Origin of the sequence: Streptomyces bugieae, from assembly GCF_036352915.1 — a bacterium.
Classification (GTDB): domain Bacteria; phylum Actinomycetota; class Actinomycetes; order Streptomycetales; family Streptomycetaceae; genus Streptomyces; species Streptomyces endophytica.
In genome coordinates this window covers 1-104,354 of the sequence record NZ_JAZBJP010000029.1, presented here as the reverse complement: position 1 = coordinate 104,354, position 104,354 = coordinate 1, and the positions used below count along the sequence as shown (strand labels likewise).

The following is a 104,354-nucleotide window of genomic DNA, read 5'->3' as shown; positions in this document are numbered from 1 at the left end:
TCACGGGAGGGGACGGGCCGGAGGGGCCGGTTGTGTGGACGTAAAGCGTCAGCAGTCCACACAACCGGCCCCGGAGGCCCGTCACCGCACCCAACAACCACCTGGCCCGCCGCAGGCGCAACGGCGAGACGACCCGCGGCGGGACAGCCAGGTACGTGGGAGGCGCCGCAAAGCGCAACGGCGGGACAGACGGCTACGTACGGGGCACCGCAAAGCGCCACACCCGGAGCCCCGACGCCGGAGCGGCCAAGGCCGCGGAGGCGACCGTGCGGGGGCCGGTGGGGAGATCGCGGACGTAGGCGATGCCGCCGGGGTGGGCCGGGGACGCCGGGATGACGACCTTGCCGTCGCGCGCCTCGCTCAGCGCGTCGATCTCGTCGGCGAGGGCCAGCCCACCCCGGCCGGTCAGCCGCAGGGCCGCCTCCTTGCGGGTCCACAGCTGGGCCAGCCGGTGGGCCCGCCGGTCCTCCGGGGCCTCCTGGACGTAGCGGCGCTCCAACGGGGTGAAGGGCAGCAGCAGTTCGCCGACCGGACCGCGCGGCACGGTGTGGACCGAGAGTGCCACCGGCAGGTCCCTGGTCACGGCGAGGAACTGGCGGCCGGGGTCGGCGGCGACGCCGAGGCAGAGACGCGCGCCCGGAGGCCAGCCGGCCGCGGGCGGGGGTGCGGCGGAGACCGGGCGGCCGAACCCGTCGTGGGTCACCGGAATATCCCGCGGAGAACACTGGAGTAACCGGCCGAGGAATTCCGTCAAACAGGCGGTCTGGCGAATGTCTGCGCCTTCGGGCGAGAATATGTGTAATGCACCGTCGGCTAATTCGTCGGCGCGATCCGGGTGCCAAAACCCCTCGTCACAAGGCGTGTTGGACGTGCCGCCGGGGTCGGCATGACTGAGCGAATGGCCGCTCGGGTGCGCGTCACAGAAAGGCTCGTCCCCCCGCATAGATCCCCTCGCACCATGTCTCCTTTCTGCGGATGGTCAACATCCGAGAAAGCAGTGCACTGAGTCGATTTGATTTACCGTTCGGAGATCCTCAAGGTAACCCTGGTCTATGCCTGCGTCAACAAGCGACGACCGAAAATCAACTCTGGTTTACTCACGGGCATTACCAAATTTCGCCAAGTTGTGCCCGAGGGTCGTGTCGGACGCTCTTCGTCCCGGTCCGTCCGGGACGCCGCCGGTCGGCTCGCGCAGGCCTTGGACCTGCAGGGAAGTCACAACTTCCGTGCGGTGATCGCCAGTTGGCGCACCTGACCAATATTCACATTGACCATCGCTCGGTGCGACAGCGGCGCGCTCCTGCCGGACGGGACCACACGCGGCAGGAGCGCGCGCCGGCCGGGGGGACCCGCGTGGCGTACGCGTTCCCGGGCGGGGCTCAGGACGCCAGCTGCTTCTCGACCCGGAGCACAATGTCCAAAACTCTACGCATGTCCTTCATCTCCTCTTCGGGCAGTGCGATCCCGAAACGCTCCTCGGCGACCACGATCACCTCGGCCATGGCGAGGGAGTCCACGTCCAACTCCTCGACCAGGGACTTCTCTTCGGTCACCTCGGCCGGCACGACACCGGCCACCTCGTGCAGGATCTCGGCGAGCTCGGCAACGATCTCTTCTCGGGTCGGAACGGTCATGACGATCACCTCTCTGTCGGACACGGACGGGAACAGGGGCCCACGGCCGGATGTGCGGCCGGACGGGTGCCGGGCGTACGACACGCGTACGGCCGGGTGGGTGGCCGGGCGTACGGCCGAAGGCGCGGCGCCACGCTGCCGCCCACGCGAGGTGGCGGAGTGCGGCGGACGCCGGCGCGCTTACGTGACACAAGAGTCACTGTTTTGACTATGCTTGACTATTCTAGTCAACTGGAGGTCGGATAGGTTGTCAATGACGACCTATCAAGACCAAGGCCGGACATTGGCGTTGAGTTTTGTCCGGTGACTCTGGAGTCGATGACGAGTCAGACGGAGGCACCGCATGAGCGGTCTGCTCAACGGAAAACAGCTGGTGATCACCGGGGTGATCACCGAAAGCTCGATCGCCTACGCGGTGGCCCGGCTCGCCCAGGAAGAGGGCGCCAAGATCGTCCTCACCGCGTACGGGCGGCCGAGCCTGGTGGCCCGGCTCGCCCGGCGGCTGCCGGAGGAACCTCCCGTCGTGGAGCTGGACGTCACCGACGAGGCGCAGCTCAGCACGCTGGCCGACCGGGTCGGCGCCCACCTGGACGGGCTCGACGGCGTGCTGCACTCGGTCGCCCACGCCCCCGCCACCTGCCTGGACGGCGGCTTCCTGACCGCCCCGTGGCGCGATGTGTCCGCCGCGCTGCACACCTCCACGTACTCCCTGGTGGCACTCACCATGGCCTGCCGGCCACTCCTGCGACCGGGCGCCTCCGTCGTCGGCGTGGACTTCGACGCCTCGCGGGCCTGGCCCGGCTACGACTGGATGGGCGTCGCCAAGGCGGGGCTCGAAGCCTGTTCCCGCTATCTGGCACGGGACCTCGGCGGCCACGGCATCCGCGCCAACCTCGTCGCGGCCGGCCCGCTGCGCACCCTGGCCGCCCGGGGCATCGGCGGCGACGGCCCGTCCTTCGAGAAGGACTGGTCGGCGCGGGCCCCGCTGGGCTGGGACCCGCAGGACGCGGAACCGGTGGCCCGTACCTGCCTGGCCCTGCTCTCGGACTGGCTGCCCGCCACCACCGGCGAGATCGTCCACGCGGACGGCGGCCACCACATGATCGGCGACTGACGCACGATGACGGGCAGAGCGACCCCCGGCCCCACCGGCCCTCCGGCGCCCGGTACCGGCACCGGCACCGATGTCCTCCGCTGCGGCCCGTACGTCCTCGACCGGGCGCGGATCGCCGGGTTCGCCGCCGCGGTCGGTGACCCGCACCCCGCCTACACGGATCCGGTCGCCGCCCGCGCTCTCGGCCACCCCGACACCCTCGCCCCGCCCACCTACCTCGTCACCCTCGCGGCGCACGCCGAGGACCAACTGCTGCGCGCCCGGCCGGACCTGCCCGGCCTCGACGGTGCCGTGCACCGGGCCCAGAGCCTGCGGCACGCCCGCCCCGCGCACGCCGGCGACGTCCTCCACGCGACCGTCCGCCTCGCCGACGTCGCGCACCTCGCCGGCCGCCGGCTCCTCACCCTCGACTGCGCCTTCCACGACGCGGACGGCCTGTGGGTGGCCACCACCACCTCCACCCTGCTGTGCCGCCCCCTCGACCCCACGGGATCGGAGCACCCATGACCGACACCATCGCCCCTCCGGTCGCCGCCGCCCGGCTCGTCGACGGCACCGCGACCCCGCGCGGCGGCACCCCGCCCGACGCCACCGGCGCCCTCGACGGACCGGCGCTCGGCCGCCGGTTGGCGGCCATCGCGCAGGCCCTGCACGGGCTCGGCATCCGCGCCGGCGACCGGGTCCTGGTCCAGGGCGACAACAGCATCGACTACGTCGTGACGCTGCTGGCCCTGATGCGGCTGGACACCTCACTCGTCCCGCTCGACCACCGGCTCTCCGCCGGTGACGCCGCCGCGGCCGCCCGCCAGGCCCGGGTCCGCTGGCTCGTCACCGCCGCGGACCCCACCACCGGCTTCCCCGGCGTCCCCGACCACCGCATCGTCCACTACCCGCACCTCACCCCCGTTCCCTCCTCCGCATCCACATCCTCACCAGCGCCTTTGGCCGCCGGGGCCGACCCCCTCGACGCCTGGTTCCGCCGGTCCGACGCGCTCGTCCTGTGGTCCTCGGGCACCACGGGACGCCCGAAGGGCATCGTCAAACCCGGCCACGCCGTCCTCGACAACTCGCTGCGCACCATCCGGGCCATGGGCTACCGCGCGGACGACGTCCTCGCACCGCTGCTGCCCTTCTCGCACCAGTACGGGCTCTCCGTCATCCTGCTGTGGTGGCTGGCCCGTTGCACCCTGCTGGTCACCCCCTACCAGCGGCTCGACGCGGCGGTCGGCCAGGCCGCCGCGCACGGCGCCACCGCCGTGGACGCCGCACCGTCCACCTACCACTCGCTGCTCGGCGTCGTCCGCCGCCGCCCGGAAGTACGCGCCGGTCTCGCCGGCGTCCGCGTCTGGGGCGTGGGCGGCGCGCCCCTGCCGGCCCCCCTGGCCGAGTCCTTCCGCACGACAATGGGCCGCCCGTTGCTGGACGGCTACGGCCTGACGGAACTCGGCAACGTCGCACTGGCCACGCCGGACTCACCGCACGGCTGCGGGCGCCCCCTGCCCGGCGTGCGGCTGCGCGTGGTGCGCCCGGACGGCACCGTTGCCGCGCCCGGCGAACTCGGCGGCATCGAGGTGCGCTCCCCCGGGCTGATGGCCGGCTACCTCCGCGAGGACGGCTCACTTGGTCCCGTCGACCAGGACGCCTGGTACCCGACGGCCGATCTCGGCAGCGTCGACGCCGACGGCACGGTGCGGGTGGTGGGCCGCAATCAGGCCGTGCACCGGCTGGGCTTCACGCTCTATCCCGAGAGCCTGGAGCGCCGTGCCGAGGCCTGCGGCCGCCCGGTCAAGGTCCTGGCGGTGGAAGACCAACGCCGCGGCAGCGCACTGCACTTCGTCGTCGCGGACCCGGAGGGCGATGCTCCGCTCACCTGGCGCCGGCGCCTGGCCGAGCACCTCGCGGAGTACGAACAGCCCAACGTGGTCCATGTCGTCGACCACTTCCCCCTCACCGCCAACGGAAAGCCGGACGCGCGCGCGTTGCGTGCTCAGCTGGGATTGGGGTCCTGAAGGGGACGAACTCTCAAGTCTTTTGGTGTTGTTCAGCCAGGGATTCAGCTAGGGATTCGGCTAGGGATTCAGCTAGCGATGGTGCGCTTCACGTCGTGTGATGGCGAGGTGTCCGCGTCTCGCCGTCTGGTCTGCGTCTCGTCTTGCCTGCGTCTCGTCGTCGGGTCTGCGTCCCGTCTCGTCGGCGCGGAGCTGTCACGCGCCGTCCCGCCCATGTCAGGGCCGGCGGGCCTGGCCAGTGGAAATGCTCGCGCGGAACTGCCGCTGCCCGGCTCAGACCGTACGGGCGGGGTGCGCACGGCGACGGGCGGCCGGGATGGCCGCGGGACGCGGGTTCACGCTGCCGGCGGTCTGCGGGGCGGCCCCGGCGGAGGCGGTGGGCAGCGGCTCGGTGCCACGGATGCAGCGGCTGCGCAGACCGGGCGAGGCCCCGTGCGCCTCGGCGTGGATGCGCTGCTTGATGGTGGGCGGCAGCTCGGGCCGGGCGAGCATCGGCCGGGCGGGCGCGGCCTGGCCGTACCGCGTCACCGTGCGCGGAGCCGGCACCGTGGGTCCCTCGACGACCGGTGTCTCCAGGGCGGGCGTCTTTGCCGCGGGTGTCGGGGCAGCCGGTGCCGCCGCGACGGGTGTCCCTGGTGTAGGGGTATCCGCGTCCGGGCCGTCCGCGCCCCGCGGCTCGGTGCCCGCGTCCGCGTTGCCCAGCGTCCGCTCGTAGAGCGCGGCCTCCCGGCGCGCCGCCGACGCCGGCGCGGAGACACCCAGCGATGCCAGCAGCTTGCCGAGCACGGCAAGGCACATCGCCCAGAACGTCATGACCTTGTTCGCAGCCATGGCTCCTCACTTCCGATCAGGATCTCCCGAGAGATCCGCTTGCTTCCCTCTGTACTTCGGTTGGACTGCCTCAGTTGCAGCGTTCCGCTCGCATCGCTTACGTTGCGCCGCTTCTGTTGCGTTTTCTTATGATGAGTACGCAATGAGAGGATTTACGGACCGACGCCCCCGGGTCGGCGTTCTTCCGATGAACACCACCCGTACGCAGTAGCCACCGCGGGTGCGCGCCGCGGATTCCCGGGTTATGGCGGGTCGCGGGCAGGCCGGGGGCGGGGAGCCCGCAGGCCGAAGGGGGGAGCCCGCGGACCGGAGGGGGCCGGGATTCGGCCCGGGATTCAGGCCGGGATTCAGGCCGGGGTGACCGGGTGCGGCGCTCCCGTGCGGGCCATCTCCGCCATCATGCGGACGGCCTCGGGCTCGGGGGTGGCCGGCGGGATGATCTGCAGGTCCCAGCGGCCGTTGCCGGTGGAGACCAGGCAGAGGGTGTCCGGCCCGTGGTGGCCGGTGGTGCGGCGCAGGCGGACGACGTGGCCGTCGACGATGATCCGGGCCGGCAGGGCGGGCCAGGCGTCGCCGTTCACGGTGGCGTGGGTGATCCGCGGCCAGTCGAAGGGCAACGCCATCAGCAACGCGGGGAGTTCGGCCAGCAGATCGGTCGCATGCGGCCACCAGATCCCGTCGATGCGCCGGACCGTCTCGCTGTGCGGGGCGATGGCGACCCGGGCGACGGGCGGCGGGGCGTGGTGCTGCCCGGCGGTCGTCACAGGTCGCCGCCCGTCTTGCCGGAGGGCGGCGGGGTGGGTGGCGGTGGGCCGGCCAGGGGGCCCTGGTGGGAGGCGTCGCGCGGGCGCCTGCGGATCCGCTGCCGCATCGACTGCTTCCAGTCCGCGTACCGGTGGGTGGACATCCGTCCGATCTGCTGGGCATTCAGCCGGGCGAGGAACAGCGCCCCCAGCGCGATCAGCGCCAGCAGCACGACCACGGTCAACAGAGTCTGCATGGTGCTCACCTCACTCGGGCGAACCGCGGCAGATCGGTGGACGGCGGACGGTCTGTGCGCGGCAGACGGTCGGTGGATCGCGGCCGATCCTGGTGCGCCCGGTGTTGTGGGTCCCCGAGTCCCTTGGTGCTTTTACGGTACCCCGCACGGGCCCGGCGCATCCCTCCTCAGCAGGTGAAAGGCCCTGTGCGCTCGGTAATCGGGCCGGAGGAACTCGATCTTCGACCCCAGGAATCCGACCTCTCGCGGGACCTCGGGGCAGGCGGGCGCCGGACCTCCCCCTCCGCCCTCCCGGACCTCCCCGCGCCCGTCTCCGCACCTCAGGCGCCGACGGGTGCCGGCGTCTAAGATGCCCGTCGTCCCGGCCGGCGGGACACCCCGCGCGATGGGAGGCGACGGCATGGGCCAGAAGCCCTTCGGGACGGCGCCGGACGCCGGGGGAGCCGGCCGCCGGCGCGGGCAGGGCCAGCTGGAGTCCCAGGTGCTGGCCGCGCTGCACCACGCACCGGGGCCGGTCACCGCCGCCTGGGTGCAGGAGCGGCTCGGCGGCGACCTCGCGTACACGACCGTGATGACGATCCTGTCGCGGCTGCACGCCAAGCAGGCCGTCACCCGCGAACGCTCCGGGCGGGCCTACGTGTGGACCCCGGCCGCCGACGAGGCCGGGCTCGCGGCGCTGCGGATGCGCCGGGTCCTGGACGGCGAACCGGACCGGGACGCGGTCCTCACCAGCTTCGTCTCCGCCCTCTCGCCCCACGACGAGCAATTGCTGCGCACCCTCCTCGACCGCGCCGCGGACGACTCCTCCGACGAGGACGGGACGGACATTCCGCAGGGGACCGCCCACCCGGACGAAGCCCGCGGAGCCTGACCGGTGGGCGTCTTCGTGTTCCTGCCGCTGGTCCTGCCGCTCACCGCGCTGCCGATCGCCCGGCTCGCGGAGCAGCACCTCCACCCGCGCGCCAGCACCCGTCTGCTGAGCCTGCTCGCCGCCGTCCTCGGGCTGTGCAGCACGCTCTGCCTGGGGCTGCTGATGGTCGTCGGCACGGCCCAGCTGCCCGGCAACCCGCTGCCCGACGGCTGGTCGGACCCCGAGGTGCGGGCCGCCGTCCCGTACGCCGAGGTCGCCGGCGCCGCCGCGATCCCGCTGCTGGCCGCCGCGCTCACCGGCTGCGGCACCGCGCTGCTGCGGCACCGGCGGATCCGGGACCGTACGCACCGCGCGCTGGACGGGCTGCCGGCCGGCGCCGACCCGGCGGTGCTGCCCGACGACGAGCCGTACGCCTATGCCGTGCCCGGCACCGCCGGCCGCCCCGGCCGGATCGCGGTCTCCCGGGGCATGCTGCGCAGCCTGGACGAGGACGAGCGGCGCGCCCTGTTCGCGCACGAGCGTGCCCACCTCGCCTGCCGGCACCACCGCTACCTGCTCGCCGTGCGCCTCGCCGGCTGCGTCAACCCGCTGCTGCTGCCGCTGCGTTCCGCGGTCGCCTTCGCCGCCGAGCGCTGGGCGGACGAGGAGGCCGCGCGGGAGGTCGGCGACCGGCGGCTGACCGCCCGGGCGGTGGGCAAGGCGGCGCTGGTCACCCGCGCCGCGCCGGCTCCGGGGACGGCGCACTTCGCGGCCCCCGAACCGGGTCCGGTGCCGCGCCGGGTGGCCGCGCTGCTCGGTCCCGTGCCGCCGGCCCGGCACTGGCCCCCGGCGCTGACCCGGGCCGGCCTCGCCGCGCTGGTGGCGGCCGCGGGCACCGCGGCCTCCGCGCTCTCCGCGCTCAACGCGGCGGTGGCGCTGTTCCTCGTCCTGAAGGCGGCGACACCGCTCTGAGGGACGACCGTTCACGGGGACGCCGCTCCGAGCGACCGGAGCCCCGCGGGGAGCCGTCGGGGTCCGTTGTGCCGTTCCGGGGGCGGCGGGCCCGCACGGCGGGCACACTGTTCGGATCTGGTCCGGCGCCGCTCCCGTCCCCCTCGTCGACGTTCTTCTACACCCATGTAGAACTTGCCGGTAGAGTTGCCCGCACACATGCGCAACGGGCGTGTCCGGAGGGGGAGATGGCGACGAGGTGCGGACTCCTGAGCCGGGACTGCCCGCCTCCAGAGGCGGAGGTGCGATGGGTCTACCAGCCGGTGGAGGTCCAATACCCGGACGACACCTGGGTCTTGGGCCGGATCAGCGGCTGGTGGACGGACGCCGCGGGCGAGGTGTGGTGCCGGCTGCGTACGCTGCCCGGCGGCGACGGCCCCCGCTGGTGCCACTACGACCCGGAATCCGTCCGGCTGTTGCCCAGCGCGGGCATCTGACCGACCGCCCCCGCACCGGCCCGTCCGGCCGGTGCCGCCGTCACCCTCCCGGCCACCCCGGCCCGCGACTTTGGCGTCCCGTGCAACCTTCGGGGCGCCCGAACCATCTGCTTCAGCAGACCGGCGCACTCCTCGTACCGAGTGCGCCCGGCACGAGCAGTTCGACCAGCACCACCCCCCGACCAGCAGAACCAGCAGCAGGACCGGCAGGAGCGGCCTTCCCGGCAGGAACGGCTTCCCGGCGGGTCCGGCGCGATCAGAAGAGCCAGAAGGGCCATCCGCGTGCATGACAGGCAGCCGCACCAGCAGACGGCCCCCTGGGACGACGACGCGACCACCGACGCCACGCCCCACGCCTCCCCCGACGGGCCCGGACGCCGGTCCGGCGGCTCCCGCAGGGCGAACCGGGCGAAGCAGTCGGGCCGGAGGAGCGCGTCAGGAGGGAAGGTCCGGATGACCCGACGCGGCCGAATCGTGGCCTGGACCGGCGGGGTGCTCGGCGTCCTGGTGCTCGGCACGGCCGGGGTCGGGGCGTGGGTCTACCAGCACCTGGACAGCAACATCCACGGCGTGGACATCGGCATCGACGGCAAGCGGCCGGTCAACCTCAGCCCCGGCTCCAAGAACATCCTGGTCGTCGGGTCCGACAGCCGGGCCGGCGCCAACGCCAAATACGGCAAGGGCCTGACCACCATGCAGTCGGACACCCTGATGGTGCTGCACATCGCGGCCAACCATAAGTGGGCCACCGCGGTGTCTTTCCCCCGTGACTCATGGGTGCAGATCCCCGCCTGCACCCGCGGCAACGGCTCGAAGTCGTCCCCGCACCACTTCAAGATCAACGAGGCGTTCTCGATCGGCGGTGACTCCGGCAGCGTCACCAAGGCCGCGGCCTGCACCATCAAGACCGTCGAGAAGAACACCGGACTGCGGATCGACCACTTCACCTCGATCGACTTCCAGGGCTTCAAGGGGATGGTCAACGCGCTCGGCGGCATCGAGGTCTGCCCCAAGCACGCCATCCACGACAAGAAGGCCCACCTGGACATGGACGCCGGCTGCCAGAACGTCCAGGACGAGAAGGCGCTCGGCTACGTCCGCACCCGCTACAGCGTCGGCGACGGCTCCGACCTCGGCCGTATCGGCCGCCAGCAGGAGTTCATGAAGGCGCTGGCCGCGAAGGCGCAGTCCAAGCTGACCAGCCCGGGCGACCTCTACGGCTTCCTGGACTCGGCGACCAAGTCCCTCACCACCGACAAGGAGCTGGCCGGCCTCAAGCCGCTCTACGACCTGGCCTCGACGGTCAAGGACATCCCCTCCGACCGCCTCACCTTCCTGACCGTGCCCAACTACTACCGCGAGGCCGACGTCCCCACCGACCACGCCAATGTGATCTGGCAGTACCCGCAGGCCGGGCAGTTGTTCAGCGACCTCGCCCACGACCGCGAGATCGGCGCGGCCGGCAAGGCGAAGTTCGCCGAGGCCGCCAAGAGCCCGATGACCGCCCGCTCCGTGCGGGTACGCGTCCTCAACGGCACCGGCACCTCCGGCCAGGCCGCCACCGCCGCCGAACAGCTGCGGCGGCTCGGCTTCACGGTCATCGGCACCGGCAACGCCCCGGCGACGGACAAGACCACGCTCACCTACTCCGGCTCCCTCAAGCCGCAGAGCGAGATCCTCGCCGCCCGCCTCCCGGGCCTGAAGCCGACCCAGGCCGCCGACGCGACACCGGACGCGGTGACGCTCACCATCGGCCCGGACTTCACGGCGCTGATGGGCGGCTAGCCACGCGGCGGGGGCCACGGTGGGTGGCGCGGCGGCCGACCAGCCACGCCGCCACGGCCCCGGTCAGCACCCCGGCCGTGTGCCGGCCGATCGCCCGGTGGACGAGCAGCGCGGCGACGACGAGCAGGAGGGTGAGCGCCGCCATCACGGCGCGGTGCGTGGCGGAGGGCATACCGGCGCACCCTACGGCGCGCACGGCACACCGTGCCAGAGCAGCACGGTGTGCCCGAGCCGCGCGGTGCGCGCCCGAGCCCCGTGTTTTCCGTGCGCCTCAGCCCCGCGTGCTCCTCACGCCTGCAGCCGCTCCACCGGCCGGGCGGTGTGCACCTCGATGTCGTGCGCCGCCCGCTGCAGCAGCTGGTGGCTGAGGTCCGACATCGCCCGGGCCACGGCCAACTCGTCGCCGATGGCCGGGACGTTCTCGTCCGCGGGATTGCAGCGCGCCGAGCCCTGGCCGACCATCTGGCCGCCTTCCTTGCCGCGCAGCCTGGCCTCCGCCCGGACCTCGCTGCCGGTCTCGGTGATGCTGATCTCGGTGTTCCATGTCTTCGTGGCAGTCACCGGAAGCCTCCTCATCCGCCCGTACGCAGCACATGAACCGCCCCCACGAAAATCGTCGCACCGGGGCCCGCGGGTCGCACCTGCAGTTTTCTGCACCCCGACCCTCGGGTTTTCCCCATGGTGCGCGCCCTCGCCGCCGCCTTAACGTTTTTCCTCGCGGCCGTCCGGCGGCCCGCCTCTTTCGACCGCTTCCGCCCACCAACTGCCGTTCGCACCGGGGGACTTGATGCCGCACCGCCACCACGACCGCACCCGCCTCCCCCGCCGCACCCTCGCGGCCGCCGCGGCGGCCGTCGTCGGGGTGTGCGGCATCGCCGCCTGCGGGCTGCTGCCCGGGAAGACGTTCGAGGACGACGCCGTGGTGTCGAAGAGGATCACGGCCGTCCGCCTGGACACCCACTCGGGCGGCGTCACGGTCCGCGGCGGCAAGAACGGCGACGCGGTGTCGCTGCACCGCTCGGTGGAGTACCACGGTGACCGCCCACAAGGGGCGACGCACCGGGTCGAGGACGGGGTGCTGGTGCTCGGCGGCTGCGGCGACGAGTGCTCGGTGACGTACACGATCGACCTCACCCCGGCCCGGCCGCAGCACGTCCGGGCGAAGACCTCCAACGGCTCGGTCACCGTACGGATGCCGAAGGGCAGCTACGACATCTCCGCGGACACCAGCAACGGCGCGAAACACATCGGCCTGGCCGACGACCCCGAGGGCCGCTACCGGCTGATCCTGAGCACCTCGAACGGGGACATCACCGCGAAGGCGGCGTGACCGGCCGGTGCCCCGGCCGGTCACCGGGCACTACTCCTCGCCCTCCAGCTCGCCCTCGGTCTCCAGGAAGACGTCGCGCAGCGCGGCCAGGGTCTCCGCGTCCGGCTTCTCCCACATGCCGCGGGACTCGGCCTCCAGGAGGCGTTCGGCGATGCCGTGCAGGGCCCAGGGGTTGGCGTCCTGGAGGAAGGCGCGGTTCTCGGGGTCGAGGACGTAGGTCTGGGCGAGCTTGTCGTACATCCAGTCGGCGACCACGCCCGTGGTGGCGTCGTAGCCGAAGAGGTAGTCCACGGTGGCGGCGAGTTCGAAGGCGCCCTTGTAGCCGTGGCGGCGCATCGCCTCGATCCAGCGGGGGTTGACGACCCGGGCGCGGAAGACCCGGGAGGTCTCCTCGACCAGCGAGCGGGTGCGGACGGTCTCCGGGCGGGTGGAGTCGCCGATGTAGGCGGCCGGGGCCCGGCCGCCGCGCAGCGCCTTCACCGTCGCCACCATGCCGCCGTGGTACTGGAAGTAGTCGTCGGAGTCGGCGATGTCGTGTTCGCGGGTGTCGGTGTTCTTGGCGGCGACCGCGATCCGCTTGTACGCGGCCTCCATCTCGTCCCGGGCCGGGCGGCCTTCGAGGCCGCGGCCGTACGCGTAGCCGCCCCAGACGGTGTAGACCTCGGCGAGGTCGGCGTCGGTGCGCCAGTCGCGGGAGTCGATCAGCTGGAGCAGGCCGGCGCCGTAGGTGCCCGGGCGGGAGCCGAAGATGCGGGTGGTGGCCCGCCGTTCGTCGCCGTGGGCGGCCAGGTCGGCCTGGGTGTGGGCGCGGACGAAGTTGTCCTCGGCCGGCTCGTCCAGGCCGGCGGCGAGCCGTACCGCGTCGTCCAGCAGGCCGGTGACGTGCGGGAAGGCGTCGCGGAAGAAGCCGGAGATGCGCAGCGTGACGTCGATGCGGGGGCGGCCGAGTTCGGTGAGCGGAATGGCTTCGAGGCCCGTGACGCGGCGGGAGGCGTCGTCCCACACGGGACGGACGCCGAGCAGCGCCAGTGCCTCGGCCACGTCGTCGCCGCTGGTCCGCATGGCGCTGGTGCCCCACAGGGACAGGCCGACGGACTGCGGCCAGTCGCCGTTGTCGGTGCGGTAGCGCTCCAGCAGCGAGTCGGCGAGGGCCTGGCCGGTCTCCCAGGCGAGCCGGGAGGGCACGGCCTTGGGGTCGACGGAGTAGAAGTTGCGACCCGTCGGCAGCACGTTGACCAGACCGCGCAGCGGCGAGCCGGACGGGCCGGCCGGGACGAAGCCACCGTTCAGGGCGTGCACCGCGTGGTCGATCTCGTCGGTGGTGGCGGCGAGCCGCGGGACGACCTGGCGGGCGGCGAAGTCGAGGATGTCGGCGACCTGCGGGCCGTGGCCGGCGGCCACGCCGGGCACCGCGGCCGGGTCCCAGCCGGCGTCCTCCATCGCCTGGACCAGGGCGCGGGCCCGGGCCTCGGCCTCGTCGGCGGTGGTGCGGGTCGCGGCGGACTCGTCGAGGCCGAGGGCCTCGCGCAGGCCGGGCAGGGCGGAGGTGCCGCCCCAGATCTGGCGGGCGCGGAGGATGGCCAGGACGAGGTTGACCCGCGCCTCGCCGGCCGGGGCTGCGCCGAGCACGTGCAGGCCGTCGCGGATCTGGGCGTCCTTGACCTCGCACAGCCAGCCGTCGACGTGCAGCAGGAAGTCGTCGAAGCCGTCGTCGTCCGGGCGCTCCGCAAGGCCCAGGTCGTGGTCGAGCTTGGCGGCCTGGATGAGCGTCCAGATCTGGGCGCGGATGGCCGGGAGCTTGGCCGGGTCCATGGAGGAGATCTGCGCGTACTCGTCGAGCAGCTGCTCCAGGCGCGCGATGTCGCCGTAGGAGTCGGCGCGGGCCATCGGCGGGACGAGGTGGTCGACGAGGGTGGCGTGCACCCGGCGCTTGGCCTGGGTGCCCTCGCCGGGGTCGTTGACCAGGAAGGGGTAGACGAGCGGGAGGTCGCCGAGGGCCGCGTCCGGGCCGCAGGCGGCGGACAGGCCGGCGTTCTTGCCGGGCAGCCACTCCAGGTTGCCGTGCTTGCCGAGGTGGACCATGGCGTCCGCGCCGAACCCGCCGTCCTCGCGGGACGCGGCGATCCAGCGGTAGGCGGCGAGGTAGTGGTGGGACGGCGGCAGATCGGGGTCGTGGTAGATCGCGATCGGGTTCTCGCCGAAGCCGCGCGGCGGCTGGATGAGGACCAGCAGATTGCCGCGACGCAGCGCGGCGAGCACGATGTCGCCGTCGGGGTTGTGGGTGCGGTCCACGAACATCTCGCCCGGCGGCGGCCCCCAGTGCTGCTCCACCGACGTGCGCAGCTCCTGCGGGAGGGTGGCGTACCAGCGCTTGTAGTCGGCGGCCGGGATGCGGACCGGGTTGCGGGCCAGCTGCTCCTCGGTGAGCCACTCCTGGTCGTGGCCGCCGGCCTCGATGAGGGCGTAGATCAGCTCGTCGCCGTCACCGGATTCGAGGCCCGGGACGGGCTCGGCGCTCTCGTCGCCGAAGTCGTAGCCGTCCGCGCGCAGCCGCCGCAGCAGTTCCACGGCGGAGGCCGGGGTGTCCAGCCCGACGGCGTTGCCGATCCGGGAGTGCTTGGTGGGGTAGGCCGAGAGCACCAGCGCGAGGCGCTTGTCGGCGTTGCGGAGGTGGCGCAGCCGGGCGTGGCGTACGGCGATGCCGGCGACCCGGGCGGCGCGCTCGGGGTCGGCGACGTAGACCGGCAGGCCGTCCTCGTCGACCTCCTTGAAGGAGAACGGCACGGTGATCAGCCGGCCGTCGAACTCCGGGACGGCGATCTGCGAGGCGGCGTCGAGCGGCGAGAGGCCCTCGTCGTTCTCCTCCCAGGCGCTGCGCGGCCCGGTCAGGCACAGCGCCTGGAGGATCGGGACGTCCAGCGCGGCCAGCGCGCCGGCGTCCCAGGACTCGTCGTCACCGCCGGCGCCGGCCTCGGCGGGCCTGGTGCCGCCGGCGGCGAGGACGGTGGTGACGATGGCGTCGGTGGTCCGCAGCGCGTCGATGAGTTCGGCCTCGGGGGCGCGCAGCGAGGCGACGTACAGGGGGAGCGGGCGGCCGCCGGCCGTCTCGATCTGCGCGCACAGTTCGTGCACGAAGCCGGTGTTGCCGCTCATGTGGTGGGCGCGGTAGTAGAGCACCGCCACGACCGGGCCGGTGCCGTCGGCGGCCGGGCGCTCCAGGCGGCCCCAGGTGGGGGCGGGCACCGGCGGTTCGAAGCCGTGGCCGGTGAGCAGCACGGTGTCGGAGAGGAAGCGCGCGAGCTGTTCGAGGTTCGCCGGACCGCCGTGCGCGAGGTAGGCGTGCGCCTCGGCCGCGATGCCGACCGGGACCGTGGACTGCTCCATGAGCTGGGCGTCCGGGGCCTGTTCGCCGGTGAGGACGACCACCGGCCGGTGCTGGCCCTCGGCGAGCAGCAGGTCGAGGCCCTCCTGCCAGGCGCGGATGCCGCCGAGGAGGCGCACGACGACGAGGTCGGTGCCGTCGAGCAGACCGGGCAGCTCGGTGCCGTCGAGGCGGGCGGGGTTGGCGAGCCGGTACGCCACCGGGCCGGTGGCCGCGCGGGCACTGAGCAGGTCGGTGTCGGAGGTCGACAGCAGCAGGATTCGGGGGGCCGCGGGGTGGTCCCCGGACGAATGCAGCATGCGAGCGCTGGCCTTCCTCGGGGTGTCCGCGCCCCGGGTGGTCGTAAGGACGGCGGGAGTTCCTGACTCACCCGGCTCCGGCCGGGTTCACAGTGGCGGGACCGCGCCGGATTCTCACCGGGCTTCCTCCCTCGGGCCCGAGGGCCCGGCGCCGTCGCTGGCGTCCGACGGGTCAGCCGACCCGCCGACCTGCATAGTAAGGGCTGCGGGCGACGGAGGTAAGCGGGCCTTTGCGGGGGCGGTGCGCGGCCGCGGGCGGGGGTTTCGGTACGTCCGGTACGCGGGGCTCCGTCACCCGTGCCGCGGTGGCCGGATTCGTCCGCTTCATGGCTGGATCCGCCCCGGATCGGTCGCGCACCGTCGTAGGTATGCTCGCCGCCATGCCGCCCTCCCCCTCACCACGGCCCCGACGGGCCGAGCCGCCCGTACGGGCCCGCGGTGACGCCTGCCCGGGAGCGCTGCGGCTGCATCCGGCCGCCGACGGCCATCTGGCCCGAGTGCGCATCCCCGCAGGAGATTTGACGGTCCATCAGGCCCGCGCGCTGGCCGATGCCGCGGACCTGCTCGGCGACGGCCGGCTGTCCCTGACCTCGCGCGGCAACGTCGAGCTGCGCGGCCTGCCGGACGGCTGCGGCGGCCGCCTCGCCGGGCTGCTGCACGACGCCGGCCTGCTGCCCTCCGAACGCCACGAACGCATCCGCAACATCCTCGCCTCCCCGCTGGCCGGACTGGACCGCAACACCCCCGCTGACGTGCGCCGGTGGGCCCGACGGCTGGACGCGCTGCTGTGCGCGAGCGACTCCGCGACCGCGCTCTCCGGCCGTTTCCTGTTCGTCCTGGACGACGGACGGGGCGATGTGGCGGCGCTCGGCGGCGATGTGACGTTGATCGCAGAATCGGGCATCACGGGTGCGACGGGGTCCGGCGGCGGGGCGCTGCTGCGGGTCGGCGACGACCCGGCGGCGCTGCGGATCGCCGGTCCGGACGCACCGCGCGCGGCGCTGGCCGCCGCCGAGACGTTCCTGGCCGCCGCGGCGGCCGGCGGCACCGGCGCCTGGCGGGTGCGCGAACTCCCGGACGGCCACCGGCTGTCCGCGCGGGACCTGGCGGAGGCGCTGCGTGCGGCCGGCATCGAGGCGACGTACGTGGCTGACGGGGCCGGGGCGTCGTACGTGACGGAGGGCGCGGGGGCGTCGTACGTGGCGGAAGGCGCCGGGGTGCGGGCCGCAACGCCCGGCGGCCCGGTGACCGGATACGCGGACTCCTCCGCCCCCGGCATCGTCGAGGGCCGCGACGGGCGGCGCGCGCTCTCCGTACTGGCACCGCTCGGCAGGCTGTCGGTGGCCCAGTGGCGGCTGCTCGCCTCCGTCGCGGCCGACGACGGATCCGGCGAACTCCGCCTCACCCCGTGGCGCGGCATCGTCGTCCCCGGCCTGCCGGCCGCCGCGGCCGCGCCCCGCCTCCGCGAACTGGCCGCCGCCGGCCTGGTCACCGACCCGTCCTCCCCCTGGCACCGCATCGGCGCCTGCACCGGCCGCCCCGGCTGTGCCAAGTCCCGCACCGACGTCCGTGCGGACGTGACGGCGGCGGTCGAGGCGGGCGAGGCGGGCACACCGCTGCCGCGGGGCGTACCCCTGCCGGCCGGCGCCGCACCGCTGCCGGCCGACGCCGCATCCCTGCCGGTCGACGCCGCGCCGCTGCCCGTCCACTGGTCCGGCTGCGAGCGCCGCTGCGGGCACCCGCACGGGAGCTGGATCGACGTGCTGGCGACCGAGGCGGGCTACCGGGTCGCGGTCGTCGGCCCGGAGGCAACACCCGCCACACCCACCACGCCGAAGACGACACCAACCGCACCACCCGCAACACCAGGAACGCCAGAAACGAGGCCAGAGTGACCGCGTTCGACTACGAGAAGGACGGTGCGGAGATCTACCGCCAGTCCTTCGCCACCATCCGGGCCGAGGCGGACCTCTCCGGCCTGCCCGCCGACGTCAGCCGGGTCGCGGTCCGGATGATCCACGCCTGCGGCATGGTCGACCTCGTACGCGATCTGGCCTTCACCCCCGGCGTGGTGGCCGCCGCCCGCAAGGCGCTGCACGACGGCGCGCCGATCCTCTGCGACGCCAATATGGTCGCCAGCGGGGTGACCCGCAAGCGGCTGCCGGCCGGCAACGAGGTGCTCTGCACGCTGGCCGACCCCGCGGTGCCGGACCTGGCCGCCCGTATGGGCACCACCCGCAGCGCCGCGGCCCTGGAACTGTGGCGGGACCGCATGGAGGGCGCCGTCGTCGCGTTCGGCAACGCCCCGACCGCCCTCTTCCGGTTCCTCGAAATGATCGAGGAGGGCGCGCCCCGCCCGGCCGCCGTGATCGGCATACCCGTCGGCTTCATCGGCGCGGCGGAGTCCAAGGACGCCCTGATCGCCCATCCGTCGGAGCTGGACCACATCGTGGTGCGCGGACGGCGCGGCGGCAGCGCCATGGCCGCGGCCGCCCTCAACGCCCTGGCAAGCGAGGAAGAGTGAGCGTGAGCGAGCAGCAGGAAACCGGCACCGGCACGGGGACCACCGGCCGTCTCTACGGCGTGGGCCTCGGCCCCGGCGACCCGTCCCTGATGACCGTACGGGCCGTCGAGGTCATCGCCGAGGCCGACGTCATCGCCTACCACAGCGCCCGCCACGGCCGCTCGATCGCGCGCTCCATAGCCGCCCGGCACCTGCGCGCCGACCACATCGAGGAGCCGCTGGTCTACCCGGTCACCACCGAGTCGACCGACCACCCCGGCGGCTACCGCGGTGCGCTCGACGAGTTCTACGAGGAGGCCGCGGCGCGCCTCGCCGCACACCTCGACGCCGGCCGCACGGTGGCGGTCATCTCCGAGGGCGACCCGCTCTTCTACGGCTCCTACCAGCACATGCACAAGCGGCTCGCGCACCGCTACCCGACCGAGGTGATCCCCGGCGTCACCTCGATCAGTGCCGCCGCGGCCCGCCTGGGCAAGCCGCTCGCGGAGGCCGACGAGGTCCTGACGATCCTCCCCGGCACGCTGCCCGAGGAGGAACTGACCGCCCGTCTGGCCTCGACCGACACCGCCGTGGTCATGAAGCTGGGCCGCACCTTCCCGACCGTCCGCCGCGCCATGGAACGCGCCGGCCGCCTCGACGAGGCGCAGTACGTCGAGCGCGCGACGATGGCGGGCGAGCGCACCGCCGACCTCGCCGCCATCGACTCGGACACGGTCCCCTACTTCTCCGTCACGGTCGTCCCCAGCCGCATCGCGGCCCGGTCCGTGGCGCCGCCCGAGGCCCCGGCGGCCGAACGGGAGGCGGGCGAGGTCGGCGAGGTGGTCGTCGTGGGCACCGGCCCGGCGGGCCCCCTCTGGCTCACCCCCGAGTCCCGCGGCGCCCTCGCCGCCGCCGAGGACCTGGTCGGCTACACCACCTACCTGGACCGCGTTCCGCTGCGCCCCGGCCAGCGCCGCCACGCCTCGGACAACAAGGTCGAGTCGGAACGCGCCGAACTCGCCCTGGACCTGGCCCGACGCGGCCGGAAGGTCGCCGTGGTCTCCGGCGGCGACCCCGGCATCTTCGCCATGGCCACCGCCGTCCTGGAGGTCGCCGCCCAGGACCCGTACCGCTCGATCCCCGTACGCGTCCTGCCGGGCGTCACCGCCGCCAACGCCGCGGCGGCCCGCGCCGGCGCCCCCCTCGGCCACGACTACGCGGTCATCTCCCTCTCCGACCGCCTGAAGCCCTGGGAGGTCATCGCCGAACGCCTGCACGCCGCGGCCTCCGCCGACCTGGCCCTCGCGCTGTACAACCCCGGCTCCCGCAGCCGCACCTGGCAGGTCGGCAAGGCCCGCGAACTCCTCCTGGAACACCGCGCCCCGGACACCCCGGTCATCCTCGCCCGCGACATCGGCGGCCCCGAGGAATCCGTCCACACCGTCCCGTTGGCCGACCTCGACCCCACCCAGGTCGACATGCGCACCCTCCTGATCATCGGCTCCTCCCAGACCCAGGCGGTACGCCGCGGGGACGGTACGCAGGTGGTGTGGACGCCGCGGAGGTATCCGGAGAAGTAGCCCGGCGCGAGCGGGTGGCATGACTCCCTGGGAGCCCAGCGGTCATGCCGCCTGCCGGCAGACCGGACAGCGGTCCGTCCCGTCCCACTCCTCCCAGCCGAAGGTCGCGGGTGCGAGGAAGCGTCCCTCCAGTTCCTCACGCACTGCCACGCGGTAGGCCCAGACCGCTTCGAGGTAGGGGTGGTAGACGTCGTGGAAGGCGCGCGAGCCGAGTCCGGCGCCTTCCGCCACGGCTCGCTGGAGCGCCCGTAGCCGCTCGAACATGGCCTGTCCCGCGCCGGCGACGGCGGTGCTCGCGTCGATGAACAGCCGCTCGCGCACCTCGTGGATCCCGGCGTCGGTCAACGCCGCCCGCGCGGCGGATTCGGTCTCCGCCCCGTCACCCGTTCCCTGCGCGATCTGCCGAAGCCGCGCGTGGCAGACCCCGGCGGCGGAGATGAACTCGATGTAGACGACCCGCCGCCGCTCCGCACTGCTACGGGCCTTCTCGTGACGTTGCTTGAGCTGATCCGCGAGCACGGTCCCGGAAATGGCGATCAGACCACCACTCACGGTCGCGACGAGAGTCCCCCAGTCCACGCGTCCCCCTTCACGTTCACCGTGTCCCCGTGGTCAGCAGTCCTCCACCAACTGCGCGATGAATGATGCCGAATCGGGCGGCGACAGCGCCATGTCACGGAGCCGCTCGTAGGAGACCCGGTACCTGGTCACCTTGGCCGGGTCTTCCACCATTCCACCGGACTTGCTGCCCTCCAGATAGGCCACGGAAGTGCCGTCCGGCATCCACAGAAGCGAGAGGTGCCCGCCTACCAGGTCGTGGTCACCCGCGGCCAGCAGAAGCACTTGAACGGTGATGTTCCGTTGCTCTGAGGCCGTCAAGATATGGCTCAGCTGCTCACGCCAGACGACGCGGTCCGCTGCCGGTCGCCGCAGTGCAGACTCATCGATGATGAAGCGAACGCTGAGGGGCGGATCCCGCCGCAGCACCGCCTGCCTGCCGAGCCGAGCGGCGACCCGTTCATCCAACACCTCGGGACTTGGGGGCATCGGGGCGGACGACATCAGCGCCCGGGCGTACCCCTCGGTCTGCAGGAGACCGGGGATGCCGAGCGAATACTTGTGCGTGACCACGGCGGTCGCCTCACGCTGCATGAATGCCTGGTATTTGTCCTTGAAGGCATCCCACTGTGCAAGCTTCCACAGTTCGGCAAGCAGCCCGCCCGTGTCGTAGATCGCGTCAAGCGCTTCCATCACGGCCAATTTCGACAGCCGTTCGCCGTTCTCCAAACGGTTCAGATACGTGCGGTCGTAATTCGTATCGCTGGCTAACTGGGCAAGCGACTTTCCGGATGCTTCTCGTAGCCGCCGGAGTTGCCCGGCGAGCACCTGGCGGGCCAGGTCCGATTCATCGAAACATAGTTCGACCATCTCCAGCTCCCCTCTGTTGTCGGGCACGGGGACAACGTCGACCGCCTGTTGCGCCCGGCGTCCGGCCGCAACTCTAGGGCCGTACAAGAGCGCCGGTAGCCCAGTCGGGACGAGAACGGAGAAGGTTGATGGCCTTGGCGAAACACGGTTCGGCAGCGGCGACGATCAGGGATGCGCAGGAGGCCCGTGATGAACTCCGAGCAGCATTGAAGGCGGCCGGGATCACCCTGCCGTCACTGTCCCTGGACGGGGTCTCGCTGGCGGGAGACTTTCCGCGACCACTCGTGGATCTGGGGCGCTGCGCTCCGGTAGTCGCGCGTCAACTGGCGGAAAGGCTGCGGAAGTGCGGTTCGTGATCGGACATGCGGCCGGGCCCGATTCGCCGGACAAGCCGAGCGGTGAGGACGGAAAGCCGGAATCCACAGAGCGCCTTGAGGAGTTGGCGAAACGCGTCCGGGAGGCGAATCGCCTCAGCGCGCGCCGGCCCCGCTGAAAAGGCGCCGGAGCCATTCCGCCGCCTCGTCCGGATCCACCGCTTCCGGTACGCCCTCCGGCGTCGGAGGCCGGCGTACGACCACGACCGGAATTCCCGCCTCCCGGGCCGCGGCCAATTTGGGGGCGGTGGCCGCCGCGCCGCTGTCCTTGGTGACGAGGACGTCGATGCGGTGGGTACGGAGGAGTTCGCGCTCGCCCTCCAGGGTGAAGGGGCCGCGGTCGAGGAGCACCGCCATCCGGGGCGGGTGCGGGGGCTCGGGGGCGTCCACGGAGCGGACGAGGAACCAGAGGTCGGTGAGGTGGGAGAAGTGGGCCAGGCCCATGCGGCCGGTGGTGAGGAAGATGCGGGACCCGAGGGCGGGGAGGGCCGCCGCGGCCTCCTCCAGGGAGGCGACCTGGTGCCAGGTGTCGTCGGGGCCCGGTACCCAGCCGGGACGGCGGAGCGCCAGCAGGGGAACATGGGCGGTGGCGGCCGCCTCGGCCGCGTTGAAACTGATCGTGCCGGCGAAAGGATGGGTGGCGTCGATGAGCGCGTCCACCGCGTGCTCGCGCAGCCAGCGGGCGAGGCCGTCGGGGCCGCCGAACCCGCCGATGCGCACCTCCCCGTCGGGCAGGCGCGGGGCGGCGACCCGGCCGGCGAGCGACGACGTCACGCGCAGCGCCGGCTCCGCCGTCAGGGTCGCAGCCAGGCGGCGGGCCTCGGTCGTACCGCCGAGGATCAGTACGTGGCGTGGCGGGCGTGCTGCGTCGGACATGGGATGTGGGTTCCTCCGTGGGTGAAGCGCAACCGCAGGGTACGGGGCCGGGCAACGGGCAGGCCGCGGGAGGGCGGAGTGCGCAGCTGGCGCACACCGGGCTGCGGCACGGGTGGACGACCGGTGCCTGTGCGACGGCGGCGAGCACGGCCGCGTACACCGCGCTGCTGAGCGGCGAGTTCCCGGACCCGGTGACGATCACCCTGCCGAAGGGACAGACGCCGTCGTTCGCGCTGGCGGTGGAGGAGCTGGACGCCGGGTCCGGCAGCGCCATGGCCGGGGTGGTCAAGGACGCGGGGGACGATCCGGACGTGACGCACGGGGCGTTGATCCGGGCGCGGGTGCGGAAGCTGCCGCCCGGGTCCGGCGTGGTGTTCAAGGCCGGGCCGGGCGTGGGGACCGTGACCCGTCCCGGGCTGCCGCTGGACGTCGGCGAGCCGGCGATCAACCCCGTACCGCGGCAGATGATGCGGGAGCACCTGACCGAAGTGGCCCGGAGCCACGGCGGCGCCGCGGAACCCGGCGCGGAAGCCGATGTCGAGGTCGAGATCTCCGTCGATCACGGCGAGGAGATCGCCCGGAGTACGTGGAACCCGCGGCTGGGCATCCTGGGCGGGCTGTCGATCCTGGGGACCACCGGGATCGTGGTCCCGTATTCCTGCTCGGCGTGGATCGATTCCATCCGGCGTGGGGTGGATGTGGCGCGTGCGGCGGGGCGTACGCACGTGGCGGGGTGTACGGGATCGACCTCGGAGAAGGTCGCGGTCGCGCTGCACCATCTGCCCGAGGACGCCCTGCTGGACATGGGGGACTTCGCGGGGGCGGTGCTCAAGTACGTGCGGCGGCACCCGGTGGAACGGCTCACGATCTGCGGCGGGTTCGCCAAGCTGTCCAAACTGGCGGCCGGGCATCTGGATCTGCACTCGGCGCGGTCCCAGGTGGACAAGGGTTTCCTCGCGGAGCTGGCCCGGCAGGGCGGGGCCGACGAGGCGCTGGCGGAGGCGGTGGCCGGGGCCAACACCGGGCTGGCCGCGCTGCAGTTGTGCGCGGCGGCCGGGGTGCCGCTGGGCGATCTGGTGGCGGCGCGGGCGCGGGACGAGTCGCTGGCCGTGTTGCGCGGGGCGCCGGTGGCCGTCGACGTGATCTGCATCGACCGGGCGGGGCTGGTGGTGGGCCGGGCGGAGCCGCGGGGGCCCGGGGCCGGCGGCAGGCGCCGCTGACGCCGGCCGAGGGCCCCTCGGCTTACGCCCGTGGCCTTCAGTGCCGGGCTCGGAGGACGTCCTTCCGCCCCGTCTGGGCGGCGTCGCGGAAGCGGTAACCCATGCGGTCCCCCACGCAGTCGGGGCCGTTGGTCAGGCTGCCCAGGGCCGTGCCGAGGGCGCAGGTGGCGAGCCGTAGGGGGCTCTCGCGCATCCAGTCCGTGCGGTACCGGCGCTCGCTGGTCCGGCCGTAGTCGCGCAGGCCCGTGCTGTCGTGCGTCCGGGCCGCCGTGTCGGTGCTGCCGCCGACCGGTGCGGGGTCGGTCTTCGGCCGGGCGGCCGTCTGGTGGGCCGGGGCGTCGGCGACGGCGACGGTGCCGCCGGCGAGGGTGAGCAGGGCTGCGGCGGCGACGGATCCGGCGGCCAGTCTCGTGCGGGTGCGGGTGCGCATCGTGGGTGCTCCTTTGCTCGGGTGCCGCGGGCTTCCCTTGGTCCGCGCGTGTCCACGTTCCTTACCGGTCCCCGAAGGACCGGTAACGGACATTCACCCCGATGCGGTCATATGATCAGTCAGACGCCCGATCAGTGGGCGTGCGCCCCCGCATCACTCCGCGTCAGATGCCGTACGCCCGCCCGGGATGGCCCCCGGCGCGCCGTCGCACGGCCCGTGCGGCCGTTCGCGGTCCGCCGAGTACAGATGGCTGTCGCGGAACTGCTCGGCGCCCAGCGTGCGGCCGACCATGATGACCGCCGTACGGACCACGCCCGCGGCCTTCACCTGGTCCGCGATGTCGGCGAGGGTGCCGCGCAGGACGAGTTCGTCGGGGCGGGAGGCCATGGCGACGACGGCGGCCGGGCAGTCGGCGCCGTAGTGGGGCAGGAGTTCGGCGACGACCCGGTCGACGTACATCGCCGCGAGGTGGAGCACCAGCAGTGCGCCGCTGCGGCCGAGGGTGGCGAGGTCCTCGCCCTCGGGCATCGGGGTGGCGCGCTGGGCGACACGGGTGAGGATGACGGTCTGGCCGACGGTGGGCACGGTCAGTTCGCGCTTGAGCGCGGCGGCCGCGGCGGCGAACGCGGGGACGCCCGGCACGACCTCGTACGGCACGCCGGCCGCGTCCAGGCGGCGCATCTGCTCGGCGACGGCGCTGAAGACGGACGGGTCGCCGGAGTGCAGCCGGGCGACGTCGTGGCCCTCCTCGTGGGCGCGGACCATCTCGGCGGTGATGGTGTCGAGGTCCAGCTGCGCGGTGTCGATGAGCCGGGCGCCGGGCGGGCACTCGGCGAGCAGTTCGCGCGGCACCAGGCTGCCGGCGTAGAGACAGACCCCGCAGGACGCGAGCGTGCGGGCGCCGCGGACGGTGATCAGGTCGGCGGCGCCGGGGCCGGCACCGATGAAGTGGACGGTCATGGTCGTTCGGTCTCCTGGGGAGGCGGGCGGTACGGGGAGGGGGGCCGCGGGGTCACGACCGGTCTTCCGGCGGTTTGACCGCCGCCCACTGGGTCACCGGCATCGCCTGCCGCCAGCCCGTGAAGCCGCCGACCGGGACGGCGTGGGCGACCGCCAGCCGCACGAGGTCGCCGCCGTGCCGCCGGTACCGGTCGGCGAGCAGCGCCTCGGACTCCAGCGTCACGGTGTTCGCGACGATCCGGCCGCCCGGGGGCAGCGCCTCCCAGCACGCGTCCAGCAGACCGGGGGCGGTCAGCCCGCCGCCGATGAACACCGCGTCCGGGGTGGGGAGGCCGGCCAGCGCGGCGGGCGCGGGGCCGTGCACGACCTGCAGCGCCGGGACGCCGAGGGTGCGCGCGTTGCGGCCGATCCGTTCGGCCCGTACCGGGTCGCGTTCGACGCTGACGGCGCGGCAACTACGGTGCGCGCGCAGCCACTCGACGGCGATGGAGCCGGAGCCGCCGCCGACGTCCCAGAGGAGTTCGCCGGGGGCGGGGGCCAGCGCGGCGAGGGTGGCGGCGCGGACGTGGCGCTTGGTGAGCTGGCCGTCGTGCTCGTAGGCGGTGTCGGGGAGGCCGGGCACGGTGGAGAGCGGCGCGGTGCCGGGCTCCCGGACGCAGTCCAGCGCGATGACGTTGAGCGGGTCGGCCGGCGCGTCCCACTCGGCGGCCACCCCCTGCGTCAACTGCTCGCGCTCACCGCCGAGTTGCTCCAGTACGCGCATCCGGCTCGGCCCGAAACCGTGCGCGCGCAGGAGGGCGGCGACCTCGGCGGGGGTGCCGGCGCCGGCGGACAGGACGAGCAGCCGGTGGCCGTCGTACAGCGCGCGGGCCAGGTTCTCGACGGGCCGTCCGACGAGCGTGACGACCTCGGTCTCCTCGACCGGCCAGCCGAGGCGGGCGCACGCGTAGGAGACGGAGGAGGGGTGGGGCAGCACCCGCAGCCGGTGCCCGGCGCCGCTCTCCGCCAGCACCTCGGTCAGCGTCCGCCCGATCCCGTAGAACATCGGGTCACCGCTGGCCAGTACGCACACCCGGCGTCCGGCGTGCGCGGCGAGCAGCCCGGGGACGGCGGGGCGCAGCGGCGACGGCCAGGTGACGCGGTCACCGGGGCACTCCCCGCCGGGCAGCAGCGCGAGCTGACGCGCACCGCCGATGACCACCTCGGCCGCCCGCAGCACCCGCCGCGCGGCCCCGGACAGCCCCTCCCAGCCGTCGGCTCCGATACCGACGACGGTGAGGTGCTCGGAACCGGACGGTGCGGATGGTGCGGGGCTCACTGCCGTCTACCTCTTGCCTCTCGCCTCGGGACCTTCGAGCGCGTGTCGTACGGGAGCGGAAACTCTACTGACCGGGGTGGGGCGGGCGTGGGGCCGGGCCGGGCGGGCGGCCGGACCGGACGGTCGGGGTCCGTTCGCGCCGTCTCGCCGGGGCGCCGTCTCACCGCTCTGACCAGGCACGATACGCCGTTCGACGGTAATGACAACGGTCACCGGTGCAGCCTTTGGATCTTTTGCCGAAGTGCTGTTTGCTTCGCAAGGAAGGGACCGGAGGAAGGAGCGCCATGAGCGGGCACGGGCACGATCACGGGCACGGTCACAGCCATGCGCACGGGGTGGCGCCGGACGCCGACCGGCGGTGGCTGCGGGCCGCGCTCGGGCTGCTCACCGCGTACATGGCGGTCGAGGTCGTCATCGGTGTGCTGGCCGGATCGCTGGCGCTGATCTCGGACGCCGCCCACATGCTCACCGACGCGGTCTCGATCCTGCTGGCGCTGATCGCGATGCGGCTGGCGGCGCGGCCGGCGCGCGGCGGGTACACGTACGGGCTCAAGCGCGCCGAGATCCTGTCCGCGCAGGCCAACGGCATCACCCTGCTCCTGCTGTCGGTCTGGCTGGCGTACGAGGCGGTGCAGCGGCTGATCTCGCCGCCGACGGTGGGCGGGGCGATGGTCCTGTGGACCGCGCTGTCCGGGATCGTGGTGAATCTGATCTGCACCTGGCTGCTGTCCAAGGCCAACCGCTCCAGCCTGAACGTCGAGGGCGCCTACCAGCACATCCTCACCGACCTGTTCGGGTTCGTGGCCACCGCGCTCTCCGGTCTCATCGTGCTGACCACGGGCTTCGAACGGGCCGACGCGATCGCCACGCTGGTCGTCGTCGCGCTGATGCTGCGGGCCGGTACGGGGCTGGTGCGGGAGTCCGGGCGGATCTTCATGGAGGCGGCGCCGGCCGGGCTGGACCCGGACGCGCTGGGCGATCGGCTGGTCTCCCAGGACGAGGTCGTCGAGGTGCACGACCTGCACATCTGGCAGATCACCTCCGGTCAGCCGGCGCTCTCCGCGCACATCCTGGTGGCCCCCGGCGGCGACTGCCACAAGGTGCGCCGCGGGCTGCAGGAGCTGCTGAGCGGCGAGTACCACATCACGCACGCCACGCTCCAGGTCGATCACGTCGGGGAGCAGGCCGAAGCGGGCGAGGTGCTGACGCTCGGCCCGCGGCCCGGTACCGGGGCGCAGCCGGAGCCGCCCGCCGCCCCCGACCACTGCGAGGACGCACACGGGCCGGTGCACCGGCCGTGGCCGCACCGGCACTAACGCCCGTCCCCGAGTCGGCGTCCCGGCCGCACACGAACGACTTTCCCGCACGACTTTCCCGCCGCGGTCACATTTCTCCGCCGCGATCCGTCAGGGCAGTGACAGCAACACGGCAGCCCGAAGGAGACGGCGATGGAAACGCGTTCGATCACGGCGGAGATCCCGATGGTTCCGCGGATGGCCGAGGACCCCGCGGAGCTCGTACCCGAGCTGGCAGCGGTGTCGGCGGCGCTGTTCAGGCTCACCGGCAACGGTTCGGTACCGCGCTCCACGATCAGTCTGGTCCAGCTGCGTGCCGGCCAGATCGTCGGCAGCACCTACCTGACGGTTCTGCACACGGGCTTCCTGCGCAAGGCCGGGGAGTCGGAGGAGCGCATCACGTCGGTGGCGTCCTGGCAGGACTCGCCGTACTTCACCGGCGCGGAACGGGCCGCGCTGGCACTCGTGGAGGCCGCGCTTCAGCCGTCCACGCACGGTGAGCGGGTCTCCGACGAGCTGTACGCCCAGGCAGCGGAACACTACGAGGCCAAGGCGCTCGCCACCCTGATGTTCGCGATCGGCCAGGTCAACTTCTTCATCGCCGTGGCGGTCATCGCCAAGCCGGTGCCCGGCCGGTCGTTCACCGACCCGTGGAATTGAGACCGCCCGGGTAAATCGGGTGAACCCGGGGCGGCGGCGGGCCGCATGACGCCGGTCGCGGGCGGCGCGGTGCTCCGATGGCGGGATGAGAACCGGCATGAGAACGGGCACCAGGACCGGCACGGGGAGCGGCACGAGGACCGCCGTGGTCCGCGCGGTGCTGTGCGTTGCTGCCACGTGCGTCGTCACGCTCCCCGGACCGTCCGCCGCCGCGTACGCCCCGCAGGTCACGCAGGTGCCGCCGGCCGTCTCCGTCACCGTCGCGGTGACCGACGGGACCGACGACGCCGAGGCGGGGCGGCGGCTCGACTACCGCGTGACCGTGCACAACCTGGGCGCCGATGACGTCCACGGGGTCCGGGTCGAGCAGCGGATGCCCGCGACCACGACCTCCGTGACCGCGTCCGACGGCGTCGTCGAGGGGCGCGGGACGGGGGAGCGGAAGGTCACCTGGCGCGCCGACCTTCCGGCGCGCGACATCCAGGTGTTCACCGCCGAGGCCGTGCTCGGTGACCGTCCCGGCGGCGCCGCCACGGCCGCGCCCGGGACCCTGCGGGCCGCCGCCACCGCCTGTGTGTACCTGGGCGATTCCTACGCGCCGGTGGCCTGCTCGGGCGATGTGGACGACCTGCCGGAGTCCCGGGCCGAGGAGACCGGCGGCGGTGGCTGGGCGTGGTGGGCGACGGCCGCCGCGGCCGCGGCGCTGCTCGGGCCGGGGGCGGTGCGGGCGGTGCGCCGCCGGCGGGCGGCCGGCCCGGGCGCCGCGGGCTGAGGCCACCGCCGGCAGCCGGGCCACACGGCCGGGCTCACCCATTGGCACCGGTCCCGGTCGCGGGCGCCGGGCGTTCCCCCTTGCCTGGAAGGTGGTCGCCGTGATCGCCGTGCAGGAAAGGACAGGACGCGATGCCAGCGAGCGCACCCGTACGCCTGGGCGGGCGGGTGACGGAGGGGGACGGGCCGCCGGGCGGACCGCGGTGGCCGGGGCGCGCGCTGGCCGGCGGGGTGCTGCTGGTCGTGGGGGCGCTGCTGCTGCCGCTGAGCCTGGCCGCCACCTGGGCGCGGTCCCAGCTGACCGAGACGGACGGCTATGTGGCGGCGGTGGCGCCGCTGGCCGGGAACACCGCAGTGCAGCAGGCCGTGGTCGACGACGTGACGGACGGGGTGATGGCGCACGTCCGGATCGACGGGCTGCTGAAGGCCGTCAGTCCCGCCCGGCGGCCCGCGGTGCGCCGCCATTTCACCCGCGGCATCCGGGAGTTCGTGGCCAAGCAGGTGCGGCAGGTGGTCACCGGGCGCGGCTTCCCGGACATGTGGAAGGGCGTCCACCGATCCGCGCACCGGACGCTGGACGGCAGCCTCGCCGCGCCCGCCGATCCCCGCGCCCCGGTCACGCTCGATCTGACCCCCGTCGTGGAACGGGTCCGCCGTCAGGTGGCGCACAACGGCATGGGGCTGGACCTGCTCCGCCGGGTGCCGCGGTCCGGGGTGGAGATCGTGCTGCTCAAGGCCCCCGACGTCCCGCGGATCCGGGCCGGTTACGAGGTCGTCCGCAGGGGGGCGCTGCTGCTGCCGCCGGCCGCCGCGCTGTGTCTGGGCGGCGGGCTGCTGCTGGTGCGGCGGCGCCGGCGGGCACTGGTCTGTGCCGGTACGGGCTGCGCGGCGGCCGCCGCCCTGCTGGCCGTGGCGCTGGCGCTGGTGCGCGGCCGCACGCTGGCGGCGCTGCCCGCGATGGTGCCCCGGCCCGCCGCCGGGGCGTACGCCGATGCGCTCACCGGGCCGCTGCGTACCGGGGTCTGGCTGCTGGTGGGCGCGGGGACGCTCACCGCGGTGCTGGCCGCGGCGGGGCCGCCGGCGGTCCGGGCCTGGCGGAAGCGGAGCTGACGCCCGGCCGGGTCGCTCAGACGGTCAGGACGGTCTTGCCCTGGGCACGGCCGGTGCGGCTGGCCTCCAGGGCTTCGGGGGCCTCTTCGAGGGGGACCTCGCGGCCGACGAGGACCGTCAGCCGGCCCGCGTCGACCTGCCCGGCCAGGATCTCCAGGAGCTGCGGCGAGGGGCGGTTGACGAAGTTGAAGCCGCGCAGGTTCTGTTCGGTGAGCTCGTCCGCGTCCGCCGAGCCGATCAGCGAGACGGCGGTGCCCCCGTCGCGTACGGTCCGGGTCAGCTCGGCGAACTCGGCGGGGCCGCCGGTCATGTCGATCAGCACGTCCACGCCGTCCGGATGGGCCGCGAGGACCTGGTCGGCGACCGGGCCCGCGGTGTGGTCGACGGTCTCCGCGGCGCCCAGCGTACGCATCAGCTCGGCCTTGGCCGGGCGGGCGGTGGCGATCACCTCCGCGCCGCGGCCGGCCGCCAGCTGGGTGGCGAAGGTGCCGACGCCGCCGGTCGCACCGACGATCAGCACCCGCTTGCCCTCGCTGATCCGGGTCTCCTCGACCAGGTTGTACGCGGTCATGCCGGCCGTCGGCAGCGCCGCGGAGGTCGCGTAGGTGACGCTGCGGGCGGCGTGCGCGATGCGGTCCTCGTCGGCGAGGGCCAGTTCGCAGTACGATCCGCCGCCCCGCTCCGGCCGCTGGAACTGGCCGAACACCGCGTCGCCGACGGTGAACCGCCGGACACCGGTGCCGATCGCCAGCACCTCGCCCGCCCCGTCCGTGCCCAGCACCAGGGGGAAGGCCACCGGAACGGCGTCGCCGAACATGCCGTCGGCGATCTTCCAGTCGATGGGGTTGAGTCCGGCGGCGGACAGCCGCACCAGGACCTCGCCCGGCCCTGGTTCGGGCTGCGGCAGATCCATGAGGCGCGGCTGTTCACCGAATGCGCTGACTGCTACGGCTCTCATCGTGGCGCTCCCTTCCACCCTTCCGACCGGTGGCCGAAGGGGATCGTAAGCACGCCGGTGCGGCCGGACGCGGCAGGAGGAGAGGCGGTGCGGCGGAAGCAACTCGTACGGCCCCCGGGCCATGCCGCCAGCCGGGCCGCAGCATGCCGCCGGCCGGGGGCCGCCGCGCCGCCCCTCCCGTCGGCCGCCGCCGGGTACCGGACGCGCTCGTCGCGCTCCGGCCCGCCGCGTCGCCGTACGCCGCCCCGACCGGCTCCCCCGACCGGCTCCAGCGCGGTGAATTCCCTGGTGCGCGGCGTTGCGGCGAAAGCCGTTCACCTTGCGAGAAGGTGCCCCTCGGGTACACATGACGCCATGCGCGTACTGGTGGTGGAGGACGAGGAATTCCTCGCGGAGACGATCGCTGCCGGCCTGCGCCGCGACGCGATCGCCGCGGACATCGCCCACGACGGCCGGGCGGCGCTGGCCAAGATGCGGCTCGGCGCGTACGACGTGCTCGTCCTGGACCGCGAGCTGACCGGACTGCACGGTGACGACGTCTGCCGGCACGTCGTGGAACAGGGCCTGCTGACCCGGGTGCTGATGCTCACCGCGTCCGGCACCGTCCACGACCGGGTGGCGGGGCCGGGCCCGGGCGCCGACGACTACCTCACCAAGCCCTTCGCGTACGAGGAGTTGCTCGCCCGGGTGCTGGCCCTGGGCCGGCGCACCCGGCCCGCGCTGCCGCAGGTCATCGAGCGGGCCGGTGTCGCCGTGGACACCGCCCGCCGGCTCGCGCTGCGCGACGGCCGGCCGCTGCCGCTGTCCCACACGGAGTTCGGGGTGCTGGAGGTTCTCCTGCGCGCCCAGGGCGCGGTGGTCAGCGGCGACGATCTGATCGAGGAGGTGTGGGAGGAGCACATCAGCTACCGCGCCAACGCGGTCCGGGTCACGCTCGGCACGCTGCGCGCCAAGCTCGGCGACCCACCGGTGATCGAGACCGTGCCGGGCGCCGGCTACCGGCTGTGCGACCGGCCGGGCGGCGGCCGGTGAGGCTGCCGCGGCCGGACCCGATCGCCCCCGTGACCCGATTGCCCGCAGGACGCGAAGGGGCGCGAGCAGCGGGATTCAATGGGCCAATGATCCGGTTCGAGTCCGTCACCAAGCAGTATCCCGACGGCACCACCGCCGTGGACGACCTGTCCTTCGATGTCGAGGAGGGCGAGCTGGTGACCCTCGTCGGGCCGTCCGGCTGCGGCAAGACGACGACCATGATGATGGTCAACCGGCTCATCGACCCCACCCGCGGCCGGATCTTCGTCGACGGCGCGGACATCGCCGGCGTCGACCCCGTCCAGTTGCGCCGCCGGATCGGCTACGTCATCCAGCAGACCGGCCTCTTCCCGCACCGGACGGTCCTCGACAACACCGCCACCGTGCCCTTCCTGACCGGCTGGAAGCGGGCCAAGGCGCGGGCCCGGGCCGCCGAACTCCTGGACCTGGTGGGCCTGGACCCGGACGTCCACGGCCCGCGCTACCCCGACCAGCTCTCCGGCGGCCAGCGCCAGCGCGTCGGGGTCGCCCGGGCCCTCGCCGCCGATCCGCCCGTACTGCTGATGGACGAGCCGTTCGGCGCGGTCGATCCGGTCGTCCGCGAGCGCCTCCAGAAGGAGTTCCTGCGGTTGCAGGCCGCCATGCACAAGACGGTGCTGCTGGTCACCCACGACATCGAGGAGGCCATCCGGCTCGGCGACCGGATCGCGGTCTACGGGGCCGGCCGGATCGAGCAGTACGACACCCCCGCCAGCGTCCTCGGCGCCCCCGCCACCCCCTACGTCGCCGAATTCGTCGGCACCGACCGGGCGTTGAAGCAGCTGTCGGTCACCGGGATCGACCGCGGTGACCTCGAACGCCCGCCGTTCGCCCGCCTCGGTGAACCGGCGTCCGAGGCGGCGCGGAGACTACGGGCCGAGGGCGCCCGGTGGGCGGTGGTGCTGGACGAGGACGGCGAACTGCACGGCTGGGTGGGCACCGAGGAACTGGCCGGCGCCGCGGGCACGGTCGCCGGGCACGCCCGCCGGATGGAGGCGTGGGTGCCGTTCACCGGCACATTGAAGGCCGCGTTCAGCGAGATGCTCAAGCACGACGCCGGCTGGATCGCGGTCCTGGACGGCCACCGCTTCCTCGGCGTCCTCACCCCGACCAAGTTGCACGAGGCACTGCGCCGCACCATCGACTCGGACGAGCGGGGGGTGCCGCGGGACCGGGCGAGGGTGGACTCGGTACCGACGGAGTGAGGCACGGTCACGAGCAGGCACGGCCGGCTGTTTCACGTGAAACGGCGCGGTCGCGAAGAGGGTGCCGGTTTCACGTGAAACACCCAGCCGTCGCCGCCCGCTCAGCCCTTCGGCAGCAGCCCCTTCTCCTGCAGGTAGTGACGCGCCACATCCGCCGGCAACCGTCGCCAGCTGTCCACCTGCTCGTTGAGATGGGCCAGGTCAGTCGTGGTCAGGACCTTGTTGAGGCGGTTGAGCGCGGCGGCCGGCCGGGCGCTGCCCGCGCGGGACCGGTTGACGACGGGCAGCACGTAATCGGCGTTCTGCAGCTTCTTGTCGTCGGTGAGCAGCACCAGCCCGAACTGGTCCAGGGTCGCGTCGGTGCTGGTGGTCAGCACCATCTGGTCCTGCCCGTTCTGCACGACCTGCTTGGCGGGGGTGGTGCCGACGCCCTTGGGGTCGATGGCGGTGACGTTGATCCCGTACGCCTTCCGCAACCCCGGGGCGCAGAAGGGTCGTTGTACGCATTCCTCGCCCGCCGCGAGGCGCACCGGCAGTTTGGCGCGGCCCAGGTCGCCGAGCGTCTTGAGGTGGTGCTTGCGGGCGTACGCGGCGCTCACTGCGAAGGCGTTCTGGTCCACGGCCCGGCCGGGCGGGAGCACGGTCAGCCCGCGGGGCCCGGCCAGCCGGCGCAGTGCGCGCAGCGTCACCCCGAGGTCGGGTGAGGCCACCGGGGGCGCCTTGGAGCCGTGCGCCTTGGCGTTCAGCCAGTCCGCGAAGGTGGCCGCGTACTCGGGCACGACGTCGATCTGCCCGGCCTCCAGCGCCGGTTCGTACAGCTCACGGTTGCCGACGGTGAGGACGTGGGTGCGGTACCCGGCGTGGTCGAGCAGTGCGGCGTACATCTGGGCGAGCAGCTCGCTCTCGGTGAAGCCGGCCGAGCCGATCGCCAGATCGCGGCTGTCCCCCGGCGAGGCGGTGATCCGGGAACGGGTCTCCAGGGAGGGGCCGGTGGCGCAGCCGGCGAGCACCGGCAGCGCGACCACGCCCAGCGCCATCAGGGCGGCGGCCGCCCCGGCCCTCACCGGCCCCGCCCCCGCGCCCAGCCGCCCGGCGCATACCGTTCGACCAGCTCGAACCCGGCCTCCATCAGCAGGGCGAACACCGCGACCAGCACCGCACCGGCGACCACCTGCGGGGTGCTGGCGAGGCTGAACCCCGCGGTGATGATCCGGCCGAGCCCACCGCCGCCCACCAGCGCGGCGAGCGTGGCGGTCGCGACGAGCTGGACCGCGGCGATCCGCACACCGGTCAGGACGAGCGGGAAGGCGAGCGGCACCTCGACCCGCCACACCAGCTGCATCCCGGTCATCCCCATGCCCCGCGCGGCCCGCACCACGTCCCGGTCCACGTCACGCATCCCGACGTACGCATTGGTCAGCAGCGGCGGAACGGCGAACAGGACCAGCGCGATGACCGTCGGCCACTGCCCCTGCCGGCCGACGGGGGTGAGCAGCAGCAGGACCAGCACGGCGAAGGTCGGGACGGCGCGGCCGACGTTGGCGAGATTGACGGCCAGCGCCCCGCCGCGCCCGAGGTGACCGAGGGTCAGCGCGACGGGCAGCGCGATCAGCGCGCTGATGACCAGGCAGGAGACGGTGAGGACGAGGTGCTGGAGGAGTCGGTGCCAGACACCGTTCTCCCCCGACCAGTTGGCGCCGGTGGTCAGCCAGTCCCAGACCGCGGCGAGGGTGTTCACGTCCGTCGTCCCGACGCCGCCGCGACCGGCTGCGTGCGCCCGGCGGCGGCGCGCCCCCGCCACCGCGACCGCCGCCCCCGCGCCGTACGGCCCGCCCGCCGCCAGGGCGTGAGCAGCCGTTCCGCGCCGAGCAGCAGCAGGTCGAAGACGATCGCGATCAGGACGCACAGCACGGACGCGGTGAGCACCTGTGCCTTGAAGAAGGAGTTCATCCCCGCGTAGATGAGGTTGCCGAGCCCGCCGTAGCCGACGATCGCGCCGACGGTGGTGAGCGCCACCGCCGAGACCGTCGCGATCCGCAGTCCGGCCATCGCGGCGGGCACGGCCAGCGGCAGTTCGACGGTGAGCAGTTGGCGCAGCGGGCCGTAGCCCATGCCGCGGGCGGCGTCCCTGGCCTCGGCGGGTACGCCGTTCAGCCCGGCCAGGAGGTTCCGTACGAGCAGGGTGAGCGAGTACAGCGCCAGCCCGACCACGACGAGCGTGGCGGAGAGCCCGTAGACCGGCAGCAGCAGCGAGAACATCGCCAGCGACGGGATCGTGTAGAGGACCGTGGTCACACCGAGGACCGGCCCGACCGTCCACCGCCATCGCCGGGCCAGCAGCGCCAGGGGCACCGCGACCAGCAGCCCGAGCGCCACCGAGACGACGGTCAACTGGAGGTGCTGGAGGACCGCGTCGAGCAGGATCTGCCGGCGCGTGGACAGGTAGTCGCCGCAGATCCACTCGTTACGGGCCAGACAGTCGTCCGGCGGCGGTGCGGTCACGGTACGAGTCCACCCCGCCGGGGTCGGAGTGTCGCGGCGGACGCGTCCGATCGTGCCCCGGGGTTCGCGCCCGGACCTCCATAGCCGGGCTGCTGACGGCCGCTTTCCTCGCCGTCGCCGTCAGCGGCTGCGCCTCGTACGACGTGACCGCACCGGCCGACGCCCGCGCCGACGCGACGGGCAGCGCGGCCGGGGCGAAGAACGGAAAGGGAGGGGGTCAGGCGGGCGGCGGCCAGGACGTCGACTGCCGCAAGGCCAAGTGCGTCGCGCTCACCTTCGACGCGGGCCCCAGCGAGAACACCGACCGCCTGCTGGACATCCTGAAGAAGCAGAAGGCGCACGCCACCTTCTTCATGCTCGGCAAGAACCACATCGCGAAGCGCCCCGCCGAGGTGCGGCGGATCGACGCCGAGGGCCACGAACTGGCCAACCACACCTGGTCGCACCAGATCCTCACCGAGATCCAGCCCGCCGAGGCCAAGCGCGAGCTGTCCCGCGTCCAGGACGCGGTCCGCAAGATCACCGGAAAGACGCCCACGCTGATGCGTCCGCCGCAGGGCCGCACCGACGAAACGGTCTCCGAGGTCAGCAAGGAACTCGGGCTGGCCCAGGTCCTGTGGAGCGTGACCGCCAAGGACTACGAGACCAACGACTCGGCGCTGATCACCAAGCGGGTGCTGGAACAGACCGAACGCGACGGCATCATCCTGCTGCACGACATCTACCCGGGCACGGTCCCGGCCGTCCCGGGCATCCTCAAGGAACTGAAGAAGCGCGGCTACACGATCGTCACGGTCTCCCAGCTGCTCTCCCCGGCGAAGCCGCAGCCGGGGATGGTGTACCGCCCGTAGCGGCCGAGGCCGGTACCGCCGCGGGGACGCCGGCAGGTCCGGGAACGCCGCGAGCCCGGCCCCTTCCCGGGACCGGGCTCACGGCTACGACTACCGTTGTTCCTCTGCGGTTTCGGGCTCGCTCAGCCCTGCGGCCGCTCGGCCTCCACCCGCCGGCGACCCTTGTCATCGGTGGTCCCGGCCGGGGCCTTGGCCGGCCCGGTCGGCTTCGCCGGGGCGCCGCCCTGGCCGACCTTCGCACCCGGCTTGCGCTGCGCCGGCAGCGGCACGGTGTCCTGCGGGAACGTCAGCTGCTGGCTCTGCCACTCCAGGGCCGGCACGACCTCGCGCCGCCAGGTCGTGAACTGGTGGCTGCCCTGCGGCAGGATGATCGAGTCCACCGTCATCGGCGCCTTGACCGCGTGGATGAACTGCATGGTGGCGCCGTAATCGGCCTCGCCCTTACGGCTGCTGGCGACCAGCGTGGAGACCTGCGGCGCGGGCAGGTGCTTCAGCCGCCACAGCAGATCGTGCTCGCGCTCGCGCTGGGCACCCGCCGGGCCGGCGCCGAAGAGGCTGCCGGTGGTCAGGTCGTCCTTGATCGCGTAGTCGCCCGAGAGCGAGACCGCCGAGGTGTACACCTTCGGGTTGCGCATCGCCAGCTGCAGCGAGCAGGTGCCACCCGACGAGTACCCGAACGCGCCCCAGGCGCTGGGGTCATGACCCACCCGGTACGTCGACTTCATCGCGTCCGGCAGGTCCTTGGTGAAGAACGTCTCCGCCTGCGGCCCGCCCGGCACGTCCACGCACTCGGTGTCGCGCGGCGGCGCGATCGTCGGCCGGACCATCACGATCACGGTCGGCTGCATCCGTCCCTGCGCGATCAGCCGGCCGGCGTTCTGCGGCACCTGCAGATGCTGCGCGAGGTTCATGATCCCGCCCGGGTAGCCGCTGATCACGACCATGACGGGGAACCGCTGCCGGCGGTACTGCTGCTGGAAGTACTGCGGCGGCAGGTAGACGAATCCGGGGTTGATGGCCCGCGTACGGCGCCCGATGATCCGCACGGACTCCATCTTGCCGACCTTGTTGGCGGGCCCCTTGGGCAGACCGGTCACCCGGTCGAGCCCCTGGGGACCGGCCGGCTGGATCAGCCCGGCCTTCATGTTCCCGACCGACGCGTACTGCCCGCCGCCCTGGCTCACGGCCACCGGCGGCGCCTTCTCGTTGTTGCCCAGCAACTCGTCCCAGTTGCCGTAGAACTCGAAGTTCGTGTTCACGGCGAGCGCGAGCGCGCACACGATGGACACCTGGGTGACCACGATGGCGCCCAACCTGCCCAGGACGGGTCCGATCCCGCGCCGCGACAGCCGGGGCCACAGCCACACCGTGGCGGCCACGCAGGCAACCGCCAGCACGATCACCGTGTATTCGAGCGACTGACTGGTCAGCCCCATGCGCCCACATCTCCCGTCACCCTCGGAAGGGTTCTTGCCTTCTTACGGCCGCCTAAGGCACAACGGGCGGCTCCGGACAATGGTCACCGGAGAAGACGGGCACACCTGCGCATCGGATACCTGAACGACTCAGTTCTTACTTCCCTCTTGCCACATCGTTTCCGCGGCGTGATGTGCGAGCACTCCGAAGGACCCTCAGAAAGCCCTCACACCCGCACAGGTCCAGACCAACTCCCCGTCCCTCACGGCCTCCACGCTCCGTCCCCACGTCCTGTCTTCACGGATGTGATATCCCGGCGCCGTGCCACAGCGACGTCACGCCGGCCCCCGCCGAAACCCGACCCGCGACCGGTTCGCCCTGGATGGCCCCCGGATAGCCCACGGATGGCCCACCACACGAGCCGCAGGGTCCCACGATGAGGCCGCTCCCGGCCGCTACGCTTACGTATCCGTCCTGGTCAGGGACATGTCCGTGCTTCACGGACATACGCCGCACCGCACCCACCACACGCAAGAGAGGTTCGCCGATGGGCATTCGGAGTCTGCTGCGCAACGCTTTCGGTCGCTCCAAGGCGACCCGTGAAGAAACCGGCGCGGCACAGAACAGCGCCGGCACCCCGGAGTCCGCGACCATCCCCGAGGCCCGCGAGGAGTCCACCCCGGCCGCGTCCCCCAAGTCCCCGAAGCCGTCCGACAAGCCCGCCGAGGCCGAAGTCCCGGCCGCCCGCACGGCCCCCGCCGAGCACCCGGCCCCCGAGCCGACCCCGACGACCGCCACCCTGCCCGCCCAGGGCTCCCCGGTGGACCGCGCGGAGCCGCCCGTACGGGAGAACGCGGAAGAGCCCGAGGCCAAGGACGACGACAAGGCCGAGGCCCACGCCCCCGAGGCCGACACCGCCGCCTCCGAGACCGCCGCCTCCGACCTCGTGAGCCAGGCCTTCGACAACCCGGCCCCGGTCACCAAGCCGGAGCCGTCCACCGCCCCCGAACCGCAGGCCACCCCTGAGGCGGAGGCGATCGCCGAACCGACGGCCCAGGCGGACGCCGAACCGGCGGCCCAGGCGGACGCCGAACCGGCGGCCCAGACGGACGCCGAACCCGTGGCGGCCGAGCCGCAGGCCGACGAGCAGGCCGAGACCGAGCCGGAGGCCGAGGCCAAGGCCGAGGCGGAGCCGGTGCAGGAGCCGGTGCAGGAGCAGGACACGGCGCCGGAGCCGGTGCAGGACGCGACGCCGGAGCCGGTGCAGGACGCGACGCCGGAGCCGGCAGCCGAGACCCCGGTAGCCGAGCCCGAGGCCGAGACCGCGACGGAGGCCGAAACGGCCCCGAAGGCGGAGGACGCGCCGAAGGCCGAAACCGCACCGGAGCCGGAGGCCGAAGCGGCGCCGGAGGCCGAGGCCACCCCGGAGCCAGCGGCCACGACGAACGCCGAGGCCACGCCCGCCCCGAAGGGGAAGGTCCCCGCCGGCCTCCTCCCCCTCCACGCCGCCGCCGGCGCCACCCTGGAGAAGCACGGCCTCACCACCCAGCGCGCCGTCGTCTACCTGGTCCTCGACCGCTCCGGCTCGATGCGCAACTACTACAAGGACGGCACGGTCCAGAACCTCGCCGAGCAGGCCCTCGCCCTCTCCGCGCACTTCGACGACGAGGCCACCGTGCCCGTCGTCTTCTTCTCCACCGACGTCGACGGCACCGCCGATCTGGACCTCACGCATTACGAGGGCCGCATCGAGGAACTGCACGCCGGCCTCGGCCACATGGGGCGCACGAACTACCACTGGGCCGTCAATGCCGTCGTCGACCACTACAAGAAGTCCGGCAGCACCGCCCCGGCCTTCGTCATCTTCCAGACCGACGGCGCCCCGACCTCCAAGCCGGCCGCCGAAAAGGCACTCTGCGAAGCGGCGAAGCTGCCCATCTTCTGGCAGTTCATCGGCTTCGGCGACCCGGAGGCCAAGGGCTTCGACTTCCTGCGCAAGCTCGACGACCTGACCGTTCCGGAGAAGCGCGCGGTCGACAACGCCGGCTTCTTCCACGCCGGCCGCGACCCCCGCAGCCTCTCCCACGACGAGCTCTACCAGCAGCTCATGGTCGAGTTCCCCGAGTGGCTCACCGAGACCCGCACCGCCAAGGTCCTCAAGGACAGCTGACGCCTCCCCTCCACTCGACCCCCACCGGCCGCATTGCTCCGACGGCCCCGGAAGATCAAGTGGTGCTGCGCGCGGTGATCAGCCGCCGCGGGCACTGTCCGCACTGCAAAACAGCCGCGCGGGCACCCCCGCCCCGTCCAGTACGATATTGACGTTCCGTAAAGCAAATCCTCACTCACCGTAGCGACTTGGGAGCAGCCGGCAATGGCTCGACACCTCATCACCAGCGCCCTTCCGTACATCAACGGGATCAAGCACCTGGGCAACATGGTGGGGTCCATGCTCCCGGCCGACGTGTACGCCCGGTACCTGCGGCAGCGGGGGCAGGACGTGCTCTACATCTGTGCGACGGACGAGCACGGGACGCCGGCCGAGCTGGCGGCGAAGGAGGCCGGGCAGTCGGTCGACGCGTTCTGCGGCGAGCAGCACGAGAAGCAGAAGGCGATCTACGAGGGCTTCGGGCTGCGGTTCGACTACTTCGGGCGGAGCTCCTCGCCGGAGAACGTCGAGCTCACGCAGCACTTCGCGCGGAAGCTGCACGAGAACGGCTTCATCGAGGAGCGGGCCATCCGGCAGGTCTACTCGAACGCCGACGAGCGCTTCCTGCCCGACCGCTACATCGTCGGCACCTGTCCGCACTGCGGCTACGACAAGGCGCGCGGCGACCAGTGCGAGAACTGCACCCGGGTGCTGGACCCGACCGACCTGATCGACGCCCGGTCGGCGATCAGCGGCAGCGGTGACCTGGAGGTGCGGGAGACCAAGCACCTGTTCCTGCTCCAGTCGAAGCTGCAGCACGAGGTCGAGGGCTGGCTGGAGGGCAACGGCAGCAAGGAGTGGCCGACCCTCGCGTCGTCGATCGCGCACAAGTGGCTGACCGAGGGCCTGCAGGACCGGGCGATCACCCGTGACCTGGACTGGGGCGTGCCGGTCCCGGCGGACGTGTGGCCGGAGCTGGCGGCCGAGGGCAAGGTCTTCTACGTCTGGTTCGACGCACCGATCGAGTACATCGGCGCGACGAAGGAGTGGTCGGACGCCGACCCGGAGAACCGCGACTGGAAGTCGTGGTGGTACGAGGCCGAGGACGTCCGCTACACGGAATTCATGGCCAAGGACAACGTGCCGTTCCACAGCGTGATGTTCCCGGCGACGCAGCTGGGGACCCGCGAGCCGTGGAAGAAGGTCGACTTCCTCAAGGCCTTCAACTGGCTGAACTACTACGGCGGGAAGTTCTCCACCTCGCAGCGCCGGGGCGTCTTCACGGACGCGGCGCTGGAGCTGCTGCCGGCCGACTACTGGCGCTACTTCCTGATGGCCCACGCGCCGGAGTCGGACGACACCTCCTTCACCTGGGAGCTGTTCTCGTCGTCGGTGAACAAGGACCTCGCGGACACGCTCGGCAACTTCGTCAACCGGGTGCTGTCGTTCTCCCGCAAGCGGTTCGGCGACGAGGTCCCGGCGGGTGCCGAGGCAGGTGCCGCGGAGCAGAAGCTGGGCGAGGAGATCGCCGGGCTGCTGGCGGAGTACGAGGGCCACATGGAGGCGCTGCAGTTCCGCAAGGCGTCGGCCTCGCTGCGCGCCCTGTGGAGCGCGGGCAACTCCTACCTGGAGGAGAAGGCCCCCTGGCTGGAGATCAAGACCGACAAGGACGCGGCGGCGCTGACGCTGCGCACCGCGATGAACCTGATCCACCTGTACGCGGTGGTCTCCGAGCCGTTCATCCCGGCGTCGGCGAAGGCGATGCGGAGTGCGTTCGCGCTGGCGGACGACACTGCCGTGTGGGTCTCGCAGGACGAGGCGAAGGCGCTGGCGGCGGTGCCCGCGGGGACGCCGTTCACGGTGCCGCCGGTGCTCTTCGCGAAGATCACCGAGGAGGACCTGGACTCGTACCGGGAGCGCTTCGGTGGTGCGGAGGGGTAATCCTCCGCAACGCCGGACGGCCGGCCGGTCCTGCCACGTGTGCGCCCGTTCCGCCCCCGAGGGGGTGGGACGGGCGCACGTGTATGGGGGGCCGGCGGCCGTGGGGGCCTTATGGCTTTGTGCCCGGTGAGACGTAGGCGGTCAGCGGCTTCAGACCGGGGGTCGGGGGGAGGGGGGCCTTGCGCCAGCCGCGGGCGTAGTGCGGGGGCCGGTGGCCGGCCGCGAGCAGGACGGCGGCGGGGCGGCGGGTGCCGAGCCGGGTCAGGGCGGTGGGCGTGATGCTGGCGTCGTGGCCGGCGGGCTGGCGGGACGCGCAGCCGGCCTGGTAGGCGACCCGGACCGCCTCCTCGCCGCTGACGGCGCACGGCGGCCGCAGACCGGCGGTGCGCAGGGTGCGGACGATCCGGCCGATGTCGTTCTGGGCGCGTACCGTTCCGCGCTGCATCTTGTGCAGGATCGCCAGCTGGACCGCCTCGTGTCCCAGCAGCGCGACGGCCAGGAGGACCACCGCCAGGGCGTGCCGCCGGCGTGGGAGGCGGACCAGCCGGCACAGGAACCAGGCGGCGGGCATCATCAGCAGCGCGTACGCGGGCAGCAGGAAGCGCGGGGCGGCGTAGTCGACCGCCAGGAGGTAGGGGGCGGCGAGGCAGAGGCCGATCAGGGACGGGAGCACGACGGGTGCCGCGCCGTAGCGGTGCAGCGAGCCGTCGGGGTCGTGGAGGCGGAGGGTCGGCCAGGTCTGCCCGTCCCGCTGCCCCACCCCGCCCGTGCCGAGGCGGTCGGCGCGGGCCGGGTCCAGGACGAGGCTGCCCAGCCGTACGGGGTCGAGCCAGAGGCCGTCGCGCCGGCCGGAGTGCGGTCCGTGGCCGGGCGGCCACACCGGTCCGTAGCGGTGCAGCGCGCCGCCGGGTTCGCGGGCGCGGACCGCGGACCGGACCGCGCCGGCCACGGCGAGCGGGAGCGCGCACCACCATGCCGCCGCCACCGGATGGTCCCAGGCCAGGTGACAGGGGCGGCACAGGGTCTTGCCCTGGAGCGCCCGGGCGTGGTCGGCGAAGGACGGGTGCCAGCCGAGGCCGCCCTGGATCTCCGCGGCCTGCCGCAGCCGGGCCGGGAAGCCGCCGTAGGAGACGTACGCCTCGATGATCCACTCGGCACAGCCGAGGGCGAGCCCGGCCGGGAGGGCGAGCAGGACGGTGGACCGGCGCCAGGCCGGTACGACGAGCCCGGCCAGGAAGAGCGGAACGGCCAGCCACACCGCGTCGGTGGGGCGCATCAGCGCGACCAGTGCCACCGCGGCGGCGAGGCCGGTGGCCGCGCCCCGGCCGGCCGCCGGAGCCAGCTGTACGGGCGGCTGGCGCACCGCGAGGAGGAAGCAGCCGGTGGCGGTGAGCGCGGCGTAGCCGACCCACAGGTTGGGCATGGCCTGCGGGCCGTAGAAGAGGGTGACCCACAGGCCGGCGAACAGCGCGCCGCCGAGCGCGGGGACGGGGGGCGGCAGCAGGCGCCGCCAGATGCAGAGGGTGAGCAGGAGCCCGGCGCCGGAGAGCAGCGCGAGGTAGCAGTGCAGCGCGGGGGCCGAGGTCGTGAAGGCGACGACCGGGGCGAGGAGGAGGGTGACGCCGCGGGCGCGCGGTGCGCTGAAGTACGCGGCCGGGGTGTGCGGGTCGACCTGGCTGACGTAGACCGTCTCGTCCCATCCCAGGCCGGGGGTGGCGACGGCGAAGTAGAGCTGCCCGGCGGTGAAGACGGCGGCGACGGTGATCAGCCACCGCAGATCGCTGCCCGGTGCGGGGCGCGTCGGGTGGACCCGCGGGCCCAGTCCGGTCGGGCCGGGGAGGAGGCTGGCTTGCTGCATGGGCACCACCCTGCGGGGGTGGCGTGCGCCCGGCCACATGTGTGGTGCGGTTGGAGCACAGGGCGCCGCGCGCGGTGCACGGCCGGGGCGCCGGGTCGCGACATGGCGAGGGGCGGTGTTTCACGTGAAACGAACGACGTGAAACACCGCCCCTGCGGCCCGGCGGGAGCCGGCCCCGGCCCCTGCCGGTGGTGGCTACTTCACCTGCGGCTTGCGGATGTTGAGGCTGAGCTCCTTGAGCCGGGCCTCTTCCAGCTCGGTGGGCGCGCCCATCATCAGGTCCTGCGCGTTGCCGTTCAGCGGGAACGCGATGGTCTCGCGGATGTTCGGCTCGTCCGCGAGCAGCATGACGATGCGGTCGACGCCCGGGGCGATACCGCCGTGCGGCGGGGCGCCGAAGCGGAAGGCGCGGAGCATGCCCGCGAACTTCTCCTCGACGGTCTCACGGTCGTAGCCGGCGATCTCGAAGGCCTTGATCATGATGTCCGGCTCGTGGTTCCGGATCGCGCCGGAGGACAGCTCGACGCCGTTGCAGACGATGTCGTACTGCCAGCCCAGGATGTCCAGCGGGTCCTTCTCCTCCAGGTCCTTCATGCCGCCCTGGGGCATCGAGAAGGGGTTGTGGGAGAAGTCGATCTTGCCGGTCTCCTCGTCCCGCTCGTACATCGGGAAGTCGACGATCCAGCAGAAGCGGAAGACGTTCTCCTCGAAGTGGCCGGCGCGCTTGGCGGCCTCGACGCGGACCGCGCCCATGATCTTCGAGACCTCGTCGAACTCGCCCGCGCCGAAGAAGACCGCGTGGCCGGCCTCCAGGCCGAGGCGCTCGGTGAGGACCTTGACGTTCTCCTCGGTGAGGAACTTGGCGATCGGGCCGGACAGGGAGCCGTCCTCGCCGACGCGCACCCAGGCCAGGCCCTTGGCGCCCTGCTGGACCGCGTAGTCGCCGAGCTGGTCGAAGAACTTGCGCGGCTGGTCCTGCACGGCCGGCACCGGCAGCGCACGGACGTGCTTGCCCGCGAACGCCTTGAACTCCGAGCCCTCGAAGACGTCGGTGATGTCGACGAGTTCCAGCTGGGCGCGCAGGTCCGGCTTGTCGGAGCCGTACTTCAGCATCGCCTCGCGGAACGGGATGCGCAGGAACGGCGAGGTGACGTGGCGGCCGCCGCCGAACTCCTCGAACAGCTCGGTCATCAGCTTCTCGACCGGCTGGAAGACGTCCTCCTGCTCGACGAAGGACATCTCGATGTCGAGCTGGTAGAACTCGCCCGGCGAGCGGTCGGCGCGGGCGTCCTCGTCGCGGAAGCACGGGGCGATCTGGAAGTACCGGTCGAAGCCCGAGATCATCAGCAGCTGCTTGAACTGCTGCGGGGCCTGCGGCAGCGCGTAGAACTTGCCCGGGTGCAGGCGGGACGGCACGACGAAGTCGCGGGCGCCCTCCGGGGAGGTGGCGCTGAGGATCGGCGTCGCCATCTCGTTGAAGCCGAGGGCGGTCATCTTCTGGCGGATGGACGCGATGACCGCCGAGCGCAGCATGATGTTGCGGTGCATCCGCTCGCGGCGCAGGTCGAGGAAGCGGTACTCCAGGCGCTTCTCCTCGTTGACGCCGTCGTCCGTGTTGATCGTGAACGGGATCTGCTGGGCCGCGCCCAGGACCTCGACCTCGGTGACCTCGATCTCGATCTCGCCGGTGGGCAGCTCCGGGTTGACGTTCTCGGCGCCGCGCGAGACGACCTTGCCGTCGACGCGGACGACCGTCTCCTTCGTCAGCTTGTCCAGCGCCTCGGCGCCGGGGGTGCCGGGGCGGGCCACGAGCTGGACGAGACCGTAGTGGTCGCGCAGATCGATGAAGAGGATGCCGCCCAGGTCACGTCGATTGTGCAGCCAGCCGCTGAGGCGGACGTCGGTGTCGACGTCCGCGGCTCGGAGCTCGCCGCAGTTATGGGACCGGTACCGGTGCATCGCTCATCCAAGTCGTCGCGAGTGTCGAGGTGAGGAGTTGTCGGGAGGGGGGCGGGGTCGGGATCCGGTGCGGACGCCCGGCCGCTCTCCCCGTGGATCACCCGAAAGGCCACCCCAGGATTGACATAACCGCTCCAGGTTACCGCCCCGACCCCCGGCACTTCGTTGACATATACGCATCAGCGATTCCCGGCGGGTTCCCGGCACGATTCCGGCGCGCTCACCGGGGTGCACCGGGAGCGGGTGACTGGGACGAGGGTCACATCCGTTCTCTGGTCGACCTCCGGCAAACGCACCTAAAGTGAGGCAATGCGCACCAAGGACCTCCTGGCTGCCATCGCGACCGGCCTCTGGCACTGGGACAACGCCACGGGACGGGTGAGCCTCGACGCCGAGGCGGCCCGGCTCCTCGGATTGCCGGCCGAGCCGGTGGAGCTGACCGAGGCGGCGGTGCGTTCCCGTTTTCATCCCGTCGACTTCGCCGAGATCAACGGCATCGTGCAGCTCGCGGTCGCCGAGGAGACGCTGGCCGAGGCCCGGCTGCGGGTCGTCGACGAGCAGGGGCGGGTGCTGCGGCTGGTCCGCACCCGCTCCCGGCCCCGCATGGTCGACGGTGACTTCGAGCTGGTCGGCACCCTCCAGGAAGTGCCCGAGCCGCTGCCCGGCACCTCCGCCGCACACACCCCGATCACCGGCGACTGGCGCCGCTCGCGCGAGGCGTTCCTGCTGGACGCGGGGCGGGCGCTGGCCGAGGCCCGGTCCACCGCCGAGGTGCTGCGGGTGGCGGCCGGGCTGTCGATGCCCGGTTTCATGCCGGACGGCCTCGCGGTCTTCGGGATCGAGGGCGACCGGGTGTCGGTCATCGGCCACCACGGACACCGGCCCGGCGACGAGCAGCCCTTCCTCGACATGCCGCTGGAGACGGAGTACCCGGCCGCGGAGGTGATCCGCACCGGCCGGGCCATCTATCTGCCCACGCCCGAGGAGTACCGCGGCCGCTACCCGGCCACCTGGCCGCTGGCCGCCCGCTTCGGCCGGACGTCCTGGGCGTTCCTGCCGCTGGTCAACGCGGGTCGGACGATCGGTGCCTGGATGGCGGGGTTCGCCGAGCCGGTCGCCTTCACCCCCGACGAGCGCTCGGTGCTGACCACCGTCGCCCGGATGCTGGCGCAGGCACTGGCCCGGGCCGGGATGCAGGAGGAGCAGCAGGAGCTGGCGCTGGGGCTGCAGCGCAGCATGCGGCCGACGGTGCAGCCGGACATCCCGGGGATGACGGTCGCGGCGCGCTACGTCCCGACCGGCGGCGGCCTGGAGGTGGGCGGCGACTGGTACGACATGATCCCGCTGCCGTCGGGCCGGATCGCGCTGGTCATCGGGGACATGCAGGGCCATGACGTACGGGCCGCGGGCCTGATGGGGCAGCTGCGGATCGCGCTGCGGGCCTATGCGTCCGAGGGGCACCACCCGGACGCGGTGCTCTCGCGGGCGTCGCGGTTCCTGGCCGGGATCAATGCGACGGAGTTCCGCGGCAACGGCGAGGACCAGCGGTTCGCCACCTGTCTGTACATCGAGGTGGACCCGTCGACCGGGCTGCTGGACATCGCCCGGGCCGGCCACCCCGACCCGGCGATCCGGCTGTGCGACGGGACGATGCTGATCCGGCCGACCGCGGGCGGGCTGCCGCTGGGCATCGTCCCGGACACCGACTACCCCATCACCCGGCTCGTCCTGGAGCCCGGCGAGACGATGATGGTCTGCACCGACGGGCTGATCGAGACCGGCGGGCACGACCTGGAGACCGGATGGTCGCGACTGCGCGCCATCCTCGAATCGCACGAGGTCGGCGCCGACGACGGGGATCTGGAACGGCTCGCCGACGCCCTGGTCCAGGCCGTGCACGGGCCGCCCTCACACCACACCACCGGGCCGCTGGTGGACCGCCGCGAGGACGACATCGCCCTTCTGCTGCTGTGCCGTGAGGGCGGCAGCTGCGGTGTCGGCACCGGGGGACTGCTGGCGCAGCAGCCCGTACGGCGCACCGCGCTCTCCGTGGCCCAGGCCGAACCGCACCGGATAGCCGAGGCGCGCCGGCAGGTCCGCGAGGTGCTGCACGACTGGGCCGACCCGGACCAGGTCGACTCGGCGGTGCTGATGGTCTCCGAAATGGTCACCAACGTCCTGCTGCACACCGACGGGGACGCGCTGCTGGTCGCCGAGATCTCCGGGGAGCGGGGCGCCCGCCGGGTCCGGGTCGACGTCTCCGACAGCAGCGACGAGCTGCCGCACCGCCGCAGCCCGGGCGAACTGGCCTCCTCGGGACGGGGGTTGGTGCTGCTGGAGCTGCTGGCCGGGGCGTGGGGCGTGGATCCGCGCGGGGACGGCAAGTCGACGTGGTTCGAGCTCTACGAGGACGCGGGGGACGCGCTGGGCCCGGTGTCACCGGGGCTGGAGGAGCCCGAGGCGGAGTCCGAATCCGCCGCGTAGTGCTTGCGCAGTTCGTGCAGGACGCCGGAGACCGCCGCGGTCAGGGGGACGGACAGCAGCATGCCGAGGATGCCGGCCACGCTCGCGCCGGCCGTGATCGCCAGCATCACCGTCGCCGGGTGCATCTGGACCGTACGGCTCTGGATCATCGGCTGCAGGACGTGGCCCTCCAGCACCTGGACGGCGAGGACGACGCCGAGCGTCCACAGCGCGATCACGAAGCCCCGGTCGGCGAAGGCGACCAGGATCGCCACCGCGCCGGAGATGAAGGCGCCGAGGTAGGGGATGTACGCGCCGACGAAGACCAGTGCGCCCAGGCCCGGGGCGCCCGGCACCTTGAGGATCAGCAGGCCGACGGTGATGCAGAGGGCGTCGATCAGCGCGATGAAGGTGGTGCCGCGCATGAAGCCCTGTATGGCCTGGAAACCGCGGCGGGCCATCCGTTCGAGCTGGGGACCCGAATTGCCGGGCGCCCAGTCGTGCAGCGCGCGGACGGCCTTGTCCGCGTCGCGGAGGAAGAAGAACGTCAGCAGCAGGGCGAGGACCGCGGCGGCGATGAACTGGCCGACGACGCTGACCCCGGCCAGCAGCCCGGACGCCGCCTCACCGCCGAACCTGGCGACCAGGCTCTTGGCGTTGGAGGCCAGGTCGTCGAGTGACGCACCGGCCACGCCGAAGTTCTTGGAGAGGCCCTGGCCGGCCTCCTTGAGCGAGGCGATGATCTGGTCCCCGGTGTCCACCAGCGCACTGACGACGACGTATCCGGCGCCGCCGACCACCACCAGCAGGACGGCGCAGGTCAGCCCGGCCGCCAGCGAGCGGTTGAGCCGCATCGCCACCAGCCGCCGGTAGAGCGGCCCGAGCAGCGCACTGCCGAGCAGCGCCAGCAGCACGGGCGTGACCGCCGCGCTCAGGAAGACGCACAGCCATACGCCGACGGCCAGCACGGCCGCGATCAGCAGCGCCACCACGCACCAGGCCGCGGCACGGCGGGCCTCGACCGGCAGCAACGGCTTCTCCGTCAGCGGCCGTTCGGGGCCGGGGCCGCTCCGGTCATGATCCGAATCGTTTCGCACCCGGACAGTCCACCATGGCGCACGGTCCGGAAACGGGCGGGGGAACGCGCCGGAGGCGGTGTTTCACGTGAAACACCTCGTTTCACGTGAAACACCGCCTCTCGTCACGACGTCCGACGCCGGGTCAGTGCTCCCCGGCGGGGATCGTGCCGAGCCGGCCGGCCTGGAAGTCCTCGAAGGCCTGGGCCAGTTCGGCGTGGGTGTTCATCACGAACGGGCCGTAGTGCATCATCGGCTCGCGGATCGGCAGCCCGCCCAGCAGCACCACCTCGAAGTTCGGGCTGCGTGACTCCTGGGTCTCGTCCGCCCGGATCGTGAGCGAGTCGCCGGCTCCGAACACCACCGCCTGGCCCATGCGGAACGGGCGGCCGTCCACGCCGGCGGTGCCGCGCCCGGCCAGGGCGTAGGCGAGGGCGTTGAAATCCTTGCGCCAGGGGAGGGTCAGCTCGGCACCGGGATTCACCGTCACATGCATCATCGTGATCGGCGTGTGCGTGACGCCCGGCCCGTGGTGGCCGTCGATGTCACCGGCGATCAGGCGCAGCAGCGCCCCGCCGTCGGCGGAGGTCAGCAGCTTGACCTGGCCGCCGCCGATGTCCTGGTAGCGGGGGGCCATCATCTTGTCGCTCTTCGGCAGGTTGACCCACAGCTGGAGGCCGTGGAAGAGACCGCCGGACATGACCAGCGACTCCGGCGGCGCCTCGATGTGCAGCAGACCGGAGCCCGCCGTCATCCACTGCGTGTCACCGCCGTTGATGACCCCACCGCCGCCGTGCGAGTCACGGTGCACGAACGTGCCGTCGATCAGGTACGTGACGGTCTCGAAGCCGCGGTGCGGGTGCCAGGGCGTGCCCTTGGGCTCTCCGGGCGCGTACTCCACCTCGCCCATCTGATCCATCATGATGAACGGGTCGAGGTGCTTGTAGTCGATGCCGGCGAAGGCCCGGCGCACCGGGAAGCCTTCGCCTTCGAATCCGCTCGGCGCGGTGGCGACGCCCAGCACGGGACGGGCCTGCGCCGCGGCGGGTGCCGCCACACGGGGCAGGGTCAGCGGGTTCTCTACGGTCACAGCGGGCATGACGGCCTCCTCGGTCGCTCACCAAACTTAGTTGAATGCTGAACAACCTGCAAGGCATGCGGCATTCCCGCCCGCGTTTTCGCAGGTCACAGGAGCAAAGAAGACGGCCGGCCGAGCATGTCGGCCGGCCGTTCAGGAAGCCGGGGCGGTCTCCGCGGGACGCTCAGCCGTACATCCGCCGCATCGCGAAGTCGACCATCTGCTCCACGGCCTTGGCGTCGAAGACCATCCGGTGGTCGCCCTCCATGTCGAGGACGAAGCCGTAGCCGGTCGGCAGCAGGTCGAGCACCTCGGCGCCGGTGATCACGAAGTACTTGGACTCCTTGCCCGCGTACCGCCGCAGCTCCTTGAGCGAGGTGAACATCGGGATCACCGGCTGCTGGGTGTTGTGCAGCGCCAGGAAACCGGGGTTGTCACCGCGCGGGCAGTACACCTTGGACGTCGAGAAGATGCCCTGGAAGTCCTCGGCCGACATCGAGCCGGTGGTGAAGGCGCGCACCGCGTCGGCGAGCGAGGGCGGGGACGGCTCGGGGTAGAGCGGCTGATCGCCGTAGCCCCCGGGGGCCGACTGCTGCGGCGGTGGCGGAGGCGCGCCGTACTGCTGCCCGGCACCCGCGTTCTGGTCGTAGCCGTACATGCGCCTCAGCCTACTGAGTCGGCGCGGCACCGGGGGACGCTCGTCACAGATGGGCGGAAGGGGTTGATTCTTATTACCCGCGGGTAGCATCATGCTAGCTACTAGCCGGTATTGCGTCTGAGGTCCCAGCCTTGGGGTCCTCTCCCGAACCCTTACGGAGCCGTACCCATGGGCCACTACAAGTCGAATCTCCGCGACATCGAGTTCAACCTCTTCGAGGTGCTGGGCCGTGACAGCGTGTACGGCACCGGACCCTTCGCGGAGATGGATGTCGACACCGCCAAGAGCGTGCTGTCCGAGATAGCCCGGCTGTCGGAGAACGAGCTCGCCGAGTCGTTCTCCGACACGGACCGCAACCCCCCGGTCTTCGACCCGGACACCAACACCGCGCCGATCCCCGACACGTTCAAGAAGAGCTACCAGGCGTACATGGACGCCGAGTGGTGGCGGCTGGGCATCCCGGAGGAGATCGGCGGCACCACCGCGCCGCGCTCCCTGCTGTGGGGCTTCGCCGAGACCATCCTGGGCGCCAACCCGGCCGTCTGGATGTACGCCTCCGGCCCCGCCTTCGCCGGCGTCCTGCACGACGAGGGCACCGAGGAGCAGCACCGCATTGCCCAGCTGATGGTCGAGAAGCAGTGGGGCTCCACGATGGTGCTGACCGAGCCGGACGCCGGTTCGGACGTCGGCGCCGGCCGCACCAAGGCCACCCAGCAGGAGGACGGCTCCTGGCACATCGAGGGCGTCAAGCGCTTCATCACCTCCGGTGAGCACGACATGTCCGAGAACATCGTGCACTTCGTCCTCGCCCGCCCCGAGGGCCACGGCCCGGGCACCAAGGGCCTGTCGCTGTTCATCGTGCCGAAGTACGACTTCGACTGGGAGACCGGCGAGCTGGGCGAGCGCAACGGCGTCTACGCCACGAACGTCGAGCACAAGATGGGCCTGAAGGCCTCCAACACCTGCGAGATGACGTTCGGCGCCAACCACCCCGCCAAGGGCTGGCTGCTCGGTGAGAAGCACGACGGCATCCGCCAGATGTTCAAGATCATCGAGTTCGCGCGGATGATGGTCGGCACGAAGGCCATCGCCACGCTCTCCACCGGCTACCTCAACGCCCTGGAGTACGCCAAGGAGCGCGTGCAGGGTCCCGACCTGGCGGCCTTCACCGACAAGGCCGCGCCGCGCGTCACCATCACCCACCACCCCGACGTGCGCCGCTCGCTGATGACGCAGAAGGCGTACGCCGAGGGCATGCGCGCCCTGGTGCTCTACACCGCCACGGTCCAGGACGAGATCATCGCCAAGGAGGCCGCGGGCGAGGACGCCAGCGCCGCCAACCGCCTCAACGACCTGTTGCTGCCGATCGTCAAGGGCTACGGCTCGGAGAAGTCCTACGAGCAGCTGGCGCAGTCGCTGCAGACCTTCGGTGGCTCCGGGTACCTCCAGGAGTACCCGATCGAGCAGTACATCCGCGACGCCAAGATCGACACCCTCTACGAGGGCACCACCGCGATCCAGGGCCAGGACTTCTTCTTCCGGAAGATCGTCCGGGACCAGGGCCAGGCGCTGACCGTGCTGTCCGAGGAGATCAAGAAGTTCCTCGCCGACAACACCGGTGGCGAGGAGCTGGCGCAGGCCCGCGGCGAGCTGGCGAAGGCCGCCGCCGACCTGGAGGCGATCGTCGGCGCCATGCTGACCGACCTCGCCGCGACCGAGCAGGACGTCAAGTCCATCTACAAGGTCGGCCTCAACACCACCCGCCTGCTGATGGCCTCCGGTGACGTCGTCGTCGGCTACCTCCTCCTCAAGGGCGCGGCGGTGGCCGCGGAGAAGCTGGCCGGCGCCTCGGCGAAGGACAAGCCGTTCTACACCGGCAAGATCGCCGCGGCGAAGTTCTTCGCGCACAACATCCTGCCGGGCGTCTCCGTCGAGCGCGGCCTGGCCGAGTCGGTCGACCAGTCGCTGATGGAGCTCGACGAGGCCGCGTTCTAAGGAACGGATCGGGAGCGGCGGGGCCGCGTTCCGGGGCAGGGTCCGCTGCCCGGGCGCGCGGCCTTCCTGAGGACCTCTTCCCAGAGTTCTTAGAGGTCTCTCATGGAAGCCGTCCAGACTGACGTGGCCCGCCTCCCTTCCCCCGGGGAGGCGGGCTTCGTCACGTACCGGCCCGGCCCGCCCGTCCGCCAGACCGGAATCGTTCGTTCCAGTGGGGTTCTCCTTCTGGAATGCAGAAATCGTGGCCGGAAGGGAGCGGAGTCACTCCGCACGCGCACGGGGAATGCGGGGCCCGGCTCCTTATGCTGAATCCATGACCAACTCCGCCCGCTTCGATCGCGGCCACACCGACGACCTGATGTCCTTCCTCGCCGCCAGTCCGTCGCCGTACCACGCGGTCGCCAATGCGGCGGAGCGGCTGGAAAAGGCGGGTTTCCGGCAGGTCGCGGAGACCGACGCCTGGGACGGCGAGAGCGGCGGACGGTATGTGCTGCGCGGCGGCGCGATCATCGCCTGGTACGTCCCCGAGGGCGCGAGCGCGGCGACTCCGTACCGAATTGTCGGGGCTCACACCGACTCTCCCAATCTGCGGGTGAAACCGATTCCGGACACCGGCGCCCGCGGCTGGCGGCAGGTCGCCGTGGAGATCTACGGCGGCACCCTCCTCAACACCTGGCTCGACCGCGACCTCGGGCTGAGCGGCCGGGTGACGCTCGCCGACGGGACCCACCGGCTCGTCCACGTCGACCGGGCGCTGCTGCGGGTGCCGCAGCTCGCCGTGCACCTCGACCGCTCGGTCAACGCCGACGGCCTCAAGCTCGACAAGCAGCGGCACATGACGCCCATCTGGGGCCTGGGCGAGGTGGCCGAGGGCGATCTGATCGCCTTCGTCGCCGAGGAGACCGGCGTCCCGGCCGGGGACATCAAGGGCTGGGACCTGATGGTGCACAGCATCGAGCCACCGGCCTATCTGGGCCGCGACCGCGAACTGGTCGCCGGGCCGCGGATGGACAACCTGCTGTCCGTGCACGCCGGTACGGCCGCGCTCACCGCGGCCGCCGCCCGGGGCTCCGCGCTGACCAGCATCCCGGTGCTGGCCGCCTTCGACCACGAGGAGAACGGCAGCCAGTCCGACACCGGCGCCGACGGACCGCTGCTCGGCACGGTCCTGGAGCGTTCGGTGTTCGCCCGCGGCGGCTCGTACGAGGACCGGGCGCGGGCCTTCGCCGGCACCATCTGCCTGTCGTCCGACACCGGGCACGCGGTCCACCCCAACTACAGCGAACGGCACGAGCCGGGGCACCAGCCGATGCCCAACGGCGGGCCGATCCTCAAGGTGAACGTCAACCAGCGCTACGCCACGGACGGCAGCGGGCGGGCCGTCTTCGCGGCGGCCTGCGAGCGCGCCGACGTGCCGTGGCAGAGCTTCGTCTCCAACAACTCGATGCCGTGCGGGACCACCATCGGGCCGATCACCGCGGCCCGGCACGGCATCGCTACCGTCGACATCGGCGTGGCGATCCTGTCCATGCACTCGGCCCGCGAACTGTGCGGCGCCGAGGACCCCTACCTGCTCGCGAACGCCCTGACGGCCTTCCTGGAGGGCTGAGTTGGATTTCTCGCTGCTCGGCCCGATCGCCGTGACGGCCGGCTCCCGGGAGCTGCCGCTCGGCCCCGCAAAACGGCGCAGTGTGCTGGCGCTGCTGTTGCTGCAGCCCAACACCACCGTTCCGCTGGAGCAGTTGATCGACTCCCTGTGGGAGGACGAGCCGCCCGAGCATGCGCGCACGGTCGTCCAGGGGCACGTCTCCCGGCTGCGCGCCACGCTCGCCGAGGGCGGCGCCGATGCGTACGGCATCGAGCTGGCCACACACGGCTCCGCCTATCTGCTGCGGCTGCCGGAGGAGCTGATCGACGCCCACCGGTTCAGCGAACTGGTGACACTGGCCCGTCCCGAGGCCGCGCCGGCCGACGCGGTGGCGCTGCTGCGTGAGGCGCTGGGCCTGTGGCGCGGTCCGGCGCTGACCGGCACGGTCACCAGCCCGCCGTTCGCGGCCGCCGCGCATGCGCTGGAGGAGCGCCGGCTGGCGGCCGTGGAAGCGCTGGGCCGGGCGCACGGCGCACTCGGCGAGCACGACCAGGCGGTGGCGATCCTCTACTCCGCGGCCGCCAACCACCCGTTGCGGGAAGGACTGATCGCCGGGCTGATGCGGGCGCTGTTCCGCACCGGGCGGCAGTCCGACGCGCTGGAGTGGTTCCACCGCACCCGTCGGCTGCTCAACGAGGAACTGGGCGTCGACCCCGGCGAGCGGCTGCGCGGCGCGTACGAGGAGATCCTGCGCGCCGAGGCGGCGGGCAGCGGGCGCGGGGGCGCGACGAAGCCGGCGACGGGCGGGGGCCGGGAGGCGGCTCCTTCCACGAGCGGGGGCCGGGCACCCGTGCACGGGAGCACGGCGGGGTCGGAGTCCGACGGCCCGGGACCCGAGGGTGGGCTTGCCGCCGCTCCGGACTTCGGCCCCGTATCGGGCGGTACGGGGGCCGGGGCCGAGCGGACCGGTGCGGCGCCGCGGCTGCTGCCCCGGCCACCCGCCCGCTTCCTGGGCCGGGAGCCCCAACTCGCCGCACTGACCGACGCCTTGATGGACCGCACCACGGGCGAGAGTCCGCTCGCGGTGGTCGCCGGACCGGTCGGCGTCGGCAAGACCGCCTGCGCCGTGCAGTGGGCGCATCTGCACGCCGACGCCTTCCCCGACGGCCAGCTCTTCGCCGACCTCCGCGGCTTCGGCGAGGGCGACGAGGCGGCGCCGGCCGAGATCCTGCGCGACTTCCTGCTCGCGCTCGGCACTCCCCAGGAGCAGGTCCCCGGCTCGGCGCAGGCCGCCTCCGCGCTGTTCCGTTCGCTGGTCGCCGAGCGCCGGCTGCTGGTCGTCCTCGACAACGCCCGCAGTTCGGCCCAGGTACGGCCGCTGCTCCCCGGCGGGCCGCACTGCGCCACGGTCGTCACCAGCCGCAGCCGGCTCGACGGCCTGGTCGCCACCGACTGCGCCCGGCCGGTGGGCCTCCAGGCACTCGGCCACGAGGAGGGTGCGGCGCTGCTCGGCGCCATGCTCGGGCCGGAGCGGGTGGCCGAGGACCCGGCCGCCGCGCGCGAACTGGTCGACCTGTGCGACGGGCTGCCGCTGGCGCTGCGGGCCGCGGCCGCCCAGCTGACCGCCCGGCCGCGCTGGCGGCTGGCCCGGCTCGCGGCCGCACTGCGCGACGAACAGCGGCGGCTGGCGCTGCTGTCGGCGGAGGACACCGGGATCGCGGCGGCGCTGCGGATGTCCGTCGCCCGGCTCTCCGCGGACGACGCCCGGCTGCTGTCGGCGCTGGCGACCAGCGCGGACGGGCACCTCAACGCGGCGGTGGCGGCGGCGCTGGCCGGCTACGACCCGGAGCGCACCCAGGACGGCCTGGACCGGCTCGCCGAAATGCATCTGGTGGACGAGGAGGCCACCGATGTCTACACGATCAGCACGCTGACCCAGCTGTTCGCCCGGGACGAGCGCGGCGAGGGCGGGGGGAGCGGGGCATAGCGGCGGGGGCGGCAGGGAGGGACGTACGGCGCCAAGGACGTCGGCGGGTACGGACGTTAGGCGGGCGTTAGTGGCGCGGCAGCGGCGGGCGGCAACCTGAGGGCATCGACCGACCGAACCGGGGGAGACCGCAATGCCGCAGCGTCCGGACCGCACCAGCAGCCCTCGCACCGCCCGTGCCGCCCGGCGGGGCACACTGCGGATCGCCGCCGCCGGTCTGACCGCGGTGGCCGCCCTCGGCCTCACCGCCTGCGGCGGGCAGGACAACCCGCTGCAGACCAGCGAGGCCAAACCGTTCCACCCCGCGGCGCAGGGCGCCGAGGACTCGGCGTCCCGCGCGCCCCGCAAGCTGCCGGTGAGGGAGTCCGGCGAGGCGGGGAGCGGTGCCCGGCCCGACGGCGGTGCGGCGCAGCAGGCCTCCGCACGGCGCGACGTACCCGGCGCGGACGGCGGCACCGACGCCCGTCCTGCCGGCGGGACCGCCGGGCACGGCCGGCGCACCCCGGACGTACGGCACTCCGCCTGTGACGCCGCGGCGATCCGGATCGTCGCCAAGCCGCTGCAACGGCCGGTCAACCACCTGCTGCTGGTGGCCACCAACACCTCCGGCGCCACCTGCGACCTCTACTTCGCTCCCAAACTGCGCTTCGACGACGCGCAGTCGCCGCTCGCCGACCTGCCGGAGAGCAGGCCCCAGGCGGTGGTCACCCTCGCGCCCGGCGAGTCGGGCTACGCCGGTGTGCTGACCTCCGCGGCGGACGGCTCCGGCCGCAACGGCGGCAGGCGGACCGCGCTGTACGTCAGCCTGCCGGGCCGCGACGGCAAGGGCAGCGTCGGCGGCTCGGCGAAGGTGGCGCTGCCGGGCGGCGCGGTGTACGTCGACGACAGCGCGTGGGTGACCAACTGGCAGTCGGACGCAGGCGACGCCGCTGCCTGGTGAGGCACCGCGCCACCGCCGACTCCCCATGAACCAGGGCGCCCGCATCCCCCAGCGGGCGCCCTGCCGGCTGTCCCGACATGTCTCACGCAGGGGCCCGTGATGTCCCATGCGGCGGACGTCTCCGCAGGTCCACGCCGTGCACGCGGCGGCGATGTCCCAAGGGACACAGAGCCGCGGGCCGGCCCCCTTCCCTCGTCCCACGATGTTCTCCGGCGCCGCGGCGGGACCACCCGGCGGCTCACCGACCGGCCGCCGGCCATCCGGCCGACCGGCCGTCCACGGAGGGGAATCGGCATGGAGGAGCACACGCACAGCGGTCGCCGGACCGTGCTGCGGAAGGCGCTGCCCGCGGTGGTCGCCGCGGGAATCGGCGTCGCGGGATTCGCGGGGCCGGCCCACGGCAGCGATCCCGGCCCGGCAACCGCCACCGGCGTACGGCAGGCGGCGGGCGCGGACATACGGCAGGCCACGGCCGCCGACGGCCGGCAGGCGGCGGCCGCCTCGGACTTTCCCACCTGGGGGACGCGATGGGTGGTGCATGCCGACCCCGACACCAACTCCCCCGCCGTCGGCATGATCAACAGGACCGCCGCGGGCCAGGACCGGATCACCGCCGACTACCAGGTCGACACCGGACACCAGGTGTGCGAGGGCAGCGCCTGCTCGACGTACATGGCCCACGTCACCGGCCCGGTCACCGGCTTCCTCACGGTGGTCGCGGTGGACATCCCGCAGGACCGGCTGCCGGGCGTACCGGTCCACGGCGGTGGCGGCCGGCCCCAGCCCGGCGGCTCCCGCCAGGAGGTGCTGAACCGGGCCGCCACCTGGCTCACCGCCAACAATGGCGCGCAGGTCCCGTACAGCCAGGCCAAGGTCTGGAAGGACGGCTACCGCCAGGACTGCTCGGGCTATGCGTCCATGGCGCTCGGGCTGCCGACGCCGGGCACCAACACCGTGGGCCTGGCCACCGACCGCGGTATCACCCGACCGATTTCGCTGGGCGAACTCAAGCCCGGTGATCTGCTCATCGATGCGTCCGGGGACAACAACAACCGGCACGTGGTGATCTTCGAGAAGTGGAACAACGACGCACACTCCTCGTACACGGCCTATGAGCAGCGCGGTGGCTACGGCACCGACCACCGGACGCTGACCTACGGCCTGCCGGGCGGGGACGCCGAGTTCACGCCGTACCGTCCGGTGAAGTTCGGCGACTGACGCGCCGTTCGCTCTCGCGCCGCTGTTTCACGTGAAACGGCGAGGTGGGGGCGAGGCGCTGACGCACGGTCCGTTTCACGTGAAACGTCACCAGCTGGTCCGGGTCCGATCCGGATCGTGTAACGAGGGGCACTTCCGTCACAGGGGAGCGGAAGTGCCCCTCGCATGCGCATGTCCGCTGTGCTGGAATGCGGGATGTGCCTGGCAATCAGAACGACGCCACTCATCCCCGACGTAAGCCACTGGCCCCCCTTCCCGACGAACTCTCCGGCCCTGCCCGTGACTTCGTCACCGCCCTGCGCCGTATACACGGCGAACTCGGCTACAGCCTCAAGGAGTTGGAGGGCCGGCTACCGGCCAGCCGCTCGTCCCTCTCTCGCTATCTGCGGGGCCAGGGGCTGCCCGATGAACGGCTGCTGGTCCAGTGGTGCAAGCTCTCCTTCACCGGCGAGGACCGGCTGCCCGCTCTCGTCGATCTACTGCACCGGGCCCAGGAGGCAGCGGACTCGGGCCCCGAGACCGCACGGGAAGTGGGCGGGACGGACGAGCCGCCGGACCAGGAGACGGAGCAGGGGGCGCGGGGACGGCGTCGGCTGCCGCTGGTGCTCGCCGCGCTCGGGACGGCCGCGGTGCTGGCCGGTGCCGCGGTGGCCATTCCGGCGCTGACCGGCCAGGACCGGGCGTCGAACGGCCCCCCGCACGACAGCGCGGGTGCAGGCGGAGTGCAGGGATCGGAGACCTCGGCGAAGGGGACCGGGTCCGCCCGGATCACCGTCAACAACGTCGAACGCGCCTGCCAGCACCCCCGCACCGAGAACTGTGCGCTCGGCCTGGCCCGTGACCCCTACCAGGTCTACCGGCGCGCCAACGTCGTGGCGCACGTCTGGCACGGCGACGTGCTGCACGCGGTGTGCCGGATCGCCGACGGTGTGACGGTCACCGACGAGATGGGCGGGCACAGCAGCATCTGGTTCCGGGTCGATCAGGACGGCACTCGGATGTGGGCTCCGGGGATTCGCATCCGCCCGGAACAGCTCGAAAACACCACATTGCCGACCTGTCCGGAAGGATCCTGACCCTGCTCCTCCGAACCGCGACTCCGCCGCTGTCGCTGACCTGCGGCAATGACGCTCCGGCCGGAGCCGCCGCGATGCCGCCCTGGAAGATCGAACCGCAATCGATATCGTGGCCGTGCCATGACAGACACACCTCGCTGACCGTAGCGACCCACTGGGGGACTCCACCCATGACCGCACCCCGCTCCCGCCGCCGCTCCGCCGCGTACGCCGCGCTGGCCCTCGGGCTGGCCGGTTCGCTCGCGCTGACCGGCTGCAACAGCCACTCCTCGAAGAAGTCGAAGAAGACCTCCTCCTCGTCCTCCAAGAGCAAGAAGCGCAAGATCATCGGCGGTGGTGCGGCCGCGGCGGGCGCGGGAGCCGGGGCGGCGTCGCGCCGGGTGACGGGCTGCTGGCCCAGCACCTACCGGGTCACGTTCTCCCAGCAGACCGGCCCGAAAAGCCATGTCACGGTGAAGTTCAAGAACACCACCAGCAACACCTGCCGGCTGTACAACGGCCCGCAGCTGCGCTTCAACAACGCCAAGGCGCCGCTGCCGCTGAGGACGGGCGACCCCGGTGTCCTGGGCGGCCCGACCGTCGACGTGCCCGCCAAGGGCTACGCGTACGCGGTCATCCCGACCAACACGCCGGCCAGCAAGGGCACCGAGCAGAAGTCGGTGACCATCGACTTCATGGGTTCCTCCGCGGATTCCACCACCCGCGGGCCGGTCACCCTGAACTTCGCGGAGAAGCGGCTGCACATCTCCGTCGGCCAGAGCAAGGTCACCAACTGGTCGCGCAGCGTCCACGGGGCCGAAGTGATGGCCGGCGTCGGGGACTGACCCGGCACCACCACCGCCGCGGCCGCACTTGCTTGGCCCGGGCCCCGTCAACGGGCCCGGGCGCCGGTGGCTATGCGGCGTCCAGCCCCGCCAGCACCAGCCCGAGCCGGGCCACGCCGTCCTCGGTGACGGTCACCGGAACGCCCCAGTCCTGCTGGTGGACGTGGCAGGCGGGGTACTCGATGTCGGGGGCGTCGTCGCAGGACGCGGCCATCGCCGAGACGTGCAGCACGCCTTCGGTCACGCCGTCCGCGAGCACCAGTTCCCGGCTGAGGTCGGTGCCGGCGCCCGCACCGTCGGCGAGCAGCTCCGGCGGGGTCGCGCTGACCAGCAGCCGGGTCGACGGGCCGTAGCGGGTGTCGAGCTTCTGGCCCGCCGGGGCCTGGAAGACCACATCGAGCCGGAGCGCGCCCGGCGCCACCTCGGTGGCCGCGCGCTGGGTGCGGTGCGCCACCGCCTCCACCCGGACCGCCTCCTCGGGCAGCCGCAGCCGGGTCAGCCGGTGCCGCGCGGACTCGACGACCACGATGTCGTCATCGACGAGTACCGCGGCGGACGGCTCGCGCAGGTCCGTCGCCAGCGTCGTCACCTCACCGCTCGCCGGGTCGTAGCGGCGCAGCGCGTGGTTGTAGGTGTCGGCGATCGCGACCGATCCGTCGGGCAGCGCGGTGACGCCCAACGGGTGCTGGAGCAGCGCCTGGTCCGCGGCACCGTCGCGGTGGCCGAAGTCGAAGAGACCGGTGCCGACGGCCGTACGGATGACGTATCCGTCCTCCGCGGGCTCGACCCAGCGGACCGCGCTGGTCTCCGAGTCCGCGATCCACAGCCGGTCGCCGGCGGCGGCGAGCCCGGACGGCTGGGCGAACCAGGCCTCGGCGGCGGGGCCGTCCACCAGGCCCTCGTTCGTCGTGCCGGCGGCCACCTCGACCGTGCCGGTGGCCGGGTCGTACGTCCACAGCTGGTGCACACCGGCCATCGCGATCCACAGCCGGTCCTGCCACCAGGCGATGTCCCACGGCGAGGAGAGCGCCACCTCGCGCGCCGGTCCGGACGTCGGGGAGCCCTGCCACCACTGCTTGCCGGTCCCGGCCACCGTCTCCAGCGTGCCGCCGACGGGGTCGAAGACGCGCAGGGCGTGGTTGACGGTGTCCGCGACGGCGACCTTGCCGTCGGGCAGCAGGGCCAGGCCCTGCGGTTCGTTGAAGGTGTCCGGGGTCAGACCGCGCTCACCGCTGCCGATCCGGCGCAGCACCTGCTCGCCGTCCGCGGCGAGCTCGACGAGCTGGTGGCGGGTGGTGTCGGAGACCAGGAAGCTGCCGCCGGGCAGCCGGACCGCCTTGCCGGGGAAGCGCAGGTCGGTGGCGACCGGCTCCGGCGGTACGTACGGGCCGTCCCCGCGCCGCAGGGTGCCCTTCGCCTCGTGCTCCGCCTCCAGCTCCTCGACGAGCGTGGCGATGGCGTGCGCATGGCCCTCGCCGGCGTGCTGGGCGACGACGTACCCCTCGGGGTCGATCACCACCAGCGTCGGCCAGGCCCGGACCGCGTACTGCTTCCACGTGGTGAGCTCGGGGTCGTCGAGGACCGGGTGCTCGACGCCGTACCGCTCGACGGCGTCCACGACGGCCTGGTGCTCGGCCTCGTGCACGAACTTAGGGGAGTGCACACCGATGATCACGACCGTGTCGCGGTGCTTCTCCTCCAGCTCCCGCAGCTCGTCCAGGACGTGCAGGCAGTTCACACAGCAGAACGTCCAGAAATCCAGGACGACGATGCGTCCTCGCAGGTCAGAGAGGGTCAGATCCTTGTTGCCGGTGTTCAGCCAGCCGCCCTTGCCGATCAGCTCGGGGGCCCGGACGCGCGCACGTGAAGCCATGTGGACATTCAACGTCACTCAGGTGCGTGCGCATTCCGCAGGGGCGTCGGGGAACAGGTCAGCCATGCAGCCCTCACCCGCGGCGCAGCCGCCGCACTCCGGCACCTTCCTCGTCCGCGACCGGATCTTCGGGATCGGCGACGACTACTGGATCGACGACGAGCACGGCCGCCATGCCTTCCTCGTGGACGGCAAGGCGCTCCGACTGCGGGAGACCTTCGAGCTGAAGGACACCGAAGGCCGGGTGCTGATCACCATCCGGAAGAAGATGCTGGCCCTGCGCGACACGATGACGATCGAGCGGGACGACGAGCCGCTGGCCACCATCCGCCGCAAGCGGCTCTCGTTGCTGCGCAACCACTACCGCGTGGAGCTGGCGGACGGCACCGTGCTGGACGTCAGCGGCAAGATCCTGGACCGGGAGTTCGCCGTCGAGTACGAGGGCGAACTGCTCGCCGACATCTCGCGGCGCTGGCTGACCGTGCGCGACACGTATGCGGTCAAGGTCGTACGGGACGACGCGGATCCGGCGCTGCTGATCGCCGTCGCGGTGTGTGTGATCCGGCTGGCCGAGCGGGAGCGCGGCGTGGGCTGAGCGGCGGGCGCCCGGAACACCGCGCCGGAACCCGCTGCGGTCGCGGGACATCGTCCTACGATGGTCCCCCGAAAGCACTGCCGGGGTGCCCGTGCGCAGCGGTAACTTAACTGCACAGACAGCAGCCCGCGTACGAACCGTCCGAGGGGTCCCGTGACCGTCCATCCCAGCCTTCAGTCCTCCATCGATGCCTGGACGCACTCCATAGAAGCGATAACCGAGCTGGTGACGCCGCTCGTCGAAGGCGAGTGGAACCGGGCGACGTGCCTGCCAGGATGGTCAGTTCGCGATGTGGTCTCCCACATCATCGGCCTGGAATGCGAAATGCTGGGCGATCCGCGGCCGATCCACACGCTGCCGCGCGACCTCTACCACGTCCGCAGCGAGTCGGCGCGCCGCATGGAGGTGCAGGTCGACGTCCGCCGGCACCACACCGCGCCGGAAATGCTCAGCGAACTCGAATACACCGTCATCCGCCGTTCCCGGCAGCTGCGCAACGAGTCCCGCCAGCCCGACGCGGTGGTGCGCAGCCCGCTCGACGAGGACCGGACGCTGGAATTCGTGCTCCAGCAGCGGGCGTTCGACGTCTGGGCGCATGAGCAGGACCTGCGCCGGGCGCTCGGCAAGCCCGGCAATCTCGACTCCCCCGGCGCGCAGATGACCCGCGATCTGCTGGTCAAGGTGCTGCCCGGCATCGTCTCCAAGAGGGCCCAGGCACCCGCCGGTTCGGTGGTGGTCTTCGACGTCAGCGGTCCGCTCGAGTTCCTGCGTACGGTCCGGATCGACAACGAGGGCAATGCCACCATCGACGGCAGCGTCTCGCTCGGCCCGACGGTGACGCTCGCCCTGGACTGGGACACCTTCCACCAGCTGGCCTGCGGCCGGGTCCGCCCGGCGGCGGTCGCCGAGCAGATCAAGATCGATGGTGACCAGGAGCTGGCCGAGGCGATCCTGGACAACTTCGCGGTCACGCCGTAGCGAAGTCGGGCCGGCGGACCACGACGCGTCGGCCGGCCCCCGTTTCACGTGAAACTTCCGCGCCGTTTCACGTGAAACAACGCCGCTCAGGCCGGAACGTGCACCGCCTCGACGCGGCTGACGACCAGCCGCTCGCGCTCGCGGCGGGCGGCCCGGCGGCGCAGTCGCAGGATCTGGGAGACACCGACCGCTTCGAGGACGAAGACCGAGGCGAAGGCGATCCGGTAGTTGTCGCCGGTCGCGTCCAGCAGGACGCCGATCGCGAGCAGGGTCGTCATCGACGCGGTGAAGCCGCCCATGTTGACGATGCCGGAGGCGGTGCCCTGACGCTCGGGCGGATTGGCGGGCCGGGCGAAGTCGAAGCCGATCATCGACGCCGGGCCGCAGGCGCCCAGCACCGCGCAGAGCGCGATCAGCAGCCCCATGGGCGCATGGTCGGCCGGCCAGCTCAGCACGCTCGCCCAGAGCAGCGCGGTGGCGCCGACCGTGCCCAGCGCCAGCGGCATGCGGGCGGCGTGATGGCGGGCGATGATCTGGCCGTAGACCAGCCCCACGGCCATGTTGGAGAGCACCACCAGGGTGAGCAGTTCACCGGCGGTGCCGCGGGACAGGCCCTGCGCCTCGACGAGGAACGGCAGGCCCCACAGCAGCAGGAACACCATGGCCGGGAACTGGGTGGTGAAGTGCACCCACATGCCCAGCCGGGTGCCGGGCTCTCGCCAGGCGTCCGCGATCTGCCGCCGCACGAACCCGGCGCCGGTGTGCCCGGCCGCGGCCGGCGGCGGCTCGAAGCCCTCGGGGTGGTCCTTGAGGAAGGCCAGCAGCACGATCAGCACGACGATGCCGCCGGCCGCGCTGGCGGCGAAGGTCGGGGTCCAGCCGAAGGTGTGCAGGAAGCGGGCGAGGACGAGGGTGGAGACCAGGTTGCCGGCCATTCCGACCAGTGCGGCGATCTGGGCGATCATCGGGCCGCGCCGGGCCGGGAACCAGCGCGAACCCAGCCGCAGCACGCTGATGAAGGTCATCGCGTCCCCGCAGCCCAGCAGCGCGCGCGAGCCGAGCGCCATGGGGTACGAGGCGGACAGCGCGAAGCCGAACTGGCCGAGGGTGTAGAGGACGACGCCGAGGGTCAGCACCTTCTTGGCGCCGAGCCGGTCGACCAGCAGGCCGACCGGGATCTGCATCCCCGCGTACACCAGCAACTGGAGGATGGAGAAGGTCGACAGCGCCGAGGCGTTGATGTGGAAGCGTTCGGCGGCGTCCAGCCCGGCCACGCCCAGGCTCGTGCGGTAGGTGATCGCGACGAAGTAGACGGCGACGCCGATGCCCCAGACCGCCATCGCCCGGGGGCCGCCGGGCGGGTCGAAGGGCAGCAGCCGGGCGCCGCCGCCTATGCCGGAGCGGGCGGAACCGCCGCCCACGGCGCCCGGTCCCGAGCCGGAGCCGCCATCTATGGAGCCGTCCGGTCCGCCGGTGTCACCGCTCATCGCACCTCTCCCTGGGCGAGGTTGCGGACCCAGCTGACGTGCCGGTGCACGACGTCGGTCGCGGCTTCCGCGTCACCGGCCCGCAGCGCGTCGAGGATCTCGGCGTGCTCGGCGATGTTCTTGGCGATCCGGTCGGGGTGGGCGTGCATCACCGCGACGCCCATCCGCAGCTGGCGGTCGCGCAGCTGCTCGTAGAGCCGGTCCAGGATCTGGTTTCCGGCGCTGCGCACGATGGCGGCGTGGAAGGCCCGGTCGGTGACGGACACGGCGGCCAGGTCACCGGACGACGCCTGCTCGCGCATGGTGTCCAGCAGTTCGGTCAGCTCGGTGAGCAACGGCTCGCTCGCGGGCACCGCCTTGGCGGCGGCGTGCTTCTCCACCAGCAGCCGGGTCTCGACCACGTCGGCGATCTCCTGTGCGGAGACCGGCAGCACCATGGCGCCCTTCTTCGGGTAGAGCTTGATCAGCCCCTCGACCTCCAGGCGCAGCAGCGCCTCGCGCACGGGCGTCCGGGACACGCCCACCGCGTCGGCCAGCTCGCCTTCGGTGAGCAGCATGCCGCCCTCGTAGTGGCGCTGCAGGACGGCGTCCTTGACGTGCGCATAGACCCGCTCGGCGGCGGGCGGTTGTTTGGCGGCGGATTCTCTGGCGGGCGCGGTGGGCGTGGACGCTGAGGGCATGCGCACAGGATAGATACAACAGGTATGCGTCCGAAACGTGATTCCGCGATGCGGACGACCGGTGGGGGCGGACGATGACGGTGCGGCCCGCGCGCCGTACGTCAGCCCGGCATTCGCCCCTGGGCCACCAGACGGTCCACGACCTGGGAGTGGGCGGGGGCGCAGCGCTCGCGGGCCTCCCGGCGGTCGAACCAGGCGTACTCGGCGATCTCCCGGCCCGGCACCGGCACGATGTCCTGCGGCCCACCGGTGAAGCAGGTCATGTGCAGCCGACGGCCGTTCTGGCCGTGCGCGACGTCATGGATGACGAACGCCTCCGTCAGGGTCCCGGCGGGGACGTCCAGGCCGAGCTCCTCGGACAGCTCCCGCGACAGCGCCTCACGGGCGGACTCCCCGGGCTCGTACTTCCCGCCGGGGAGGTAGAACGTGTCCTTGCCGCGCGTGCGGACGCTCAGCAGCCGGCCCTCCCGCACATGCAGCCAGCTCACCGACTGCAGCGGCGCCGCCCGCTCCAGCACCAGCAGCGGATGGCCGGTCTCCTCGTCCATCCGCCGCCCCCGCTCGGTGAAGCCCAGGTGCGCACCGAAGCGGCGGGCGCGGGCATTGCCCTCGAAGACCTCCAGGGTCAGCGCGCCGTACCGCGCCGCCGCGTGCTCCACCAACTGCCGCCCGACGCCGTCCCCTTGGGCCTCCGGCGCGACGAACAGCCCGCCGATCTCACCGCCGGGGAGCAGGCCGAGCAGCCCGATGACGGTGCCCGCCCGTTCGGCGACCCAGTTCTCGGCCCGGACGAGATACACCTCGCGGAGGATCCGCGCGCGCTCGCCCCCGCCCTCCCCCTCGATGAACGGATGCGCCCGGCGCACGGCCCGTGACCAGAGATCCACGACAACGTCCTGGTCAGCGTCCCGGTACCGGCGGATGATCACGTCGCTGCTCATTCCGCCGACCGTAAGCGGCCCGTCCGGCGACGGCAAACCCTTTCCCGGCCCCTGTCACAAGGGGGACCACAGGCGGACGGCGGGTCCACCTCAGGTCTGACCCGAGTCCGTACCTGGCGCGTATGGAGCGGCCCGGATTCCGTGGGTGAATGGAGGCATGGAGCCGGGGAGGCTCCGGAATTCAAGGGGAGTTGACCATGCAGTCCAGGACGAACGCCGGCCGTCGTGCGCGGAACACCGTCGTACTGGCATTGATCGTCGCCGGTCTGTGGGCGGGGGTCGCGCTGACCCGCGGCGCGGCACACGCCGATGAGTCCGGCCCGACCGGGCCGGTGGCGCACTTCAGCCGCGCCGTGGAGCTCATCCGCGGCTGACCGGCCCTACGACCGAACCGGGTGCGGCCCGCCGCGGTAGGTGCCGAAGGACCAGCGGTTGCCCTCGGGGTCGCGGGCGCTGAAGCCCCGTGAGCCGTAGTCGGTGTCGGCCAATTCATCGGTGATCTCCGCACCGGCGGCCCGGGCGCGGGCACACAGCGCGTCGGGCCGGCCGGTGACCACATAGGCGCCGGAGGCCCCCGGCCGCAGCCCGCAGGGGTCGTCGTCCGCCTCTCGGACGGAACCGAGCATGATGCCGCCGCCCTCGGGCCAGCAGAGCTCGGCGTGCTCGACCCGTTCGCCGTCGCCGTGGACCGCGGTGACTTCAAAGCCGAACGCCTCGGTCAGGAACCGGATCAGGGCGCGGGCGTCCCGGGCCCGGAGCACCGGCCACACCTGTGGCGCGGGCACCGACGCGGAATCCTGCGCGGACGTGGTGGCATCGGATGTGGACTTCGGCATGAGCGCCGTTCCTCCTCGGTCGGTACGGCGGCCCCGGGTGAGCCGCCGCCCTCAGCCTTCCGTGCGGCCGTCCGCCGGGGCTTGGACGTTTCGGAACTCCTCGGCGAGCCACCGGCTGGGTGGACAGCCGGCCAGCGAGCGGAACTCCCGGGCGAGGTGCGCCTGGTCGAAGTAGCCGCAGTCGGCGGCCAGTTCGGCGAGCAGCGGGGGCGAGCCGGTACGGGCCGCGGCGCCCAGCCGCCGTCGTGCGCGGTCGAAACGGATGACCCGGGCGGCGGTCTTGGGCGTCAGACCGGTTTCCTGCCGGAAGCGGGCGGTCAGATGGCGGGCGCTCCAGCCGATGTCGGCGGCGAGCGCCGCGACCGGCACGGCGCCCCGGGAGGCGGTCAAGAGCTGCCAGGCGCGGGCGACCTCGGGCGCCGGGGCGGGCCCCGCACCACCCGGCTCCCGGTCCAGCCACCGCAGCAGATGGGCGTCCAGCAGGGCGAACCGCTCCGGCCAGCCTGCGGCCTCACGCAGCCGCTCGGCGACGTCCCGGCCCCGGGGCCCGAGCACCGCCTCCGCGGGGAGATCCCTACCGGCCAGCTCACCGGCCGGCACGCCCAGCAGCGCCCGGGCGCCCAGCGGGTGCAGAGCGAGCTGGATGCCGGACTGGCGGCCCTGATGGGTGATCAGCGCGGGGCGGGTGTGCAGTCCGCCGAGGAGGGTGGCGTAGCTGCCGGGAGCCTGGCCGGGGTCAGGGTGGCCGGCCAGGGTGAGCGGTTCGTCGAGGGTGAAGATCAGCGTCAGCCGGGGCGAGGGGAGCCCGCGGTGCAGGGCGGGCGGGACCCCGGCCTGCCGGTATGCGGCGTAGGAGCTGACGTACGGCCGGAGCGCGGGCGCCGGCCGGGCGATCAGCTGCTCGTCAACGGCACCGGACGGGACGGCGCCCGACGCGCCCCTGACATGAGGGCGGGCCGGTCGGGCGAGGGCCGGGGCCGGCGTTTCACGTGAAACACCGGCCCCGGCCCCAGGCGTCGTTTCACGTGAAACGACGCCCTGGCCCGACCGGCCCCGCATCCCGGGTCAGCCCCAGGTGATCAGCCGCTTCGGCCGCTCCAGCACCGCCGCGATATCCGCGAGCAGCTTGGAGCCCAGCTCACCATCGATGAGACGGTGGTCGAAGGACAGCGCGAGGGTGGTGACCTGGCGCGCCTTCACCTTGCCCTTGTGCACCCAGGGCTGGAGCTTGATCGCACCGACGGCGAGGATCGCCGACTCCCCGGGGTTGAGGATCGGCGTACCGGAGTCGACGCCGAAGACACCGACGTTGGTGATGGTGACGGTGCCCCCGCTCATGGCCGCCGGAGAGGTCTTGCCCTCGCGGGCGGTGGCGACCAAATCGCCCAGTTCCTCGGCGAGTTGGGGGAGCGTCTTGGACCCGGCGTCCTTGATGTTGGGGACGATCAGCCCGCGGGGGGTGGCCGCCGCGATGCCGAGGTTCACGTAGTCCTTGTAGACGATCTCCTGGTTCGCCTCGTCCCAGGACGCGTTGACCTCCGGGTGCCGCTTGAGGGCGACCAGGAGGGCCTTGGCGACGATCAGCAGCGGGTTGACCCGCAGGCCGGCCATGTCCGGGTCCTGCTTCAGCTCCTGGACGAGCTTCATCGTGCGGGTCACGTCGACGGTGATGAACTCCGTGACGTGCGGCGCGGTGAAGGCGCTGGCCACCATCGCCTGCGCGGTGGCCTTGCGTACGCCCTTGACCGGCACCCGCCGCTCGCGGGCCGCGGCGTCCACGACACCGGTCACCACGGGAGCGGCGGCCGGTGCGGCGGGAGCCTCCGCGGCCGGTGCCTGCGCTGCCGCCGGGGCGGCGGCCGCGTGCACGTCCTCGCGGGTGATGATGCCGTCCGGCCCGGTCGGGGAGACGGTCGCCAGGTCGATGCCGAGGTCCTTGGCGAGCTTGCGCACCGGCGGCTTGGCCAGCGGCCGCCCGGCGGTCCCGGCGCCCACGGGCCGGGCGTCCGGCGTCACCGTTGCGACCGGCTGCGGTGCGACGGGAGCGGCCGGCTGCGCCGCGGGCCGTCCGTTCAGCTCGGCCTGGAGCGCGGCCTTCACCGGCTCCGGCTGCGACGGCACACCGGCCTGCGGCTTGCGCGCCCGGCGCTTGGTCGAGGACGGCGCGGCGCCGTAGCCGACCAGTACCGCCTGGCGGCCCTGCGGCTCGGCGTCCTCCTCGGCCGGAGCGGCCTCCTGCGGCGCGCTCCCGGTCGCGGGGGCCTCGGCCGGTCCCGCGCCCGGGTCGGTGTCCACCGCGATGATGGCGGTGCCGACGTCGACGGTGACGCCCTCGCCGAAGCGCAGCTCGTGCACCACCCCGGTGTAGGGAATGGGCAGTTCGACGGCGGCCTTGGCGGTTTCGACCTCACACACGACCTGGCCGTCGGTGACGGTGTCACCGGGCTGGACGTACCACTTGAGGATCTCGGCCTCGGTGAGCCCCTCGCCCACGTCGGGCATCTTGAACTCGCGGAAGCGCTGGGCCTTGGCGGTGCCTGTAGTCATGGTCACGAACTCTCCTCAAACCCTCAGTACGCCAGCGCACGATCGACGGCGTCGAGCACCCGGTCCAGTCCCGGAAGGTACTCGTCCTCCAGCCGGGAGGGCGGGTACGGGGAGTGGAAGCCGCCGACGCGCAGGACCGGGGCCTCCAGGTGGTAGAAGCACCGTTCGGTGATCCGGGCGGCGATCTCCGCGCCCGCGCCGAAGAACACCGGCGCCTCGTGGACGACGACCAGGCGCCCGGTCTTCTGCACCGACGACTGCAGGGTGTCGAAGTCGATCGGGGAGAGCGAGCGCAGGTCGACGACCTCGACCGACTTGCCCTCCTCGGCCGCGACCTTGGCGACGTCCAGGCAGACCTTCACCATCGGGCCGTAGGCGGCCAGTGTCAGGTCCGAGCCGCTCTGGGTGACCCGGGCCTTGTGCAGCGGGTCCGGGATCGACTCGGTGTCCAGCCGCGACTTGTCGTGGTAGCGCCGCTTGGGTTCGAAGTAGATGACCGGGTCGTCGCCCGCGATGGCCTGCTGGAGCATCCAGTAGGCGTCGGAGGAGTTCGAGGGAGTGACGATCTTGAGGCCCGCGACGTGCGCGAACAGCGCCTCGGGGGACTCGGAGTGGTGCTCGACCGCACCGATGCCGCCCGCGTACGGGATGCGGATGACGACCGGCACCTTGACCTTGCCCAGCGCGCGGGCGTGCATCTTGGCGAGCTGGGTGACGATCTGGTCGTAGGCGGGGAAGACGAAGCCGTCGAACTGGATCTCGACGACCGGGCGGTAGCCGCGCAGTGCCAGGCCGATCGCGGTGCCGACGATGCCCGACTCGGCGAGCGGGGTGTCGATCACCCGGTCCTCGCCGAAGTCCTTCTGCAGTCCGTCGGTGACCCGGAAGACGCCGCCGAGCTTGCCGACGTCCTCGCCCATGACGAGGACCTTGGGGTCGGCCTCCATGGAGGCCCGGAGCGAAGCGTTGATCGCCTTGGCGATGGTGATCTTCTCGTGGACGGCCATGGTCAGTTCCCCTCCGCCAGGACATCGGCATCGACGAACGACGCCTGGTACGCGGCGAACTGCGCGCGCTCCTCATCGACGAGCGCGTGCCCGTCGGCATAGACATTCTCGAAGATCGCCATGTGGTCCGGGTCGGGCATGGCGCGGACGGCCTCGCGGACCCGCACGCCCAGGGCCTCGCTCTCCTCGTCGATGGTCGCGAGGTACGCCTCGTCGACCAGGCCCTCGGCCTCCAGGTACGTCCGCAGCCGCAGGATCGGGTCCTTGGCCTCCCAGGCCACCCGCTCCTCGTCCCCGCGGTAGCGCGTCGGGTCGTCGGAGGTGGTGTGCGCGCCCATCCGGTACGTGAACGCCTCGATCAGCATCGGGCCCTGGCCGGTGCGAGCCCGCTCCAGCGCCGCCTTGGTCACCGCGAGACAGGCCAGCACGTCGTTGCCGTCGACCCGTACGCCGGGGAATCCGTAGCCGCGGGCGCGCTGGTAGAGCGGCACCCGGGTCTGCTTCTCGGTGGGTTCGGAAATGGCCCACTGATTGTTCTGGCAGAAGAACACGACGGGGGCGTTGTACACCGCGGAGAACGTGAAGGATTCCGCGACATCGCCCTGGCTGGAGGCACCGTCACCGAAATACGCGATGACCGCGGAATCCGCGCCGTCCTTCTGGACACCCATCGCATAGCCGGTCGCGTGCAGCGTCTGCGAACCGATCACGATGGTGTAGAGGTGGAAGTTGTTGCTGTTCGGGTCCCAGCCGCCGTGATTGACACCGCGGAACATGCCCAGCAGATTCGTCGGGTCGACTCCGCGGCACCACGCCACACCGTGCTCGCGGTACGTCGGGAAGACGTAGTCGTCGTCGCGCAGCGCGCGTCCGGAACCGATCTGAGCGGCCTCCTGGCCCAGCAGCGAGGCCCACAGGCCCAGCTCGCCCTGGCGCTGGAGGGTGGTCGCCTCGGCGTCGAACTTCCGCGTCAGCACCATGTCGCGGTAGAGGCCGCGCAGTTCTTCGGGGGAAAGGTCGATGGCGTAGTCGGGGTGCTCGACCCGCTTCCCTTCCGGGGTCAGCAGTTGTACGAGCTGATCCTGCTCCGCCTGGTCGGGCCGGCCGTTGGTACGGGCCTTGGCCGGGGACGCCTTCTTGGCAGGCGTCGCCTTCTTGGCGGTGGTGCGCTTGCTGCTGCCGCGGGTGTTTTTCCGCTGCGCAGTGCCTTCCACGGTCACGTGCTGCTCCTCCGTCTGTCCGGCCCCCGGGGTCCGCCGGTGGCCGTATTGCGGCTCACCCGGTATCCGATACGGCGCACGGGGTGTGTGCGAACGCGGCCGGATCCGGGTGGAACAAAGCTCCCGGACAGTGGCCTGCTCATTGCACGTTACCCATTGTCAAAGCCGAAGTGGAAACGGCGCTGACCTGCGATTTTGCTTGGATTTCCAAGTAAAATCGCAAAGGCTGGAACAACTCCTGGTCACAGCGTTGCAGGCCGCCGGGACAACGGCACGTTATATCGGTGACCTGGAGCACGGGAAGACTTGATGTGTGAGACTGAGCCCGTGCCCGAAGACGGAAAAATCACGGTATTCCTACTCGATGACCATGAAGTCGTCCGCCGCGGCGTCCACGAAATGCTCGCGGTCGAGGCGGACATCGAGGTGGTCGGCGAGGCCGGCACCGCCGCAGATGCCCTGGTCAGGATCCCTGCGACGCGTCCCGACGTGGCCGTGCTGGACGTCCGGCTGCCGGACGGCAGCGGGGTCGAGGTCTGCCGGGAGATCCGTTCGCAGAATCCGGACATCAAGTGCCTGATGCTCACCTCGTTCGCGGACGACGAGGCGCTCTTCGACGCGATCATGGCCGGTGCGTCCGGTTATGTCCTCAAGGCCATCCGGGGGAACGAACTGCTCTCCGCCGTACGCGACGTGGCCGCCGGCAAGTCGCTGCTCGACCCCGTGGCCACCGCCCGCGTACTGGAGCGGCTGCGCGACGGCAACGCCACCAAGGAGGACGACCGGCTGGCGAGCCTGACCGAGCAGGAGCGCAAGATCCTCGACCTGATCGGCGAGGGCATGACCAACCGCGCCATCGGGGAACGGCTCCACCTCGCCGAGAAGACCATCAAGAACTACGTCTCCAGCCTGCTCTCCAAGCTCGGCATGGAGCGCCGCTCCCAGGCCGCCGCCTATGTGGCGCGCCGGCAGGCGGAGCGCCGCTGACCGACGGGTCACGGGGCGGCCGCTTCGGCCCCGCCCACCACGGCCGCCACCCGGGTCGTGGCGATTCAGGACCATCGTCCCGTTTGTTCCAGGCTGCTGGACCCTGTTGACGGGCCCTCCCGACCGGCAGGGTGGGACCATGCCCACCGACCACCACCGTGCCATCGAGCTGCTCGGCCGCACCCCCTACGGGCGGGTCTCGGCCAGTCGGCGGGCGCTGCCCTTCACCACCGTCACCCGGCACCTCGTCCTGGACGACGGACGGCTGATCCTGCGGCTGCACCGCGGCTACGGCTACCACGGGGCGCTGGACGGGAGCGTCGTCGCGTACGAGGCCGACAACGTCGGCAGCGGGGCGCCGGACACCTGGTCCGTGCAGTTCACCGGCACCGCCCGGCTGACCCTCCCGGATGCCGCCGCGCGGGAGCACTTCGGCCGCACGCCCCGGCTGGCCGACGGGGTGCCCTTCGATCCCGTCTTCCTGCGCGTGGAGCCGGAGTTCGTCACCCTGCACCACCTCACCGAGGTGCCGGCCTTCGGCCTCGCTCACTCTGCGTGAGGCTTTCCGATACCCCCACCCGCACAGGTGTAGTTGATCTAACATCTGGCGCGTGCTGCGCTCATCTGTAGTCCGGACGGCGGCGACGCCCGACAAAGACGCCCTCGGATCCCTGCTCCGCCACTACACCGGCGCCGGCGCGCCGCTGTCCTGCGAACCCGTCGCCGAGGGCCTGCTCAACCACGGCTACTTCCTCGCCACCACCCGCGGCCGCTACTTCCTCAAGCACCACCTCGACGGCGACCTGGCCGCGATCACCCGCCAGCACCGCGCCACCCGGCGGCTCGCCGCGCTCGGCCTGCCGGTCGCCCCGCCCGTCGCCGACGCCGACGGCCGCACCGTCACCGTCCTCGACGGCCGCTGCTACGCCCTGCACCCGTGGGTCGAGGGGCGGCACCTGAGCGGGGCCGCGCTGACCGCCGGGCAGTCCCGCCGGCTCGGCGCCCTGCTCGGGCTCGTGCACACCGCACTGGCACAGGTCATGGCGGACGAACCGCATCCGCCCCGGCCGCCCTTCGCGGACGCCGGCGCCGACCCCGAGCGGACCTTCGAGACCATCGACGAGCTGCTGGACCTGGCCCGCTGCGCCCGCCCGCGCACCAGCTTCGACGAGCTCGCCGAGCACCGGCTGCTGGAGCGCCGGACCCTCCTGGAGCGGCAGGCGCACCGGCGCCCCGCCCCCGGCGCGGAACCCGCCGCCGGCTGGGTGCACGGCGACTTCCACCCGCTGAACGTGCTCTACCGCGGCACCGAGCCGACCGCGATCGTCGACTGGGACCGGCTGGGCGTCCAGCCCCGCGCCGAGGAGGCGGTGCGCGCCGCCGCGATCTTCTTCGTACGTCCCTGCGGCACCCTGGACCTGGCCAAGGTCGCGGCATACGCCGGTGCCTACCGCAGCGCCTGCGGAGCCGGCGCCGACGAACTCGCCGCGGCCGCCCACCGGGTGTGGTGGGAGCGGCTGAACGACTTCTGGATGCTCACCTGGCGCTACCAGCTCGGCGACCGCCGCACCGATCCGCAATTCCCGGCGGCGGCCGCCCTGGCGGTGTGGTGGACCCGCGAATACCGCGCGGTGCGCGACGCGTTCACCCGCTGACCCGGACCCACGTGGGGCGGGTCAGCCGCCGGTCGTGCCCAGCGTGGTGCCGCTGTCCGCGCCCGAGGACGCCCCGCTGTCCGCCCCGGCCGTCGAGCCGCCGTCGGCCGTACCGCCGTCCGCGGTGCCACCGTCGGCCGTCCCGCCGTCCGCGGTGCCACCGTCGGCCGTGCCACCGGTGGTGTCGGTGGGCGGCTCGGTGGTCGGCTCCTCGGTCGTCGGCGGCTGCGAGGTCGGCGGCGCGGACGTCTCCGGGGTGCTCGGCTGCGTCGTCGGCGGCGGGGTGTACGAACCGCCGTCGCCGCCGGTGCCGCCCGGCTGGGTCTCCGGAGTGGTCGGCTCCTCGGTCGTCGGCTCGCTCGTCTCCTTGTGCTTCTTCGGCGTCGGCGACTGCGAGGCGGGCGTCTCGTGCTTCCGGCCCGGGTCCTTGGTGTTCTGCAGCGCGAAGGCCACACCGACCGCGATGGCGATCAGCGCGAGCGCCGCGATCAGCAAGAACTTGCCGCGGCCGCCCCTGGCCGGGCGGGGCCCGCCCTCGAAGCCGCCGTCGTCCTCGCGCATCCCGTGCGTGAGGATCGGCTGCGCCGTGGTCTGGCCGGCGTCCGGATGCGGCAGCGCGGTGGTCGCGGCGGTCCCCATGGAAGGGGTGTGACCGCCCTCGTGCATGACGACCGGACCGGTGTTCCAGGTGCCGGTGTGCCCACCCTGCTCCTGCAGCATCTGCAGCGAGTACTGGACCAGCCCGCGCATCTCCTCGGCGGTCTGGAACCGGTCGTCGGGGTCCTTGGCCAGCGCCCGCATGACCAGGCCGTCCAGCTCCGGCGGCACACCCTCGGCGACCTCGGAGGCCGGCACCGGCATGTCCTGGACGTGCTGGTAGACGACCGAGAGCGGGGTCTCACCGGTGAACGGCGGCCGCAGGGTGAGGAGTTCGTAGAGCAGGCAGCCGGTGGCGTAGAGGTCGGAACGGGTGTCGACGGTCTTGCCGAGCGCCTGCTCCGGGGAGAGGTACTGGGGCGTACCCATGACCATGCCGGTCTGGGTCATGGTGGACTGCGCGCCGTGCAGGGCACGGGCGATGCCGAAGTCCATGACCTTCACGGCGCCGCTGTTCGTGATGATCACGTTCGCGGGCTTGATGTCACGGTGCACGATGCCGTGCTGGTGGCTGTAGGCCAGTGCCTCCAGCACGCCCGAGACGATGATCAGCGCCTGGTCCGGCGGCGGGGCGTCGGCGTTCAGCAGCAGATCACGGATGGTGTGGCCCTCGACCAGCTCCATCACGATGTACGGCACGGTGTTGCCGCCGACCAGGTCCTCGCCGGAGTCGTAGACCGCGACCACCGCGTGGTGGTTCAGCCCGGCCACGGACTGTGCCTCGCGGGTGAAGCGGGCCTTGGACACCGGGTCCTCGGCGAGGTCGGCACGCAGCAGCTTCACGGCCACGGTCCGGCCGAGGCGCACGTCCTCGGCGGCGAACACCTCCGCCATACCGCCGCGCCCGAGGCGCCGCGTGAGCCGGTACCGGCCGTCGCCGACCAGGCCGCCGTTGCCCCACATCTCCGGTGCCTCGGGGACATGGGAGCCGGTGGCCTCAGGATCGGACGGGCCCTGGGGGCTCTGCGTCGGTGCCATCGGTCCTCGCCGTCGAATCGATCCGCCCGAGAGCGGTAAGGTCATCGGTCTTCGCTAGAGCACGCTACAGGTTCCGCGACACCCACCGGTCCGTCGTGGACCGGCCATCAAACCCGCCGTTCGCCTGACATCGCAAGTTCACCCCCGGTGATTGAGGGTGCCGAACGTCTCAGGTCCGTGACCGGATCTTGCACATCTGGTCACGGAACGGGCACACAGCTTGACGTGTCCGGGCCCTGGGGCACACTTGGCTGCGGAATTCCAGATTTTGATCGCTATAACGTACGGGTAGTGCGCCGTGCGCCTAGGGGGAAGCGGAACGATGAGCCAGGACGGCGCTCAGGGCCAATTCGAGGGCCGTTCGGTCGGCGGAGGACGTTACCAGCTTCGTGATCTTCTCGGGGCCGGCGGAATGGCATCCGTGCACCTCGCGCACGACACCGTGCTCGACCGCGACGTCGCGATCAAGACACTGCACACCGAGCTCGGTCGCGAGCAGGCCTTCCGCGAGCGCTTCCGCCGCGAGGCGCAGTCAGTGGCGAAGCTCACGCACACCAATATCGTCTCGGTCTTCGACTCCGGCGAGGACGAGCTCGACGGCGGCATGGTGCCGTACATCGTCATGGAGTACGTCGCGGGCCAGCCGCTGCGCTCCGACCTCGACACCGACATCGCCCAGCACGGCGCGATGCCGACCGAGAAGGCCCTGAAGATCACCGCCGATGTGCTCGCGGCGCTGGAAGTCAGCCACGAGATGGGCCTGGTCCACCGCGACATCAAGCCCGGCAACGTCATGCTGAACAAGCGCGGCGTCGTCAAGGTCATGGACTTCGGCATCGCCCGTGCCATGCAGTCCGGCGTGACGTCCATGACCCAGACCGGCATGGTGGTCGGCACCCCGCAGTACCTCTCCCCCGAGCAGGCGCTGGGCCGCGGCGTGGACGCCCGCTCCGACCTGTACTCCGTCGGCATCATGCTCTTCGAGCTGCTGACCGGCCAGCTGCCGTTCGACGCGGACTCCCCGCTCGCGATCGCCTACGCGCACGTCCAGGAAGAGCCGCCGGTCCCGTCGAGCATCAACCGCTCGCTGCCGCCGGCCGTGGACGCGCTGGTGGCCCGGGCGCTGAAGAAGAACCCCAACGAACGGTTCCCGACCGCCGAGGCGATGCGGGACGAGTGTCTGCGGATCGCCGGGTCGGGGCAGTCCGGCGCCACCCCGCTGATCATCGGCGAGGGCCCGCGGGCGCGCACCAGCGGCTCCTCGGTGTCCTCCGCGGTCTTCCCCACCGCCTCCGGAAACCCGCACACGCCGGCCCCGCCGAACGTCCAGCAGCCCTACCAGCCGACGCAGGCGGCCGGCTTCGGCCCGCAGACGCCTCCGCCGCCGAACAACGCCTACCCGACGCCGGCCCCCGGTCCGATTCCCGGCCCGGCGCCGTTCAACGCGGGCGGTTACCAGGCTCCGCCGGCGTACACCCCGCCCCCGCCGCCGGTCACCGCCTCGATGCCGTCGGCCGGTGGGCCCGGCGGGCGGAAGAACAACACCCCGGTGATCGTGGTCTCGGCGATCGTCGGTGTCGTCGTGGTCACCGCGATAGCCATCGGCATCGGCCTGAGCGCCGGTTCCTCCGACGACAACGGCGGCGACGTCACGCCGTCCTCCTACTCGGCTTCGCCCAGCGAGAGCATCCGCCCCGAGGACAAGACGGCGACGATCCTGACGTCCGAGTGCACCAACCCGACCAAGAGCTACGCCGACAAGGGCAAGATCCTCTTCCCGTCGTTCCGGTTCAAGAACCTGGACTCGGTGAAGGAGTGCATCAAGGCGGCCGGCTGGAAGTACAAGATCGTCAAGGAAGAGGACAGCTCGATCTGGGGCAAGAACACCGTCACGGATCAGTCCCCGGCCGCCATCAGCTGGTGGTACCCGACCAAGGACGCCACGATCGAGCTGACCATCTCCACCGGTCGCAGCGGCTGACGGTCGCACCGCATACAGAAGGGGCCGGCACGCATCCCGCGTGCCGGCCCCTCGTGCATACGGTCAGAGGTACGGACCCGAGCGGGCTCCGCCGTGGCCGGGCTTGCCCTCGTCGCCCTCCGTGGGCAGGACACCGGGCGGCAGGGCACGGCGCATCGACTCCAGCTGGGCACGGGCGGCCATCTGCTGGGCGAACAGCGCGGTCTGAATGCCGTGGAACAGGCCCTCCAGCCAGCCCACCAGCTGCGCCTGGGCGATCCGCAGCTCCGCCTCCGTCGGCACCGACTCATCGGTGAACGGCAGCGACAGCCGCTCCAGCTCCTCCACCAGTTCGGGGGCCAGCCCGTCCTCCAGCTCCTTCACCGAGCTGGCGTGGATCTCCTTGAGCCGGACCCGGCTGGCCTCGTCGAGAGGAGCCGCCTTCACCTCTTCCAGCAGCTGCTTGATCATGCTGCCGATGCGCATGACCTTCGCAGGCTGTTCGACCATGTCCGTCACCGGGACCTCGCGGGGCTCCTCGCCGTCGTCCCCGCCACCGGAGCCGGCGCTGCCGAGCGCCATGCCGTCCGGGCCGACAACCAGGACGTGCGGGTTCTCCTGCGACCGTTCGTTCATCGGCATATCCATGCCGCCATTCTCTCGTACGAGGGCTTCTCGACGGTGGTGCCCCCAGGAGAACGTGATCCACCTTTCCGGGGGACCCGAGCTCCGGTGTTTCACGTGAAACCACGGATTCTCGCCGTTTCACGTGAAACCACGCCAACCACTCCCACCGTTTCACGTGAAACAAACGGGAGCGTTTCACGTGAAACGGTGTTGCACGCTTCCTCGTTTCACGTGAAACGAGGAACGCGGAAGCAACGGCCTCAGCGGCGGCGCAGCCGCAGACCCAGGAACGCCAGGCCCAGGCCGGTCAGCGCCAGGCCCGCGCCCATCGGCAGCACCCGCTCGACCGGGGCCGCCGGGGCCTCCAGGGCGTACGGGCGGGCGGTGTCCCCGTCCCCGTCCGCGGTGCCCGTGGTCGCGTCCTCGGGGACGGTGGGCGACGGGAGCGGCGGCAGCGTTTCGTACGAGCGGTGGCTGCGCCGTTCCGCCGTATTGACGCGGTGCGACGGCGTGGAGTGCGGGGGTGCGGCGTCGGATGCGGCCTCCGCCGGTGCGTGCCGCTTCACAGGATCGCGACGGCCGGGCAGCGGGTGGCCGCGGTCGGCGTCGGGCGGACCGCCCGGCCCGGGCTTCCGGAAGTGGCCGTGACCCGCGAAATCCGCGCTGCCGGGGCCGTCCCCGTGGAAACCCGGACCGAACGGGTGCGGGTGGTGGTGCCACCGGCCGTGCCAGCGGCCCGGGTGGTGGTGCGGCATCCGGCGCGGATAGCCCGCCATGTCGTACGGGAAGCCGGGGAAGCCGTCCGGGAACTCGCGGAAGCGGGCCGGAGCCCCCGGGTGGCCGGCGTGGCGCCGGCCCGGCGCGAACGGCTCGTCGACCTGCGGTAGATCGCTCACGAAGTCCTCGGCGGCGAAGGCATCGGCCCCGAGCATCTCGGGCCGCAGCTCCTCCGGCACGTCGTCGTCCGGCGAATCGCCCGGCCGGACGAGCTGCGGTGAACGGTCCACCGGCGTGGCCTGCCGGTCCGCGGCCGCCGCGGGGGCGGCTCCCACCGGAACGGGCAGGACGACGGCGGCGACCAACAGACTGCTGGCAATGCGCGAACGGAAACCTGGAGCGACCACAGTGCCCCTCCCGTGCCGAGCCGTCGGGTGACCAGCCCAGCGTCACATGTGATCAGATGCACGGCATCTTGGGACTGTCCGCCGGGTTATCCGCCGACGTCCCGGGAGGGGCGATCCGGAAGGCCGCAGCGCGGCCGGTTCAGACGGTCAGCACGACCTTGCCGACGTGCACACTCGCGTCCACGACACGGTGCGCCTCCGCGGCCTCGGACATCGGGAGCGTACGGTCCACGATCGCCCGGACCTGGCCGTTGCCGATCAGCGGCCAGACGTGCTCGCGTACGGCGGCGACGATGGCCGCCTTCTCGCTGAGCGGGCGGGCACGCAACCCGGCTCCGGTGATCGCGGCGCGCTTGGCCATCAGCGCGGCGAGGTTCAGCTCCGCCTTCACCCCGCCCTGCAGCCCGATGATCGCAAGTCGGCCGCTGACCGCCAGCGCCTTCACGTTCCGCTGCAGGTACTTCGCGCCGATGATGTCGAGGATGACGTCCGCGCCCTTGCCGTCGGTGGCCTTGCGGATCTCCTGGACGAAGTCCTGCTCACGGTAGTCGATCAGGATGTCCGCACCGAGCTCCGCGCAGCGGGCCAGCTTCTCGGGGCCGCCCGCGGTGACCGCGACCCGTGCCCCGACCGCCTTGGCGAGCTGGATCGCCATCGTGCCGATGCCGCTCGCGCCGCCGTGGACCAGCAGCGTCTCGCCGGGCCGCAGGTGGGCGATCATGAAGACGTTCGACCAGACCGTGCAGGTCACCTCGGGCAGCGCGGCGGCCGTGACCAGGTCCAGGCCGGGCGGCAGCGGCAGCACCTGCCCGGCCGGCACCACGACCTTCTCCGCGTAGCCGCCGCCCGCCAGCAGCGCACACACCTCATCGCCGACAGCCCAGCCGTGCACACCCGGGCCGACCGCGCTGATCCGCCCCGAGCACTCCAACCCCGGGTACGGCGAGGCTCCGGGCGGCGGGTCGTAGAAGCCCTGCCGCTGGAGCAGGTCGGCGCGGTTCACGGCGCTGGCCGCGACCTCGATCAGGACCTCGCCCTCGCCGGGCTGCGGGTCGGGCACATCCGTCCAGACAAGTGCTTCGGGGCCACCGGGCTCCGGGATAGTGATCGCTCGCATGGGCGCGAGGCTACTCGCCGTCCGCAGGCAGAGCGACGGCACGGGGGCCGCCGGCCACGGACGCGTCGTCACATCACCCCGGCCCGACCTGGGTCAAGGGCCCGTCATTCGTCGTCCAGCCGGCGCATCGGGGAGACGGTGGTGCCCGGGAGGGTCGGCCGCGCCGACTGCTTGGCGGGCAGGTCCGGCTCCTCCGACACGGCGGCCCGGACGATGGTGATCAGCCGGTCCGTGCTCTGCAACGGGCTGGCCTCCGGATCGTCGTAGCCGAGCAGCCGGTGGCCGCGCAGCACGGACACGACCAGGTCGTCGGTCTCCCGCACGGACCTGCCCACCTCGGCCTTCACCACCGGGCGTTCGACCAGGTCCAGGCCGCTGCCCTGCTGGATCAGGTCCTCGATGACCATGCCCGCGCTGGGGCTGTGCACGGAGAGTCCCAGCAGCCGGCCGGCCGCGCTGGCCGAGGTGATCACCGCGTCGGCGCCGGACTGCCGCAGCAGCGGGGCGTTCTCCTCCTCCCGCACCGCCGCGACGATGTGCGCCCGCTTGTTGAGCTGACGGGCGGTCAACGAGACGAGCACGGCGGTGTCGTCGCGCTGGGTGGCGATGACGACCTGCCGGGCGCGCTGGACCTCGGCGCGCAGCAGCACGTCACTGCGGGTCGCATCGCCGACGACCCCGGCGAACCCTTCGGCCACCGCCGCCTCGATCACCTTGCTGCTGGGGTCGACGAGGACGATGCGGTCGCGGCCGACGCCGGTCGCCCGGAGGGTCTGCACGGCGGACCGTCCCTTGGTGCCGTAGCCGACGATGACGGTGTGGTCGCGCACGGCGTTTCTCCAGCGTTTGAGTTGCCACTGCTCGCGGGTGCGTTCGGTCAGCACTTCCAGGGTCGTACCGACCAGGATGATCAGGAAGAGCACACGGAGCGGCGTGATGAGCAGGATGTTCAGCAACCGCGCGCTGTCGCCGTACGGGACGATGTCGCCGTAGCCCGTCGTGGAGAGCGTGACGGTGGCGTAGTAGAAGCAGTCGAGCAGGTCGACCGTGCCGTCGGCGTTGTCGTGGTACTCCTCGTGGTCCATCCAGACGATGAAGACCGTCGCCAGCAGCACCAGCAGCGCCATCATCAGCCGGCGGGCGACCTGTCGCAGCGGCGCCTTCGGTGCCCGGCGCGGCAGTATCAGGCGGTGGGAGCGGTCCTCGGGCACCTCACGCGCCGTGCTGTCGTGGGAGGGGAGCTTCACGCGGCGCCTCCGGCCGGGCCGAACGGGTCCCCGAAGGCGGACCGGTCCGCCGGCCCGCCCGCCGACCACCCCGCTGACCAGGGGAGTTCCAGGAGTTCGAGTTCGGTGCCGCGCTGGGCGCCGCCGGGCGGGACGACCGCCAGCGCATCGGCGGCGGCGATCCCGCGCAGCATGGCCGGGCCGTGGAAGTGCAGCGGTTCGGCCGTCAGGCCGTAGCGCTCGTCGTCGCGGTAGGCCACCGGGACGAGCCGGGTGTCGTGCGGATGCCCGTGCACCGGCGCGGTCAACGGGGTACGGCACGGGGCGGGCGGCCGGCGGGCGGCGAGGCTCCGCAGCAGCGGCTCGGCCAGCGTGCAGAGCCCGGACACCGCGGCGAGGGGGTTGCCGGGCAGGCCGACGAGGTGCCGGCGCGGGGCCAGCCGGGCCAGCAGCATCGGATGCCCGGGGCGCACCGCCACGCCGTCCACCAGCACCTCGGCGCCGAGGCGGTGCAGGGTCGGATGCACATGGTCGACCGGACCCGCGGCGGTGCCACCGGTGGTGATCACCACGTCGGCGGTGGACTCCGCCAGCGCCGCGTACAGCGTGTCGGCGTCATCGGCGAGGTGGCGAGGGGCGGCCGCCGCCACCCCGAGGGCCTGCAGCCAGGGGCCGAGCATCGGTCCGAGCGCGTCCCGGATCCGGCCGGCCTGCGGCAGCCCGTGGTCCAGCAACTCGTCGCCCAGGACGAACACTTCGGCCCGCGGCCGGGGGTAGGCGGTCAGCTCGTCGTAGCCGGCCGCGGCGGCCAGGCCGAGGACGGCGGGGGTCACCAGCGCGCCGGCGGGCAGCAGGTGGTCGCCGCGGCGGCACTCCTGGCCGCGCGGGCGGATGTCCTGGCCCGGCGGTACGGGCCGGGGCGCGTGCAGCTGCCGGCCGCCGCCGGGCAGTTCGCGTACCTCGCCGTGCTCGCTGCGCAGTACGGCGGTGGCGCCGGACGGGATGCGCGCGCCGGTCGCGATCGCGAGGGCATGGCCGTCCTGGAGGGCCTCGGCAGGGGACTGACCTGCGAGGATGCCCGGATCGGCGGCGCCCCCGGGCTGGTCGAGGCGCCAGGGGCCGGGGCCGGAGACCGCCCAGCCGTCCATAGCCGAGGTGTCGAACGACGGCAGGTCGGTGAGGGCGGTCAGCGGGACCGCGAGCGTCCGGCCGAGTGCCTCGGCGAGCGGGGTGGCCGTCGGCGCGGGCGGGCCGGGGACGGCGTGCGCGGCGAGTTCGCGGGCGCGCTGCCAGGGCGTGGCGGGCGGCTGGTGGTGTGGAGCCGAGGCCGGGGACCGGCCGGCGTCCGCGGCGCCGGAAGGTCCGGACGGGCCGGTGGCGGTCTCCGGGTCGTGGCTGCCGCGCGCGGTGGGTGCACCGGGGGCCGCCGTGGGCGGGCCGCCCGCGGACCGGATGCCGTGGCCCGGTTCGGGGGGCCGGGCCGGGCCGGTGGCCGCTGCGCGGGTGTGGTTGGCCAGTGCGAGCGCGTCCTCGAACGGGTCGTCGCCGCGCCGGTCGTCCCGGGCGGCGCCGAGCGCCCCGCCGGTCTCGCCGTCGGTCATTCCGCGGGCTTCGTTCCGGTGCCCGCGGCGTCCCCGGAGCCCGCCGGCGGCTCGGCCTCCGCGGCCCAGCGGTTCGCCAGGGCGGTGGCCCGGTCGGTCAGTTCCTTGACGTCCCGGCCCTGTTGGCCCGCCGCGTATCCGATCAGGAAGGTGGTCAGCGGCGCGGCCGGGCGGGCCACGCCGTGCGCCGCGTCGCGCGCGAGGTCGAGTAGCGCCGCCACGTCGACATCGAGGTCGATGCCCAGTTCGGCCTTGACTGCGGTGATCCATTCATCCAGCACGTGTCCATGCTCCCTGATCCGGGCGCGTGCCGCGCCGAGGTCTTCCCAGGTGTCGCAGTCGAAGGCGGCGCCGGCGGTGGGATCAGGGACCCGGACGAGCGTCAGGCCGGCCAGCAGGGCGCGCAGCGGCAGGCCGGCCGGTGTGCCGTGCTCGGCACGGATCCGGGCCAGCGCGCGGCGCAGCGGCTCGGTGCGGTAGGCCGCGACCAGCGGCTGGTCCCGGCCCGAGGCGTCCTGGAGCAGCGCCCCGTCCGCCGGGGCGGCGGCGGACGTCAGCAGGGCGCGTACCGTCGCGGCGGTCAGGAACGGCAGGTCCGCGGAGAGGACGAGCACCGTGGGGGCGGTGGTGTGCCGCAGGCCGGCGTCCAGCGCGGCGAGCGGGCCCCCGCCGGGCGGGTCCTCGCGGGCGTGCAGCACGGCGCGGGCGGTCGGGCGCGCGGGGCCGACGACGACGGCGCGGGCCGCATCGGGGCAGGCGGCGAGGACCCGGTCCAGGAGCGGGCGGCCGCCGACGGACAGGGCGGGCTTGTCCGCCCCGCCGAGCCGCCGTGCCGCGCCGCCGGCCAGGACGATCGCGTCGTGGTCGGTGTGGTCGTTCACCCCTTGAGTATCGCCGGCCTCGGCGCACTCACACAGGTGTCGTGCGGCCCCCTCCGGGCCCGACGGGGGCCGGGTCCGGAGGGGGCCGGGCTCACAGGCCCCGCAGCAGCAGCGCGGGCCGCTCGACGCAGTCGGCCACGTACCGCAGGAAGCCGCCCGCGGTACCGCCGTCGCACACCCGGTGGTCGAAGGTGAGGGACAGCTGGACGACCTGCCGGACCGCCAACTCGCCGTCGTGCACCCACGGTTTGGCGGCTATCCGGCCGACGCCGAGCATCGCCGCCTCCGGGTGGTTGATGATCGGAGTGGAGCCGTCGACGCCGAAGACGCCGTAGTTGTTGAGGGTGAAGGTGCCGTGGGTCAGCTCGGCCAGGGACAGCCCGCCGGCCCGGGCGGTCTCCGTGAGCCGCGCCATCTCGGCGGACAGGTCCTCGACCGTACGGGCCTGGGCGTCGCGGACGACCGGCACGACCAGGCCGCGGTCGGTCTGCGCGGCGAAGCCGAGATGGACCGCGGGCAGCCGGACGATCTCCTGGGTGCGGGTGTCGACGGTGGCGTTGAGCTGCGGGAAGCGCGCCAGCGCGGCCGTGGTGATCCGGGCCAGCAGCGCGAGCAGCGACACCTTGGGGGCGCCGGGGACGTTCATCGCCCGGCGGACGGCGAGGAGTTCGGTGGCGTCCGCGTCCACCCAGCAGGTCGCCTCGGGGATCTCTCGGCGGCTGCGGCTGAACTTCTCGGCGGCCGCGCCGAGCATCCCGCGCAGGGGGATCCGCTCCTCGCCCGGGGTGGGGGCGACGCCTGGGGCGGCACCAGGGGCGGCGGTCGCGCCCGCGGGGACCGTCCCTTCGGCCGGGACGGCCGCGGTGGCCGGCTGCGGCGCGCGCTCGCGGCGGGCGCGGAGCGCGGACTCGACGTCCGTACGGAGGATCAGGCCGTCCGGCCCGGTGCCCGTCACCTCCCGCAGGTCCAGGTCGTTCTCCCGCGCCATGCGGCGCACCAGCGGCGAGATGACGGGCACCGTACGGCCGTCGGCGTCCGCGGCGCGGGCCGGGCGGTCCGCCGCGGTCTCCTCGGCCGGTGTGGCGGGCTCCGCTCCGGTCGGGGGCTGCGGGCCGCCCGTCTCGGGGCGCGCGCCGTCCGCGGGGCGGATCCGGCGCCGCCGGGCCGCGGCCGCGCTCGTGCCGTACCCGACCAGGACGTTGCCGGAGCCGTTCTCCGCCGCGTCGGCGGCCGGTGTCTCCGGGGCGGTCGCCGTCCCGTTGGCGGCGCCCGTCGTGGGGGCCCGCTCCGCCAGGTCGTCCGGTACCGCGCCGACCGCGACCGTCACCAGGGGGGTGCCGACCGGGACTTCGACGCCTTCGTCGCCGTAGCGGGCGGTCACCACGCCGCCGTACGGGCACGGCACCTCGACCATCGCCTTGGCGGTCTCGACCTCGACCACCGGCTGGTCGACGGCGACGACCTCGCCGACCTCGACCAGCCACTGCACGATCGTCGCCTCGGTGAGGCCCTCCCCCAGGTCGGGCAGGGTGAATTCACGGACCACGGCCATCACGCACCACGTCCTTCGGTCCAGTCCGACTCCCACTGCAGGCGCGCGACGGTGTCCAGGATCCGGTCGACGCCCGGGAGGTGGTGCCGCTCCAGCATGGGCGGCGGGTAGGGGATGTCGAAGCCGGTCACCCGCAGCACCGGCGCCTCCAGGTGGTGGAAGCAGCGCTCGGTGATCCGCGCGGCGATCTCCCCGCCGGGGCCGCCGAATCCGCCGGCCTCATGGACGACCACGGCCCGTCCGGTGCGCCGTACGGACGCGCAGACCGTCTCGTCGTCGAACGGCACCAGGGAGCGCAGATCGACCACTTCCAGGTCCCAGCCCTCGGCGCGGCCGGCCTCGGCGGCCTCCATGCAGGCGGGCAGCGAGGGGCCGTAGGTGATCAGGGTGGCGCTGCTGCCGCGGCGGCGTATCTCGGCCCGGCCCAGGGGCGCGACCGGGGTGGGGGCGTCCGGCGACCACTCGGCCTTCGACCAGTACAGCCGCTTGGGCTCCAGGAAGACGACCGGGTCGTCGGAGGCGATGGCGGCCCGCAGGAGTCCGTAGGCGTCCTCGACGGTGGCCGGGGTGACGACATGGAGCCCCGGGGTGGCGAGGTAGTAGGCCTCGGAGGAGTCGCTGTGGTGCTCGACGCCGCCGATGCCGCCGCCGTAGGGGATGCGGATGGTCAGCGGCATCGGGACCGCGCCGCGGGTGCGGTTGCGCATCCGGGCGACATGGCTGACCAGCTGCTCGAACGCCGGGTAGGCGAACGCGTCGAACTGCATCTCGACCACCGGCCGCAGCCCGTACATCGCCATGCCGACGGCGGTGCCCAGGATGCCGGCCTCGGCGAGCGCGGTGTCCGTGCAGCGGTCCTCGCCGAACTCCTTGGCCAGGCCGTCGGTGATGCGGAAGACGCCGCCCAGGGCGCCGACGTCCTCGCCCATCACATGGACGGCGGGGTCCTCGGCCATGGCGTCGCGCAGCGCGCGGGTCAGCGCCTGCGCCATGGTGGCGGGCTTGCGCGCGGTGGCCGGAGCGGTGGTCGTCATGGCCTGGCCTCCTCGGCGGGCGCAGTGCCCGCGGCGTCCTCGGGGTGTCCGGCGGCCTCGGCGTCCAACTCGGCGCGCAACTGCGCCGCCTGGGCGCGCAGTTGGCCGGTCTGCTCGGCGAACACATGGGTGAACAGGTCCATCGGGTTCAGCACCGGGTCGGCGTGCATCCGCTCCCGCAGGTCGGCGGCCAGCTGCTCGGCGCTCTCCCGGGTGGTGGCGACGAACTCGTCGGTCAGCAGGCCGCGGCCGGCCAGCTCGTGCTCCAGCAGGGCTATCGGGTCGTGCGCCCGCCAGGTCTCGACCTCGGCGTCGGTGCGGTAGCGGGTGGCGTCGTCGGCGTTGGTGTGCGCCTCGATGCGGTACGTGACGGCCTCGACGAGGGTGGGGCCGCCGCCCCGGCGGGCGCGCTGGACGGCCTCGCCGAGCACTTCGTGCATCGCGGGCGCGTCGTTGCCGTCGACCAGGCGGCCGGGCATGCCGTAGCCGACCGCCTTGTGGGCGAGGGAGGGCGCGGCGGTCTGCTTGGCGAGCGGCACGGAGATGGCGAAGCCGTTGTTCTGCACCAGGAAGACGACCGGGGCCTGCCAGAGCGCCGCGAAGTTCAGCGCCTCGTGGAAGTCGCCCTCGCTCGTGCCGCCGTCGCCCACCATGGCCAGCGCCACCACCTCGTCGCCCTTGAGGCGGGCGGCGTGCGCCAGGCCCACGGCATGGGGGAGCTGGGTGGCCAGCGGGGTGCACAGGGGGGCGATGCGGTGTTCGTGCGGGTCGTAGCCGCAGTGCCAGTCGCCGCGCAGCAGGGTCAGTGCCTGGACGGGGTCGAGGCCGCGGGCCACGGCGGCCAGGGTGTCGCGGTAGCTGGGGAAGAGCCAGTCCCGCTCCTCCAGCGCCAGCGCGGCGGCGACCTCGCAGGCCTCCTGGCCGGTGGAGGACGGATAGACCGCCAATCGTCCCTGCCGGGTCAGGGCGGTGGCCTGGGCGTTGTACCGGCGGCCGCGGACGAGCTGGGCGTACAGCCGGGTCAGCAGTCCGGACTCGAGCCGGGCGGCGGCGTCCGTACCGAGGACGCGGTACGGCTCCTCGTCGGGCAGGAGAGGGGCGGGGTCGACGCGCGGGCGCCACGCGGGCGGCGGGCCGGCCAGGCTGCTCTTGTTCCTGCTGCTGCCGGGCTGCTCTAGGACCGTCATGACGAGCACCTCCTCGGTACGAAGGGGTGGCGCGATGGCGCCGCAGAAGGGTGGTGGGCGGACGGCGGATGGGCAGGATGAAACCGGTCGGGGCGGGTGAGCCCTTCCCTACCGATTGTTCGGTCGCTGATGCATTTTGGCTACAGGCGGGTTCAGCCTGTGGACAAACGGTTCTCCACAGCTTCAGATGAAGACAGGGCGTCCACAAAGGGGAGGCGGGACCATATGCCGGACGAACAGATGGCCAATAACAACGGTCAGCCACCGTCGCCCGAACCGCCCGCCCCGGCCACCCCGGCCGCACGCCCGCTGGACACCATCGACCGGTCGATCCTGCGCATGCTGCAGACCGACGGCAGGGCCTCGATACGCTCCGTGGCCGAGCGGGTCCACGTCTCGCGCGCCAATGCCTACGCGCGCATCAACCGGCTGATGGACGACGGGGTGATCCGCGGTTTCAGCGCCCAGGTCGACCAGGAGCGGGCAGGCCAGGGCGCCTCCGCGTACATCACGCTGAAGATCGTGCAGAACTCCTGGCGGACCGTGCGCAAGCAGCTCACCGCCCTGCCGGGCGCCACCCACATCGCGCTGGTCAGCGGCGATTTCGATGTGCTGCTGCTGGTGCACACCAAGGACAACCGGGAACTGCGGGAGCTGGTCCTCACCCGTATCCAGTCGATACCGGAGGTGCTCAGCACCCGCACCCTGCTGGTCTTCGAGGAGACCGATCTCGGGCCCGAGGGGGAGTGAGCCGCCCGGCGCCGCGGGCGGCCGTCAGGGCCCCGTCAGGGCCCCGCAGGACGTCAGGCCCTCACAGGACCCCGTCAGGGCCGGCGCAGGCCCGCGAACGCCGTGCGCACCACGGCCTCGGCGACCTCGTCGCGGCGCGCCGTGCCGCCCCGCCCGGGCCGGTACCACTCGACGATCGAATTGATCATGCCGAAGAGCAGCCTCGTGGCGAGCCGGACGTCCACGTCGTCCCGCAGGTCGCCGTCGGCGGCGGCCTGCTTGAGGAGGGCGGAGACCTCGTGGTCGAACTCCCGGCGGCGCTCCATGGCCCACCGTTCGGTGTCCGTGTTCCCGCGCACCCTCAACAGCAGCGTCACGTAGGGGAGTTCGTCCATCAGCACCTCGGTCACCCGGCGGGTGACGTGCTCCAGCCGCTCGATCGCCCGCCCCTGGAGGGCCGCCGGCTCCTCCAGCACGCCGAAGAGGCCGTCCAGGGCCCGGCTTATGGCACGGTGCAGCAGCTCTTCCTTGCTGCGCACGTGGTGGTAGATCGAGGACTTGGAGATGCCGGCCGCCTTGGAGAGGTGCTCCATGGAGGTGCCGTCGTAGCCGCGCTCGATGAACACCTCGACGGCGACGGCGAGCAGCGAATCGGGCGTATAGGTGTCGCGTTTGGCCATGGTCATGATGAGAGCACCTGTTCCTCGAGGTCCGCACGGCGCCGCAGCGCCCAGGACGGCACGTAGCGTCCCCCGGCATTCTGGTGGTGCATCGAGTCCAGCAGGTCCCACACCCAGTGGGCGCCGAGCCGTTCGACCCACTCCATGGGGCCGCCGGGGTAGTTCACGCCCAGTCGCATGGCCGTGTCGATGTCCTCGGGGGTGGCCACCTCGCGGGCGGCGGCGTCCACGGCGAAGTCGATGATCATCGCGACCGTCCGGGCGACGATCATGCCGGGGACGTCGCCGATCACGCTGACCTCCTTGCCCAGCGCCTGGAACAGCCCGACCGCCTCCGCGACGTCCGCCTCGGAACAGGTCTCCGAGGCGGCCAGCGCGATCCGGGTGGCGGCCCGGTAGTCGAGCGAGAGATCGAAGCGGATGTACCTGCCGTAGACGACGCTCGTCGCCGGGTAGCCGTTGGTGAGCGCGAGGCAGGCCCCGCCGGGCAGCCGGATGAAGCCCTCCGACTCGCCCGGCGTGCGGTCGCGGGTGACCTTGATGCCGGCCTCCTCGATCAGCTCGCGGAGCACCGCGGCGGGGCCGGGCAGCCGCGCGTGCAGGGCGACGGCCTCCGGGGCCGGGCAGGGCTCCGCGGTGTGCGGCGCGGGCCGCTGGGCGCCCTCGGAGTAGTCGTACCAGCCGCGCCCCGCCTTGCGGCCGTGCAGCCCGGACTCCACCAGGCGGCGCTGCGCCAGCGAGGGGGTGAACTTGGGGTCCTGGAAGAAGGACTGCCACACGGAGTGGGTGACCGCCTCGTTCACGTCCTGCCCGATGAGGTCGGTCAGCTCGAACGGCCCCATCTTGAAGCCGGCGCCGTCGCGCAGCACCGCGTCGATGGTGGCCGGGTCGGCGACGCGCTCCTCGTAGGCGCGCAGGGCCTCGGCGTAGAAGGGGCGGGCGATGCGGTTGACGATGAAACCGGGGGTGTCGGCGCAGCGGACCGGCTTCTTCCCCCAGGCCGCGGCGGTGTCGTACGCCGCGCCGGCGGCGGCCTCGTCCGTGGCGAAGCCGCTGACCACCTCGACCAGCGGGAGCAGCGGCGCGGGGTTGAAGAAGTGCAGGCCCACGCAGCGGCCGGGGCGGCGCAGGCCGCCGGCGACCGCGGTCACGGACAGCGAGGACGTATTGGTGGCCAGCAGGCAGTCGTCGCCGACGATGTCCTCCAGCGACCTGAACAGCTCCTGCTTGGGCTTCAGCTCCTCCAGGATCGCCTCGACGACCAGCGCGGCGTCGGCCAGCTCGGCGAGGGCGGTGGCGGGGGAGAGGCGGTCGCGCGCGGCGTCCCGCTCGGCCGCCGTGATCCGGCCCTTCTCCACCAGCCGGTCCAGCCGCCGCACGAGCGCGCCGGCGGCCTGCTCCGCGCGCCCGGGGGCGCTGTCGTAGAGCCGTACGCGGTGGCCGGCGACCAGCGCGACCTGCGCGATTCCCTGTCCCATGGTGCCGGTGCCCACCACTGCCACGGTGTTGCCGGTGCCGATTGCCGTCATGCCAGCTGATCCTCCCCGACCGACTTTTCCACAGGCTCGCCGGGCCCTCTTGCCCCGACCGATCGTTCGGTTACTCTAACTCCGTTGCCCTGTCCGCTCCCAGCCCTATCCGCTCTCCGCCCGGCTCGACGAGGAGTTGGTCATCGATGGCCGCCGAAATGACCGCAGCGCAGTTGATCGAGAAGCACCGTCCGACCCTCGACCAGGCGCTGGAGGCAATCCGTACCCGCGCCTACTGGTCCCCGCACCCCGAGCACCCCAAGGCGTACGGCGAGACCGCCGCGGCCGACGGTGCGGCCGCGTTCGAGGCGCTGCGCGGCAAGCGCTTCGAGCTCACCCAGCCCGGCACGGACGACTGGACGGGCCAGGAGGTCTCGCCCTACGGGCCGGAGCTGGGGATCAGCTATCCGCACCCGGACGTGGACGTCCTGCTGCCCGCGATGCGCGCCACGATCCCGGCCTGGCGGGACGCCGGCCCGGAGCTGCGCGCGGCGGTCTGTCTGGAGATCCTGGCCCGGATCAGCGCGCGCACCCATGAGTTCGCCCAGGCCGTGATGCACACCAGCGGCCAGGCGTTCATGATGGCGTTCCAGGCCGGCGGGCCGCACGCCCAGGACCGCGGCCTGGAAGCGGTGGCGTACGCGTACGCCGAGCAGACCCGCACCCCGGGGCAGGCGGCCTGGTCCAAGCCGCAGGGCAAGCGCGACCCGCTGGAGCTGTCCAAGAGCTTCACGGCCGTGCCGCGCGGTGTGGCCCTGATGATCGGGTGCAACACCTTCCCGACCTGGAACGGCTACCCCGGCCTGTTCGCCTCCCTGGCCACCGGCAACCCGGTCCTGGTCAAGCCGCATCCGCGGGCCGTGCTGCCGCTGGCCATGACCGTCAAGGTGGCGCGCGAGGTCCTCGACGACGCCGGCTTCCCCGCCGACCTGGTGTGCCTGGCCGTGGACCGGCCGGACGAGGGCCTGGCCAAGACGCTGGCCGTCCGCCCCGAGGTGCGCATCATCGACTACACCGGCTCGACCGCGTTCGGCGACTGGCTGGAGACGCACGCCCGGCAGGCCGAGGTCCACACCGAGAAGGCCGGCGTGAACACCGTCGTCATCGACTCCACCGATGACTACAAGGGCATGCTCAGCAACCTCGCCTTCTCCCTGTCGCTCTACAGCGGCCAGATGTGCACCACCCCGCAGAACCTGCTGATCCCCCGCGGCGGCATCACCACGGACGCCGGGCCGAAGTCGTACGACGAGGTGGTCAGCGACCTCGCGGGCGCGGTGAGCGGGCTGCTCGGCGACGACGCGCGGGCCAACGGGCTGCTGGGCGCGATCGTCAATCCGCAGGTCAAGGAGCGGATCGAGGCCGCGGCCGGACTCGGCGAGGTGGCCCTGGCCTCCCGTGAGGTGACCAACCCCGACTTCCCCGGGGCGACGGTCCGCACCCCGGTGATCGTCAAGCTGGACGGCGCCAAGCCGGACTCCGAGGCGGCGTACCTCTCGGAGTGCTTCGGGCCGGTGTCGTTCGCGGTGGCCGTCGACTCCGCCGCCGACGCCGTGGAGCTGCTGCGGCGGACGGTCCGCGAGAAGGGCGCCATGACGGTCGGCGCGTACACCACGGACGCCGAGGTCGAGCGGCTGGTGGAGGACGCCTGCCTGGAGGAGTGCGCCCAGCTGTCGCTGAACCTCACCGGCGGGGTCTATGTGAACCAGACCGCGGCGTTCTCGGACTTCCACGGCTCCGGCGGTAACCCGGCGGCGAACGCGGTGCTCTGCGACGGCGCGTTCGTGGCCAGCCGCTTCCGGATGGTGGAGGTGCGCCGGCCCGCATGACGTGCGCCGGGGGCCGGGCCGCCGGACCGCATGACGTGAGCCGGGCCGGGCGCCGGCCCGCGTGACGTGGCCGGGGCCGGCGCCGGTCAGCCGGCGTCCGGCCCGTCGATCCGTGCGTGGCGGCCGATCCAGGCGTGCATCGCGATGGCGGCCGCCGCCCCCGCGTTGATCGAGCGGGTCGAGCCGAACTGCGCGATCGAGCAGACCAGCGAGGCGTGGCGCCGTGCCTCCTCGGTCAGCCCCGGGCCCTCCTGGCCGAAGAGGAGCACACAACGCCGCGGCAGCTCGGTCGTCTCCAGCGGCACGGACCCCGGGAGATTGTCGATCCCGATGATCGGCAGTCCCTCGGCGGTGGCCCAGGCGGTGAGGTCCGCGGTGTCCGGGTGGTGACGGACGTGCTGGTAGCGGTCGGTCACCATCGCCCCGCGCCGGTTCCAGCGCCGCTGGCCGACGATGTGGACCTCCTTGGCCAGGAACGCGTTCGCGGTGCGCACGACGGAGCCGATGTTGAAGTCGTGGCCCCAGTTCTCGACCGCCACGTGGAAGTCGTGGCGACGGGTGTCGAGGTCCGCGACGATCGCCTCGCGCGTCCAGTAGCGGTAGTGGTCGACGACGTTGCGGCGGTCGCCGTGCGCGAGCAGCTCCGGGTCGTAACGGTCGTCCTGCGGCCAGGGCTCCGGATGCGGCCCGACGCCGATCTGGGCCCCGTAGCCCTCGTCGTACTGGAGGGGCTCGGCGGGGGCGGTTTTCTCGCTGCTCACCCCACGAGCGTATGGCCACCGCCGCCGTGGTCCGTACGGGCCGGGGGTTCACCGCCTCCGGGGCCGCCGTCCGGGCCGGCCGGGACGGCGCGCGGGAAAAGCCGTTCGCGCAGGCCGGAGACGCGGGCGGAGACCCAGGTCAGGAAGTTCGTCGGCAGGAAGACCGCGTCCGCGGCGATCATGGCGAGCGAGAAGAACGGCAGTCCCAGCAGGAACGCGATCGAGAGGTGCTCGCAGATCATGATGACCAGGAGCACGTTCTTGAGCCGGCGGTTGAAGAGCGTGAAGGGGAAGGCCACCTGGACGATCACCGTGCCGTAGGTGATCAGCATGACCATCAGGCCGTTGCTGCCGAGCAGCTGGGAGAGCGCGGGCCAAGGGGAGAAGTAGTCCAGGTGCATCGGGTAGTAGACCGCAGTGCCGTCCTGCCAGCGGGAGCCCTGGATCTTGTACCAGCCGGCGGTGGAGTAGACGAGGCAGACCTCGACCATGATCACCAGCAGTGCGCCGTTGTGGGCGAGCTTGGTGAGGGTGTCCAGGACGGTGCGCGGCTCCCCCGGTGCGTAGCGCTGGACCGCCCACCAGAGGGCGTGCGCGGCCCACAGGCCCCACAGGACCAGGCTCCAGCCGATGTGCGGGAACGGGCCGTTGTCGAACCACAGGAGGGCGTAGCTGCCGGTGAGCTGCGCGACGGCGAGGGCGAGGCCGAGCACGGCCCACAGGACGATGCCGGTCAGATCGCGTCCGCGGCCCGCTCCCGGCATGTGTGCGGCGGTCTGCGCCCCGTCGAGCGCCTCCCCGCCGGCCTCCTCGCCGGCCGCGGCTGCCTCCGCCTCCGCCGCGGCCCGGGCGCGCTTGGCGCGGCGTGCGTCCAGCGACCAGACCTGGCCGCACCGGGTGAGCACGAGATACATCGACATCAGGTGGATGACGTTGTCGCCACCGTCCCCTATGAAGACGCTGCGGTTCTGCAGCGAGATCACGCCGAGCATGAAGAGGACCGACATGGTGCGGGTGCGCCAGCCGAGCAGCAGCGCCGCGCTGGACGCGACGGCCATCAGGTAGACGCACTCGAACCAGCCGCGGCCGTCGGACCACAGCAGCATGGAGAAGGCGTGGTTGGCGTCCAGGAGGCGGCGCGCCATGTCCAGGCTCCAGGGGCTGTCGGGCCCGTAGAGCGTGAGGCGGTGCGGCCACTCGCGCAGCAGGAACAGCAGCCAGGTCGCCGAGAAGCCGATCCGGATCACGGCGGTCTGGTACGGGGCCAGCGCGCGGCCGGTGGCGCGGCCGAAGAGGCGGCCGATGGCGCGCTCGATCCGGGTCTCCTCGTAGAGGGCCGGGGGCGCGGCGGGGGCCTGGGGGGCGTGGGGTGCGTGCGCTTGCTGCGACACGTCTGTGGGCTCCGTGGTGTGCGTGGGCTGCGAGGTGCTCCGGGGCTGCTGGGGCGTCGGCGACGTCACTGGCTGTTCGCCCCCTCGGGGAGGTCGGCCGAGGTGATCTGCCACCAGGGCTGCACGCGGTACACGGGCTTGTCGCTGATCTTCTCGGTGCTCCACGGCGGCGGGCTGACCGCGGCCGTACGGGAGCGGACCTGGATGCGCTCGACCCGGCCGCCGGCCGCGGTCCACTCGCCCTGCATCCGGAACATCACGATCCGCCGGATGTAGCGCTCGGCCAGCTCGCCGCGGGTGCCGATCGGGCGGCCCTGGGCGTTGTGGCTGTTGACGAAGAGCTCCCAGCCCCGGCGCAGCTGGTTCTGCTCGGTGTGGCTGGGCAGCGGGTTGTGGAGTATGGCCCGGCCGTCACGGGCGGTCAGGTCGGTCCAGTCGGTGGTGCGGCTGCTGCCGTCCTCGGCGCGGACCTGCGCGCGGACCTGGACCGCGACGTTCTGCTGGAGGGGGTTGGGCGCGAACAGCTTCCAGTTCTGTTCGTACTCGGGATAGACGTAGTCGCTGATCAGGGAGCCCTGCTGCTTGCTGAGCGTGTTCTGCGGCGCGACGTGCAGAAACATCATGGCGAGATGAATCGCGACGATGACGGCGACGGCGACGGCCGCCACGCCTATGACGATCCGCGAGGGTAGCGACAGCGCGGCCAAAGGCCGCGATTCGTCCCCGTATGACTGCATTCCCGCCCCGTTCCCGTAAACCCATGCGGTCAACTCCGCTCCGGAACCGTACCTACGCGGCCCCACCGGGCACACCCTCCCCCGGGTTATCCACAGGCTTGACACCCGCTGCCCGCCCACTCACCATTGAACCGAACGATCGGTCGGTCGGGAGCGAGGGGGCACAACATGACGACGATCGCGCCGGAGGAGGCGGCTCAGGAGGCCGCATTCGACGCCACCGTGGCCGCGGACGAGCGGATCGAACCACGGGACTGGATGCCGGAGGCGTACCGCTCCACACTCGTGCGGCAGATAGCGCAGCACGCCCACTCCGAGATCATCGGCATGCAGCCGGAGGCCAACTGGATCACCCGCGCGCCCTCCCTGCGCCGCAAGGCGATCCTGATGGCCAAGGTGCAGGACGAGGCCGGCCACGGCCTGTATCTCTACAGCGCCGCCGAAACCCTCGGCGCGAGCCGCGACGAGCTCCTCGACAAGCTCCACACCGGCCGCCAGAAGTACTCCTCGATCTTCAACTACCCGACCCTGACCTGGGCGGACGTCGGAGCCATCGGCTGGCTGGTGGACGGCGCCGCGATCACCAACCAGGTCCCGCTGTGCCGGTGCTCCTACGGCCCCTACGCCCGCGCGATGGTCCGCGTCTGCAAGGAGGAGTCCTTCCACCAGCGCCAGGGCTACGAGCTCCTGCTGACCCTCAGCCGCGGCACCGACGCCCAGCACGCGATGGCACAGGACGCAGTCGACCGCTGGTGGTGGCCCTCCCTGATGATGTTCGGCCCACCGGACGACGAGTCGTCGCACTCCGCCCAGTCCATGGCCTGGAAGATCAAGCGGCACTCCAACGACGAGCTCCGCCAGCGCTTCGTCGACATCTGCGTCCCCCAGGCCGAGGCCCTCGGCCTCACCCTCCCCGACCCCGACCTGGTGTGGAACGAGGACCGCGGTCACTACGACTTCGGCTCGATCGACTGGACCGAGTTCCGCGAGGTCCTCAAGGGCAACGGCCCCTGCAACGAGCAGCGGATCAACCGCCGCCGACGGGCCCACGAAGAAGGCGCCTGGGTGCGCGAGGCAGCCGCCGCACACGCGGCCAAGCACGGGAAGGCCGGACGATGACGACGACACCCCGCCCCGCGGAGACCACCGCCTCCGGCGCCCCCGCCGAAGCGGCGGACGCCCGCCCCACCGACTGGCCCCTGTGGGAGGTCTTCGTCCGCAGCCGCCGCGGCCTGTCGCACACCCACGCCGGCAGCCTCCACGCCCCGGACGCCGAGATGGCACTGCGCAACGCCCGCGACCTCTACACCCGGCGCTCCGAAGGCGTCTCCCTCTGGGTGGTCCCCTCCGCCCAGATCACCGCCTCCTCCCCGGACGAGAAGGACGCCTTCTTCGAGCCGGCCGGCGACAAGCCCTACCGCCACCCGACCTTCTACGAGATCCCGGAGGGGGTGCACCACCTGTGAGGGACACCGTGACCACCCCCGCCCTGCCCCTCGGGGACGATGCGCTGATCCTCTCCCACCGCCTGGGCGAGTGGGCCGGTCAGGCCCCGGTCCTGGAGGAGGAGGTGGCGCTGGCCAACATCGCGCTGGACCTCCTCGGCCAGGCCCGGGTGCTGCTCTCCCTGGCCGGCGACGAGGACGAGCTGGCGTATCTGCGCGAGGAGCGGGAGTTCCGCAACCTCCAGCTCGTCGAGCAGCCCAACGGCGACTTCGCGCACACCATCGCCCGCCAGCTCTACTTCTCCACCTACCAGGAGCTGCTCTTCGAGCAACTGGCGGACGGGGACACCGAGTTGGCTCCCCTGGCCGGCAAGGCCGTCAAAGAGGTCGCCTACCACCGCGACCACGCCACCCAGTGGACCCTCCGGCTGGGCGACGGCACCGACGAGAGCCGCACCCGCATGCAGCACGCCCTGGACGCCCTCTGGCGCTTCACGGGCGAGATGTTCGAGCCGGTGCCCGGACTGGAATCGCTGCCCTGGGCCACGTTCCACGACGTGTGGACCACCCGCATCACCGCCACCGTCGAGCAGGCCACCCTCCGCCTCCCCGAAGGACCGCAGCGCGGCGCCTGGACCGCCGGCGCGGGCCGCCAGGGCCTGCACACCGAACCGTTCGGACGGCTGCTCGCCGAGATGCAGCACCTCCACCGCAGCCACCCGGGGGCGACATGGTGACCACCGGCGACACCACGGCCACGAGGGCCGACGCACCCACCTCGGCCGGCAGGCCCACCACGGCCGGCACGGCCCTCGAAGCGGAACTGCTGGCACTGGCCGGCTCCGTTCCCGACCCCGAGCTGCCCGTCCTCACCCTCGCCGAGCTCGGCGTCCTGCGCGATCTGCGGCTGACCGCCCCCGACCGCGTAGAGGTCGAGCTCACCCCCACCTACACCGGCTGCCCCGCCATCGAGGCCATGTCCGCCGACATCGAGCGGATACTCCACGACCACGGCATACCCGACGTCGAGGTCCGTACGGTCCTCAGCCCGCCCTGGACCACGGACGCCATCACCGCCGAGGGCCGCCGCAAGCTGGAGGACTTCGGCATCGCCCCACCGCGCCCGGCCGGCCCGGCCGGCGGACCGATCTCCGTCGACCTCACGATCCGCTGCCCGCACTGCGGATCGACCGACACCACCCTGCTGAGCCGGTTCTCCTCCACGGCCTGCAAGGCGCTGCGCCGCTGCGAGTCCTGCCGCGAACCCTTCGACCACTTCAAGGAGTTGTGATGTTCCACCCGCTCCGGGTCCAGGAGGTCGAGCGGCTCACGGACGACGCGGTGGCCGTCACCTTCACCGTCCCGCCCGAACTCCGCAGCGCCTTCCGGCACACCCCCGGGCAGCACATCGCGCTGCGCAGAACGGTCGACGGCCAGGAGACCCGCCGTACGTACTCCATCTGCACCCCGGCCACCGACGAGCCCGTCCTGCGCGTCGGCATCCGGCACGTCGAGGACGGCGCCTTCTCGACCTACGCACTCAAGGAGCTGGCGGTCGGCGACACGGTGGAGGTGATGGCCCCGGCCGGCCGGTTCGTCCTCGCCCCGCGCCCCGGGCACTTCGTCGGGATCGTCGGCGGCAGCGGCATCACCCCCGTGCTGTCCATCGCCACCACCCTCCTCGCGCAGCAGCCCGACGCCCGCTTCTGCCTGATCCGCAGCGACCGCACCGCGGCCTCGACGATGTTCCTGGAGGAGGTCGCCGACCTGAAGGACCGGTATCCCGACCGCTTCCAGCTGATCCACACCCTCTCCCGCGAGGAACAGCAGGCCGGCCTGCCTTCCGGCCGCCTGGACGAGGACCGGCTCCGCACCCTGCTGCCCGCCCTCCTGAAGACCGACGCCATCGACGGCTGGTACCTCTGCGGCCCGTACGGCCTGGTCCAGGGCGCCGAACGCGCCCTGCGCGCCCTCGGCGTACCCCGTAACCGCATCCACGAAGAGATCTTCCACGTCGACAACGGCGCCCCGACCGCGCCCGCGGCCAAGGCCCCCGCCCACAGCACGGTGACCGCCACCCTCGACGGCCGCTCCGGCACCTGGCCCGTCCACGACGGCGAATCACTCCTCGAAGCCGTCCTCCGCAACCGCGCCGACGCCCCCTACGCCTGCAAGGGTGGCGTCTGCGGCACCTGCCGGGCCTTCCTGGTCTCCGGCGAAATACGCATGGACCGCAACTTCGCCCTCGAATCCGACGAGGTCGACGCCGGCTACGTCCTCGCCTGCCAGTCCCACCCGGCCACGGAGAAGGTGGAGCTGGACTTCGACCGGTAGGGGGCGACTACGGACCTCCTGCCCGCATGGGCCGCCCACGCCTTGGGTCGTCCACGCCCTGGGCCGTCCCCCGTCCTTCGAGCGACCACGTCGGGGGAGTCAGCGAGCCCGGGGCGGCTCGGGGCTCGGCGCGGGCGTCCCTTCACCACCACCATTGCCATTCCCAATTCCTGAAACATGTTCTACCTTGACGCCTGACTTGACGGCCCGTCAGGTCGTGGTGCCGTGCGGAAGGAAGGACAGGCAGTGGACTTCACCTTCACCGAGGAGCAACAGGCCGCCGTCGAGGCGGCACGGGCCGTCTTCTCGGGGACCGCTCCGGACGACGTACCCAGCCCGGCACTCACCACCGGAGCGGTCGCCGACGACTTCGACCGCGCACTGTGGCGCAAGCTCGCCGACGCCGACCTGCTGGGCCTGCTCATCGCGCCGGAGCACGGCGGCGCGGGCCTCGACCCGATAGCGCTCTGTCTCGTTCTGCGCGAATCGGCGAAGGTACTGGCCCGCGTGCCCCTGCTGGAGTCCGGCGCTGCGGCGCTCACCCTCCAGCGGTACACCGATGCCGCGCTCCGTACGGACGTACTGCCGCAGATCGTCACCGGCGACCTCGTCGTCACCGTCGCCGCCGCCGGCCGTACGGGCCATGAACCGGCCGAGCTCGCCGTCCGCGCCACCCAGGAGGGCACCCACTGGATCCTCGACGGCGCCCAGACCGCCGTCCCCTGGGCCGCCACCGCCGACCGGATCCTGCTGCCCGCACACACCGCAGAGGGCAATGCCGTCCTCGCCCTCGTCCCCCGCACCCACCCCGGCGTCACGCTCGCCGACCAGATCTCGACCAGCGGCGAGCGCCAGGCCGAGGTCCGGCTCGACTCCGTCCGTATCAGCGCCACCGAAACGCTGACGGACCCGGCCGCCTGGGAATCCCTCCGCCATCTCCTGACCCTCGGCACCTGCGCCCTGGCCCTGGGACTCGGCGAACGGGTACTCGCCATGACCAGCGAGTACACCGGCAAGCGCGAACAGTTCGGCTTCCCGCTGGCCACCTTCCAGGCCGTGGCGGTCCAGGCCGCCGACCGCTTCATCGACCTGCGCGCGATGGAGGCCACCCTCTGGCAGGCCGCCTGGCGCCTCACCGCCGACGCAGCCGGCCCGCTCCCACCGGCCGGTGACATCGCGGTCGCCAAGATCTGGGCCTCCGAGGGCGTACGCCGCGTCGTCCAGACCGCCCAGCACCTGCACGGCGGGTTCGGCGCCGACACCGACTACCCGCTGCACCGCTACCACGCCTGGGCCAAGCAGCTCGAACTCTCCCTCGGCCCCGCCGCCGCCCACGAAGAGGCCCTCGGCGACCTGCTCGCGGTGCATCCACTGGGGTGAGCCGCGGCGCGGAGGCCGCGCGGGCTGGCCGGGCTGGCCGGGCTGGCTCATGCTCGCCCTCTCGCCCGGGAGGGGAGGGGATGGAAGGGGGCGTGGCGACGCTGCCCCGCACCGGGCAGCGGCCAGGTGAACACAGGTGCACAGCGGAGGTCGTCCAGCTGTGCCACGCAGGCACCGGCCGCCCCAGCCTGGCCGGCCGGGAACCGGGCAGCTAGATGACCGTCCCCGCTCCGCCCTTACCGTCCGAAACGGGACGTCCGGCGGCCTCCCACGCCTGCATGCCGCCCGCGACGTTCACCGCGTCGACGCCCTGCTGGATCAGGTACTGCGCCACCTGCGCCGAACGGCCACCGACGCGGCACAGGACGTAGATCTTGTCGCCCTCCGGCGCCTTCTCGGTCAACTCCCCGTAGCGGGCGACGAACTCGCTCATCGGGATGTGCAGCGCACCTTCAGCATGCCCCGCCTGCCACTCGTCGTCCTCCCGCACGTCCAGAAGGAAGGCCTCGGCCGAGAGCGCGTCGACATCGACGGTGGGTACAGAACCAAATTGCATGGTCCCGACGCTACCCGACCAGCTGCGCGAGGTACGCCTCACGTTCTGCGACGTCGGCGAGCAGCTTCTCGGCGATCTCGTCCAGCAGCCGGTCCGGGTCCTCCGGCGCCATCTTGATCATCGCGCCGATCGCGCTCTCCTCCAGCTCGGCGGCAACGGCCGCCAGCAGCTCCTTGCGCGTGGCCAGCCACTCCAGGCGGGCGTAGAGCTCCTCACTCTCGCTGAGCCGCTCCTCGGCCGGCGCCGGACCGGCCTCCCACTCCCGCGCGAGCTCCTGCAGCGCCGCCTCGTCACCCCGGCCGTACGCCGCGTTGACCCGCGCGATGAACTCATCCCGCCGCGCCCGCTCCGCATCGTCCCGCGCCAGGTCGGGGTGGGCCTTGCGGACGAGTTCGCGGTAGGCCTTACGGACCTCCTCGCTGGGCCGCACCTTCTGCGGCGGCTGCACCGACTGCTCGGTGAGCATCGCCTGCGCCTCGGGGAACAGACCGTCCGACCCCATCCAGCCGTGGAACAGCTCTTCCACCTCGGGCATCGGCAGCACCGAAGCCCGCGCCTCGCGCGCCTTACGGATGTCCTCGGGGTCGCCGGTACGCGCTGCCACCGCCTCGGCGATCTGCGCGTCCAGCTCGTCCAGCCGCGCGTACATGGGGCCGAGCCGCTGATGGTGCAGCCGGGAGAAGTTCTCCACCTCCACCCGGAACGTCTCCACCGCGATCTCGAACTCGATCAACGCCTGCTCCGCCGCCAACACGGCCTTGGCCAGCCGCCGCGTGCCCTCATCGGCGGCGTCTTGGCTGGGGGAGGAAGACTGCTGACCGTGGGAGTCCCGGTCAGGGGATGCGCCCTGGCCGGATGCGCCCGACGGGGCGACATCGCCGGACGAGCCGGAGCCGTCAGGCGGGGCCGGCTGTGCGTCCGTGCCGGCGGTCGGGGAGCCCTGATCGCCGTCGCGGGCATCCGACGCCTGCGGATCCCCCAGGGCAGCCGCCGTGTCCGGCCCGTCCGCTCGGTGCTGGTCGTCCTGTGTGTTGTCCGCGTGCGAGTTCGTCACCCGGTCAGCGTACGGCCCGAGCACACCCCCGCCCTCCCTCGCCACCGGCCGGGCGCTTCCGTCACTCCATGCCTTGGGCCTGTTGGCCCGGAGAGGCCGGAACTTCGCCTTTCCCTGCTGCCTTCCCCCTGGGGCCCCTCCCCCGCCCCGCCCCACCCC

The 104,354-nt window shown here is 72.6% G+C and carries 94 protein-coding genes and 1 riboswitch; of the genes, 44 read left to right on the top strand and 50 right to left on the bottom strand.

Translation table 11 applies throughout. The features are described from left to right. Window positions 1-193: 193 nt before the first annotated feature. Complete coding sequence (locus V2J85_RS31325) at window positions 194-703, bottom strand: 4'-phosphopantetheinyl transferase superfamily protein (RefSeq protein WP_330823478.1); 510 nt, start codon at window positions 701-703, stop codon at window positions 194-196. Between the two features lie 676 nt (window positions 704-1,379). After that, window positions 1,380-1,634: an acyl carrier protein gene (locus V2J85_RS31320; RefSeq protein ID WP_261956818.1), complete on the bottom strand. Its 255-nt coding sequence runs from the start codon at window positions 1,632-1,634 to the stop codon at window positions 1,380-1,382. A 343-nt stretch (window positions 1,635-1,977) separates the two neighbouring features. Here V2J85_RS31320 and fabI point away from each other — a divergent pair, with 343 nt between their 5' ends. From fabI to V2J85_RS31305, 3 genes are read left to right on the top strand one after another with little or no spacing between them, the layout of a single operon-like run. Beyond that, entirely contained in the window at window positions 1,978-2,748 is a 771-nt protein-coding gene (gene fabI, locus V2J85_RS31315; protein ID WP_261956817.1) for an enoyl-ACP reductase FabI, read from the top strand. A 6-nt stretch (window positions 2,749-2,754) separates the two neighbouring features. After that, complete coding sequence (locus V2J85_RS31310) at window positions 2,755-3,255, top strand: MaoC family dehydratase (protein ID WP_261956816.1); 501 nt, start codon at window positions 2,755-2,757, stop codon at window positions 3,253-3,255. Next, the gene (locus V2J85_RS31305; RefSeq protein ID WP_330823476.1) at window positions 3,252-4,757 is read left to right on the top strand and encodes a class I adenylate-forming enzyme family protein; all 1,506 of its coding nucleotides are present in this window, start codon (window positions 3,252-3,254) and stop codon (window positions 4,755-4,757) included. The genes V2J85_RS31310 and V2J85_RS31305 overlap by 4 nt, the downstream gene beginning before the upstream one ends. A gap of 273 nt (window positions 4,758-5,030) precedes the next feature. On the opposite strand, the gene V2J85_RS31300 is transcribed toward V2J85_RS31305, so the two are convergent. The 3 genes from V2J85_RS31300 to V2J85_RS31290 all read right to left on the bottom strand — a co-directional run bounded on the left by V2J85_RS31300 (window position 5,031) and on the right by V2J85_RS31290 (window position 6,588). Further along, on the bottom strand, window positions 5,031-5,588 hold the full coding sequence (locus V2J85_RS31300) for a DUF6344 domain-containing protein (protein ID WP_330823474.1): 558 nt from the start codon (window positions 5,586-5,588) through the stop codon (window positions 5,031-5,033). A gap of 347 nt (window positions 5,589-5,935) precedes the next feature. Then, complete coding sequence (locus tag V2J85_RS31295; protein WP_261956813.1) at window positions 5,936-6,352, bottom strand: DUF5994 family protein; 417 nt, start codon at window positions 6,350-6,352, stop codon at window positions 5,936-5,938. Continuing rightward, window positions 6,349-6,588: a hypothetical protein gene (locus tag V2J85_RS31290; RefSeq protein WP_261956812.1), complete on the bottom strand. Its 240-nt coding sequence runs from the start codon at window positions 6,586-6,588 to the stop codon at window positions 6,349-6,351. Before V2J85_RS31290 ends, V2J85_RS31295 begins: the two co-directional genes overlap by 4 nt. A gap of 400 nt (window positions 6,589-6,988) precedes the next feature. Between V2J85_RS31290 and V2J85_RS31285 the strand changes: the two genes are divergently transcribed. The 4 genes from V2J85_RS31285 to V2J85_RS31270 all read left to right on the top strand — a co-directional run bounded on the left by V2J85_RS31285 (window position 6,989) and on the right by V2J85_RS31270 (window position 10,671). Then, window positions 6,989-7,459, top strand: a complete 471-nt coding sequence (locus V2J85_RS31285; protein WP_261956811.1) for a BlaI/MecI/CopY family transcriptional regulator — start codon at window positions 6,989-6,991, stop codon at window positions 7,457-7,459. Window positions 7,460-7,462: 3 nt separating this feature from the next. Beyond that, a complete protein-coding gene (locus V2J85_RS31280) occupies window positions 7,463-8,410 on the top strand; it encodes a M56 family metallopeptidase (RefSeq protein WP_261956810.1) in 948 nt (315 codons plus the stop codon). 281 nt (window positions 8,411-8,691) lie between these two features. After that, on the top strand, window positions 8,692-8,886 hold the full coding sequence (locus V2J85_RS31275) for a hypothetical protein (protein ID WP_261956809.1): 195 nt from the start codon (window positions 8,692-8,694) through the stop codon (window positions 8,884-8,886). 453 nt (window positions 8,887-9,339) lie between these two features. Continuing rightward, window positions 9,340-10,671 (top strand): LCP family protein, encoded by a 1,332-nt coding sequence (locus tag V2J85_RS31270; RefSeq protein ID WP_261957538.1) that lies wholly within the window; start codon window positions 9,340-9,342, stop codon window positions 10,669-10,671. On the opposite strand, the gene V2J85_RS31265 is transcribed toward V2J85_RS31270, so the two are convergent. Further along, window positions 10,649-10,843, bottom strand: coding sequence for a hypothetical protein (locus tag V2J85_RS31265; protein ID WP_330823472.1), 195 nt, complete (start codon window positions 10,841-10,843; stop codon window positions 10,649-10,651). The two genes, V2J85_RS31270 and V2J85_RS31265, sit on opposite strands and share 23 nt — an antisense overlap. A gap of 116 nt (window positions 10,844-10,959) precedes the next feature. Beyond that, the gene (locus tag V2J85_RS31260; RefSeq protein WP_261956808.1) at window positions 10,960-11,232 is read right to left on the bottom strand and encodes a DUF1876 domain-containing protein; all 273 of its coding nucleotides are present in this window, start codon (window positions 11,230-11,232) and stop codon (window positions 10,960-10,962) included. A 226-nt stretch (window positions 11,233-11,458) separates the two neighbouring features. Here V2J85_RS31260 and V2J85_RS31255 point away from each other — a divergent pair, with 226 nt between their 5' ends. Continuing rightward, complete coding sequence (locus V2J85_RS31255) at window positions 11,459-12,001, top strand: DUF4097 family beta strand repeat-containing protein (protein WP_330823471.1); 543 nt, start codon at window positions 11,459-11,461, stop codon at window positions 11,999-12,001. Between the two features lie 30 nt (window positions 12,002-12,031). On the opposite strand, the gene cobN is transcribed toward V2J85_RS31255, so the two are convergent. Continuing rightward, window positions 12,032-15,682: a cobaltochelatase subunit CobN gene (cobN, locus tag V2J85_RS31250; protein ID WP_330823470.1), complete on the bottom strand. Its 3,651-nt coding sequence runs from the start codon at window positions 15,680-15,682 to the stop codon at window positions 12,032-12,034. A 37-nt stretch (window positions 15,683-15,719) separates the two neighbouring features. Beyond that, window positions 15,720-15,847: riboswitch (cobalamin riboswitch) on the bottom strand. A gap of 215 nt (window positions 15,848-16,062) precedes the next feature. On the opposite strand from cobN, the gene V2J85_RS31245 reads away from it, so the two are divergent. The 3 genes from V2J85_RS31245 to V2J85_RS31235 are packed head-to-tail and all read left to right on the top strand — an operon-like array spanning window position 16,063 to window position 19,765. After that, window positions 16,063-17,577 carry a cobalamin biosynthesis protein CobG gene (locus V2J85_RS31245; protein WP_330823469.1) on the top strand — a complete coding sequence of 505 codons (1,515 nt, stop codon included), beginning with the start codon at window positions 16,063-16,065 and terminating at the stop codon, window positions 17,575-17,577. Further along, window positions 17,574-18,206 (top strand): precorrin-8X methylmutase, encoded by a 633-nt coding sequence (locus tag V2J85_RS31240; protein ID WP_330823468.1) that lies wholly within the window; start codon window positions 17,574-17,576, stop codon window positions 18,204-18,206. The genes V2J85_RS31245 and V2J85_RS31240 overlap by 4 nt, the downstream gene beginning before the upstream one ends. Continuing rightward, window positions 18,203-19,765 (top strand): precorrin-2 C(20)-methyltransferase, encoded by a 1,563-nt coding sequence (locus tag V2J85_RS31235; RefSeq protein WP_330823466.1) that lies wholly within the window; start codon window positions 18,203-18,205, stop codon window positions 19,763-19,765. Before V2J85_RS31240 ends, V2J85_RS31235 begins: the two co-directional genes overlap by 4 nt. Window positions 19,766-19,807: 42 nt before the next feature. On the opposite strand, the gene V2J85_RS31230 is transcribed toward V2J85_RS31235, so the two are convergent. The 3 genes from V2J85_RS31230 to V2J85_RS31215 form a co-directional block, all read right to left on the bottom strand. After that, complete coding sequence (locus tag V2J85_RS31230) at window positions 19,808-20,344, bottom strand: CchlQ (protein WP_330823464.1); 537 nt, start codon at window positions 20,342-20,344, stop codon at window positions 19,808-19,810. Window positions 20,345-20,377: 33 nt separating this feature from the next. After that, window positions 20,378-21,220, bottom strand: a complete 843-nt coding sequence (locus V2J85_RS31225) for a helix-turn-helix domain-containing protein (protein WP_330823462.1) — start codon at window positions 21,218-21,220, stop codon at window positions 20,378-20,380. A 443-nt stretch (window positions 21,221-21,663) separates the two neighbouring features. Further along, the gene (locus V2J85_RS31215) at window positions 21,664-22,443 is read right to left on the bottom strand and encodes a cobalt-precorrin-6A reductase (RefSeq protein ID WP_330823460.1); all 780 of its coding nucleotides are present in this window, start codon (window positions 22,441-22,443) and stop codon (window positions 21,664-21,666) included. A 17-nt stretch (window positions 22,444-22,460) separates the two neighbouring features. Here V2J85_RS31215 and V2J85_RS31210 point away from each other — a divergent pair, with 17 nt between their 5' ends. After that, window positions 22,461-23,663: a cobalt-precorrin-5B (C(1))-methyltransferase gene (locus V2J85_RS31210; protein ID WP_261956796.1), complete on the top strand. Its 1,203-nt coding sequence runs from the start codon at window positions 22,461-22,463 to the stop codon at window positions 23,661-23,663. Window positions 23,664-23,700: 37 nt separating this feature from the next. Here the strand turns inward: V2J85_RS31210 and V2J85_RS31205 are convergent, their stop codons facing one another. The 3 genes from V2J85_RS31205 to cbiE form a co-directional block, all read right to left on the bottom strand. Continuing rightward, window positions 23,701-24,093: a hypothetical protein gene (locus V2J85_RS31205; RefSeq protein WP_261956795.1), complete on the bottom strand. Its 393-nt coding sequence runs from the start codon at window positions 24,091-24,093 to the stop codon at window positions 23,701-23,703. Window positions 24,094-24,246: 153 nt separating this feature from the next. After that, complete coding sequence (gene cobM / locus V2J85_RS31200; RefSeq protein ID WP_330823457.1) at window positions 24,247-25,053, bottom strand: precorrin-4 C(11)-methyltransferase; 807 nt, start codon at window positions 25,051-25,053, stop codon at window positions 24,247-24,249. A gap of 52 nt (window positions 25,054-25,105) precedes the next feature. Further along, the gene (cbiE, locus tag V2J85_RS31195; RefSeq protein ID WP_330823456.1) at window positions 25,106-26,371 is read right to left on the bottom strand and encodes a precorrin-6y C5,15-methyltransferase (decarboxylating) subunit CbiE; all 1,266 of its coding nucleotides are present in this window, start codon (window positions 26,369-26,371) and stop codon (window positions 25,106-25,108) included. A gap of 284 nt (window positions 26,372-26,655) precedes the next feature. Here cbiE and V2J85_RS31190 point away from each other — a divergent pair, with 284 nt between their 5' ends. The 4 genes from V2J85_RS31190 (at window position 26,656) to V2J85_RS31175 (ending at window position 30,207) form a co-directional block, all read left to right on the top strand. Further along, window positions 26,656-27,687: a cation diffusion facilitator family transporter gene (locus tag V2J85_RS31190; protein ID WP_330823455.1), complete on the top strand. Its 1,032-nt coding sequence runs from the start codon at window positions 26,656-26,658 to the stop codon at window positions 27,685-27,687. Window positions 27,688-27,819: 132 nt separating this feature from the next. Further along, the gene (locus tag V2J85_RS31185; protein WP_261956791.1) at window positions 27,820-28,326 is read left to right on the top strand and encodes a carboxymuconolactone decarboxylase family protein; all 507 of its coding nucleotides are present in this window, start codon (window positions 27,820-27,822) and stop codon (window positions 28,324-28,326) included. Between the two features lie 97 nt (window positions 28,327-28,423). Next, window positions 28,424-29,098, top strand: a complete 675-nt coding sequence (locus V2J85_RS31180) for a hypothetical protein (protein WP_261956790.1) — start codon at window positions 28,424-28,426, stop codon at window positions 29,096-29,098. A gap of 131 nt (window positions 29,099-29,229) precedes the next feature. After that, on the top strand, window positions 29,230-30,207 hold the full coding sequence (locus tag V2J85_RS31175) for a hypothetical protein (protein WP_330823454.1): 978 nt from the start codon (window positions 29,230-29,232) through the stop codon (window positions 30,205-30,207). A 16-nt stretch (window positions 30,208-30,223) separates the two neighbouring features. Here V2J85_RS31175 and V2J85_RS31170 read toward each other — a convergent pair whose 3' ends face one another. After that, the gene (locus V2J85_RS31170) at window positions 30,224-31,165 is read right to left on the bottom strand and encodes an NADP-dependent oxidoreductase (RefSeq protein WP_261956788.1); all 942 of its coding nucleotides are present in this window, start codon (window positions 31,163-31,165) and stop codon (window positions 30,224-30,226) included. Window positions 31,166-31,519: 354 nt separating this feature from the next. Between V2J85_RS31170 and V2J85_RS31165 the strand changes: the two genes are divergently transcribed. Further along, complete coding sequence (locus V2J85_RS31165; protein ID WP_261956787.1) at window positions 31,520-32,197, top strand: response regulator transcription factor; 678 nt, start codon at window positions 31,520-31,522, stop codon at window positions 32,195-32,197. Window positions 32,198-32,283: 86 nt separating this feature from the next. Continuing rightward, a complete protein-coding gene (locus V2J85_RS31160) occupies window positions 32,284-33,441 on the top strand; it encodes an ABC transporter ATP-binding protein (protein ID WP_330823451.1) in 1,158 nt (385 codons plus the stop codon). Between the two features lie 101 nt (window positions 33,442-33,542). On the opposite strand, the gene V2J85_RS31155 is transcribed toward V2J85_RS31160, so the two are convergent. Genes V2J85_RS31155 through V2J85_RS31145 form a run of 3 tightly spaced genes read right to left on the bottom strand, consistent with a single transcriptional unit; the run spans window position 33,543 to window position 35,943 of the window. After that, a complete protein-coding gene (locus V2J85_RS31155; RefSeq protein ID WP_330823480.1) occupies window positions 33,543-34,478 on the bottom strand; it encodes an ABC transporter substrate-binding protein in 936 nt (311 codons plus the stop codon). Window positions 34,479-34,501: 23 nt separating this feature from the next. Further along, complete coding sequence (locus V2J85_RS31150) at window positions 34,502-35,179, bottom strand: ABC transporter permease (protein ID WP_330823450.1); 678 nt, start codon at window positions 35,177-35,179, stop codon at window positions 34,502-34,504. Then, window positions 35,176-35,943, bottom strand: a complete 768-nt coding sequence (locus V2J85_RS31145) for an ABC transporter permease (RefSeq protein WP_261956784.1) — start codon at window positions 35,941-35,943, stop codon at window positions 35,176-35,178. Before V2J85_RS31145 ends, V2J85_RS31150 begins: the two co-directional genes overlap by 4 nt. A gap of 80 nt (window positions 35,944-36,023) precedes the next feature. Between V2J85_RS31145 and V2J85_RS31140 the strand changes: the two genes are divergently transcribed. Continuing rightward, a complete protein-coding gene (locus V2J85_RS31140) occupies window positions 36,024-36,794 on the top strand; it encodes a polysaccharide deacetylase family protein (RefSeq protein WP_330823479.1) in 771 nt (256 codons plus the stop codon). A gap of 122 nt (window positions 36,795-36,916) precedes the next feature. Here V2J85_RS31140 and V2J85_RS31135 read toward each other — a convergent pair whose 3' ends face one another. Beyond that, window positions 36,917-38,230 (bottom strand): alpha/beta hydrolase, encoded by a 1,314-nt coding sequence (locus V2J85_RS31135; RefSeq protein WP_261956783.1) that lies wholly within the window; start codon window positions 38,228-38,230, stop codon window positions 36,917-36,919. A gap of 527 nt (window positions 38,231-38,757) precedes the next feature. On the opposite strand from V2J85_RS31135, the gene V2J85_RS31130 reads away from it, so the two are divergent. Continuing rightward, window positions 38,758-40,380 (top strand): VWA domain-containing protein, encoded by a 1,623-nt coding sequence (locus tag V2J85_RS31130; RefSeq protein ID WP_330823449.1) that lies wholly within the window; start codon window positions 38,758-38,760, stop codon window positions 40,378-40,380. A 204-nt stretch (window positions 40,381-40,584) separates the two neighbouring features. Beyond that, window positions 40,585-42,300 carry a methionine--tRNA ligase gene (gene metG / locus V2J85_RS31125; protein WP_261956781.1) on the top strand — a complete coding sequence of 572 codons (1,716 nt, stop codon included), beginning with the start codon at window positions 40,585-40,587 and terminating at the stop codon, window positions 42,298-42,300. A gap of 109 nt (window positions 42,301-42,409) precedes the next feature. Here metG and V2J85_RS31120 read toward each other — a convergent pair whose 3' ends face one another. Beyond that, window positions 42,410-44,158, bottom strand: coding sequence for a hypothetical protein (locus V2J85_RS31120; protein WP_261956780.1), 1,749 nt, complete (start codon window positions 44,156-44,158; stop codon window positions 42,410-42,412). A gap of 195 nt (window positions 44,159-44,353) precedes the next feature. After that, on the bottom strand, window positions 44,354-46,117 hold the full coding sequence (aspS, locus tag V2J85_RS31115) for an aspartate--tRNA ligase (RefSeq protein WP_261956779.1): 1,764 nt from the start codon (window positions 46,115-46,117) through the stop codon (window positions 44,354-44,356). 309 nt (window positions 46,118-46,426) lie between these two features. On the opposite strand from aspS, the gene V2J85_RS31110 reads away from it, so the two are divergent. Continuing rightward, window positions 46,427-48,601 carry an ATP-binding SpoIIE family protein phosphatase gene (locus V2J85_RS31110; RefSeq protein WP_330823447.1) on the top strand — a complete coding sequence of 725 codons (2,175 nt, stop codon included), beginning with the start codon at window positions 46,427-46,429 and terminating at the stop codon, window positions 48,599-48,601. Here the strand turns inward: V2J85_RS31110 and V2J85_RS31105 are convergent. The 3 genes from V2J85_RS31105 to V2J85_RS31095 form a co-directional block, all read right to left on the bottom strand. Beyond that, entirely contained in the window at window positions 48,520-49,677 is a 1,158-nt protein-coding gene (locus tag V2J85_RS31105) for an AI-2E family transporter (RefSeq protein ID WP_261956777.1), read from the bottom strand. The genes V2J85_RS31110 and V2J85_RS31105 overlap by 82 nt on opposite strands. Window positions 49,678-49,801: 124 nt before the next feature. Next, complete coding sequence (locus V2J85_RS31100) at window positions 49,802-50,755, bottom strand: pirin family protein (protein WP_330823445.1); 954 nt, start codon at window positions 50,753-50,755, stop codon at window positions 49,802-49,804. Between the two features lie 163 nt (window positions 50,756-50,918). After that, window positions 50,919-51,392 carry an SseB family protein gene (locus V2J85_RS31095; protein WP_330823444.1) on the bottom strand — a complete coding sequence of 158 codons (474 nt, stop codon included), beginning with the start codon at window positions 51,390-51,392 and terminating at the stop codon, window positions 50,919-50,921. Between the two features lie 168 nt (window positions 51,393-51,560). Here V2J85_RS31095 and V2J85_RS31090 point away from each other — a divergent pair, with 168 nt between their 5' ends. From V2J85_RS31090 to V2J85_RS31060, 7 genes are all read left to right on the top strand, one after another. Then, complete coding sequence (locus V2J85_RS31090) at window positions 51,561-53,387, top strand: acyl-CoA dehydrogenase (RefSeq protein ID WP_330823443.1); 1,827 nt, start codon at window positions 51,561-51,563, stop codon at window positions 53,385-53,387. A gap of 313 nt (window positions 53,388-53,700) precedes the next feature. Continuing rightward, window positions 53,701-54,996 (top strand): M18 family aminopeptidase, encoded by a 1,296-nt coding sequence (locus V2J85_RS31085; RefSeq protein WP_261956773.1) that lies wholly within the window; start codon window positions 53,701-53,703, stop codon window positions 54,994-54,996. 1 nt (window position 54,997) lies between these two features. Next, window positions 54,998-56,962: an AfsR/SARP family transcriptional regulator gene (locus V2J85_RS31080; RefSeq protein WP_261956772.1), complete on the top strand. Its 1,965-nt coding sequence runs from the start codon at window positions 54,998-55,000 to the stop codon at window positions 56,960-56,962. Between the two features lie 133 nt (window positions 56,963-57,095). Next, on the top strand, window positions 57,096-57,902 hold the full coding sequence (locus V2J85_RS31075) for a DUF4232 domain-containing protein (protein ID WP_330823442.1): 807 nt from the start codon (window positions 57,096-57,098) through the stop codon (window positions 57,900-57,902). 294 nt (window positions 57,903-58,196) lie between these two features. Beyond that, the gene (locus V2J85_RS31070; protein ID WP_261956770.1) at window positions 58,197-59,120 is read left to right on the top strand and encodes an NlpC/P60 family protein; all 924 of its coding nucleotides are present in this window, start codon (window positions 58,197-58,199) and stop codon (window positions 59,118-59,120) included. A 188-nt stretch (window positions 59,121-59,308) separates the two neighbouring features. Further along, window positions 59,309-60,196, top strand: coding sequence for a helix-turn-helix domain-containing protein (locus V2J85_RS31065; protein ID WP_261956769.1), 888 nt, complete (start codon window positions 59,309-59,311; stop codon window positions 60,194-60,196). A 170-nt stretch (window positions 60,197-60,366) separates the two neighbouring features. Further along, window positions 60,367-61,020, top strand: a complete 654-nt coding sequence (locus V2J85_RS31060; protein ID WP_261956768.1) for a DUF4232 domain-containing protein — start codon at window positions 60,367-60,369, stop codon at window positions 61,018-61,020. Between the two features lie 70 nt (window positions 61,021-61,090). Here V2J85_RS31060 and V2J85_RS31055 read toward each other — a convergent pair whose 3' ends face one another. Continuing rightward, window positions 61,091-62,893, bottom strand: a complete 1,803-nt coding sequence (locus tag V2J85_RS31055) for an NHL domain-containing thioredoxin family protein (protein ID WP_261956767.1) — start codon at window positions 62,891-62,893, stop codon at window positions 61,091-61,093. A gap of 64 nt (window positions 62,894-62,957) precedes the next feature. Here V2J85_RS31055 and V2J85_RS31050 point away from each other — a divergent pair, with 64 nt between their 5' ends. Continuing rightward, window positions 62,958-63,488: an LURP-one-related/scramblase family protein gene (locus V2J85_RS31050; RefSeq protein WP_261956766.1), complete on the top strand. Its 531-nt coding sequence runs from the start codon at window positions 62,958-62,960 to the stop codon at window positions 63,486-63,488. A 153-nt stretch (window positions 63,489-63,641) separates the two neighbouring features. Continuing rightward, window positions 63,642-64,466, top strand: a complete 825-nt coding sequence (locus V2J85_RS31045) for a maleylpyruvate isomerase family mycothiol-dependent enzyme (RefSeq protein WP_261956765.1) — start codon at window positions 63,642-63,644, stop codon at window positions 64,464-64,466. A gap of 86 nt (window positions 64,467-64,552) precedes the next feature. On the opposite strand, the gene V2J85_RS31040 is transcribed toward V2J85_RS31045, so the two are convergent. The 3 genes from V2J85_RS31040 to V2J85_RS31030 form a co-directional block, all read right to left on the bottom strand. Beyond that, window positions 64,553-65,806 carry an MFS transporter gene (locus tag V2J85_RS31040; RefSeq protein ID WP_261957535.1) on the bottom strand — a complete coding sequence of 418 codons (1,254 nt, stop codon included), beginning with the start codon at window positions 65,804-65,806 and terminating at the stop codon, window positions 64,553-64,555. Between the two features lie 143 nt (window positions 65,807-65,949). After that, window positions 65,950-66,633, bottom strand: coding sequence for a GntR family transcriptional regulator (locus V2J85_RS31035; protein ID WP_261956764.1), 684 nt, complete (start codon window positions 66,631-66,633; stop codon window positions 65,950-65,952). Between the two features lie 101 nt (window positions 66,634-66,734). After that, window positions 66,735-67,574 carry a GNAT family N-acetyltransferase gene (locus V2J85_RS31030; protein WP_330823440.1) on the bottom strand — a complete coding sequence of 280 codons (840 nt, stop codon included), beginning with the start codon at window positions 67,572-67,574 and terminating at the stop codon, window positions 66,735-66,737. 197 nt (window positions 67,575-67,771) lie between these two features. On the opposite strand from V2J85_RS31030, the gene V2J85_RS31025 reads away from it, so the two are divergent. Further along, on the top strand, window positions 67,772-67,948 hold the full coding sequence (locus V2J85_RS31025) for a hypothetical protein (RefSeq protein WP_261956762.1): 177 nt from the start codon (window positions 67,772-67,774) through the stop codon (window positions 67,946-67,948). A gap of 6 nt (window positions 67,949-67,954) precedes the next feature. Here the strand turns inward: V2J85_RS31025 and V2J85_RS31020 are convergent, their stop codons facing one another. From V2J85_RS31020 to pdhA (V2J85_RS31000), 5 genes are read right to left on the bottom strand one after another with little or no spacing between them, the layout of a single operon-like run. Then, window positions 67,955-68,410: a VOC family protein gene (locus V2J85_RS31020; protein WP_330823438.1), complete on the bottom strand. Its 456-nt coding sequence runs from the start codon at window positions 68,408-68,410 to the stop codon at window positions 67,955-67,957. Window positions 68,411-68,461: 51 nt separating this feature from the next. Further along, window positions 68,462-69,469 carry a helix-turn-helix domain-containing protein gene (locus V2J85_RS31015; RefSeq protein ID WP_330823437.1) on the bottom strand — a complete coding sequence of 336 codons (1,008 nt, stop codon included), beginning with the start codon at window positions 69,467-69,469 and terminating at the stop codon, window positions 68,462-68,464. 6 nt (window positions 69,470-69,475) lie between these two features. Then, on the bottom strand, window positions 69,476-70,957 hold the full coding sequence (locus V2J85_RS31010) for a dihydrolipoamide acetyltransferase family protein (protein ID WP_261956759.1): 1,482 nt from the start codon (window positions 70,955-70,957) through the stop codon (window positions 69,476-69,478). A 23-nt stretch (window positions 70,958-70,980) separates the two neighbouring features. Further along, entirely contained in the window at window positions 70,981-71,964 is a 984-nt protein-coding gene (locus V2J85_RS31005) for an alpha-ketoacid dehydrogenase subunit beta (protein ID WP_265361946.1), read from the bottom strand. A gap of 2 nt (window positions 71,965-71,966) precedes the next feature. Beyond that, entirely contained in the window at window positions 71,967-73,184 is a 1,218-nt protein-coding gene (pdhA, locus tag V2J85_RS31000) for a pyruvate dehydrogenase (acetyl-transferring) E1 component subunit alpha (RefSeq protein WP_261956757.1), read from the bottom strand. Window positions 73,185-73,511: 327 nt separating this feature from the next. Between pdhA (V2J85_RS31000) and V2J85_RS30995 the strand changes: the two genes are divergently transcribed. The 3 genes from V2J85_RS30995 to V2J85_RS30985 all read left to right on the top strand — a co-directional run bounded on the left by V2J85_RS30995 (window position 73,512) and on the right by V2J85_RS30985 (window position 75,826). Then, on the top strand, window positions 73,512-74,171 hold the full coding sequence (locus tag V2J85_RS30995; RefSeq protein WP_330823435.1) for a response regulator transcription factor: 660 nt from the start codon (window positions 73,512-73,514) through the stop codon (window positions 74,169-74,171). Window positions 74,172-74,310: 139 nt separating this feature from the next. Next, entirely contained in the window at window positions 74,311-74,730 is a 420-nt protein-coding gene (locus V2J85_RS30990; RefSeq protein WP_261956755.1) for a pyridoxamine 5'-phosphate oxidase family protein, read from the top strand. A gap of 52 nt (window positions 74,731-74,782) precedes the next feature. Further along, on the top strand, window positions 74,783-75,826 hold the full coding sequence (locus V2J85_RS30985) for a phosphotransferase (protein WP_261956754.1): 1,044 nt from the start codon (window positions 74,783-74,785) through the stop codon (window positions 75,824-75,826). Window positions 75,827-75,847: 21 nt separating this feature from the next. Here V2J85_RS30985 and V2J85_RS30980 read toward each other — a convergent pair whose 3' ends face one another. Continuing rightward, the gene (locus tag V2J85_RS30980) at window positions 75,848-77,461 is read right to left on the bottom strand and encodes a protein kinase domain-containing protein (protein WP_261956753.1); all 1,614 of its coding nucleotides are present in this window, start codon (window positions 77,459-77,461) and stop codon (window positions 75,848-75,850) included. A gap of 322 nt (window positions 77,462-77,783) precedes the next feature. Here V2J85_RS30980 and V2J85_RS30975 point away from each other — a divergent pair, with 322 nt between their 5' ends. Continuing rightward, complete coding sequence (locus tag V2J85_RS30975) at window positions 77,784-79,442, top strand: Stk1 family PASTA domain-containing Ser/Thr kinase (RefSeq protein WP_261956752.1); 1,659 nt, start codon at window positions 77,784-77,786, stop codon at window positions 79,440-79,442. A gap of 63 nt (window positions 79,443-79,505) precedes the next feature. On the opposite strand, the gene V2J85_RS30970 is transcribed toward V2J85_RS30975, so the two are convergent. The 9 genes from V2J85_RS30970 to pdhA (V2J85_RS30930) all read right to left on the bottom strand — a co-directional run bounded on the left by V2J85_RS30970 (window position 79,506) and on the right by pdhA (V2J85_RS30930) (window position 89,770). Then, the gene (locus V2J85_RS30970; RefSeq protein ID WP_261956751.1) at window positions 79,506-80,069 is read right to left on the bottom strand and encodes a bacterial proteasome activator family protein; all 564 of its coding nucleotides are present in this window, start codon (window positions 80,067-80,069) and stop codon (window positions 79,506-79,508) included. Between the two features lie 239 nt (window positions 80,070-80,308). Beyond that, window positions 80,309-81,172, bottom strand: coding sequence for a hypothetical protein (locus tag V2J85_RS30965; RefSeq protein WP_261956750.1), 864 nt, complete (start codon window positions 81,170-81,172; stop codon window positions 80,309-80,311). Between the two features lie 139 nt (window positions 81,173-81,311). Continuing rightward, entirely contained in the window at window positions 81,312-82,289 is a 978-nt protein-coding gene (locus tag V2J85_RS30960; RefSeq protein WP_261956749.1) for an NAD(P)H-quinone oxidoreductase, read from the bottom strand. Window positions 82,290-82,393: 104 nt separating this feature from the next. Beyond that, window positions 82,394-83,536, bottom strand: coding sequence for a potassium channel family protein (locus tag V2J85_RS30955; protein ID WP_330823431.1), 1,143 nt, complete (start codon window positions 83,534-83,536; stop codon window positions 82,394-82,396). Continuing rightward, a complete protein-coding gene (locus V2J85_RS30950) occupies window positions 83,533-85,116 on the bottom strand; it encodes a molybdopterin molybdotransferase MoeA (protein WP_330823430.1) in 1,584 nt (527 codons plus the stop codon). The genes V2J85_RS30955 and V2J85_RS30950 overlap by 4 nt, the downstream gene beginning before the upstream one ends. Then, the gene (locus V2J85_RS30945; protein WP_261956746.1) at window positions 85,113-85,997 is read right to left on the bottom strand and encodes a molybdenum cofactor guanylyltransferase; all 885 of its coding nucleotides are present in this window, start codon (window positions 85,995-85,997) and stop codon (window positions 85,113-85,115) included. The genes V2J85_RS30950 and V2J85_RS30945 overlap by 4 nt, the downstream gene beginning before the upstream one ends. 91 nt (window positions 85,998-86,088) lie before the next feature. Beyond that, window positions 86,089-87,549 carry a dihydrolipoamide acetyltransferase family protein gene (locus V2J85_RS30940; protein ID WP_330823429.1) on the bottom strand — a complete coding sequence of 487 codons (1,461 nt, stop codon included), beginning with the start codon at window positions 87,547-87,549 and terminating at the stop codon, window positions 86,089-86,091. Continuing rightward, window positions 87,549-88,583 carry an alpha-ketoacid dehydrogenase subunit beta gene (locus V2J85_RS30935; RefSeq protein WP_261956744.1) on the bottom strand — a complete coding sequence of 345 codons (1,035 nt, stop codon included), beginning with the start codon at window positions 88,581-88,583 and terminating at the stop codon, window positions 87,549-87,551. The genes V2J85_RS30940 and V2J85_RS30935 overlap by 1 nt, the downstream gene beginning before the upstream one ends. Then, window positions 88,580-89,770 (bottom strand): pyruvate dehydrogenase (acetyl-transferring) E1 component subunit alpha, encoded by a 1,191-nt coding sequence (pdhA, locus tag V2J85_RS30930; RefSeq protein WP_261956743.1) that lies wholly within the window; start codon window positions 89,768-89,770, stop codon window positions 88,580-88,582. The genes V2J85_RS30935 and pdhA (V2J85_RS30930) overlap by 4 nt, the downstream gene beginning before the upstream one ends. A 225-nt stretch (window positions 89,771-89,995) precedes the next feature. On the opposite strand from pdhA (V2J85_RS30930), the gene V2J85_RS30925 reads away from it, so the two are divergent. Then, window positions 89,996-90,520: an Lrp/AsnC family transcriptional regulator gene (locus V2J85_RS30925; protein ID WP_261956742.1), complete on the top strand. Its 525-nt coding sequence runs from the start codon at window positions 89,996-89,998 to the stop codon at window positions 90,518-90,520. Window positions 90,521-90,594: 74 nt separating this feature from the next. Here the strand turns inward: V2J85_RS30925 and V2J85_RS30920 are convergent, their stop codons facing one another. Together V2J85_RS30920 and V2J85_RS30915 are read right to left on the bottom strand one after the other, a co-directional pair. Beyond that, window positions 90,595-91,185 (bottom strand): TetR/AcrR family transcriptional regulator, encoded by a 591-nt coding sequence (locus tag V2J85_RS30920; RefSeq protein ID WP_330823427.1) that lies wholly within the window; start codon window positions 91,183-91,185, stop codon window positions 90,595-90,597. Then, a complete protein-coding gene (locus V2J85_RS30915; protein WP_330823425.1) occupies window positions 91,182-92,708 on the bottom strand; it encodes a 3-hydroxyacyl-CoA dehydrogenase in 1,527 nt (508 codons plus the stop codon). Before V2J85_RS30915 ends, V2J85_RS30920 begins: the two co-directional genes overlap by 4 nt. Window positions 92,709-92,854: 146 nt before the next feature. Here V2J85_RS30915 and paaN point away from each other — a divergent pair, with 146 nt between their 5' ends. Next, a complete protein-coding gene (paaN, locus tag V2J85_RS30910) occupies window positions 92,855-94,537 on the top strand; it encodes a phenylacetic acid degradation protein PaaN (protein ID WP_261956739.1) in 1,683 nt (560 codons plus the stop codon). Between the two features lie 86 nt (window positions 94,538-94,623). Here paaN and V2J85_RS30905 read toward each other — a convergent pair whose 3' ends face one another. The 3 genes from V2J85_RS30905 to V2J85_RS30895 are packed head-to-tail and all read right to left on the bottom strand — an operon-like array spanning window position 94,624 to window position 97,426. Further along, window positions 94,624-95,298: a TrmH family RNA methyltransferase gene (locus V2J85_RS30905; protein WP_261956738.1), complete on the bottom strand. Its 675-nt coding sequence runs from the start codon at window positions 95,296-95,298 to the stop codon at window positions 94,624-94,626. After that, window positions 95,295-96,758 carry an HTTM domain-containing protein gene (locus V2J85_RS30900; protein WP_410011308.1) on the bottom strand — a complete coding sequence of 488 codons (1,464 nt, stop codon included), beginning with the start codon at window positions 96,756-96,758 and terminating at the stop codon, window positions 95,295-95,297. The genes V2J85_RS30905 and V2J85_RS30900 overlap by 4 nt, the downstream gene beginning before the upstream one ends. Beyond that, window positions 96,755-97,426 carry a DUF5819 family protein gene (locus V2J85_RS30895; RefSeq protein WP_419836852.1) on the bottom strand — a complete coding sequence of 224 codons (672 nt, stop codon included), beginning with the start codon at window positions 97,424-97,426 and terminating at the stop codon, window positions 96,755-96,757. The genes V2J85_RS30900 and V2J85_RS30895 overlap by 4 nt, the downstream gene beginning before the upstream one ends. Before the next feature lie 168 nt (window positions 97,427-97,594). On the opposite strand from V2J85_RS30895, the gene paaA reads away from it, so the two are divergent. The 6 genes from paaA to V2J85_RS30865 all read left to right on the top strand — a co-directional run bounded on the left by paaA (window position 97,595) and on the right by V2J85_RS30865 (window position 102,585). Further along, window positions 97,595-98,545 carry a 1,2-phenylacetyl-CoA epoxidase subunit PaaA gene (paaA, locus tag V2J85_RS30890; protein ID WP_261956735.1) on the top strand — a complete coding sequence of 317 codons (951 nt, stop codon included), beginning with the start codon at window positions 97,595-97,597 and terminating at the stop codon, window positions 98,543-98,545. Continuing rightward, entirely contained in the window at window positions 98,542-98,892 is a 351-nt protein-coding gene (gene paaB, locus V2J85_RS30885) for a 1,2-phenylacetyl-CoA epoxidase subunit PaaB (RefSeq protein WP_261956734.1), read from the top strand. Before paaA ends, paaB begins: the two co-directional genes overlap by 4 nt. Next, the gene (gene paaC, locus V2J85_RS30880) at window positions 98,889-99,608 is read left to right on the top strand and encodes a 1,2-phenylacetyl-CoA epoxidase subunit PaaC (protein ID WP_261956733.1); all 720 of its coding nucleotides are present in this window, start codon (window positions 98,889-98,891) and stop codon (window positions 99,606-99,608) included. The genes paaB and paaC overlap by 4 nt, the downstream gene beginning before the upstream one ends. Further along, window positions 99,602-100,162 (top strand): 1,2-phenylacetyl-CoA epoxidase subunit PaaD, encoded by a 561-nt coding sequence (paaD, locus tag V2J85_RS30875; RefSeq protein ID WP_261956732.1) that lies wholly within the window; start codon window positions 99,602-99,604, stop codon window positions 100,160-100,162. Before paaC ends, paaD begins: the two co-directional genes overlap by 7 nt. Further along, window positions 100,162-101,205: a 1,2-phenylacetyl-CoA epoxidase subunit PaaE gene (gene paaE, locus V2J85_RS30870; protein ID WP_261956731.1), complete on the top strand. Its 1,044-nt coding sequence runs from the start codon at window positions 100,162-100,164 to the stop codon at window positions 101,203-101,205. The genes paaD and paaE overlap by 1 nt, the downstream gene beginning before the upstream one ends. A gap of 246 nt (window positions 101,206-101,451) precedes the next feature. Then, on the top strand, window positions 101,452-102,585 hold the full coding sequence (locus V2J85_RS30865; protein ID WP_261956730.1) for an acyl-CoA dehydrogenase family protein: 1,134 nt from the start codon (window positions 101,452-101,454) through the stop codon (window positions 102,583-102,585). 211 nt (window positions 102,586-102,796) lie between these two features. Here the strand turns inward: V2J85_RS30865 and V2J85_RS30860 are convergent, their stop codons facing one another. Together V2J85_RS30860 and V2J85_RS30855 are read right to left on the bottom strand one after the other, a co-directional pair. Further along, window positions 102,797-103,141: a rhodanese-like domain-containing protein gene (locus tag V2J85_RS30860; RefSeq protein ID WP_261956729.1), complete on the bottom strand. Its 345-nt coding sequence runs from the start codon at window positions 103,139-103,141 to the stop codon at window positions 102,797-102,799. Between the two features lie 10 nt (window positions 103,142-103,151). After that, window positions 103,152-104,195, bottom strand: a complete 1,044-nt coding sequence (locus V2J85_RS30855; RefSeq protein ID WP_330823418.1) for a J domain-containing protein — start codon at window positions 104,193-104,195, stop codon at window positions 103,152-103,154. Between the last annotated feature and the right edge of the window lie 159 nt (window positions 104,196-104,354).

Bases quoted from the DNA above. Each gene is read 5' to 3' on its own strand.
- V2J85_RS31320 (WP_261956818.1), bottom strand. From the start codon at position 1,634: ATGACCGTTCCGACCCGAGAAGAGATCGTTGCCGAGCTCGCCGAGATC.
- fabI (WP_261956817.1), top strand. From the start codon at position 1,978: ATGAGCGGTCTGCTCAACGGAAAACAGCTGGTGATCACCGGGGTGATC.
- V2J85_RS31310 (WP_261956816.1), top strand. From the start codon at position 2,755: ATGACGGGCAGAGCGACCCCCGGCCCCACCGGCCCTCCGGCGCCCGGT.
- V2J85_RS31305 (WP_330823476.1), top strand. From the start codon at position 3,252: ATGACCGACACCATCGCCCCTCCGGTCGCCGCCGCCCGGCTCGTCGAC.
- V2J85_RS31300 (WP_330823474.1), bottom strand. From the start codon at position 5,588: ATGGCTGCGAACAAGGTCATGACGTTCTGGGCGATGTGCCTTGCCGTG.
- V2J85_RS31290 (WP_261956812.1), bottom strand. From the start codon at position 6,588: ATGCAGACTCTGTTGACCGTGGTCGTGCTGCTGGCGCTGATCGCGCTG.
- V2J85_RS31285 (WP_261956811.1), top strand. From the start codon at position 6,989: ATGGGCCAGAAGCCCTTCGGGACGGCGCCGGACGCCGGGGGAGCCGGC.
- V2J85_RS31270 (WP_261957538.1), top strand. From the start codon at position 9,340: ATGACCCGACGCGGCCGAATCGTGGCCTGGACCGGCGGGGTGCTCGGC.
- V2J85_RS31265 (WP_330823472.1), bottom strand. From the start codon at position 10,843: ATGCCCTCCGCCACGCACCGCGCCGTGATGGCGGCGCTCACCCTCCTG.
- V2J85_RS31255 (WP_330823471.1), top strand. From the start codon at position 11,459: ATGCCGCACCGCCACCACGACCGCACCCGCCTCCCCCGCCGCACCCTC.
- cobN (WP_330823470.1), bottom strand. From the start codon at position 15,682: ATGCTGCATTCGTCCGGGGACCACCCCGCGGCCCCCCGAATCCTGCTG.
- V2J85_RS31245 (WP_330823469.1), top strand. From the start codon at position 16,063: ATGCCGCCCTCCCCCTCACCACGGCCCCGACGGGCCGAGCCGCCCGTA.
- V2J85_RS31215 (WP_330823460.1), bottom strand. From the start codon at position 22,443: ATGTCCGACGCAGCACGCCCGCCACGCCACGTACTGATCCTCGGCGGT.
- V2J85_RS31205 (WP_261956795.1), bottom strand. From the start codon at position 24,093: ATGCGCACCCGCACCCGCACGAGACTGGCCGCCGGATCCGTCGCCGCC.
- cobM (WP_330823457.1), bottom strand. From the start codon at position 25,053: ATGACCGTCCACTTCATCGGTGCCGGCCCCGGCGCCGCCGACCTGATC.
- V2J85_RS31190 (WP_330823455.1), top strand. From the start codon at position 26,656: ATGAGCGGGCACGGGCACGATCACGGGCACGGTCACAGCCATGCGCAC.
- V2J85_RS31185 (WP_261956791.1), top strand. From the start codon at position 27,820: ATGGAAACGCGTTCGATCACGGCGGAGATCCCGATGGTTCCGCGGATG.
- V2J85_RS31180 (WP_261956790.1), top strand. From the start codon at position 28,424: ATGAGAACGGGCACCAGGACCGGCACGGGGAGCGGCACGAGGACCGCC.
- V2J85_RS31175 (WP_330823454.1), top strand. From the start codon at position 29,230: ATGCCAGCGAGCGCACCCGTACGCCTGGGCGGGCGGGTGACGGAGGGG.
- V2J85_RS31170 (WP_261956788.1), bottom strand. From the start codon at position 31,165: ATGAGAGCCGTAGCAGTCAGCGCATTCGGTGAACAGCCGCGCCTCATG.
- V2J85_RS31165 (WP_261956787.1), top strand. From the start codon at position 31,520: ATGCGCGTACTGGTGGTGGAGGACGAGGAATTCCTCGCGGAGACGATC.
- V2J85_RS31160 (WP_330823451.1), top strand. From the start codon at position 32,284: ATGATCCGGTTCGAGTCCGTCACCAAGCAGTATCCCGACGGCACCACC.
- V2J85_RS31155 (WP_330823480.1), bottom strand. From the start codon at position 34,478: ATGGCGCTGGGCGTGGTCGCGCTGCCGGTGCTCGCCGGCTGCGCCACC.
- V2J85_RS31135 (WP_261956783.1), bottom strand. From the start codon at position 38,230: ATGGGGCTGACCAGTCAGTCGCTCGAATACACGGTGATCGTGCTGGCG.
- V2J85_RS31130 (WP_330823449.1), top strand. From the start codon at position 38,758: ATGGGCATTCGGAGTCTGCTGCGCAACGCTTTCGGTCGCTCCAAGGCG.
- metG (WP_261956781.1), top strand. From the start codon at position 40,585: ATGGCTCGACACCTCATCACCAGCGCCCTTCCGTACATCAACGGGATC.
- V2J85_RS31120 (WP_261956780.1), bottom strand. From the start codon at position 44,158: ATGCAGCAAGCCAGCCTCCTCCCCGGCCCGACCGGACTGGGCCCGCGG.
- aspS (WP_261956779.1), bottom strand. From the start codon at position 46,117: ATGCACCGGTACCGGTCCCATAACTGCGGCGAGCTCCGAGCCGCGGAC.
- V2J85_RS31110 (WP_330823447.1), top strand. From the start codon at position 46,427: ATGCGCACCAAGGACCTCCTGGCTGCCATCGCGACCGGCCTCTGGCAC.
- V2J85_RS31100 (WP_330823445.1), bottom strand. From the start codon at position 50,755: ATGCCCGCTGTGACCGTAGAGAACCCGCTGACCCTGCCCCGTGTGGCG.
- V2J85_RS31095 (WP_330823444.1), bottom strand. From the start codon at position 51,392: ATGTACGGCTACGACCAGAACGCGGGTGCCGGGCAGCAGTACGGCGCG.
- V2J85_RS31090 (WP_330823443.1), top strand. From the start codon at position 51,561: ATGGGCCACTACAAGTCGAATCTCCGCGACATCGAGTTCAACCTCTTC.
- V2J85_RS31085 (WP_261956773.1), top strand. From the start codon at position 53,701: ATGACCAACTCCGCCCGCTTCGATCGCGGCCACACCGACGACCTGATG.
- V2J85_RS31075 (WP_330823442.1), top strand. From the start codon at position 57,096: ATGCCGCAGCGTCCGGACCGCACCAGCAGCCCTCGCACCGCCCGTGCC.
- V2J85_RS31070 (WP_261956770.1), top strand. From the start codon at position 58,197: ATGGAGGAGCACACGCACAGCGGTCGCCGGACCGTGCTGCGGAAGGCG.
- V2J85_RS31065 (WP_261956769.1), top strand. From the start codon at position 59,309: ATGCGGGATGTGCCTGGCAATCAGAACGACGCCACTCATCCCCGACGT.
- V2J85_RS31060 (WP_261956768.1), top strand. From the start codon at position 60,367: ATGACCGCACCCCGCTCCCGCCGCCGCTCCGCCGCGTACGCCGCGCTG.
- V2J85_RS31055 (WP_261956767.1), bottom strand. From the start codon at position 62,893: ATGGCTTCACGTGCGCGCGTCCGGGCCCCCGAGCTGATCGGCAAGGGC.
- V2J85_RS31050 (WP_261956766.1), top strand. From the start codon at position 62,958: ATGCAGCCCTCACCCGCGGCGCAGCCGCCGCACTCCGGCACCTTCCTC.
- V2J85_RS31040 (WP_261957535.1), bottom strand. From the start codon at position 65,806: ATGGCGGTCTGGGGCATCGGCGTCGCCGTCTACTTCGTCGCGATCACC.
- V2J85_RS31035 (WP_261956764.1), bottom strand. From the start codon at position 66,633: ATGCCCTCAGCGTCCACGCCCACCGCGCCCGCCAGAGAATCCGCCGCC.
- V2J85_RS31030 (WP_330823440.1), bottom strand. From the start codon at position 67,574: ATGAGCAGCGACGTGATCATCCGCCGGTACCGGGACGCTGACCAGGAC.
- V2J85_RS31025 (WP_261956762.1), top strand. From the start codon at position 67,772: ATGCAGTCCAGGACGAACGCCGGCCGTCGTGCGCGGAACACCGTCGTA.
- V2J85_RS31020 (WP_330823438.1), bottom strand. From the start codon at position 68,410: ATGCCGAAGTCCACATCCGATGCCACCACGTCCGCGCAGGATTCCGCG.
- V2J85_RS31015 (WP_330823437.1), bottom strand. From the start codon at position 69,469: ATGCGGGGCCGGTCGGGCCAGGGCGTCGTTTCACGTGAAACGACGCCT.
- V2J85_RS31010 (WP_261956759.1), bottom strand. From the start codon at position 70,957: ATGACTACAGGCACCGCCAAGGCCCAGCGCTTCCGCGAGTTCAAGATG.
- V2J85_RS31005 (WP_265361946.1), bottom strand. From the start codon at position 71,964: ATGGCCGTCCACGAGAAGATCACCATCGCCAAGGCGATCAACGCTTCG.
- V2J85_RS30990 (WP_261956755.1), top strand. From the start codon at position 74,311: ATGCCCACCGACCACCACCGTGCCATCGAGCTGCTCGGCCGCACCCCC.
- V2J85_RS30980 (WP_261956753.1), bottom strand. From the start codon at position 77,461: ATGGCACCGACGCAGAGCCCCCAGGGCCCGTCCGATCCTGAGGCCACC.
- V2J85_RS30975 (WP_261956752.1), top strand. From the start codon at position 77,784: ATGAGCCAGGACGGCGCTCAGGGCCAATTCGAGGGCCGTTCGGTCGGC.
- V2J85_RS30970 (WP_261956751.1), bottom strand. From the start codon at position 80,069: ATGGATATGCCGATGAACGAACGGTCGCAGGAGAACCCGCACGTCCTG.
- V2J85_RS30960 (WP_261956749.1), bottom strand. From the start codon at position 82,289: ATGCGAGCGATCACTATCCCGGAGCCCGGTGGCCCCGAAGCACTTGTC.
- V2J85_RS30950 (WP_330823430.1), bottom strand. From the start codon at position 85,116: ATGACCGACGGCGAGACCGGCGGGGCGCTCGGCGCCGCCCGGGACGAC.
- V2J85_RS30940 (WP_330823429.1), bottom strand. From the start codon at position 87,549: ATGGCCGTGGTCCGTGAATTCACCCTGCCCGACCTGGGGGAGGGCCTC.
- V2J85_RS30935 (WP_261956744.1), bottom strand. From the start codon at position 88,583: ATGACGACCACCGCTCCGGCCACCGCGCGCAAGCCCGCCACCATGGCG.
- pdhA (WP_261956743.1), bottom strand. From the start codon at position 89,770: ATGACGGTCCTAGAGCAGCCCGGCAGCAGCAGGAACAAGAGCAGCCTG.
- V2J85_RS30925 (WP_261956742.1), top strand. From the start codon at position 89,996: ATGCCGGACGAACAGATGGCCAATAACAACGGTCAGCCACCGTCGCCC.
- V2J85_RS30920 (WP_330823427.1), bottom strand. From the start codon at position 91,185: ATGACCATGGCCAAACGCGACACCTATACGCCCGATTCGCTGCTCGCC.
- V2J85_RS30915 (WP_330823425.1), bottom strand. From the start codon at position 92,708: ATGACGGCAATCGGCACCGGCAACACCGTGGCAGTGGTGGGCACCGGC.
- paaN (WP_261956739.1), top strand. From the start codon at position 92,855: ATGGCCGCCGAAATGACCGCAGCGCAGTTGATCGAGAAGCACCGTCCG.
- V2J85_RS30895 (WP_419836852.1), bottom strand. From the start codon at position 97,426: ATGCAGTCATACGGGGACGAATCGCGGCCTTTGGCCGCGCTGTCGCTA.
- paaA (WP_261956735.1), top strand. From the start codon at position 97,595: ATGACGACGATCGCGCCGGAGGAGGCGGCTCAGGAGGCCGCATTCGAC.
- paaB (WP_261956734.1), top strand. From the start codon at position 98,542: ATGACGACGACACCCCGCCCCGCGGAGACCACCGCCTCCGGCGCCCCC.
- paaD (WP_261956732.1), top strand. From the start codon at position 99,602: ATGGTGACCACCGGCGACACCACGGCCACGAGGGCCGACGCACCCACC.
- paaE (WP_261956731.1), top strand. From the start codon at position 100,162: ATGTTCCACCCGCTCCGGGTCCAGGAGGTCGAGCGGCTCACGGACGAC.
- V2J85_RS30860 (WP_261956729.1), bottom strand. From the start codon at position 103,141: ATGCAATTTGGTTCTGTACCCACCGTCGATGTCGACGCGCTCTCGGCC.